The following is a 115,343-nucleotide window of genomic DNA, read 5'->3' on the forward strand; positions in this document are numbered from 1 at the left end:
TAGTGACCAGCAGCGTTAATTATAACTTTAGACTTAAATTCTTCTATTTTTGAAGTTTTTATAATAAATTCTTCATCATTTTTAGTAATTTCAATAACTTTAGAGTTTAGTTTTAAGTTAACTCCATTTTTTATTGAATTTCTAATAAGTGTTTTAGTTAATTCAACACTATCAACTGCAATAGAAGAATTGCAAACTAAAGCCGCAATTACTTCTTGAGATAAATTTGGTTCTCGATCAAGTATTTCTTTATGATTTAATAATTCTAATTCATCTATACTTAAACCGTTTTCTAAACCTCTTTTATATAACATTTTTAAATCTTCAAACTCAGTTTCATTAAAAGCTACTACTGTTGAATTAATTCTTAAATAAGGAAACTCCATTTCATTAATTCAATCCTCATATCTTTTTTTTCCTAGTATATTTAATTTAGCATTTAGCTTTCCTGGAGTTGGATCAAAACCACCATGTACTAAACCTGAATTACCTGCTGTAGTTTCCATAGCGACCCTTGCATTTGCTTCTAATAATAAAATTTTTTTATTATATTTAGATAATTCTCTTGCTATAGAAGCACCAATAATGCCAGCACCAATAATGCAAATATCATAGTTATTCATTTAACCACCATTTTCTAATACTTAATAATAGTAATTTTTATTAAATTCTATTAAATTTTATGAAGAAACTTTCTTCTGTACATTTGTACAAATTGATTATAGTTTAAAAAAAATAAATGGAATATTTTTTATCTTTTTTGTTATATTTAGAAATAAATTTTATATTATGTTTTTAGTTTCACACTAAAAGGTTGATTAGTTATATTTATTAAAGTAGTATCACTATGTATGAATAATTATATTCATATAAAGTTTTCGAATTTAATAAGGAGGTATTAATGGAAAACTGATTTACACACTTTGGTACAGAATTGCTAGGTACTTTCATTTTAATTATTTTAGGTAATGGTATTGTAGCAAATGTAGTTTTAAAAAATACTAAGGGTAATAATGCAGGGTGATTATCAATAACAATTGGATGATCATTTGCTGTTATTATTGGAGCAACTATAGCTAGTGCTTTAAAAGGAGCTGCTCATCTTAATCCTGCTGTTACAATTGCTTTTGTTGTGAATGGTTGAGAAAAAAATATTGGAAGCTTAGGCTTAATCCCTATTTTTATTATTGGACAATTAATTGGTGCAATATTAGCTCAAATAGTAATTGATATTTTTTACATTAAACATATTACTAACTCTATTTCAGACAATAAAAATAATAATGTTCTTGCTATGCATTCTACAGGTCCACAATATAGAAATATTTTTAGTAATTTTTTCTGTGAATTTTTTGCTACATTAATATTAGTTGTAGGTATATTTTCTTTAAGCAATTGATTTTCAAGTGCAACTTGAATGGGTCCAATATTTGTTGGTTTTATTGTCCTAGCAATTGGTCTATCATTAGGTGGAACAACTGGTTATGCGATAAATCCCTTTAGAGATTTATGTCCTAGAATTGTACATCAATTATTACCTTTAAAAGGAAAAAGTAATTCTGACTGATCTTATTCTTGAATTCCTGTTGTAGCTCCAATGCTTGCAGGGATAATGGGTGGTGCTTTATTTTTAATTTAAATTAAGATTTGCCAATAGTGACTATATGAATATAATTAAAAATATTTTAAGTTTATTAATTTTCTCAAAAGTTAATGTTAAGTAACTTAATTAAATATTTAACATAGAATATGTTCACCATTAAAGTTAAAAACAATTATTTTTTTAACTTTAATGGTGAATTTTTAATGAAAATAAAACCAGTACTTTTATACTGGTCTTCTTATCTTCCTATTTACTCATTTATTAACTATAGTTTTTTTAATGAAAGTAGTTTTATTTTAAAGTTATAATTTGAATTTTTTTGCTAAAAATTCTTATAAGTAATAACTTTTTAAAAGTTTTGTGTAGAAAAAAAATCCTATAAGAATAAATATTAATAAATGTTTATTTAATACTAAATTTAATATGTTTAATACAATTATTTTATATCTATATTATTTTTGAATTGTAGCTTGAATAGTTATTTCAGAATTACTTAATATTAATTTTGATGCAACTAATGGAACCATTCGATCATGAGAATACATGATATCAGAACCTGGCAATAACACAACACTATAATTGTCTTTTGACTTAGTTATTCTTGTATATTTAACAAATTCACTTTCAGAAACTTTTGTTCTGAAGTCTGCAGAAACTTTTGAGTATACTGCTTTTTTTAGTGATAAGTAATAATTATCACTACTCTCTGATGTTCCTTTATCTAAAGTAACATTATTTTCACCTTTTTTTATAAATGCTCTTTTATCTTCAACAAATGTTATATTAAATTTAACATTACGTTCAGCTTTAAATATACCATCTAATTGTGGAACTTCAGTAACAATAAATTCATTTTTACTTAATTCACATTTAGCTATTATATTCATTCCTGCAATGGCTAACTTACTTGAGAATGTTTCCAAAGCAGGGTTTTTAACACCAATTGCTTCCATAATTAATGAACCAAATCCAAATTTGTAATCATTATTAGTAATATAAGATTCTATGTTATTAACTGTATCATTATTTACATAAACTTTATCAATATTTCTATTTTTTAATAAACCAGAAAATAATATATCTTTATTAAAGGTTAAAGTTGTTGACCCTTTAATGTATTTTGAGTCATTAGTTGCAGTTATTATAACTGATCCCCCAATTCCTTTTTCACCTTTATTTAATTCAGAAATAGTAAAATCTTCACCTGATTTTAAGTTTAAACTATTCATTTGGTTTAAAGAAAATAAAATTGATTCTTCATTAATGTCATATTTATCATCTTCACCAAGATAAGATGCATTCACACTATCAAATACACCATCAGTTCTTACACCTGCTGGAATATTTTTATATTCTAAATTTTGTAAATCAATTTTTTCAGTTGGTTCTGGTGAAGCTTCTTCTTTATAAATTAAGTTAAAAGTAGATTCACCTGTAATTTTTGTACTTGTTTCAACTGCACTTACTTTTATAGATCCACCATTATCTAAAGTTGCAGAAATAAAATCCTTAAATATTATATCTGTGGTTTCTTTAACTTCTATTGATAAATATGATTTGATTTTATTTATTACAGCTTTTTTTGCAGCTGATTCATCATTAGATGTTGGTGATAACTTTAAGTCATTTCCTTTAATACTTGTTAATGATTTTTTTGTTACAGTACCTTTACTATCATCAGATTTATCACATGAAATAACTGCTGAAGATGACGTTGAAATTACTGATATTGAAGTTAAAATAATTAATAATTTTTTCATTTTTTGTTTACTCCTTATAAATGCATAAAAAAAATATATTAAAAAATATATATAAAACTATATATTTTTTATTTGAATTGGACTTTTAATAACATTCAGAAGGAGGACAAGTTCCCTTTTTGATATCCTTTTTAACATCGCTTTGTTCTTGATGCACTAACATTGATATTTCTTTTTGAAAAATGTAATATCTTAAAACAACCTCTTTATATACAATTTCACTATAAAAATAAATATTATGTATTTCTACATATTCATTAATAAAAGTAAACATTGAGTTAATATCTAAATATTCTTCTTCGATAATTTTGATATTTTTTTCTTTACAAATTATTTTTAATGAAATATATAAAGATAATAATGACAAGTTTAATAATAAAAATAAAGTTAGTAAAAATGAAATTACAATGAATTTATTAATATTAGAGTTGTAATTTAAATTTGAAAAAATTAAATATAATTTTAGAATTATTACTGGTGATGACAACAATAAATAATGTCTAAATAACTTTATATTTTTTGAAATTATATACTTAAAATCAAAATCTTTAAAATATATTACTTTGTATTCATTAATTAATTTAACCATTTTTGCAAAATAAGCTAAAATAATAGCACTAAATATTGTAATTGTAATTATAAATACTATGTTATTAAAAAAATTTATGTAACTGTCAAAATTAATAATATTTATTTTAATTGAAAAAAATACATTCAAATAATAAATTATTGAAAATGATAATAAAATTATTATAAATAATTTACCTTTAAAAGTATTTTTTTTCATATTCTTTCTTTCCTATTTAAAGAAATACTACATTATAAATATATTAATGTCAAATTTAGTATAAAAAAAACCAAGCTTTTATTATGCTTGGTTTAAATTTAAATATTAAACTAAAGAAATATTCTTTTTATAAATTATATCTTTTAATACATCTCCAACAACATTATGATCTTTATCAATAGTAAATGATAATTTATAAATATTTATTGTAAAAGATTGTTCGTTTTTCTTACCTTTCAAAGTTCCAACATGAATAGTAATGTTACTGTTTTCACCATCAGCTGTATTTGTTGTTTTTAAATCAGTTAATTCTTTGAATATTGAATCAAAATCACCAAATGTGCTTTTCCCTTCTTCATCACTACCTTTTGTGAAGTTAATTAAAGATCCTTCTAAAGTACCAAAATCTAAATCTTGATCACCCATTGCTGAACTATGTGTATCTGTGTACTCATAACCCAATTTGTTTTCAACAACACTTAATGGTAAAAAATCTTCTTTTTCATTTGTGAAAATAGTAGCATTTTCGAAGTTGGATAAGTAAGATACTACATCACTATCTTTTTTGTTGTCTTGATATGTAAGTTCTTTTGCATTATCTTTAGAACCACAAGATATAACATTTGAAGATACTGAAATTGATGTTCCTAGTAAACCAAATGAACATAATAAACTTAAAAATTTTTTCATGTATTTTCCTCCATAAATTTTAATAATATTATAACATATAAATATTAATAATTAGATTTGATATTATGTAAATTTTTAGTTTGTTTATAATAACTTCTTAATAATGTAAATGATGAATAAGCAATTACAAATACACTAAGTCATTTAAAGACGTCCGTAATAATATTTTTATCAACATGCAATAAAGTTATTAATATATAAAATACAAATATATAAGATATAATAACACCTGTTATTCCACCAATTGTCATGAATAATGAAGTTTTAGGCATATAATTATTTTTTTTATAAAAACGATATGAATTAATATGCATTGTTAAACCAGAACAACATGTCATTATTGGAAATACAACTAAGAAATTAATACCTAACAATGATATAACTGCCATTGCAGGTGCATATAATCCAATTCCAAAACTTATAAACATACCCAATATTATAAATGCTATACATCCAAGCATTAATTTTCATCAAACATCTGAAACCCCATCAGCAGTACCTGAAGGAAATACTTCAATACCTTTAACTGTTAAGAGCATTAATAGTGTTGTAATTGCCAAAACAATACCCATTATTAAAGAAATTAATTTTTTATTAATTTTATTAACAATTGTACTACCAATAATTGAACCAATAACTGCTGATAATACAAATGATAATAAAGTTATTATATCAACTTGGACACTAGTCATAAATAATATACCTGAAAAAAGATTCGGTATTGCCATTCCTATATTTAATGTTCCAGGTAATTTTTTATCATCTTTAATATATTTTGCTGCTTTTAATAATCCTGTATTTGTTGCAAATGAACCAACACCTAATGTATCAAAAAAACTTGCTGTAAATCCAATTGACGTACAAATTAATGAATTATTATAATAATCTAGTATTGTTTTTTTATATGAAAAAATAATCAAAAACAAGTATAAAGCTAACTCAAATAATATTAATGTTATTGATATACCCAAAGCTATTAGATCATGAGAATTTGATAAATCAATTTGATTTACAACAAAATAACTAACAAATAACCCAATAGACATCATAACAGGTATTATTATTATTGCCAATAATCTAATATTATTAATTTTTAATATTTTGATTTTTGTATTATTTTTTTTATTTTCATCATTAACATATTCATTGAAGCTAATTAATGATTTGTTTAATTCATCTTTTATTTTATTTTGAATATCTTGTTTATTAGTTTTATAATTATTTCTAATATCTACTAATTCTTCTTTATAAACTTTCTTATCTGCTTTATAATTTTTAGAGTTTTTAATTTTATTTTTCAATTTATTATTGTATTCATTTTTCATAGTTATTAATTCTTCATAACTATTAATATAAGAGTCTTTATAAGTTTTAAATCTTTTTAAAATCTCGCTTTCTTCCATATATTAAATTCCTTTATCTTTTTTTTATTATAACTCTACATAAAGAAAAAATTTTTTTAATTATTAAAATTAATTAATCACTATATAATAATCAATGATTTTTAAAGTTAGCAGTATTATTTATTAATAATTGTCTAAAGAAAAATTTTAAGTTGAAATTATTTTCCTAGTTTTAAAAAAATATAAATTTATTTTTAGTTATTAAAATTCAGTATGTAAATTATTAATATAAAAAAACAATAAATAGCTATTTATATTTTAAAAATTCTATAAAGCTAAGTTTATTGTTTTAAATATTTTAATTATAATTTTAAGCCTTAATTCTCTTTATATTTTAATTATAACTTTATATGTTTTAAAATATGATAATTAACTATTATTAACTGTTAATACATAAATTTAAATAAATTCTTTTTAGTATTTATTTGTATTAGAATTAGTGATGTTACTATTAATTCTATACAATGATAAATTTAACTAAAATCTTTATTCTAATTCTTCGTAATAAATAATAAAGACTTTTAATAATATTTTATATTGCAATGTCAAAATTTTAATTTCTTTTTTGATAAACCTTAATTATTTTTATTTTAATTAAACTAACTCTTTATTGCTCAGTTTATCTTTTTCTAACTAAAAAATAATTGATTATAAATAGGTTTAATTATCTTAAGTTTTAATTATTTAATTTTGTATAATAACAATCTAATTAATATCTTAGATATAAAATAATTTAGAATTACATTAAAAATATTTTTATAAAAAATCATTTTATAAAAATATTTTTCTAATTAGATATGTTTTTATTATTTTTTACTTAAAAATTTAATTCTATAATTTTTTAAAAGATGATAATAATTTTTGTACTTAGGTTTATAAGTATTAAATTAGCTAATATATTAAAGTAACCTTTATAAATTAATAATGGTTGTTTGTAATATTTTATTTTTAATATAATTATGCATAAAATTAATTACTTAAATTTCATAATTTAGGATCTCTATGAGAACTTATATCATTTCTTATATCATCTAAATTATTATAGAATGAATCTATATAAGCTTGTAATTCATCATATGATAATAAATAATCAACTAATTCTATATTGAAATAATTATAAGCACTAGTACCAAAAGCATAAGAAGAAGTTCTATAAGGTATGCTGTAACTAACTTGAAATTGTTTAGCAGGTGCAGAACCCATTAAAGGTAATAAGAAATAATCTTGATATAAAGTTTTAGCCTCTAATTCAGCAAATTTAGTATATCTTTCATAATTATTTTTATATAAATTAACATCAGCTTCTTGTAATTCATAACTATATTTATACCTTGACTCAAATAATTCTGATATTCCATTTTCATTTTCAACAACTAATTCATTATATTGATTTTTATTTTGCTCATTGTTTTTTAATTTTTCATATTCTTGTTTAGCATTATTTGACTTTAATATATCACTAGCAGAATTGAATTTAAATAATTTTTGTTGATTAATAACAAAATCAAAATCCCCATCTAGTTTTACAGTTGCTGAATATGTCATTGGGTCTTCATAATCAGGTCCTCAATTAAAGAAGCTTATATCTGAATAACCTCTATATAATCTTGCTGAAAATTCATTTTGAGTTGTTGGATATATAATTTCAATTTTTAATGGATTGTTTTCTATTTTATTAAAGTTTTCAATCATCTCAGTTGTATAAGCTCCACTAGTTGTTTTTAACTCAGGGTTATCAACAAAATTTAGAATTATTTTCCCACTATTGTTATTTTCTGATAACTTTGATTTTAATGTAACATCTTTTTCGATCAAATAAGTTTTTAAATTTAAAGCTTCTTTACTTTGTGATTTTATTAGTTGTTCACTATTATTTAAATTATCTTTACCATACTTTTTATTTCTAGTAAAATCAACACCATCTTTAAAGTCATCTATTGTTACTTTTTGTATTGATTCTTTTGATTCATCTGCATCTATATTTAATTTATTTAAGGCTTCTACTTCCATATCTAAGAATTTTTTTGAGTTAGATTCAGAATCTTTAGCTGATACAAAAGTTTGAGGAATATAAGTATTTCTTAACCTATTTGATAAACTTTCATCTGTATCATATATTCAAGAATCATATTTTGCTCTTTTATTTCTATCTAAATTTTCTGAAATAAATTTTCTTACTTCTTTATATTGTAATGCCCTTGATGCTTCTACTGCTCTTTTTTTTGTGTTTTCATCATTACTAAAATAATCTGTATTTAAAAAGTTAAAGAAATAAGATCAAGTTCTTATACCACCAGTATTATTTTGATATTCTACCATACCTGGTGTATGTTTAGGGTTTTGCATATCATTACCGATATATTTATCCCAACCTTCTTTATCATTAGGGCTAACAACAAAATCTGACAATGTATTAGACTCAAATAGTTCTCTTGTTGTTGATGTTGTAAAGCCTTTTATACCAATTGCTTTAATTCTATTTATTTTAACTTTATCTGCAAAGTGATAATTATTATTTTTATCAAGTAACATTAAAGACTCTTTTTCATATTCTGTTGGTAAAAATGGACCAGAATAATATCCTTTAGTATAATTATCATTTATTGAAGGATCTAATAAAACATCGTCATGTATTGGTGAAAATGCAGAATATGAAAGCAATGACTCAAAATAATTCATTGGTTTAACTAATTGATATGTTACAGTATTTAATGATTCATTAACTTTTAAACCGAAGTTTGAAGAGTTTCTATTTCACACTTCTTCAAAATCCGCCCCTTCAACTGATGCTTCAGAATAAATATCCTCTGCACCCTTTATGCTTGTTAATCACAAATTAACCACCTGAGAAGTATTGGCAGGATTTAAAACATATTTAGCAGTATTTAAAAAATCATTTACTGTAATATTCCTTATTAAATTACCTTGATAATCACTTCATGTTGCGTCATTTCTTAATGTATAAACTCATTCTGTAAAATTTTCATTATGTAATCCAACATATGGATATTCATTTGAATAATTACTTTGTGTTAAAAATAAATCACCATATAATCGTCCGTATTCATCTCCTGATAAAGCATTAGCATTAGTATTGGCTAATGTATAGCTATCAGATGCAGAACTATTTTTTGCAGTTACTCAATTTGTTACATCTGATAATAACATTTTATAAGTATTTTCCGGGTCGGCTTTTCCACAAGATACAGCAACAGAAAATGTTGCTACAAAGGGAATGCCTAGTAATAATGTTAATAATTTTTTCATATCTTCCTTTCTTAAAGTTTATTTATTCTTTATTTATATTTTTATATTTATTAATTTCACGTTCATTAAAATATACATAATGATTATTTCTGATTTCTATAAATTTAGGTAAATCAAATATATAATCATAATGTTCTTTTATTGGGTCATATACAAAAACGTCTTCAATAACCTTTTTAGGATTAGGTTGTGGTATAGACGATATTAATGACTTTGTGTAAGGATGTATTGGATTTTTAAATAATTCATCTGCTGGTGCTAGTTCTACTATAATACCATGGTAAATTACAGCTACTCTATCAGTAATATATCTAACAACACTTAAATCATGTGCAACAAATAAAAACGTAATATTTTGTTCTTTTTGAAATTTTTTAAATAAATTTAGTAATTGCGACCTAATAGAAACGTCTAATGCTGATATTGGTTCATCCGCTACAATAATTTTTGGGTTCATAATTAATGATCTTGCTATTCCAATTCTTTGTCTTTGACCACCTGAAAATTCATGAGGGTATCTTGATAAATGTTCTGGTAATAAACCAACTGACTTTATAACTTTGTTGATTAAGTAATTTTTTACATCTATATTTTTTATTTGTCTAATGTTTATTAACTTATTAATATTATTATCGTTATAATAATTTAAATATTCATATTTAACTTCATCAGATTTATATAATGATTTATAATTTTCAAGACCCTCACTAATTATTTGATAAACAGATTTTCTATCGTTTAAGGACGAACTTGGATCTTGAAAAATCATTTGTATATTTTTTCTATTTATTTTTCTTTCTTTTTTACTAGTTTTTGACAATAGATTTGACCTTTTTAATATTTCATTAGTAGAGGGCAATTCTAAAAACTCTATAAACTCAATTAAGTCATTATCAACTAATTGAATATGCATATTTTTTCATCTGTAATAATCGTGAATTAATTTTGAATCTTTTACAACATTTCTTTTTATAATGTTTTTAATATATCAAGCCTCCTTTCATAAATTATTTATAATTTGAAAATTATATTCTTTATTATCTTTTAAATACGTTTTAATTTTTCTTTCAAAATCAGTATCTTTTAATTTATTTAATAATTTTTTATAATATTCAATTTTATTATTTTCCTTTATAAAATTTAGTATTTTTATACATATATTGATTTTTATATTTGACCTTGATCAAAAATCTCTTAAATATTCTTTTAAAATATTTAACTCATTAACATTTTTATTTTTATCATTATTTAAATTTTTGAATCTTTTATTACATTCTTTATAAAAAAGCTTTCTAGATATGTAAACTTTTTTATAATACTCTTTTAATTTTTTATTTTTAATTGTTTTTGGAGATGTTAATAAAGTATTTTCATTTTGAATAACTTTTAAATTTTTAACTTGCTTAATTAAAATATCATTATTTGATATGATGAATTTTGTATTTTCAATAATTTTCTTTAAAAGATTATTTAGTTTATACTTATTATTGTTTTCTAAGCTTATATTTTTTATAATATTACTTATTCATAAAAATACTTTTTGAACAGTATTTTTTAAAACTAAATACGAGTTATTAACTTGTTCTTGTTTCAAAATAAGTGATTCTTCTAATTTTTTTGGAAAATCATTTACTTGTAAACTTATTCCTTTTACAAAAATCATTATTCTTTCAGAGTTTTCAATTATTTGATTAATAATATTAAGAGTATCAGTATATAAATTTTCTATAAACCTTAATTGATTAACATTTATAATTTCTTTAAGATTAAAAATTTCAAATGATTCATTAAATGAACTTTTTTTTATTTTAAATTGAATTTCAACTAATAGTTTTTTTACTTGTTTAATAATTGTGTACAATTTATTTTCAAAATAAGTTAATCTCTTTAATATATTTTTATTTAGTTTATATAAATTCTCATAATGACCGTTAATTAATTTATCATTTAGATAAACAGCACCATCATAAATTTCTTGAACACCAACAATTGACCTTGCAAGTGTTGTTTTACCACTTCCAGATTCACCAACTAATCCAAATATTTCACCTTCATTAATATCAATGTTAACATTTTTTACAGCATTAAATTTTTTACCTTTATTTCTAAAAACTATTGAAATATTACGTAATTTTAAAATTGTTTTATTATTCATAATATTAACCTACATATCTTCTATTTGAGTTTCCATATCATTTAATATTTCTGGTTTATTTGATTCAGGTGCTCTATCATCTAATAGTCAAGATTTAGCATAATGTGTATCTGTAACTTTAAACATTGGTGGTTCTAAAATCTTATCAATTTTTAATGCATAATCACTTCTTAAAGAAAAAGCATCCCCTTTTATAGTATTAAATAATGATGGTGGTGTTCCCTTTATAGAATATAGTTCTTCACCTTTTACACCTAATTGAGGTAAAGATGATAATAATGCTCAAGTATATGGATGTTTTGCTTCAAAAAAGATTTCATTAGTTATTCCATATTCTATAATTTGGCCAGCATACATTACAGCAACCCTATCAGCTAATTTTGCAACAACTCCTAAATCATGAGTTATAAATATAACTGTAAATCTATATTCTTTTTGCAAATCTTTTATTAGTTTAATTATTTGTGCTTGAATTGTAACATCTAATGCTGTTGTTGGTTCATCACATATAAGTATTTTTGGTTTTGCTGCTAACGCAATTGCAATAACAACACGTTGTCTCATACCACCAGAATATTGACCTGGTATATCTTTATATCTTTTTTCCGCATTAGGTATTCCTACTTTTTTAAGAAGCTCTATAGTTTTAATCTTAGCCTCTTTCTTTGAAAGACCTCTTTTTTTACGTAAGACTTCTGATATTTGATAACCAACAGATAATAAAGGATTTAAAGAAGTCATAGGATCTTGAAAAATTGTTGCTATTGTTTTTCCACGCATATCTTTAAATAATTTAATAGCTCTTAATTTTCTTAAAATAGATAATCTTTTATAATAGTTATATTTACTTAAAATTTCATTAAATAAATTTTTATCAAAATTATCATTATTTAGTAATTTTAATATTAGACTTTCAGCATTTCTTTCAGCACTAAAATTAAATTCTTTTGATGCTATAAATTTAAGATATGAATAAATAATATTTTTTGTTTTATCTTTTTCTATATTTTTAATTTTTTCTTTGTAATCAAAATAATTTTTTTCAAGATTGTCTAGATTAAAACTTTTAAAAATATTATTTAATTTATTTTCTATATATAATTTTTGGTTCTCTAAAAATTTTTTGTTTTTGTTTTTAAAGTATAGGTCTTTATAATATTTATATTGTAAATAAATCTTTATATCATTTAAAAAATCTTTATTATTAAAATTATTTTTTATTGTTTTGATATAATAAATAATTTTTCTTAACATATATAGATTTAATAATTTAAAACCTTTTATCTTAATAATATTCTTTTTTAAACTAAATAAGTTGTGATTTAAATCTTCATAGTAATTATTTTTAAATTTTTTATCTGTCATTAATTTATAATTTAAAAGATATGATTCTAACTTTTGTTCATACTTTGAAATTTTATGATTTTTTTTATTATTTTTTAAAAATAAGTTTTCATTTTTATTTAAAATTTCTACTTTGTTTTTATATTTTTTAATTTTACTATTAATCGTTTTGATATTTAAATTATTATTTTTAACAATTTTTTTTGTAATTATTTTCTTTTGTAATATTAAACTTTTAATTATACTTTTTTTTGTGTATTTATCCATTAACTCATTTTGCAAATCAGTTAAATTAATTCCTTCATCTAGATAATTTGAACACACATATTTAAAGTCATCAGATTTTTGTGGATAATAAATAATTTTGCCATCACTTATAAAACCATTATTATCTAACATTCCCATAAATGTATTTGTAATTACAGACTTTCCACTACCAGACTCACCAACAATTGCGATAATTTCATTATCATAAATATTGAAAGATACATTTCTTATTGCAGTTAAGAAACTTTGTCTTACATGAAATTTAACTTCCAAATTTTTAATTTCTAAAATCTTTTTATTCATATTTATTCCTATCTATGTAATTTAGGATCTAATGAATCTGATATAACTTTACCTACAACAAATATTAAAAAAGATAATCCACTAGTAAATAAAACTGGGAATATTAATAAATTAGGATAAGTTTTTCATAAACTAGATCACATTAGTGAATCATTTAAAATTGAGCCTAATGAACATTCATAAATAACATTATTTATAAATCCAAAATTATAATATGATAATGTTGAATCAAGAGCAATTGCACTTGGTATAGAGAATGATATAGTTTGAACAACAATTGGTAAAATTTTTGGTAATATATTTTCTTTCATAATTTTAAAGCCACTTGACCCTAATACCTTAGAAGCAATATTATATTCTGAATTTCTAATCAATATTGTTTGTACTCTAATAACTGATGAAATACCGATTCAACTTGTTATAGATATAGCTCCAATCAATATTGGCATAGTAGCTTTTCCACCAAATATAAATATTACTAGTAGTCATAAAATCAAAGAAGGAATCAATGATAAAAATCTTATAACTTCAATAAATAAAATATCTAATCTAGAGTAGAATCCTCAAATTAAGCCAATAATAATACCCAAGCATATTTCAATTGAAGAGATAGTTAAAGAAAATTGAAGTGTTTTACGTGTACCTATTCAAATTTTATTTCATAAATCTTCTCCCATTACACCTAGTCCAAATCAATGTTCATTAGATCAAGTTGCAGGAGTTTTATTAGGTCTATCTAATGGAACTGGCACTTCATTCCTTGCGATTGATAAACTTAATATTATGAAAATAATTAAAATTATAACTATTAACATAAATAACTTTTTTTTAACTAAGGTTTTAAAGACTGATTTTCAATAACTATATGGTTTTGAAGCAATGCTTTCAGTTTGATTATCTGATAATTTTTCATCATATTGAAAATATGATAAGTCAATATTGTTGTAATCTATATTATCTTTATAATATTTATATTTCATAATTTTCCTTTCTATTTATGTAATTTGACTCTTGGGTCCAATATAACAAGTAATAAATCACTAAGTAAAGATGCAAATACCCCTACTGAAGCAGATAAAGTTACATATCCTAAAACAATAAAAATATCATTAGTTGAAACTCCAGATAGTATATATTTACTCATACCCGGTGCTGATCAAAATCTTTCTATTAAGAGACTAGAACCAAAAAGAGATAAAATTATAGATGAGGGAATGACCCTAATGATTCGGATTCCAGCATTTCTAAAAATATGTATATAAAATATATAAGAAGAGCTCAAACCTTTTGATTTGGCAAACTTAGTATAATCAGCAGTCATTTCATCAATTACATATCTTCTAGTTGAAATTACAATTGATGGAATTGTTAAAATTGATAATGCTAATATTGCAAAAAGATTAGTTTGATAATCTTGGTTCCATACTCCTTTAGAACCAAGATATCTAACAGTAAATAATCAAAATAAGGTTACAAGTATCATTGCTGGTGAAGCTATTAATATTAAAAAAAATCAGCTAATAAATTGATCCTTAGGATTTTCTTTATTTTTTGCAGCAATTATACCAATTGGTATACCAACAAAATAAGACAGAACCACAGAACTCATTCCTATCATAAATGATATCGGCATAGCTTTTTTAAATGTATCAAGTACAGGAAAATTATTTGCAGTACCATTTAATCTGTTTAAGTTTAACCCAAGTCAAAATCATCTTGTTTCTTCTTTTCCTCACCTAATTCCAGTAAAGCTTATTTGTATAGGCAATGAAATTTTCTTAGGTATAAATGGAGTAATGTTTTTTCAATATCTTAAAATTTGCTCAATCATGCTTCCATCCAGTCCAAATGCAATTTTCTTGTTTTCGACTCAACGACTTCATTCTGGACCATATGGTTTTACAATAGGTTTAGTATAATCAAAATCATTCATTATCGTTTCTTCAGTCAAAGAAATTGATAATAAAAAATAAATAACAGCTATTGCAATATACAAGGTAATAAATGAGTAAACAATTCTTTTAAAAGAATAACTTAATAAAGGGGTTTTCTTAAAAAAGTCAAGTTTTGCTTCCTTATATTTTGAATAATAATACTTAATTTTTTCTCAAAAATAATTGCTTCTTTTTTTATTTGATGATTTAACTAAACTATTAATTTCATCTATAAAATTAAATTGAGAATCATCTTTATTTTCTTTAGATATCATGCTTTCCTTTCTATATATGAATAAAAAATTTTAATAAAAAAACCAATCCATGAAACATTTATTGGATTGGTTATAATTATGCAAATAGCTTTTATAAACTTAATGTTTCAACAAATTATATGAAAAAATAAATGAAAAAATAATAATAGTCATTCCATTATTTTTTATATATGATTTTGTTGATTTATTAGTCAATATCACTTTACAAATTTCCTTTCATATTAAAAATATAATACAAATTATTTTTATAAATTACAATAAATTTTTATAAAAAAATTAATTTTAATAATTTATTAATATTTAAAGTATCACTAATATGGTCTCTTTAAGGTTGTTTATTCTATTTTAAAAGTTATAAAATTAATTAAATATTGTTATCAAAAAGAAATATTTTACTTTTGCAATATTTATTTAATAAATAATATTAAATAATTTTATTACATTTAAATTTTATTAAAGGATAATAATATATTTCAACATTTTTAAATATTTAAAATATAGCTATCAAAAAAACCAATATTTATATATTGGTTTAATTAGACACTTTCTTATGAATATTTTTTAAGATATATCTATTTTTAAAAATCTTCTATGGGCAAAAACATATAAAAATATAGTACTAACAAAAATTACAAATACAGTTATTTTTGGATCATAATAATTATTAATTGATTCATAATCAATAAAACCATCAACTATTTTAAAATCATATGTTAAATAAGGTAAGAAGACATTTTGTTGGTCTTCTAAATTAATATATGACTTATTATCCTTAGAAAATCAAGTTTCAGAGTATGAATTTCCTGAATAATATGTATATGTTGTTCAAAAACCATAAAATGGGTTTAAGTATGCAAAAAGATTTGCTTGATTTCTAACATTAACATATTCATTATAACTATTATTTATTATTATACTTCTTTGTGTAGAGTTAAAAAAATCGGTTGTATACTTTATGAAATAATTTTCTAAAATATTTGCTACATAAGAAGTGGGAAAATATAATTCATTATAAAAAAAATTATAAATATCATTATTTTCATTATCTATTGGTCCAACTGCTAAGTTATCTCCACTCATTGGTGATGAAACATTAAATTTAAATATAGATTCTAAATCTGAACTACTAAAATTAAGTTTTAATGGCTTACCTTCTGAATCAGTTACTTCATCATTAGAAATGTAATTTACATCTAAGTTATTTTCTGAGTTAGGTAAAAAATTAATAAAAGTTGAGAAATACTCAGGATAAGCTTTTTGAATATCTTCATTAATAGTTAAAATATAGTTATAAAAATCCAAAAAATCTTTCAATGCATTTTTATATTCGTAATTATCATCCATAGTATTATATACATTAACCATTTCATCATAACTCATAAATGTTGTTTTTAACTTAAAATTAATTGATACTTTTTTTCTTAATCATTTTGAGCTATTTTTGTTCATTTCAGTATTATTTTTTTCTACAATACCTTGTAATGAGTAATTTATATAATTATCTTCGTTATCTTTATTTTCTTTAATGATTTTTAATTTATTATTTCAAAAATCTTCTAATCTTTTATTAATAGATTCAGAAAAATTATCACTAATAATATATCCATTTGTATAATCTGTAAAAAAATCATTTATTGCATTTGATAAATAATTATACTTTATTTTATTATTTTTTATTAAATTTTGTAAAGTAATTGCTTTATATATATCTTCTACTCTAACAGCTATTGGGGTTCTTGGATTAGAATCATTGTTAAATGATAATGATAACTTATCGTTTTTAGTTGTTATTATTTTTAATGGAATATTTGCTACGAAAGATAATGATAAAAAAACTGTTGTAATTATAATAGTCCCTTGTGAACCAATCAAAATCAATAAAAAAATGTTGAATAAAATTAATGATATACCAATTAATAAATTATAAATTAAAAAAACTATAGTTTTTCTAAAAATAAAGTTATTTATTGTAAAGTGATTAAAAAATAAAGATAATAAATTAAAATACAAATAAGATAAGAAAATAGTAATTATCAATAAAATTAAAAAAGTTAAAAGTTGTGTTAAAAAAAATTTACTCCTAGATACCTGTCCTGATATTATTAAAAATGTAGTTTTATCATCAACTTTTTTAACTAAAAAGAATATAATTGACCTAACAATAATTAAAAATAACAAAATACTAGAATATATTATGGAATAAAAATCAAAAATTTGATTTTGCAACTTTTCATCATGACTAACCATATTAAATATAAAAGCAACTAAAAAACTAAAAAGATTAATAACTATAAAAAATATAATATATGATTTTTCTGAAAAAATTATTTTAAAAAAGAAACCTAATAAATCAAAAAATGAAACTGATAAATTTGGCTTTATTAAATTATTGTCAACTTGATCTTTATACATTAAAAAAATAACACCTACATTCTAAATAATAAAAAAGCGCTAAATTTTTATTATGCGCTTAGTAATGACTAACTATACTTTTGGAATGAAAACTATAGGATATCTATTTTTTCCAGTTGTATCATTATATACAGCATCAGTTCTAATATTTACATTTAAAAAGTCAAACTGTAAATTTAAATCGACAAAAGTAAGATAATAACCTACATAAATTTTTAAACCTTCACTTGAAGAAGATAATGATGAACCGCTATAGTTTGAAGATGATTTAAAATTAAATGTAGATTGATTAGAATTTGCTAAAAAATCATTTCTTTTTGATATAATTTCAGGAGTATTTGATTTTAATGAAAATAAATCTGCTAATTCATCTAATCTACTTATTTTTGTTGCTTGATTTCAAAACAAATCATTGTCTGATTTAATACCAAATATTCTTTCATTATATTTTTGAAAATTAAATGTTTCATAAAATGTACTCAAACCTTTTATAACATTTGCTTTAATTGATTTAAAAGTTACTGATTCTTCAGTTAATTGGTTAAAATTATCTTTTGGATCAACCGAAGACCCATAACCAATTTTAAATTCATTCATATCTTTTTTGAATGAGCCAATTTTTAATTTAATGTTACTTAATGGAACAAACTTAATATTTACTAATTTTAATAGATTTGCTTCAATTTTTTCTTTGTCTTGTGTTAGAGCATCAAATCCTTCATCATTTTTTACTTTTTCTATAAAACTTGATGATCAATTACTTATATTTTCTTTCAAATAATTATTTATATTTGTTTGATCATTTTTTGCATTTCCAAAGAAAATATCATTATATAATAAATGTCCATCATTGAAATTATTATCATTTCAACCTGACTTATTAGTTCTTCAAGAATAATTTGATTGACTTGCTTGTAATTTATAATCTCATTGATTAGAATCATTTAATTGATCAATATTAATTAAAGAATTATTATCAGTTGGACCTTCAAAAGATATGAAATCTTTAAATTGTTGAAGATTTCCTTCACTAAAAGTATTGTTTAAATTCATTATTAAATTATTATTAAATTCATTATTATTAAACTTATCATTAACATTACTTTTAATTTTATCAAAACTAGTAATAAATTTATCTTCTTCTGTGTTTTCAAAAGAACTAAGATTTATAATTGATGAATTATCATCTTTTTTTAATAAATTTCATTTAACTTCCTTAGATTGATTTTCTATATATTCTGCAAGACCAACATAACTTGTAATAGTATAATTTAATGCTGAGTTTTCATTATAATTAGTTTTTGATTGACCATCCTTAGAATTTATAATGACTTTAAAACTAAAATTAATATTTGAAGATAATATGTATCCTTTTTGTTTATTATTTGAGGTTTCAGTAACATCATAAAAAGCTAAATTTGATTTGCTATCTTGTGTATCTGATAATTTTTTTTCAATTTCAATTAAATTATCTATGTCTTTAGTTAATATATTGTATTCTGATTTACTTTTTAGATTATTAACTTTTTCTTTAATTGAGTTGAAGCCAACTTTAATTGCAATATCATTAAATAAATTGTCTAAATTATCTCCATTTTGTATAATTTCTGATAAATTTCTGTTTAAAGTTTCGTCAGTTTTATAACTTTCAAAATATGTCTTCATTTTATTATAAACAAAGAATTTATAGTTATTATTTTGTTTATCTTCTTCAAATCACTTTTCAGACTCTTTTTTCACAGTTTCATTTATAATTGTGTTTACTTCTTTTTTAAATGATTCTAATGCTGTTTCATATGAATTATCTACATCACTATTTTCATTTCCTTCTTGTTCCTCTGCTTGATTTTCAGATTTTCCACATGAAATCACTGTTGTAGCTATAGGTGTTAAAATACCTAGTGAAGCTAAAATACTTAATAATTTTTTCATTTTATCACTCTCCTTATAAAAAAAATTTTACTATATAAAATAAATTTTATGTAATTTAAATTTTCTTTTTTTTCCATAAAATTAGTACTTTAAAAAGAAAAAAGTTCCAAATATAGTTTATTATAAACTATGGATAATAAAATTTTATATATTTTAAAGTTCTAACTAACTTATTATTGAATTAAAGGTTAATTTTAATAAATATAACTTATTTAAGATTTTTGATTAAGATAACTTATGTAATAAGTTATTAATCAATTAAACTTGCTTCATAATTTTTTTTAAAGGAACTTTTTTGTTTTTTTAATTTTAAATAATTTCCTTTTTGTAATATTCCTTTACCAACCTTTCCTAAAAAGATTATTCTATTAACGTTCTTTATAGTAGTTAATCTGTGTGCAACAACTATTTTGTTCTGTCTTTCATTAAATATTCTAATTTTGTTTGTATTTTTTTTCTACAATTGAATCTAAAGCACTTGTGGGTTCAAATAATAATAAAATTTATGGGTTTTTTAAAAACATTCTAGCAATTATAAGTCTTTGTTTTTCCCTCCACTTAGCATAAAACCACGTTACCCAAGTATTGTATTATATTGATCAGGTTATGACATTATGAAATTATGTAATTCTGCTTTTTTACAAGCTTTTTTAATTGAATATTTTGCAGCTTTAAAATTACCATATTTTATATTTTCATAAACATCACCATATAGAATTTGAGGTTCTTGTTCAACATATCCAATATAGCTAAGATATTTTATAAATTAATTGATTTAAGATCTATTATTTATTTATTTTAATTTCTCCATTTGTCGGGTCATAATATCGTAAAATTAATTTAATAATTGTTGACTTTCCAAATCCAGTTACACCAACTATTGCATAACTCTTACCTTTTTTAAAGGTAAAATTAAAATCTTTTAAAATATATTTATTTAATTTATCAGGATATGCAAAATTAACATTAATAAATTTAATATCACCATCAATTTCTTTTAATTTAAAAGTTTTTTATTTAATTTTAATAATGATTTTGAATTAATAGTATTTAAAATTCTTTCTGAAGCGGCTGATACATTAATAAGCCCAAAAAGTGCATTCATTACTTGCAATAATGGCCAAGTATACATTTATTCTATAAGTTGAAACGAAGCAAACTTATATTTAAAAAAATCTAAACCATAATATGGATTTTCACTAAAAAACCATAAAAATATATTGAAAATAATATAATAGAAAAGTTTAAAATAATTATACTACCTCAGATTATCGTTAGCATTATAGCTTGATTTGAATTAACTTTTTTATACTCCTTATAATATTTTTTATGTATTTTATTAAATCTATTAGTTTCATATGATTAAGTTCCAGATGACTTTATCAATCTAATTGAATTTAATCTATCAGTTACATCACCATTAATTTGTGTTAATGTATTTCTTACTTTATAAACTTTTTTTCTAGTTACAAAAAATGAAATAAACATTGCTGATATGGAAATTATAAATATTGTTAATGCTAATAAACCAATTGCTCAAGAAAAAATAATCATCATAAATTTTTGGCATTATTCACTTTCTATCAAAAAAACCAGTAATTTTATACTGGTATACTTAGCTTCCTTTTTGCTTCATATTTTTAAATATTTAAAATATATCTAGCAAAAAAAACCAATATTTATATATTGGTTAATTAGACACTTTCTTATGAATATTTTTTAAGATATATCTATTTTTAAAAATCTTCTATGGGCAAAAACATATAAAAATATAGTACTAACAAAAATTACAAATACAGTTATTTTTGGATCATAATAATTATTAATTGATTCATAATCAATAAAACCATCAACTATTTTAAAATCATATGTTAAATAAGGTAAGAAGACATTTTGTTGGTCTTCTAAATTAATATATGACTTATTATCCTTAGAAAATCAAGTTTCAGAGTATGAATTTCCTGAATAATATGTATATGTTGTTCAAAAACCATAAAATGGGTTTAAGTATGCAAAAAGATTTGCTTGATTTCTAACATTAACATATTCATTATAACTATTATTTATTATTATACTTCTTTGTGTAGAGTTAAAAAAATCGGTTGTATACTTTATGAAATAATTTTCTAAAATATTTGCTACATAAGAAGTGGGAAAATATAATTCATTATAAAAAAAATTATAAATATCATTATTTTCATTATCTATTGGTCCAACTGCTAAGTTATCTCCACTCATTGGTGATGAAACATTAAATTTAAATATAGATTCTAAATCTGAACTACTAAAATTAAGTTTTAATGGCTTACCTTCTGAATCAGATACTTCATCATTAGAAATGTAATTTACATCTAAGTTATTTTCTGAGTTAGGTAAAAAATTAATAAAAGTTGAGAAATACTCAGGATAAGCTTTTTGAATATCTTCATTAATAGTTAAAATATAGTTATAAAAATCCAAAAAATCTTTCAATGCATTTTTATATTCGTAATTATCATCCATAGTATTATATACATTAACCATTTCATCATAACTCATAAATGTTGTTTTTAACTTAAAATTAATTGATACTTTTTTTCTTAATCATTTTGAGCTATTTTTGTTCATTTCAGTATTATTTTTTTCTACAATACCTTGTAATGAGTAATTTATATAATTATCTTCATTATCTTTATTTTCTTTGATGATTTTTAATTTATTATTTCAAAAATCTTCTAATCTTTTATTAATAGATTCAGAAAAATTATCACTAATAATATATCCATTTGTATAATCTGTAAAAAAATCATTTATTGCATTTGATAAATAATTATACTTTATTTTATTATTTTTTATTAAATTTTGTAAAGTAATTGCTTTATATATATCTTCTACTCTAACAGCTATTGGGGTTCTTGGATTAGAATCATTGTTAAATGATAATGATAACTTATCGTTTTTAGTTGTTATTATTTTTAATGGAATATTTGCTACGAAAGATAATGATAAAAAAACGGTTGTAATTATAATGGTCCCTTGTGAACCAATCAAAATCAATAAAAAAATGTTGAATAAAATTAATGATATACCAATTAATAAATTATAAATTAAAAAAACTATAGTTTTTCTAAAAATAAAGTTATTTATTGTAAAGTGATTAAAAAATAAAGATAATAAATTAAAATACAAATAAGATAAGAAAATAGTAATTATCAATAAAATTAAAAAAGTTAAAAGTTGTGTTAAAAAAAATTTACTCCTAGATACCTGTCCTGATATTATTAAAAATGTAGTTTTATCATCAACTTTTTTAACTAAAAAGAATATAATTGACCTAACAATAATTAAAAATAACAAAATACTAGAATATATTATGGAATAAAAATCAAAAATTTGATTTTGCAACTTTTCATCATGACTAACCATATTAAATATAAAAGCAACTAAAAAACTAAAAAGATTAATAACTATAAAAAATATAATATATGATTTTTCTGAAAAAATTATTTTAAAAAAGAAACCTAATAAATCAAAAAATGAAACTGATAAATTTGGCTTTATTAAATTATTGTCAACTTGATCTTTATACATTAAAAAAATAACACCTACATTCTAAATAATAAAAAAGCGCTAAATTTTTATTATGCGCTTAGTAATGACTAACTATACTTTTGGAATGAAAACTATAGGATATCTATATTTTCCACCTGAACCATTATATACAGCATCAGTTCTAAAGTTTACATTTAAGAAATCAAACTGTAAATTTAAATCAACATATTTAAGATCTCAACCTGTTGCAATTTTTAAACCTTCATCTGAAGAAGATAATGATGAACCACTATAATTTGATGAAGCTTTAAAATTAAATGTTGATTGATTAGAACTTGCTATGAAATCATTTCTTTTTGATATAATTTCAGGAGTATTTGATTTTAATGAAAATAAATCTGCTAATTCATCTAATCTACTTATTTTTGAAGCTTGATTTCAAAACAAACTATTGTCTGATTTAATGCCAAATATTCTTTCATTGTTTTTTTGGAAATTAAATGTGTCATAAAATGTATTTACACCTTTTATAACATTTGCTTTAATTGATTTAAAAGTAACTGAGTTTTCAGTTAGCTGTTTTAAATTATCATTTGGATCAACAGAAGATCCATAACCTATTTTAAATTCAGTCATATCTTTTTTAAATGCACCAATTTTCAATTTAATATTACTTAATGGTACGAACTTGATATTTACTAATTTTGATAGATTATTTTCAATTTTATCTTTATCTTGTGATAAAGCTTCAAATCCTTCATCATTTTTTACTTTTTCAATAAAACTTGATGATCAATTACTTATATTTTCTTTCAAATAATTAGTTATATTTGATTGATCACTTTTTATATTACCTAAGAAAATATCATTATATAATGATTCTCCATCTTTAAAATTATTATCATTTCAACCTGTCTTATTTGATCTTCAAGAATAATTTGCTTGATTTGCTTGTAATTTATAATCTCATTGATTAGAATCATTTAAATCATTAATATTAATTAAAGAATTATTATCAGTAGGACCTTCAAAAGATATGAAATCTTTAAATTGATTAAGACCTCCTTCTTCTTGAAAAATTTTATTTAAATCTGTTAATAAATTATTATTAAATTCAGATTTATTAAACATTCCCTCAACTTTAGTTTTAATTTTATCAAAATTAGTGATGAATTTATCATCTTCACTGTTTTCAATAGAACTAAGACTTATAATTGATGAATTATCATCTTGTTTTAATAAATTTCATTTAATTAATTTAGATTGATTTTCTATATAATCTGCAAGACCAACATAACTAGTAATAGTATAATTTAATGCTGAGTTTTCATTATAATTAGTTTTTGATTGCCCATCTTTAGAATTTATATTAACTTTAAAACTAAAATTAATATTTGAAGATAATATATATCCTTTTTGTTTATTACCTGAGGCTTCAGTAACATCATAAAATGCTAAAGTTGATTTACTATCTTGTGTATCTGATAATTTTTTTTCAATTTCAATTAAATTATCTATATCATTAGTTAATATATTGTATTCTGATTTACTTTTTAAATTATTAACTTTTTCTTTAATTGAATTAAAGCCAACTTTAATTGCAATATCGTTAAATAAATTTTCTAAATTATCTCCAGTTTGTATAATTTCTGACAAATCTCTGTTTACAGTTTCGTCAGGTTTATAACTATTAAAATATGTCTTCATTTTATCATAAACAAAGAATTTATAGTTATTATCTTGTTTATCTTCTTCAAATCACTTTGCAGACTCTTTTTTTACAGTATCGTTTATAATTGTGTTTACTTCTTTTTTAAAAGACTCTAATGCTGTTTCATATGAATTATCTACATCATTAGTTTCGTTTCCTTCTTGGTCCTCTACTTGATCTTCAGATTTTCCACATGAAATAACTGTTGTAGCTATAGGTGTCAACATACCTAACGAAGCTAAAATACTTAATAATTTTTTCATTTTATCACTCTCCTTATAAAAAAAATTTTACTACATAAAATAAATTTTATGTATAATAAATTTTCTTTTTTTTCCACAATATTAGTACTATAAAAAGAAAAAAATTCCATATAATATTAATTATAACTTTTTATAAAGAAATATATTTTTTTAAAAGCTTTTTAATAAATTATTAATGAATTAAAGTTAATTTTAATAAATATAACTTATTTAAGATTTTTGATTAAGATAACATATATAATTAGTTATTAATCAATTAAACTTGCTTCATAAATTTTTTTAAAGGGTCCTTTTTGTTTTTTTAATTTTGAATAATTTCCTTTTTGTAATATACCTTTACCATCTTTTCCTAGAACGATTATTTCATCAACGTTCTTTATAGTAGTTAATCTATGTGCAACAACTATTGTTGTTCTATCTTTCATTAAATGTTCTAATTTTGTTTGTATTTCTTTTTCTACAATTGAATCTAAAGCGCTTGTAGCTTCATCTAATAATAAAATTTTTGGGTTTTTTAAAAACATTCTAGCAATTATAAGTCTTTGTTTTTGACCTCCACTTAGCATAAAACCACGTTCTCCAAGTATTGTATTATATTGATCAGGTCATGACATTATGAGATGATGTAATTCTGCTTTTTTACATGCTTTTTTAATTGCATATTTTGCAGCCTTAAAATTACCATATTTTATATTTTCATAAACATCACCATATAGAATTTGAGGTTCTTGTTCAACATATCCAATATAGCCAAGATATTTTGATAAATTAATTGATTTAAGATCTATATATTTATTTATTTTAATTTCTCCATTTGTTGGGTCATAATATCGTAAAATTAATTTAATAATTGTTGACTTTCCACATCCAGTTTCACCAACTATTGCATAACTTTTACCTTTTTTAAAGGTAAAAGTAAAATCTTTTAAAATACATTTATTTGGTTTATCAGGATATGCAAAATTAACATTAATAAATTTAATATCACCATCAATTTCTTTTAATTTAATAGTTTTTTTATTTAGTTTTAATAATGATTTTGAATTAATAGTATTTAAAATTCTTTCTGAAGCGACTGATGCATTAATAAGACCGAAAAGTGCATTCATTATTTGCAATAATGGCCAAGTAAGCATTGATTCTGCAAGTTGAAACGAAGCAAACTTATATTTAAAAAAATCTAAACCATCATATGGATTTTCACTAAAACCATAAAAATATATTGAAAATAATATAGTAGAAAAGTTTAAAATAAATATACTACCTCAGATTATCGTTAGCATTAAAGCTTGATTTGAATTTACTTTTTTAGACTCATTATAATATTTTTTATGTATTTTATTAAATCTATTAGTTTCATAAGATTCAGTTCCAGATGACTTTATCAATCTAATTGAATTTAATCTATCAGTTACATCACCATTAATTTGTGTTATTGTATTTCTTACTTTATAAACTTTTTTTCTAGTTACAAAAAATGAAATAAACATTGCTAATATGGCAATTATAAATATTGTTAATGCTAATAAACCAATTGCTCAAGAAAAAATAATCATCATAATTGAAGCTGCAATTATTTCTAAAATAGATACTCCTAATTGCAGTGGAACTTGAATTGCTTGATCTCCAACAATTTGGGTATCATTTATAACCTTTGTTAAAATTTCTCCTGTCTTTTTGTTTGAAAAATAAGAAATATCTTGGTTTACAAGTTTTTCTAAAGATTTATTTCTTAAATAAATTTCAATTTTTCTTCCCAAATTATATGAAACTAATTCATAAAAATAAGAGACTAAACAATATATTAAAATATCTGCAATTGATAAATAAATTAAAATATAGATATCTAAGTTTCAATAATATAATAAATTATCTAAATCTTCTTGTTCACCTATTTTATAAGATAATTTTTGTGTAATTGATACGGTTAATTGATAAGTTAATATTGGTAAAAGTATTGAACACAATACAATTATTAAACATAGTACTAATAAAGTTAAAGACAATACTCATTCTTTATTATAATAATAAAATAATATCTTAATAAAAGGTCCTTTATTAGAACCTGATTTATTTTTCATAATAAATCTCCATTTCTGTACAATAATATAAACTTTTTTTTATTTAGTTAGTTTATTTTAATGCAGACAATTTTTGATTTTAAAAATTGTATAATAAAAAAACAATAAATTTTTAAAATTCATTGCTGTTTTATTAAAACATATGGTCTTATAAAAAAGACAAAATACTTTTTAAAGTTTTTTGTGTATATCATTAAATAATATACTATTATTTTTTTATAAGTGGCTTATATTAAAAAATAAGACCACACTCTCAATAATACAAGCTTATAATTGTATTAAATACTGCATTGAACGCTCCAATTAAAGAACTATTCACTTATATTATAACTTATATTATTTAAATACTTATAATTATTGCACTTTATTTATATTAGTTTTTTTATTGTAAATAAATAATTTAATAGTATTAATTTTAAAATAGTAATAATATTTTTAGTATTAAATTTTCATTAAAGTTTTTAAATCAGATTTATATATTGTTTTTTTAATATCTTCAATTTCATCTTTTATAGAATTGTAATCAAGTCTAACTTTATCAATAACAATGTTTTTTAATTGAACTCTTTTTCTTGGTCCATCATTTATTACTGAATTTCTAATTTTAAATGATGATCTACTATCTTTTATTTCTTTATTTAAAATTTTTATTAGATTGATATAGTTTATTTCAGAGTTAAATACATAATTATTAACATTTAGTTCATCTAATGCTCTTGATATATATATTTGTCTATACTTTTCAAGTTTTAAATGGAATAGCTTATTAATATAATATGAGGCATAAATAAATAAAGCTACTAATAATAAACCTGCCAAAATTGATATTAAAATAATTAATCAAGTACTCATATTACATCTCCTCTATTTCATTATTTTTTAAATGTTTTTTAATGTTATTTAAAAATCTAGTCTTGACAATAGAATTATTTTTATTTCATCAATCATTTGAAAGAATTCTTAAAAATACCCACCCTCGGTTTTCTAAATACCTTTGTCTTTCATAATCATTTACTTTACTAAAAGTACTGCTATGAAATGTGTAACCATCACATTCGATTGCTAAAATAAATTGTTTCTTCAACTTATCATAAATACATATATCAATTTTAAATCCTGAAGCTGGAACTTGTGTTTTTAATTCATATCGTTCTTTATTTATTATTTGATTAATTGCATCATATACTTCAACTTCAAATTCACTGTCAAATTCATTTATTTTATTTAAATTATCAAACTTAATTTGATTTGTTTCCTTATTTAATAATAAATTAATTTGGTCTTTATTGGTTGTTGGTGAAGTTAATAACTCACAATATTTTAAAAATTCCTTAAAGTCTAATACCCCTCTTTTGTCTGAATTAATTATTGATGAAGGTATTGACTTAATAACATACATTTTTTCTTTTGCTCTTGAAATTGCAACATTAAGTCTTTTTTCTCCATTTTCTTGTGCAATTGGACCAAAATAGTTTTTAAATACTCCTGTTTCGTCTTTTGCAAAACAAATTGAAAAAATTATTATATCTCTTTCATCACCTTGTACATTTTCTATACTCTTTACAAATAATTCTTCACCAGGTTCTTTATTTAAAAGTTTTAAACTTAATTCTGGATTATTAATACTCTCTTTTTCTAAAAGATCTTGAATTAAATCTTGTTGTTGAGTATTAAATGTAATTATTCCAATACTTTTTTCTTTTAATTTCTTATTAGATAAAATAAAATTTATTAGTTCAATTATGACTTCAGCTTCTTTTATATTTTTTTTGTCTTTTCTTATTCCATCTACTTCAATTAACTCAATTGGATAAGAGATTGATTTCATTTGATTACTTATAATAAGTTTATTTTCATAATATTTTGCATTAGAAAAATCAATCAGTTGTTTACTTTTACTTCGGTAATGATATTGAAGCATTGATGTTTGAAATCTTCCATTTGCAAAACTTAATAGACTATCATATTTCAAAGCTTCTTGTAATTCATAATTAATACTGCTTACATCTACTTCATCAACTTCTTCTTCATCAATTACATCATTTTTTATTTTAAAGAAATTTGTTGGTGCTAATTGTTTATCATCACCGCATATAATATATTTTTTTGCTCTATATAATATTGGAATACATTTTTCAGTAAAAATTTGACTAGCCTCATCAAAAATTGCATATTCATACTCTTTTTTTATTAATGGAATAGTTTTGTGATCTGATATAGTTTCAGGTGACCCAATTAATATTGGGAAGAATAATTTCATTAACTGAGAATAATTTTTAAACAAAGTTGTTAATCTCATACTAGTTTTTGTTTTTCTAATATTTTTACCTAACTCATTAAATAATGTAGATAAGTTTTTACCAGTGTTTGTTTTACTATCAATGTATCTACCTAATTGAATATTTTCAATTATATATTTAAAATAATTAAAAATAATAATATCTTTATCATTTTTACATTTTTCATCGATAGTTCTACCTATTAAATGAAATCAATCATTAGACATAAAATCAAATAATTCTATATGTTGCTTCTTAAATGTTTCACAATATGAATAATATAAAACTTTATTTGTAACTATGTTGTTATTAATATTTAATAAATTTAATTTATTTAATGAGTCACAAAGTTTATCAATATCAATTTTGTTATAATTTGATAAAAAGTTTTTAGTATCTTTAAATAATTTATTATATTCAGATGAAGTTAAAAAATTATTAAACTTTTTCTTATTAAATATTCCTATTTTATTTTTTAGTTTATCTTTAATGTAAAAGTTATAAAGTTTTTCATTAAAATTTTGTTCACTATATAAACTTAATAAAAAGTTTATATTTATTCTGTTTTTATTAAATAATATAAATAAATTATAAATATCTTCTAATATATTTTTATTAAATAATAAAATAGTTGATACTTCAGTTATATAAGTTAAATCATTATAACTTAATTTTATTGACTCTATATCAGTGTCTTTTGATTCTTTTAAAAATAATAAATAATTTTTTCCTAATTGATCTTGAAATAACTTTTTAAAAGAACATAAATTATTATAATACTCATCTAATTTTGAATAACTATTAGTTTCATATGAATCTGTATTTTTATCTTTGAATTCAATAATGTAATTATACATTTCTCTTACTTTTTTATAAATCTGTAAAGAAGTGTTATTATTATGAAACATTAATGTAAATTTATTTAAAAAATTTAATTTATCATAAACAACTTTTGAAGCTACTTTCTTTTCAGTTATAAATAAAGCATCACTCTTATTATTTATAATGTTTGCAATTAAATTGACTATAACTTGTGATTTACCAGTTCCAGGTGGACCAAAAATGTAAGTAGAATCTTTAAGTGATTTAACTAATGCTTTTCTTTGAGTAAAGTCTAAAGAAGATACTGTAACAATATCATTTTCTTTAAAATCTATATCATCATTGTTAAGAACATCTGTTGATTCAAGAAGCATTTCATCTAAGAATGACATATCATCATTTTCTATTATATTATAAGCAGATAGAATTGTACTTGAAGCAATATCATATAAACCAAAAGAACATAAATCTAAACAAAAAGCTTGATTAAAATATGAATTATAGTTTGCTTGAAATATACTACCTGCTTCATCTCTTTTTAAACCTTTCACAGAAGAAAACTTATAATCAAGGGTATCATAAAACTTTTCTTGATTATTTAACCTATAACCAATAATATTAAAATAATCTTGTAATTTTTCAATTAATAAATTTTTATCACTTATAATTGATTCATCAAGTTCTTGATAATCTCAATAAACTTTATTTTTTGAAGCAAGTATATTTAAAAGTGCATTATTTAAGACATATTCATTTTCAATAGAGACTTCATATATAAAGCCCCCTCTATCAGTTATATTAATTTTTCTTAATATTAAAGGAGATCTAAAATAATCATTAGTATTTGTTGATGCACAACCTTCTACAAAAAATGTACCCATGTATAAGACATTTATATTTTTTTCATTTGCTTGATGTTTACTTTTTAATATTATATTTTTAAGTTTTTTTGCATAACTAAAAATCCCTTTTGAATCAAGGGTTTCTTCATTAACTATAATGTCATAAAAACTTATAAAAAAGTTTGAAGCTTTTAAAGCTTCTTTTAATGAAATTGGTTTAGAATCATTTCTATTTTTTCTTAATAAACCTAAAGTTTCAATTTTTTTAAAATCAAATTGAAGTGCGTTAGGTAGAAAACTATTATAAAAAATACCACTATTTTTATTACTGTTAAGTAGTCTGCTTTTAAATTTATTTATTAAATCATAACTGTTCATATTTTTATTTCCTAAAATTATATTAACAAAATTATAATAATAATTAATAGTTTTTATTAAAGAATAATAATTAATTCTTATTAATAAGAAGAGATGTTGTTAATTGTTAATTTTTTTTATATTTATTTGTATACTTTTTTTATCTTCATTACTATACAGGGCTTAAATTTGTATGTGTATTTAAGTTTACAAATATTGGTAAAAAGTTTATATTATAACCTTTATTTTATATATGTTTTATTGCTAAAAATATATAAAATATAAACAAATAAATTTTTGTAACATAGTTTTCTACATAGAAAAAAATACTAACTACTAATCAACACTCTATTGTGTTCTTGGGTAATATGAATTTTTACTTGAACTTGTTAAAAAAAATATTATATTAAATTATAAAATAAATAAGTACGTAAATTAATTTAAGAAAATAATAAAAATTATTACTTTGATGCAAATTACTATATTAATATAAATAACTTAAGCATAGAATACATTGCAATTAAATTAATTTTTATAAATTTAGATAGTAATTGTAGAGAAATTAATAATTTACCAGTTGCAGGACCTCTGGAAATGGTTTAAAACTCTTTTTTTTGTTCTCAAATAAAATGAGTTTGTAATTGATAACTTCTTTAATATAGTTTTATTTGATTTACTGAGTCTTACAATCTTGCAATAAAAAATTATTGTTTACTACAAATAAATGTAAGTTATAACTAAACATTTTTAACAATATCAATAATAGGGAGCTGAAAGAGTTGGTATTTCAATAACTTTATAAAATTTGTTTTTTAATCATTAAGTATAAATGCAAAAAAATATACTTTACAGTAAAAGCATTTTATAAAATTTGTATCACAACTATATTGATTTAAATAAATTTTATAAATTACTTATGAATTTTTATTTGTTCACTTTGAAAATCAAAATAATTTTTACTTATTTTGTAATTTTCTACTATATTATCTTCTATAGTTAACATATATTCTTTTATGGAATCAGTCATTAAATTATTAAAATTTATTTTTACTTTACCATCTATGTTTACATATATCATTTTTTGACCATATAAAAAATCACATCCAAATACACACATAGGAGCTACGATTCTATATAAGTCATTTCTTTCTTCAAGTATACAATCTTTTCTGTCTTTTATATGTGATGCTATTAAAAAGTCAACAGGAAATGTTTTATTACATATACAACATTTTTGATGATTTAGATCTTTAAAAAGATTTTTTCTTAATTGGTATTGTTCTAACCTTATTTTAGTCAAGACTTTTTTATCTGTAACTTCATAATATAATCTAGACTCTAAATAATTATTTCCAAATCTACTTTCGATAATTTTTTGAAAATCTTCATCTATAAGTAAAAATTTATCAATAAATTCTTTTGCTGCTTCATTATTTAATTTAGAAAACTTTCTTACCCTGTAACCACTTCCATATTTAACTATTTTATTAAAATTGAATATACTGAAATTTGAATTTATAAGATTATCAATTAGTATTATTTTACTGAAATCTTTATTTTCATCTACATCATTTCACAACTCATTAGATAACTCATTGCTATTAAAACTTTCATAAATTGTTCCATATGAAATGATAAAGTTTTTGTTAACAAATATTAATATATCGTTTTTGTAAAAGTTATAATTATTTAATGATGGAATACCTCAAATATGAAAATCTTTTAAACTTTTATCTTTGATTTCATAATATTTATTGATATTATTTAAATTCACTTTATTTTTTATAGTTTTATTATAGTTATCTATTGAAGAACCTATTGAAGTTATATAAATATTCACAAATATCACACCTTTATTTAAAATTTATTAATTTAAACTCTTATTAATTAATTATATAAAGTTAACTAAAATAAATGCAGTAATTTCATTTAAAGTTTTATCAAAATTTATTTTTAGTTTTCTTTTTTTAACAAACATTATTTTATTATTCTTATTACTAATTATGTGCTTACGATTTAAGTCTCCATGTGCTACATCATTTCTAATTTCTGGATCATAAAAGCTTTTATGACTTGTAATATTCATTAAATCAAGAATATTATTAATTTTTTTAAAAAAGTCTTTTAATCCGTTCATATTTAGATTCTCAATATTAAAACTAGATTTAGACTCAAAAAAAATAAACTTATCTTTATTAGATTTTATAAATTGTATGTCTTTATCATTTTTTAAATTTAAATTAGTATTAAATTTTATTCAATAAATTTCTTTCAAAAATGATAAATTTTTTGAGTTCTTTATTTCATTTTTTTTATTTTTATAAAAAATATAAATATGATTAAGAACAAATTTCAAAAAACCTTCTAATAAAGAATTTAACAAGAATATAAACAGATGATAATCATTTTCGTCCAACTTATTATTAACTATTTTTTTGTAATAATTTAGTTTTGATATTATTTGATATTTTTTCATAATCACCTATATTTTTAATTAAAAACTCATCTATACAAAAAATTAACAAAGATATTTTTTCTGGTTCTCTTGTAAACTTTGATTTTAATTTTTTTGTTTCTACACCCTCTTCACTTATTACAAATGGTTCATTGCCATCGTAAATATTATTTATTAATTTAATTATATCTTTAAACTTACTTAAGTTTGGTAAGGTTTTTTGTTCGGATTTTAATTTCATTAAAACAGGATATATATTTAGTCAAAAGTTTAAAGGTTGTGAATTGTTAAGTTTTCTGTTAAATAGAGACTTAACTTTTTCATCTTCTTTGTTTCAATTTTTCTTTAAATCTAAAATATGTTTTGATACATCATCGATTAACATAATTGCATTTTTAATATTTTCAATATTTTTTTCTTGTAACATATTATCAATATCTTCTTCTATATTTTTTATATTATAATTAAAATTTAAAAAATCATTATAATTTAAAAAAACTCATATAACTTTAAAAAACAAAAATCACTCTTTATCATTTAATAGAATTTCTTTTTTAGTTCCTATTATTGAATTTTTAAATTTTTTGACAGTTTTTTTTAAATTAGTTTTTTCTTCAATTTTTTCAAGATCTGAAAAAATTTTTGATTTATAAATATCTCCACTTTCAATAGGTACTCCTGTTGAATTAAGTCTTGCAAATACATCGTAAACTCCTTTTTCATCTCCATCTTTAAAATTAGTATTATCACAACTATAAGTAGGGAAAATAATAGTTGCATAAAGATTATTAAAATCTTCATATTTATTGCATAAAAATTTATAGTCTAATTTATCATTAGGTTGAATATCTAATAAATTAATAATTTTAGGACTTAGAAAATCGATATCTAATTCAAACTTATTTACAATATTTGTTTTATCACCCAAACTTACTTCTGAATTTTCGTTTTCTACAAATGAACCTAGAAATTTAATCATAGTTATTAATCTTTGTTTCCCATCTATTACTGAATAAAATTTTTCATTTTCAGAAATATAAATTGGTTGAAATGGAAATCCTAGCAATACAGATTCTATAAATTTTGTAGCTTTGCCAATATCCCAAATTTTTTTTCGTTGAGTATCATGATCAAAATTTAATAGACCACTATTATAAAGCGTTAGAAGCTCTCCAAAAGTGTTTAAGGATAACTCATACTTATATTGTTCATTTATATTTTTTAATTTATCTATAATATTTTCTTTCATAAAAAAACACCTCTTAAAAAATAAATATTTTTTTAAACATTTCTACTTTTTTATTTGCATCACTTGAATGTTTGCTCATTAAACATCTATCTAAAAATTCATAAAATAATTGTAGTCTAAATGAGAATGCGGATGGAGATAAAGGTTTATCTTGTTTTTCTTTTGAATTATTATATAAATATGCTAATATTTCATAAGCTTGATAAATAAATTCTGTTAATTCACTTATATTAAATTTGATATTTTTGTCAAAAAATTTTAATGAGCTACTGTTTTTTACAACATCAATGTTTGTAAAATATTTTTTATAAGGACCTGAATTTACTAAAGCATTCAAATCATTAATGTTACACCAAATAAATCATACTAATGCAATTAATCAATTTTGAATATTATTTTGAAAAGATTGCACAGCACCTAAATTATCATAAATTATATCTTTATCAATAAAAACTAAATCATTTGAAAGTTTTTTATAAAAATGATAGGCTTCTAAAATATCTTCACTTGAAAACTTATTACTTTTAAAAACTACCTTATAATGTTCATCATTAAAAATTTTTGACTTATTTTGGTTAGATACTGTTGGTTTCATAAGCAATAAACTATAGATATATTGACCAAGTTCATCATTATTAATTTTAGGAACAGCACTATCTAGTTTTATATTAAAATTATTTTTTATATAATTTTTTTCCTTTATGTCTTTATCTCCTCTTTTAATATTTAAAACTACACCATGAGTTTTAAAATATTCTTTTAAGGTTATCATTTCAATAGCGTTAGATTTAAAATCTCTTGGTTTAACTGGTTTTTGGTTATTTGAAGCTTTAGTTATTGAATCTATAAGATTTTCATAAGTTTCATTATTTGAAATCTTTGGATTAATTATTTTAGCCATAATATAAATACTTTTTATGTTAGATTTTAAATTTTCATCTTTATTAAAATTAGAAAGATTGGTTACCGTTTGTGCACCATTAACTATTGAAAAATCTTTCAATTTAATAGTATTGTTTTGTAGATCTAATTCTTCCATTTCTTTTGCAACTATTGTTATACCATTATTAAATATAAAAAACTTCTCAGGTGTATTCAAAACCGATTTTTTCATTTCTGAGTTTACATCTTTAGATGTCTTATCTGTATCTATTGAATATCTAATATTTTTATCAAATATAATATTTTCAAATTTTTCATAACATTGAACAAGTGAATAAGCTAAAATTGAAACTACTATAACTTTTTCTAAAGGAGTTTCATATTCAATTATATTTGAAAGCCCAGACTCATAACTATGTTTGTTTTCAAATTTAAAAGCAAAAGATGTTTGATTTTTGACATCTTCCTCAGAATTGCTTTCAGCACTCAATTTTAAATTTAATCTTTTAAGATCATAAATTTTTATCATTCCATAGTTTTCTAAAAAATCATTACTTGAAATTTGATCTTCTAAACTTTTAATATCGTTATCTCTGATTTGTTCATTAATGATAAAATTGATTCTAAAATCAAATGCTTCATTTTCATAAATATCTTCTAATAATTTAATAAAATAATTATCGTTAAAATTATTATTTTTATAATTATTCTCTTTTAAACTATCACAAAAAATTTTGCATCGTTTAATTGCTTGTTGTAATTCTTCTTTATTATTTAAAACAAAAAAAATATTAGTTGTTCTGTAATCTTCTAATTCATCATATAAAACTAAGTTTGGCATAAAATCATTATTACTAAAACAAATTAATCTATCATAATCTTCTTTAGCTCTATTTATGTCATTATATTTTGAAAATACATAGTGACTTAATAACATTAATTTTTTAATGTCATCCTTATACTCGACTAATTCTTCATTCATATATTTTTTTAATAATTCCATTTTTTTAAAGCCTCCACAAACTTATTAATTGAATTTTCATAATTGTTAAAAAATAAATTATTTTTATTGTAATTAAAATTTTTATCAATTTCAATTATAAGATTTTCTTTATTATATAAATCTTTATATTCTATAAGAATATCTCTTTTAGATTTTTTGTTTTTATAATTACAATTATCTTTGTAAATAATAAAACTTAATACATTAGGTAGAAAAACTTCATCATTTCCAATATCATATGCTCTTATGTATTTTTGAAAATGTTTCATTTGAATATCAAATAAATTTAATATATTAAAATTCTTATCATAAATTGGAGTTTCACTTCTAATCAAAAATATCCACATTGTTTTAATATTATTTTTTTTAATATTTACTACTTCACCTAACATATTACTAAATGCATTATTTATATTTTTTTGAATACTAGATTTTAGTCATTTAAATTCTATGGTTCCTAAAATTTTATCGTCACTTTTATTCTTAATAGCTACATCAGTTTTTTTTCGATAAAATGCGCCTTCAACACTTAACTCTTTTTTATCTAAATATTTTGAATAAACTTCATATTCCGAGCTACTTAAAACTTTAGAAACATCCTTGGCAATCATATAATGAAAGTCATCAACTTTGTCTCCACTTCTTTCTTTATCAATATGACTTTCAAGTGAAGTATTATATTTAGCTTCTTTGATCTTGTTTAATAAATTCTTTTCTAGTAAACTTTGACTCATCTGATACCTCTTTTATTTTATTATATTCTAAATAACTAAATTTATAATTCAGATAGTTTTTCAAATCTTTTGATGAAATGAAATAATAATTTCCATTTTTATTTTTACCCAAAAGCGATATATATCTAATAAACTCTTCATTTTTAATCGCAAAAATTATATCATCTAATGAAATTTCATTATTACTTGAATAGATATATAAACCACTATAAATAGCATCACCAGAATTTATTTTGTTCAATTTGATAGTATCAATTGATTTTATAATAGTATTTATTGAGACTTTATCAATAAATACATCTTTTATAGCTTGTGACCTTGCAAATGCATGCCAATTATTTGTATCTTCTAATGATCTTTCTTCTAAAGCTTCTTTGTTATTTATCAATTTTTTATAAATATGTTCATTATTCTCTTTAATTTCTTTTAAAGAAATGAGTTTTCCATTTTCATTATAAGGATAAAAAAGTTTTGTCTTTTTGTTTTTAGATGCTTTATAAGCATCGATTATATATTTACCTTTAAAATCATCATTGTAATAGAATCAATCTGCATTTGTGGCTAAACCGTTTCTCACATTTATTCCACAATCTTTTTTCTTTGCATCAAATACTTCGTTTAAAAAATTTAAATCATTTTCTCTATAAAAATAAAAGCATTTATTAATAAAAAAGTCGTTATTTTTAATACTAAATTTTAAATCATTTAAATAATCTTCTACTATTACTGTTTTGTTTCTTTTATTTTTATTTAAAATAGTTATCATTGGATAAGTTGTGATTTGTTTAAACGGATTATAAAATCCATAGTTTAAGATAGTGTCAATTAAATTATTTTTAATTAAATATTCTCTTAGATTATTTCCAGAAGAACTTGATAAAAATGAATTTGGAGTTATATAGCCAAGAATTCCATTTTCATTGAGCATTTTTATACCAACTTCAAAAAAAACTAAATATAAATCAGCCATACCTTTTTTAGCAAAATCAAATTCTTTATGTCTGAATTTAGGATCAAAATCATGAATTCTTATGTAAGGAGGATTGCCTAAAACAAAATCCATTTTGTTATTAAATTTTTTAAAATAAAGAGCATTATTATTTATTATATTTCAATTAACTGATATATTTAAACTTTTTTCTATTAAGATTTTATTAAGATTTTCATTCGCTATTTGACAACTTGTCTCATCAATTTCTATACCATGAATATAAGTTTCTAGATGTTTTTTAATTTCGTTTATATTTAATTTTGTATTATTTTTAAGAAAAGCATCTATGTATCTTGATACGATTCTTGATAAAAAAGCTCCTGTACCACAAGAATTGTCAATAACATGTTTTTTTAAAATTGATTTTCCTTTATATTTTGATAAATCTAGTATTTTATCCACTATTTCTATAGGAGTATAAACCACTCCATTTTTTATCCCCATCAAAATACCTCCTCATCTCATAGTATTTAATCATTTATTAATATAAGTTTTTAACTATATAATTATAATATAAGAAAGTAATCAATATAAAAAAGTTTATTATAATTTATTTTTTTCGACAACCTCTTTAACTGTTTGGATATATATTTGATACGATTTCAATTTATCCTTTTTTTCTGTGCTTTTGTTTACTTCTTTTTTTGATTTTGTATAGTTTTTTAACTTCTTTTTGTTTTTTGTTTATCTTAATTTTTTGCAAATTTTCATTATGTATTTTATATTCTTTAACCTCTTCTCATAAATAGTTTTTATCATTTCTAACAATAATATTAAATTTTTGAGTTTTTTGATTAATCATACATAGCAAAAAGGAAGCTAAGTAGACCAGTATAAAATTACTGGTTTTTTTGATAGAAAGGAAATAATGCCAAAAATTTATGATAATAATATAAAAACTGAAGCCGTAAAAAGGTACAAAAACGGTGAAAATATAGACAAAATAGCTAATGATTTAAATATTAAAGCAGGATCACAATTAATAAGAATCTGATATAAGTCCTCAAAATCTTGTTATTCTTATAGTATATATAAGGATTGCAAAGAGGTTAAATTGATGAGTCAAAAGTTAAAAAAAGATTTTATTTCTAAGGAACTTAAAGAAAAAAATAAAGAAAATAAATTACTTAAGGACCGAATAAAAAAATTAGAAAAAAACTTAAAGTTTGAGATAGAAGAAAAAATGTTGGCAATAGCGAGTAAAGAAATATTGGAAAAGTCCATTCCTTCTTGCACGGCAACAATATTGATGAATTTATTGAAAATGAGCAAGAAGGAAAAGATAATGATAATGGCAACAAAAGCTTATAAATATTATGCATGCTCTCAAATATATTATTTAGTTGCTAATTATGGCATGGGAACCAATAGGTTAATAAATTATTTTAAAGTTCATAAAAATACTTATTCGAAATTCAAAATGAAATTAAAATTAGAAAACCCTATTTTGTTATACAAATACAAGCTAAAGATTCCAACTATTAATAGCTTTGAAAATGAAAGATTTGAAAATGCAGTAGACTTAGTAAAAGATTTTAAAGAAGCAAATAATGATTTACAAACAGGTTCTCTTTTAATAAGGAAATGAATTTTTGTTAATAAGAATAAAAGAGTCTCTGAAAAAATGATTAACCTAATCAAAAGAGAAAAACCTGAGGTATTTAAAAACTCATTTAGTAGGGACAATTCCAAAAAATCAAGTTATTTCAATGAATCTAAAAAACATAACTCTTATGTTAGAGATGATTTGATTGAAATGAATTACAATACTCCTAATGTAGTTGGAGTTGATGGAACTAATCTAAAAATAGAATTAAATAATTCTTCTTATAAAACAAAATTAAATTACATGATATCTTATGACTGGGATTTAAAAACTATTGTTGCATATAACTTTGATAAAAACGAAAATTCAAATAGCTCGTTAAAGGTTTTTAAAAGAATAAATGAGTATTCAATAAACACTAAATCAAACAAAGTAATACAATCAGACAGAGGTTTAGCTTTCTCATGTGAAAAAATATTTGAATATGTAAATAAGAATAATAATATAGTGCATTCTATGTCTAGAAGAGGTTTTAAACATAACGCCTCAACCGAAAGTTTAAATAGATGAGTAAAAGAAAAGTTTTTTAAAACTTATGGGTGTAAATTTAAAAATATACAAAATTTTTATGATACTTTTAAAAAATTTGTTTATAACTTTAATAAACTACAATTTTTGAAATATAATATATTTGATCAAAAAAACCAACATTTATAAAATAATTGGTCTACTTAGGTTACACAATGCTCATATAACCACATCATAGTTAAATATAAAATCTTTTTTTGTATCATTTTTAATTTTTTTTATTGTTATTGCAGATGTTGAATCATCGCAATTTCAATTGTCTTCTTTTTTGAAATATCTTTGAAAAAGATCAAAAAGTTCTTTCTTTAAATGCTCACAATTTATATTATCATCATAATTAAAGTGAAGTTGATAATCCATATCAAATTTCCCATCTTTTTCAGCAAGAATCAAATTTCTACTGGAACTTTCCACTAAATAATAGTTAAATTTATATGGCAAAGTTTTTTTTAATTCCTTAACTGCATTATAGAATTTTGTTTTTCAAGCTTTTAATTTATTTTTATTTACGTATTCTAGACTCATTTTATATCCTCCAATAAAAGTTTTTCCACTTCTTTTAATCCTTCTTTGCATTTATTAATATCCTTGATGAATCCATTTTTATATTCCTTTATTAATGAGTTTTTAAATTTATTTAATTGTTCATTAAATCATTTTAAATTTGTATAAATTAAAGTAAAATGCATTATTTTATTTCTCAAATCAATAATATTTCTAAAAAGTTGAAGATTATTGCAGTTAATATTTAGTTTTTCAATTTGATCTAATATAGTTTTCATTTGATAGTAATTATTATCAATTTTATTTAACTCAATCAAAGATGTATCATCCTCAATAGTAAGATTATCTGTTTTAAATTTTTGTTCTATTTTATCGTATTGACTATTATCAATTAAAATGCTTTTTAACTTATCTTCCATTGTATTTATGTATTTATATATAGTCATTTTAATTCTTTTGTCGTATTTTAGTAAGTAGGAAACATGAGAATATTTTACTTTATCATTTTTTGTAATGTTTTTAATATACTTAATTAAATAATAGATTATTTTTTCACCAACTATATTTTTATATTTATTAAAATTTTCACAATCTTTGTTTTCAAAAATAACTTGTGTATTATTAATTTCTTTAATCATAATTTATCCTTCCTTTTTAATTATTAAATTAATGAATTAAACATTTATGTATTTTTTTTAAAAAATGATACTTTTTTTCAAATTTAAAATAGTTTATATTTTATATACTATTTATTAAAAAAATATACACATAAATTAACATCTTTTATTCATTTTTACTACTTAATCCTAGAAATCTAAATAAAATTACAACAGTTGGTACAAATAATGCTAATAAAAAAATTTACAGATTTCATATTCATAAAAAGCTTTACATTATTATAAAAATAATTTAATTTAAAATATAAATTTTATACCATGGTCTAAGTAGTTTTTTTGTTGTATTTCTACAGGTAATATGTTTTCTTGAACAAGACTTAAATTATTAATTTTAATGTTTTTCCTTTCTAATAAGTCATCCTTATAATTAAACTACTTTTTTTAAAATAGTTGAATATTATAACCATTAATTGATCAATAAAATTATTTATTTTAATTTTTTAGTTCTTAATTCTAAATAATTATGATTAAAATCAATATTATAATAATCATTTTCCTTTTTATGAAATTATCTTTTTTAAATAATACAAGTAAATCTCTTTTTCTTAATATTAATTTTTTTAAATTTCTTCTCCTTGCTCTTTGTATTATTCTATAAGCTGTGGTTGTTTGATTTATTAGTTCCTTCATTGAATAATCTTGACCTAGATTTTAAAATCTATTTGTTATTTATATCAAATATTGACCAACCAAGTTATGCAATTTCTATATCTACTTTCTTCATTTTTTTATATTTCTTATTAATTTATTATTATATGATTATTTTTTAATAAAATATACACTTTATGTATTATATGAGTAAAAAGTAAAATAATTATACCTGTACAAAAATATTGGCTTTTTTGTTAGAAAGGAAATAATGATAAAAATTTATAATTAAATTTAAAAAGAAAAAAAGATAATAGTACAATAATAGTTCATAATAGCATAAGATTTATATTAAACAACCAAAATGGTTTTATTAATAATTATGTAGTAGTATAATCTGCAATAAATAGAACAAATCAGCAAGAAGGAAATAATTTAGGTATTATTAATAATCTTTGACTAATAAATGCAAATGCACATAATTTAAATGAAATTTAAGATTGATAGTAAATTAATTACAATTAATAATCTATATAATTCATTATAAAAATATTAAAATATATTGATTAATCTTATTTTAAAGATTATTAGTTTCCTTTTTGCTTAGTTATAAGTATATAAAAATCAAATTACATTAAATTAATTAATAAGATGTTATTATTAAAACTACTAAGAAATTAAATTTATTATCATTTGTAAATTTACGCATAAAAATAATAGAATAACTAAACTTCATAAAATATAAACAATAGTTAAATCTTAAGAAATTGTACTACTGATATATAATTAATTATGAAATAAAGTTTAAAATTCTACTTACATATTGTAAATTATAAATTTTTTAAAAGGATTATTTAAAATTTATTTTATTTATTAATAAATAACTTAAATTTAATATGATAGCTATATATCTATTTTTTTGAATTTTTATTAATATAAAGTAAATTTAGTTTTAATAGAAATGTTCTTAGTAACAATGATGATAGAGAAAACGAATGAACTATTTATATAAAATGCGTAGTCAAAAATATTTTAACTTTTCAAAATAAATAAAAAAAGATTAATCTCTAAAGAAAAAGTTAATTTTCTAAAGAACTAATTCTATTATCCAAAAAATAGATATTTTATTAATTTAAAAAGATTGTATTAAAGGTATTTAAAATATGAATTTTAATTTAATATAGTTTACTATTAGAAACAATATCATTTTTTCAATTTTTATTTAGAACTGTGAGGTCTTATAAATAATTTACTATAAAATAGGATTAGATAAAAATAATATTAAAAATATACAAAATTTTAAAGGGTAGAATAAACAACCTTAAAGAGACCATATTAGTGATACTTTAAATACTAATATATTCAAAAGAAAGGTTGTTTTTTATGCCAAAAATAATAGATAAAAAGATAAAATTAATAGCTATAAAAAAATTTTTAAGTGGTGAAAAACCGAAGTCAATAAAAGAAGATTTAAATTTAAAAAGTGGCGTTGCTCAGATATATCAATGAGTAAAAAGATATAATATTAATGAATTAGAAAGCGAATTAGATTATTCGCCTTGTGAGGTTAATATTTATATGCAGAAAGATATAGAAAATAAATTACTTAAAAAAGAAAATCAAAAACTCGAAAAAGAGATTAAAAACTTAAAAAAAGAAAAATTGAAAGATAGGGCTAAAATAGAATTTTTGGAAAAGCGCATGCCTTCTTGCATGAATTTATCGAAAGAACAGATGAAGATACAGACAAGTAAGAAGGCTTGAAAAAATGATGCCTATAATATTATTTTTTATGATAATTCAGTTGAGCTGAATTTAAAGGATAAATGTAAAGCACTTTTTGTAAATTACTCAAATTATGCTAAGTGAAAAATAAAATATCATGATATTTTATCAAGAGGTAAGACAACTAAGTTAAAACGAAAGTATAATAAACGTGCGATTGAATTAATTAATAAGTTCACTAAATTAAATGGTGCTTCAGGCGCTCGCAATGTAAGTTCTTGAATTACGGACAATCATGCAGTTAACATTAGTTATAAAATAGTAAACGAACTAAGAAATAATAAACTTGTAAAATTACCAAAAATTAAGAGAGTTGCAAAAAAATATACTAGTCAAAGGGGCAATGTTGTCCCAGACCTTATTAAAAAAGATTTTAAATCACAATATAATTTTCATAAAATTGGTTTAGATGGTTCTTATTTAGATCTTATAATAAATGGGAAAAAAACAAAAATATTAGGAGAATTTGCATACAATTGATACAATCGAGATATGATTGCTTACAATTTTGATTTCAGTGAGAATTCGCAAGTAGTAAGTAAAACAATTATGGATATTATTAATGTAGTAAGTAATTATAAAGTTGATTATTCAATTATCCAAATGGATAGAGGTACAGCAAACACTTCTAATATAGTTAAAAACATAATTGAATGTTACCCAAATTTTGTTTTATCAATGTCAGAAGCTGGTTTTAAACATAATGCTCCGACAGAATCATTAAATGGTTGATTTAAGGAAAGTTTTTTTGCAGAATATGGAAATATATTTCTTAGTATCCAAGAATTTTTAAATAAATTTGATGAATTTATTATTAAAAGAAACTCTTTACAAACTTACATATACAATAAAAAAAGAAGCCAAATAATATAAAATTTTCAGGTCTCTTTAAGGTTGTTTATTCTGGTCATCCCAAACTACAATTATTTTAACAAATTACTCTTGTACATTTCTATAGGAGTAATTTTTAATTTATTTATTATTCTATTGTTTGAATAATTTCAGATAAAATTTTTCATTCAAGATAGAAGTTCTGTTTTGTTTAAAAATTTTTATCCTTTAAAATATTTTTGTTTAATAATATTAAAAAAAGTTTCTACTATTGCGTTTTGTCATGAAGCATAACCATCCATCATACTTTGTTGTATTTTATTTGCTTTACAAAAGTCCATCATACTAATACTTCTAAATTGGGCTCCTCTATCTGTATGGATAATTGAATTACATATATTGTAGTTATTTTTTAATATATATAGCGATTTTACTACTTCTTTTATAGTTTGATTACTCGAAAAATAAGTTTTTAGTGGTAATCTAGAATAAACATCAATATATGCAAACATATATAATTTAGAATTATTAAACTTAAATTCTGATATATCTAAACATATTTTTTCCAATGGTCTTGAAGCAAAACATTCTACTTTACCAGTAATTGGATTTTTCAATAAATTTGGAGCAGTATTTACAGGTTCTTTTTTGCCACTAACATAAGATTTTCACTTTCTACTTTTTTCACAATTATCAGGAAAAAGTCCTTGACTTTTCATTGAACTTAAAACTGTTTTTCTACCAATGCCAAATTTTAAAATTATTTTTTATGACCTCATTTACGATGTGTACCATATTTTAAGTCACAATCATTAAATACTAGCTTTATAAATAGATCATAAGAAGTATTTCTTTTTGTTTTATAATCTTTTGAACCATTATTAACTCAACTTTTATAAGATTTAAAGTTAATGTTTAATAAATTTAATAGTCATGAAAGTTTTATATTTTTTTGCAAGTATTTACTTATTATTTTATAAAATTCAATGTTTATTTTTTGTTTTTAAAATCCTTTACCAGAGATGCTGTAAACTTTTCCATAATTTCGACCTTATTAATTAACTCTCTATTTTCCTTATTTTTATTTTGCATCTCTTTTCTTAAAAAATTTAACTCTTGTTTGATGTTTTCAAAGTTATTTTGTTTATCAATATTGGATTTTCTACCTCTTTTTTGATCAAATAAACCAGAAATTCCACTAGTTATATACCTATTCTGTCATTGATAAATAGTACATGGTTGTTTAATATTATATTTTTCTGCTATTTTTTTTGCACTTATGTCAGATGATAAAAATTCATTTACTATTTTCATTTTTTCATCTGCAGTAAATAGTTTTGTTTTAGCCATAAAAAAGACACCCTCCTATAAAAATTATATACATAATTTTTGTGTAGTTTGGGGTGACCCTTTATTTATTTATTGATTTGTATTTAATATTTAGTTGATTATTATTCATATTTATTAACTTTCATCAATTATCTTACACATGTTTTTTATATAAAAGTCTCTTAATTTAATATTAAGTTTTTCTATAAACATTTCGTTTGGAAAAGAGGAGTTTCCACCAACTATAACATCTGATAATACACCACTACTTTCAAAGAATAAATCATCTTCTAAAACCCAATGTTTATTATAATCTTTATTTATGCCTAGACTTTCTCATATCTTAATAACTTTTGGCAAAGTATTTTCAATATTTCTTGAATATGGCAGAATATGAGAACCTTTGATTAAAGTATATCCGTTGTCATCTTTTCTAACAAATGCTTTTTTACCATCTTTAAACCTTTTAAATAAAATTGTTTGTGGTTTTATTATTTTTGCACTTGGAAATTTCTTAAGTCCAAAATTATATGGTAAATTTAGTTTACTTTTTTTAGAAACATTTATTATATTTTTTATATTATTTTTTATAAAATCTGAAATTGTTGGGTTGTTTATTTTTGTAATTTTTAAAAACTTAATGATGTCAAAACCTTTAAAATTTAATCCGGGATATTTGTATTCTATATCTAATTCTAATTTATGGATATCTACAATTTCAATGTCACTTTCATTATTTCTATAAAGTTCATATCAATTATTTTTGTTTTTATCCATAATCAAAGTAAATATAATTTTTTTATTATTTTTTTTATTAAAGCAAACTAAATCTCACGCTATAAAATTTTTAATCTCTTTAGAAACAATATAATTGTGCTGTTCTTTTAATTTAGATAGAAGTTCTTCTTCACATAAATTTTCAAATTCAATCGAAATACCTTTGAACTTTCTTACATCATTTTCAATTAACTCAGTTAATTGAAAACTATCAAAAACATTATTTAATCTATCTAATCAATAATTTTTAATATTTATGTTTGTAGCTATGTCAATTACTTTAAGAACTTTATTGTCCTTCTTTCTTAACCCCCTACCTAATTGTTGCAAATAAATTGTCTTTGATTTAGTTGGTCTAAGAAATATTACATTAGAAATCTCAGGAATATCAATTCCTTCATTAAAAATATCTACAACACATAAAAAATTTAAATCTTTATTTCTAAATCTATTTATTTTTTCATGTCTATTATTATCACCAGAAACTAAAAAATCTGAAATATATCCATTTTCAGTAAGTAATGAGTTAATTTTTTTTGCATGATCAATATTTATGCAAAATATTAAACTAGTTGAATTTTCATCAATATAGTTCTTTATAGATTCAACAACTAAATTATTCCTTATATCATTATCAGCTTTTAGAATAAGTCTAATTTCATCCTTAAGATCAGATTCGTTTATAGTTATATTACTTTTATCTTTAATTAATATATACTTTATATCTGAAACTAATCTTTTTTCAATAGCTTCATATAATTCCATTTTATATAACACATTATTAAAAACTTTTGTAATATCTGAAATACCATCTCTTCTTTCTGGTGTTGCTGTTAACGCAATATTATTTTTTGGTTTGAAATATTTATAAATAAAATCAAATGTATTAGTTTCAGATTCGTTATCATAATGATGTGCTTCGTCATAAAATATAATGTCGAAATTATCTGCTTTAAATATATTTTTTAAGATCATATTTTTTAATAGTCTATTAGTAATGAATATATTTTTATCTCTAAAATCATCAAAGGTGTAATTATTTACATTTTCAGAGGTTATGTATAAACAATCATAGTTTTCTATAATTTCTTTAAATTTATCATGTGCATTTTTTAATATTTCAATTCTATGAGTTGTAAATAACATCTTTGAGTTCTTAAAACTTTTAATAAAATTCATGTACATAAAAACTGCTACAACTGTTTTACCGGTTCCAGTTGGTAAAATTACGCTGTGATTTTTGTGATCTAATTTATCCACATTGTATCTATCTATAATTTCTTGTTGGAAATCGAATAATACATAATCTTTTAAATCTGATTGTATTATTTTATCTTTAATGAAGTAATCCCTCTCTCAAATTATTAGATCTTTTATATCAAGTTCATCAAAATCAATTAAGTCATAGTCACCGTTATTATTGAGCATATATTTAATATCTTTATAAGCATCTTCTTTTTGGCCTTCCAAAAGTAAAATAGAACTCTCTTTACCACTTAATCCTCTCAATGTAAAATTAGAGCTTCCATTAAATACTTCATAACTATTTTCGTTCTCAAAACAATAAAGTTTTTTATGGATTGGAAGTTCATTTTTCTTAACTACTTGTACTTTTATTTTTATAGAACCCTTATATTTATTATTTATTTCAAATAAATCTTTATAATTAAAGGATTCCATTGTCTCACTAAAAGTTGAAGTTATAACATAAATAAACCCCCCTTTATTAATAAAATCATTTAACTCTAGTTCAAATTCTTTAAATGCTTCTTTAGTTATAAAAGGTGAAACTATGTATATAGTTTTAGATGATTTAATAAACTTTTTAAAATCTTTTATTAAACTTTTACCTACATCAGAATAATACATTTTATACCTCTATGTTCCATAATTTATATTTTATAAACTTAGATAAATTTTTATCAGTGCAATATATGTAACGACCCTTCATAGCTCTTGTTAATAAGACATTATAAGTATTTCTAGTAATTAAATCACCTATTTCATCAGCTTTATTTTTTTCAATTGATTTTAAACCAATAATAGATTTATCAGTTTTTACTCTATTACTTCCATCAGTCAAAATTTTTTCTCCATCACTATACATATCAGGTCCAATAATTACTCCTGCGTAGTCAATTTCTAGACCTTGTGATTGATGTATACAGCCAATTTGATTGATAGACTCTTTTTCTAACATATAATATTTATAATTTTCTAAATTTCATTGTTTTTTAAAATCGCCAATTACAATATCATTTAATGATTTATCTTTTTTTGATATTCAATCTCAACAATATCCAGCCAATACTCTTGCTGAATTATTAAGCGATTTTGCTTTAACTTCATCATACATTTCTTGAACATTATCAAAGACTTTTAAATCAAACTTATTTAAAAATGTTAAATCATATTCTTTGTTTTGATATAATATATCATCAATGAATTTTATATATTCATCGGCTCCACTTGATCTAAATTGAGATAATAATGGATCGAATAAAATTATATTTTCTGCTGATATACCCTCTAGAATTGCTTGATCTTTTATCTCATTGATTGAACCGATATCTTTAGTGGTAACAATTTGTTTTTCATCAATAAAAAAAACTGAGACTTTAGATTCACAAATTATTTCTCTTATTTGATTATTATACCCTTTATCTATTTTTGTATATTGATGTCTATTAATTAATCTATGAGCTTCATCAACAATGGTAACGTCTAGACGATTTTTTATAAGGTTGCTAAAAACAGCAGATCCATAGAATAAATTATCTATTGTTACTCTAGTATACTTTTTATCAAGATTATCATCAATAATTAATTTTTTAAAAACATTTCTAACAGCTTCATTTTTTGTACAATAAATTGCATTAAAGTTGTTTTGAATACATTGAGATAATAATTTTAATGCAATTAATGTTTTACCTGTGCCTGGTCCACCAGGTATGATTAAAACAGCTTTATTAGTGTTGTTTTTATTTTTATTTATGAAAGATAATATGTTTTCAAATATGACTTTTTGATCATCAAGTAATAGAAAATTGCTTTTATTATCAATTATTTTTCTCATTTGTTTTTGAATTGATTTGCCTGGTCTAATTTTACTACTATCAATATCATCAATTAAATTACCATTATCACCTTTATTTAAAAAATCTTTAATATAGTTTCTAAATTTTTTTAGATCTCTTTTAAAAAATAATGGTGATTCATTTATATATTCTTGATATTGTAAGTCAATAATATCAGGGTGTAGTTCAGGGTTATAATTATGTAGATATGCACAAGTTTGTATTTCTATATTTGTGTTAGTGTATACAACTTCTGAAAAATCACTTAAAAATTTACCATAGGCAAATGATTGATAAGATGGATGACTAACATTTCTTTTTCCACCACCTACATATGTATTTACTATCATGTCTTGGCCAACAACTTTAGTACATTCTTCTCATTGTTTTAATTCAATTATTAATAATCTACGTTTTTCATCATTTAAACCTGATAATATAACATCAATTCTTTTGTTGCTTCTTGGTAAATTATACTCAATTGCGATACCAATGTTTTTATCTATATTTTCATCTGCGAATAGTATTCTCATTTCTCTTAAAGAATTGTTTCAACTATTAACTTCATTTTTTGAAACTTTTTTGTTAACCATATTTATCATGTTATTATTTAATTTTTCCGTTAAAATACCATCATCTATGTCTTCAATAAAACCATGTAAACTACTTTTATAAATTAGCATATCTACCCTCACTTATTTAATATTATAAAATAAATTTTATAATAAATAAGGGTAATTATATATATTTAAACTATTATATTAATAACAACTGCTTATAATAATTATATAAAACAATGAATTTAATTACCTTAGTCATAATTTAATAAATTCTTTAAGTTAGTTTTTGGTTTTTTATGTGTTATATTATTTATTTTATAAAAGTTTATTTATTGCCATCTATTACTAAGTTTTTTTTCTTCTTGTTGCTGTATACAATGTTCTTATTGAATTAAAATTAACTTATTTGATTCTCAAAATCCAATATAAATCATTTTATTATATTCTCCACCTTGTAATTTGTAGACACTTATTGCATATGCAGAATCTATATTTATTAAAGTCGTATTTTTACTATTTGATCTATATATGCTTTGTTGATATTTAAATGATATTTGAATAAATAACAGATAATATTAAATTTTTTAAAATGTATGTCTAATTTATTTATGCAATTAATATTAGAAAAATAATTATAATCAGTCAATTTCTTGATAAAACCTATTTCCACATTAAATAACTTAATACCAAGAGTAATATTAGATATATTTTTAGTTATAATGATTTTTATCATTATTTTTATAATAACTATTATTATCAATATCAAATAAAAACAACTTTGCTGTTTGATTGATTTTAGTTGTAGAATATAAGTTATTACTATTTATTTCATTTATATTTGCAATTACTTGTAAGTTATTATTTTCAAATAACATATAATCATTTTTTTGTACTCATTAGTAATATAGTTATAAAGCTCATTTTGTTCTAAATTAAAAACTCTAAATCATTTAAAATATTGTTTATTAATACGTATAAATCGTCTCTAATTTATCATTCTATAATATGTAGTTTGTTTAACTTATAACTTCACTTTCATCCGTATGGTCAAATGATAAAGTTTGTTTTTTATTTATTGTCAATTTATTTGTTGCTACTATACCACTTTTTACTGAATTAAAAAAAACAGAACCAATTGATAACGACTTTAGTAATTTACATTACTAATCAAAACTAAATTATTGATGTCACTTGGTAAAGCTGTTAATAAATGATAAAACATTTAAAACCCATCATTGAACATTGACCAATAATTAGAAAATTGCAATTTAAATTATAAAATTTATTATATTCAAAACTATTAAGTTAATTTAATTCAATATTTTATGTATAGTTAATTAATTAATATTTATATTTAGCTCCGATATTTTTATATTAGTTGAAATTAATCTGAATATGTATATAACTTAATTTCTTAACTCAGATTTTTCATTTAGTTAAATCTACAATTCTTTTGATAAAAGTTATTTTACTTGTTCTTACTCTACCAATAATTATATTTATTTTATTTTTTCTTTAAGCTATTAGAAATAATTGTTTTTTGCATACTTTACTAATTAATTTAAACTCTTAGCAAATTCTTATATATACTATAAAAATAAAAAGTTTTAGGGGTTTATATATTATTCTAATTAATTTTGATTCAACTTCAATATTTAAATCCTTAACAACTTTAATAACATTTTCTCAACCTTTATAATTTTTATTGCTTAATTTTCTATTTATTAATACATAAATCTCTGCATTATTTCCTTTCTAACAAAAAAAAACTAGAATTTTATACTAGTATACTTAGATTACTTTTACTAAAATAATGTTTTTATAATTATAATCAATAGCAATGCAATTATTATATTGTTAATTTTACTAAACCTAATATTGTAAAATTATTTTAATTTTATATACTTAATTTTGTAAATATTCATGCTCAATTATTTCTTCTTTAATTATATTTTTTTCATTTAAAATCTCAAAATTATTTAATGAACCTATATTTTTTTCCTTTAATAAAATGGCACAAGCATAATTTATAGTTTCATTATTTCTTTCAAATAAATCAGAACAATCTAATTTGATATAGAAATTATTAGTATCTTTAGTATAACCATAAGGTTTATCAAAATCCTTATTTATTAAAACTCTATTTGGATCATATTTTTTAAAATGCTCTAATAAAACTTTTTCTGTAGCATTTATTCCATTTATTTTTTCTGTTTTTTTGGATTTAAAAATATCTCTTTTATTACCCATTTTATTTTCTGCAACAATTTTAAATTCTAAATTAATTGTTGAATACTCATCTCCAAGTTTATTCGATGGAACAACAAAATATGAAATACCTATGGCATAAGTAAAATCTTGTTTTACTTTTTCAAAATTATTTTTTATTTCTGTATACGTTGGTAATTTTATATTAATAATTTTAGAATCTTTTGGACTTGCTTTTCCTTCAATTATTAACATTAACATATCTAAACTATTATTAAAATTAATATTTGGTAAGTTATTATCTGAGACTTCTGTTAATATATTAATTAATGCTTTTATTGATTCTAATGATAAATTGTATTTGTTCATTAAATAACAACATTTTCTTGCTGTTAAAGGTGCTGAAAATGAAGTTCCATCATTCCATACCATATAACCAGATTCATCAATACTATATTTTCAATCATAAGAACTATCTTTAGCAGAAATATCATTTGAAACTTCATAGGTATTTGGTTTTTTGAATCTTCCGAAAATATTTTTTGATCCTGAATAACTTGCAATCTTTAATTCATTATTAGTATTTTCATATAAAGATCCCACAGTTATAGCAGATAACGAATCAGCTCCTGAGGCAATTTGATTATGAGTATTTCCAGCAGAAATTACAAATAAAACATTATATTTTTTTTGTAAAATATCAAAATAATGTCCTAATAAAGAAATTCCTAGATCATTATTTTCTGAATCAATAGATAAATTTCATATTTTAATTTGTTTATGATTATTTTTTATTATTACTTCAATTTTTTTCATAAAATAAAACATACTGATTTTACCTTGAGGTAAAATCCCAAATAACTTAACTTTAAAAATTCCTAAATCATCTTTAAATTTATCATTTATAATGTCATTCCCTATTATTAAGGAACTAACAGAAGTTCCATGACTATAATCTTTATTAAAAACAATACCTTCAATTTTCGGAAATGGTTCTTCAATATATTCAACATAATTTTCTCATCCATTACTAAATGATCCATATGTATCAATAACTCCTATTAAACCATTTACTTTTAAATTAGGTTCAATTAATATAGGTTTTTTAATTTTTTCATTAGATTCTGAAGTTTTAATATCTATATCTTTAGTAGCTTTAGAAATTAAAAAGGGATATAGCTCAACTATTTTATTAATACTAATTTTATCTAAATTTATAAACTTGTTCAATACTATAACTTCCTGAGGTATTTCAATTCCACCATCTGATAATTTATTAATTATAGTTGAAAAATTATCAATATCAAAAAATGTAATTATTTTTCCTTCATTAAATGAATCATGTTTAACTACTTTTACAAATCCTATTTCATATATTTCTTCATAATATTTTTTAAATAACTTTAAATTATTTTTCATAATATAATTATCAATCTCAAAGTTTAACTTTTTTCTTAAACCTTTATAATCTTCTTCTCTTTTGTTACTGATTTGTTCTTTATGAAAATAATATATATTTTGACGTTCTTTAATAAACTTAATTAATTCATTTGATCATAAATTAATTAATACTTCAATATTTCTTTTTGTAATTTCAATATCTTTTCTTGAACACAAGTAAATTAGATCAATTTTATCTTGTATTTTATTATTAATAAATATATAGTTAGATCCTATTTGTTGAGGCTTCTTATTATTATATTGAAAAATATTTTTAGGCCTATCACTTTTAGGTAACAATCGATTAAATCTAATTTGTATAGGAAGATAAGAAAAGGCATGTTTATAAATTTTAAATTCTTCTATAACTTTATTTAATTGACTTAAAATTTGATTTAGTAAATCGTAATTGAATTTTCATCTTAAATAATTAAAACTTCCTCCTCTTTTTTTTTAATTATTTTATTTGGACATTTATATTTAATTAATTTCATTTTTTTGTCTCCTTATAGTTGAATAACTTTTATTTAATATTATTGCCTTATCTTTATCTGAAAATTCTATTGAAGTTAAAATTTCATTTCTATCAAAACTTAATATTTTATAAATAGAATGTTCTAAATTAGTATTATTAAATATACTATCAGTAATAAAATCATCAATATTAGAGTAATTTAAATAACTTTTTTTAATACTTAACATTTTTTTTACAATGTCCTTTTTAAAAGGAATCTCTTTTTCAAGAGCTAATTTAAATAATCTTTCAATAAACATTTTCATATCAATCGACTTACAAAAAATTTTAACATTAAATCTTCTTAATGTAGCACTGTCAATCATATCAAGTCTATTTGTTATAGCAAAAATAATTGTTTCAGGTAATAATTTATCAAGCATTAAATTAAATGAGCCTATCATTCTATGATATTCCTTATTCATAATCTCATCTCTTGAACCAATTACAGAATCAAACTCATCAATGATAAATATACTTTTTTTATAATTATTAGCAATATCTTTAAATAATAAATCCATATTTTTTTGAGTCTGACCAATTAATGACGAAACTAGTTTACCAGCACTGATACTATATAACTTTCTATTAGTTAGTTTTGCTAAATCTTTTACAAAAGTTGTTTTTCCTGTACCAGGCATCCCATATATAATTACTTTTAAATAACCTAATTGTCTTAATTTTACTTTATCTAAAATAATATTTACAAATTTTGTAATATCTTTATTATTCTTATTATAAATTTCATTTTCTAAAAATAAATCTTCTAAAATTAATAATTGTTCACAATCACTATTAAATGTTGAACTTTTTACAGTTTCTTTTGAGCCTAAAATATTAAAAATATACTCTGAATCATTATATTTTCCTTCGCTTCTAAGATGCTTTGCATATTCTTTTAATTTTAATATCGCATCTTCAGAATTTGTTAATAATACTAAATCAATTATGTCCTTTATTGAACTATTCATATTTTTTGCCTCCACTACAAATATTTCTTATTTATTGTATCATTAGACTAAAAGAAATTATTTTTTAAAAATATAATTGAATAATTTTTTATGTATTATGAGTAACTTTTTATGTTTTATGAGTAATTTTTTATCTTTAAAGAGTAATTTTTAATATTTTTTTAAATTTTAAATATAAGTTTTTTTTCTTATATATATATATATATATATATATATATATATATATATTGAATTAAATACAGCGAAAAAATAAGTAGACTATTACAAAAATACTGGTTTTTTCTGTTAGAAAGGAAATAGTACAAAATATTAATTATAAAGATATAAAAATAGAAAATATAGACAAATTGCTAAAGATTTTAATATTTAAGCGAGATTGTAATTATTAAAAATTTGATTAGATGCTCAAAATCTTGTTATTCTTATATTATGTATAAAAATTGCATATAGATTTAGTTAATGATTCAAAGAATTAAAAAAAGAAAATAAACTACTTAAAGATAATTAAAAAATTTGAATAATTTTAAGGTATAAATAAAAAAAATGATAGTATTAATTAGTAAAGAAATATTGGAAAATTAAATTAATTCTTGCATTGAAATAATAATGATGAATTTATTGAAAATGAGCAAGAATAAAAAGATTATGATAATGGCGACAAAAGATTATAGATATTATGCATGCTCAAAATATATTATTTTGTTGCAAATTTTTGTTATGAGAACTAATAGATTAATAAACTATTTTAGAGTTAATAAAAACACTTATTCTAAATTTAAAATTAAATTAGAATTAGAAAACACTATTTTATTATACAAATACAAGCTTAACATTCAAGTTATTAATAACTTTAAAAATGAAAATTTTAAACTACAGTTAATCTAGTTAAATATTTTTAAAAAAGCAATTAAAATTAACAAAAGATTTTTTTTAATAAAAAATTTAATTTTTGTCAATGAAAATGAAAGAGTCTCTGAAAAGATAATCACTTAATCACAAGAGAAAAAAGCTTAAGTCTTTAAAAATTAATTTATGGAGTTAATTATAAAAAAATTATATCAGTGAATAAATATTATATAACTCTTATGCTAGAGATGATCTAATTAAATGAATTATAATACACCTAATGTAGTTGGAGTTGTTGGTACAAATCTAAAATTAGAATTAAATGGTTTATCTTATAAAAAAATTAAATTGCATAGTATCTTATTATTGGAGTTTAAAAAATATTATTGGATATAACTTTTATAGAAACTAAAATTCAACAGCACAGTAAATGTTTTTAAAAGAATAAATGAGTTTAAATAAACACAAATTAAAAAGTAAATCAATAAGACAGAGGTTTAGATTCATTATTTAAAAAAAATATGATTATGAAAATGATAATAGCAACATATTGCATTCTATTTCTAAAAAAAATTAAACATAATGCCTCAACCAAGAGTTAATTAGTTAAGTTAAGAAAAGTTTTTTTAAAACTTATGGTTAAAAATTTAATAATATACAAAATTTTTATGATACTTTTAAAAAGATGTTTATCACTTTGACAATCTATAATTTTTTAAATATAATATATTTAATCAAAAAAAACAACTATTTATTAAATAATTTGTCTAATTAGATTCTACGATTCTAATTTTTATTTTACTTATATTATTAGAACATAATTATATAATTAATTTTTTTTATAAAATAAAATTAAAAAAATACTTAGTTTAAAAATCTAAATAAAATGTTGACTTAGTTACTAAAAAATATAAACTATAAATGAAGGGAGATGAAATTTGTGAATAGAAAAGATTGAAGTGAAGAAGAACTTATAAAAATTTGGACAAGCAAAAATGGAAATGCCAACGAAGCAAAATGTCCTTTTTCAGAATGTCCAAATAAAAATGTTTTAATGAGATTTTCAAATTATGGAAATCATAGTGAAGTTTCATGAGTTGTTGATCACATAATTGCTATTGATAATGGAGGAAAAAATGAATTATCTAATTTAAGACCTTTACATAATTTATGTAATTCTATAAAAAGTAATAGAATGATTAAATAATTTTTAAGAAACAAATATTTTGTTAAAAAAAAATAAATTATCAATGATCTCTATACAAATCATGTATAGAGATTATTGATTTTTTTAGTTAGCATTAAATCCAAAACTAAATAAAATTTTATATTTTACAGTTGAATTTAAATGACTTTAGATCTTTTATTTATAAATTTAATTTTCATAACTTTTGTTTATCACACATTTTTCACAAGCTTTCTTTGTGATCTTCCTTCATTTCTTGATTTAATTATATTTTTTAATAATGTTATATCAATTTATAAGCAACATTTTTAAAGCAGCTTTTTTTAAAAAAAAATTGTTGTTAACTTCAATTATTCTTGTTTCATGATATTTAAATAGTCCTTTCATAATTTTATCCATTTATTTATTATAAATGAGTACAATATATCTTGTTAATTATAGTGAAATTATTACTTTTTTTGTTCATAAGTTTAATTAGTAGAAAAAAAATACAAACTATAAAATACTAAATAATTGTGTTAATATTTAATAAATATTTAAGTAAAATATTAAAGAAGATGGGTGTTATTTTGAAAAGTTTAAATATTCTATTGGCGTATTCTGCTTCAAGTTTTTGAATTGTTATAGTATTAGTTTTAACAATAAGTCCAAATTATTTATCTAAAGAAGTTTTTTGAATAGCTTTATTTGTATTGGCAGCTCCAACAGGTATGTTACTTGAACCAATTTACTCATTATATTATTCTTTTTTAGTTTTATTATTGAAAAAAACTAAAATTTTAAATATAATGATCAATTTACTTTTTAAAAAAAATAAATGTTACTTTGAAAACTTTAAAATTAATACAAAAGATTATATGGAAGACAAAAAGTTTCAAATGTTTTTATCAGAAAACAATTTTTTAAGAAACACATGAATATCGACAATAGTTTGTATTTTTATAATTGCATTTTCTTATAATACTTTTTTTTTAAACATAGATAGGTTTTATTTAGTTTATTTTGTTCCAACAATAACTATTTTAGCTATTGTAGGAAATATAAGGAAAGAATACCAATTAAAAAAACTTAAATATTTAATAATGGAGGATAAAAAAAATGAGTATTAAAACACTAAAAAATGAAATAGAAAAAATATCATTAACTTCATTTCAAAGAGATAATGTTAATGAGCATTTTAATAAAATAAGCAACGAAATTAAAAAACAGGGTATTGCTAATAATATACAAAAACAAGGTTCTTTTGGGAGGGGCACTGTAATAAAGGGGCAAGAAAGTGATGGATTTGACTTAGATATAGCGATATTAGTAAATAACAATAATGCATCTAGAGCCAATCAGTTAAATGACAGTATAATGAGTTTACTAAAAAAATTATATCCAGAAAAAATTATGTTAATTGAAAAAAAGCAAAAGCTATAGGTATTAAAGTTAAAAGTAATTTTTCAATTGATATTACACAAATTTTTAAAACAAATTACGAAGAGTTAGTATTTAATAGTTATACAAATAATTTTGAAAATTCATATGCTATTGAATTTAAGAATATGTTTAGAAAGAAAAGTACTGAATCTAATAATGAGTTAAGAGATATTTGTAGAATATTTAAACATATAAGGGATTCTGTTAAAGATATAGAAGTTAAATCTTTAGCGCTGGAAATAATGCTTTATAATGCATTTCATTTTCAAAAAGATTATAATTATGGTCAAAGTATGATAAATGCATTAAAGAATTTAGAAGTAAGATTGAATAAAATGATTAATGATAATCAATTTCAAAAAATCTCAAATCCTGCATTTAAAAATGATTTAATAAAAACTGGTTTGGAAAATGTTTACGAAGTAAAAGACTTAATTACTCTAAGTACTTTGGTATTAAAAGTGATAGAAGCTTGTGTTTTGAATGAAAAAGAATTTCATGGTTTAAAAAGAAAGTACAAAGCTTTATCTGACTTAAATAAAGATTTTACTAGCTCACTTATACCTGAAAACAAAACTATAATATCAGGAGGTGTTTTTGGTGGAGATCAAGTGAACGAAGATTAAAGAAAATACTGATTCAATAGTTTATTCTTCGGAATATTTTAAATTAAGAATTTTAGCTATTTTTTTAAAAGAATCGAATAGTTTTGAAGGCTGTTACATTGTAAATTTGAAAAATATTAATGATAATATAAGTAAGTATCACTTTTATACTACTAATTACATTTTGTTTGATAATTTGTGAAAAATGTGTATTAAACCACTAAATTCAATTATAGATATTAAAAATGAAACTAATTTAGAAGAAATTAATATAAATATTGAAAAATGATTTAAAAATAATTTAATTATTTTTAAATATAATTTAGATTTTCTTGGTCAATGTCATAATAGTAATATTGTTGAATTTTACAGGTCTGTTCAAAATGGTGATGACGCGATGGAAGCTTGAACAACATCTATTAAGTATAAAGATAATGATTTTGAAAACTTCCAAAAAAAATATAAATTAATACTAAATATTATAAATACCATTAAATATTTAATGGATATAGAGATTTATAATTTTATTAAAAATTCAAAAGTTTATGAAGTTGATACGTTTTTTAAAATAGACTAGTATCTTTTATTATTTTATACATAAACCATTTTTCACAATTTTTTGATTAGTTGTATCAAAAAAATAAATATCATTTTTGCTTTTATGTAATATTTTTTTCATTAATCGATTATAAGATTCAAATAAACAAATAATTAAACAATTAATAAGGAAAAAATAAACTTTTAAATAATCATAAAGTAATAAGGAAGTTAAGTAGACCAGTATAAAATTACTGGTTTTTTTGATAGAAAGGAAATAATACCAAAAATTTATGATAAGAATATAAAAACTGAAGCCGTAAAAAGGTACAAAAACGGTGAAAATATAGACAAAATAGCTAATGATTTAAATATTAAAGCATAATCGCAATTAATAAGAATTTGGTATAAGTCCTCAAAATCTTGTTATTCTTATAGTGTATATAATGATTGCAAAGAGGTTAAATTGATGAGTCAAAAGTTAAAAAAAGATTTTATTTCTAAGGAACTTAAAGAAAAAATAAGGAAAAATAATACTTAAGGACCGAATAAAAAAAACTTAAAACTTGAGATAGAAGAAAAAAATGTTAGCATTAGCGAGTAAAGAAATATTGGAAAAGTTCATTCCTTCTTGCACGGTAACAATATTGATGAATTTATTGAAAATGAGCAAGAAGGAAAAGATAATGATAATGGCAACAAAAGCTTATAAATATTATTCATGCTCTCAAATATATTATTTAGTTGCTAATTATAGCATGGGAACCAATAGGTTAATAAATTATTTTAAAGTTCATAAAAATACTTATTGGAAATTAAAAATTAAATTAAATTAGAAAACCTTATTTTGTTATAAAAATACAAGCTAAAGATTCCAACTATTAATAGCTTTGAAAATGAAAGATTTAAAAATGAAATAGACTTAGTAAAGATTTTAAAAAAAGTAAATAATGATTCACAAATAGGTTCTCTTTTAATAAGTAAATGAATTTTTTTTAATAAGAATAAAAGAGTTTCTGAAAAAATGATTAACCTAATCAAAAGAGAAAAACCTGAGGTATTTAAAAACTCATTTGATAGGGACGATTTCAAAAAAATAAGTAATTTCAATGAATCAAAACTAAACATAACTCTTATGTTAGAAATGATGAAATTGAATTGAATTATAATACAATTAATGTAGTTAAAGTTAGGGGGACAAATCTAAAAATAGAATTAAATAATTAATCTTATAAAACAAAATTAAATTGAATGATATCTTATGATTGGAGTTTAAAAACTATTATTGCATATAATTTAAGTTAAAAATGAGAACCCAAGCAGTTCTTAAAATGTTTTTAAAAGAATAAATGACTATTCATTAAACTCTAAAACAAAACAAAATAATACAATCTGACAGAGGTTTAGCTTTTTCATGTGAAAAATATATGAATTTGTAAATGAGAATTATAATATAGTGAATTCTATGTCTAAAGAGGTTTTAAACATAAAGACGCAACCGAAAGTTTAAATAGATAAGTAAAAGGAAAGTTTTAAAACTTATGGGTGCAAATTTAAATATATACAAAATTTTATGATACTTTTAGAAAATTTGTTTATAAATTTAATAAATTACAATTTTTGAAATATAATATATTTGATTAAAAAAAACCAACATTTATAAAATAATTGGTCTATTTAGGTTACACTATGCTGTTTTTTATATTTTTAATATTTATATTTATAATAAAAGGATATTTTATAATATATAACTTTTAACTACATTATAATTCAAAACCATTAGTCTCTATTATTTTTTTATATCAATAAAAACTATCTTTTTTATATCTTTTAAGATCTTTTAAATCAAATTCATCCCTATTTACATATATAAATCCGTATCTTTTTTTTACACCCTCATGTGTAGATACTAAATCAAACGCACTTCAAGGATTATAACTAAATACATTTATATTATCTTCAAGTATGGCTAGCTTTAATTGTTCAAGATGTTTCTTGTAGTAGTCGATTCTATATTCATCATTTATTTTAAAATCATCATTTAATTTATCATATCCACCAATACCATTTTCAGTTATCATTAATGGTAGGTTATAACGATCTCAAAGTTCTCTCAGAGTATTTCTAAAACCTAATGGATCAATTTCTCATCCAAATTCAGTTTTCTGCAAATTATCATTTTTTATTTGTTGATACATATTTCTTACACTCTTTAATTTTTGCTGATCAGGTAACTCATCAAAATCTTTATCACTTCGAGGCATCTTAGCAGTGGCTGATGCGTAATAATTAAAAGCAATAAAATCAGGTTTAGCATTCTTTATAATATTCATATCTTCATCATTGTACTCAAACATTGAATTTTTATTTTTAAGATAATTTATAACTAAACTATTATATTTACCAAAAACACAAGTATCAAGATAAAATCAATTTCTCATTACTCTCATATTAAAGGATGCAAAATTATCAATAGGACTTGAAGTTTCTGCATAAACAGATGATATATTTGGTGCAGGACCAATTTTTCCATCAGGTATAATTTTGTGACACATATTAATTGCTTTTGCTTGTGCTACCATCATATGATGATTTACCTGATAAAGACTTTTTACTTTATTACCATTATCAGGTAAGTTTACTCCGACAATTTCACCAAATAATATCATTATGTTTTGTTCATTAATTGTTAATCAGTATTTTACTCTATCTCCAAAATTTTCAAACAGAATTTTTGAGTAACATTCAAATGCATTAACTGTGTCATAGTTTAATCAACCTCCATTAATATTTAACTTATGAGGTAAATCAAAATGATACATTGTAACTATAGGAGTTATATTAAAACTTATTAATTCATTTATCAAATCATTATAGAAATTTATTCCCGCTTCATTAATCTTACCAACACCATCAGGTATAATTCTACTTCATGAAATTGAAAACCTATATGATTTTAAACCTAACTCAGCTAATAGTTTTACATCCTCTTTTCATTTATTATAATGATCAGATGCTACCTTAAAATCAGATGTTCCCTCTGGTATGTTGGTCCTAACGTCTTGGATTGACATGCCCTTCCCATCAGCATTATATCCACCCTCGAATTGGTATGCACTTGTGGATGCTCCTCAAAGAAAGTTATCTGGAAATTTTTTTTTCATTTTTTAATTCCTCCTTTGTTTTTAAATTAATAAATTCTTTATTTGAGTAATTTATTTCTTTATAATCTAGGATTTGGTAAGAAATATTAATAGAATTTAAACTATTTCATATATTATTTGAAAAGTTTGACAATATTTTATTTTGTTTTTTGTTATAACTATCAATTAATCGATTGTATAAGTTTATTAATTTATCATTGAAATTATTGACTTCATTTTGATTATTATTTACAATTATATTCTGTTCTTCAATTTTTTTAACTAACAAATCATATTTATCATCTAATTTTAAATCATTATATATTTTTGCAAAACTATTATATTTTGCAAGATTTTTATCTTCATATTTTAAAGCCTTTATATAAATTTTATCTTTGGTAATTTCTAACTTATTTATTATAGATTGTTTTCTCAGTTCTAATTTTTGTAAAGTAATAATATTTTTTTCGTAGTTTTTATAAATTGAATTAACTTTTTTTACTTCTAAATAATAATTAATTAATTTATTTTTTAATTCCTTTGTTTCTGATTCTTTTAGATTGAAATTTTTAGATATTATTTTATAAAGTTTTTTATTGTTGTCTCTTATTCCTATATACTCAAGTTTTCTGTCTTTATAAAACACCAATGTTATTAAAAGTGCAGAAAATAAAGCTACAAAGTTTGCAATTATACCAAAAGCAGTTCCTCAACCGATGTCAAACCCTAATCAAGACATTATTCCTAATCCAGTTCTTCTATACTGCGCAACATTTAGAATTCCTGCAAGAGTTCCTCCTACTAGACCACCTAAACAACCATAAAGAAAAGGTTTAATTTTAGGAAGGTTTATCCCATAAACTATTGGTTCTGTTACACCAAAAATAGCACCAGGCAACGCTGCAAAAATAGCTTGTTTAGTAATTTTGTTTTTTGTAATTATTGAAACTGCAATTACTGCTCCTATTTGACCCATTATACCAATTTGACACGAAGCATACATAGCTGATGGATCACCAACTTGCATAGGTAGTGTAATTACAGCAATTACAGCAACGTGGGTCCCTGTCAATATTAAAGGTTGTCATAGCATAGCAAATATACCCATACCTATTCCAAATGGTATTTTACCCAATAGTATTACAAATTTTGCAATTAATTGTTCAACTATTTTGAAAAAAGGTCCTACAGTAAATAACATAATTATGAAAACACTTAAAAATACTAATGCGGGTCTGAAAACAATATCAACAGATGTAGGCATTCATTTTTTTACTCATCTATCCATAAACACAAGCATTAAGCCAGTACAAATCATTGGTAGTACAGTACCTTCATAAGTTTTTATTACAATAGGATTTTCAAATACTGTAAACAACGTCCAACCACCACCAAATAAATATCTACTAGTTAATGCAACACCTAATCATATTGCAAACCACGGATCTCCCTTAAAGTACTTAACGGTACTACACAAGAATACTATACCAACAAGTTCTATCCCAACTTTAGACATTATATACATTAACGCACTGAACAAATCTATATCCATAGGAGTTTGCCCTACAGCAGGATTAACAATAACTTTAGATAACACTAGAATGGATTGAATACCGCTGATTACACCAGTTCCAATAAGAACCGGTATAGTAGGAAATACTATAGCAGTTATTGCTCCCATTATTTTTTGCTTAAATGGAACTTTTTTCTTTATTTCCTTAACTTCAACTAATTCATCATTAGGTCTGTCAATTATCTTCTGACACTCATCTTTTACCTTATAGACTTCACCACCAATAATGATTTGTAGTTCTTCACCATTTCAATTAATTCCTTTTGTTAATTCAATTTTTTTAATTACTTTTTCATCTACTAATTCCTTATTAATTATCTTAAATCTAAGTCTTGTCATACAATTGTGACAATTAGATTGATTTTTTGTCCCACCTATTGCTAGTAAATATTTTAAGGCTAATGATTTGTACTTGCTTTCACGTTTATCTAATATTATTTTATTAATTTTTTCTGAAGATTCTACAACTTCAAATTCAACTTCATATAAAAGATCACCCTTATTAACATTTTTTCCTATTTTGTTACAAATTATTTTATAAGTTTTAAAATCTTTTACATCGATTAAAACTGGAGTTGATCTATCTAAACTTTTTTTATCAATTAAGTCTCAATCAACTCTTAGTACTTCTTCATCTTTTTTTAAGATATCACCCTGTTTTTTGTAAACTTTAAATGGAAGTCCATTTAAAGAAACAGTTTCAAGTCCAATATGCACTAAAACAACAGCATCATCATTTTTAAAATATAAAGCATGCTTAGTGTCAGTAATTAATTCTATCTTAGAATTATTAAGTGGTGAACACAATATACTATCTGTTGGTTGTATAAATACTCCATCGCCTAGATTTTTTTCAGCAAAAACTGGATCTTTAATATTTTCAATTTTATCAATATATCCAGATATTGGTGCATAAACTTTTATCTTCATATATTCTCCTTTCCAATAGAACATTTTCTATTATATAAACATAATATGGAAAAAAATATAGAAAGTTATAGTTTATGAACTTGTTTAGAAATTATGAACTTGTTTAGTAAGTTTGAAAATTAAATTTGTTAAAATTAGATTTATTTGACCAATTCTAATAAAACATCTAGTTTCTTTGGTATAACCAATTAATGTTTTGACAGATATTATATTTTTACTATCTATATTAAATTTATCTAGCTTACTAATGTGAGAGTCTGATGTTAAATAAATTGATTTTATGTTTCTTAAATTTACTTTTTTCATTAATAATAAAATCTCACTAATGTCCAGTCCAGTTAAAATAAAAAAAACAAGACTATCTTTGTCGAAATTATTAACAAAAAAACTTTCATATTTTCTATTTTCAAAGAAATAACAAGTATTTATAGTATTTAAAAAATTAGAAAATAGGTTTAATTGTTTAAAATCATTTTCTTCTGTTGAAACTATCATAACTTTATTAGAGTTTTTTATACTTTCTACAAAATAATCTAATTTTTTATTTAGTTCATAAAGATTAAAAAGTTTATTTATAACTATTATTTCATTAATTTTTTTATTTTCTTCTTCATTAATTGAATTATTATTCAAACCAAAAAAATTATATTCATTTGTTAAATTATGTAATAAATCAGAATAACCTTCATATCCTAGTTTTTTAGAAAAAAGTGTTAGAGTTGATTTAGAAATACTTAGTTTTGATGCTATCTCCTTTGACTTATAAAAGTTGCCTTTTTCAGCTTCAATTAATAAGTAATTAGAAATATAAAAATTTAATGTTTTATCATTTAATTTAACAATATCTTTTAGTTTTTCTAATAATCTCATTAATTCACCTTTAATTTATTATATACTTTTATGTATTAAAAAAATATTAATTAATAATTATAATTAAATATGCTATTAATTATTTATTAAAAAAATGAAAAAATTTACCGGTTAAATAAAGTAAGCATTGTGTAACCTAAGTAGACCAATTATTTTATAAATGTTGGTTTTTTTGATCAAATATATTATATTTCAAAAATTGTAGTTTATTAAAGTTATAAACAAATTTTCTAAAAGTATCATAAAAATTTTGTATATTTTTAAATTTGCACCCATAAGTTTTAAAAAACTTTTCTTTTACTCATCTATTTAAAATTTCGGTTGAGGCGTTATGTTTAAAACCTCTTTTAGACATAGAATGCACTATATTATTATTCTTATTTACATATTCAAATATTTTTTCACATGAGAAAGCTAAACCTCTGTCAGATTGTATTACTTTGTTTGATTTAGTGTTTACTGAATACTCATTTATCCTTTTAAAAACCTTTAACGAGCTGTTTGAATTTTCGTTTTTATCAAAGTTATATGCAACAATAGTTTTTAAATCCCAGTCATAAAATATCATGCAATTTAATTTTGTTTTATAAGAAGAATTATTTAATTCTATTTTTAGATTAGTACCATCAACTCCAACTACATTAGGAGTATTGTAATTCATTTCAATCAAATCATCTCTAACATAAGAGTTATGTTTTTTAGATTCATTGAAATAACTTGATTTTTTGGAATTGTCCCTACTAAATGAGTTTTTAAATACCTCAGGTTTTTCTCTTTTGATTAGGTTAATCATTTTTTCAGAGACTCTTTTATTCTTATTAACAAAAATTCATTTCCTTATTAAAAGAGAACCTGTTTGTAAATCATTATTTGATTCTTTAAAATCTTTTACTAAGTCTACTGCATTTTCAAATCTTTCATTTTCAAAGCTATTAATAGTTGGAATCTTTAGCTTGTATTTGTATAACAAAATAGGGTTTTCTAATTTTAATTTCATTTTGAATTTCGAATAAGTATTTTTATGAACTTTAAAATAATTTATTAACCTATTGGTTCCCATGCCATAATTAGCAACTAAATAATATATTTGAGAGCATGCATAATATTTATAAGCTTTTGTTGCCATTATCATTATCTTTTCCTTCTTGCTCATTTTCAATAAATTCATCAATATTGTTGCCGTGCAAGAAGGAATGGACTTTTCCAATATTTCTTTACTCGCTATTGCCAACATTTTTTTTGATGAAAGTTTAAACTTTTTTCTAATTTTTTTATTTTGTCCATAACCAATTTACTTTCTTTATTTTTTTCTTTAAATTTCTTAGAAATAAAATCTTTTTTTAACTTTTGACTCCTTATCTTAACCGCTCTGCAATTTTTATATATTATAAGAATAACAAGTGTTTGTGGACTTATATTAAATTCTTATTAATTGCGATCCTACTTTAATATTCAAATCTTTAGCTATTTTGTCTATATTTTCTCCATTTTTATATATCTCTAAAGCTTTTTTTAAATTTTCATCTTAATTCTTAGCATTATTTCCTTTTTAACAAAAAACCAGTACTTTATACTGGTCTACTTAGCTTCCTTTTCGCTATTAATTACTAATTTAGCTTTTTAATTTTTTCATAATTTTAACTCATTTTAATATATATCTAACATTTTCAATCATTGTTCAACTGTTAAATTTTTTACATAAAAAACTACACCTGTCTCTCTAGTGTAGAATTTTTTTTAATTTAAGAATAATTTATTGAATATTTTATATTTTTAAAGTATTCAATGTTTTTTCAACGGTCTAGTTGACGTAATTTTAATTGAATTATTATATAAAATAAATATTTTTATTTTCTTTCGTGATTGCCTTGACAGTCACATTCCATGCATTTATGACCACTATTTGTTCCTTTGCATGAACATTTACATCCATTACATGGCAAAATACAACTATTATTCACTTTCTCACCCCTTACTTATTATATTATTGTTATAAAGATTAGTATAATATTAACATTTCTTTTTTATATAAAAGTATGTATAATAAGCGAAAATGTCCCCAATAATTAATAAGCGATTATGTCTTCATTTATAATAAATAAATTGAGGAATTAATAGAAGGAACATTTTAAACACTATGAAACAAGAATAACTAAGATTAATTAGAGAATTATTTATAAAAAAAGACACAATAAAAAATAAACTGGGAAAAATAAATTTTACAGTTTTTAAATAATAGCGCTATCTCTGGCTGGCGTTTTTCAATTTAAAACTTTTTGTATTCTTTTGTTATTGTACCAATTAATATACAAATTTATGTGTTTGTATATTTCATCAAATTTCATATTGTGAGTATTAATGTGATTTAAATATTATCCTTTTAAACAACTAAAAAAATACTCAATTTCTCTGTTGTCTAGTGAATTACCTATTCTACTCATTGATATTTTACAATCCATTTTTTTTACTAAACCTCTTACTTCATAGCTTGAGTATTGTGTTCCATGATCAGAATGCAATATGAATTTAGTTTTATTAAATTTTTTTAATGTGTCTACAACTAATTGTGTATTATTTCTTTTAGATAAACATCATGACTCAATTTTTTTAGTCTTATGGCTAATGGCTGCAAATAAATAATAATTGTTTCCTTCAACCAACCCAGGAATATAAGAAACATCTGTCGCTATTATGTTGTCTTTTTCCGGATTATAATTACGTTTAACTAAATCAAGAAACTTAACTTTAGTATTTTTTAATTCTTGTTTACGTTTTTTAACTCTTGTTTTAATTATAAAACCTCATCTTTTCAAATAATGTCTCAAAGTTCTATCATTGATAATGAATCCTTTTTGTTTTAAAATAATGATTATTTTTCTACTACCATAAATAAATTTTGACTCTATTATTATACTTTCAACAGCATCTTTTAGATGATTATATTTAAACTTTCTACTAACACATTTTTTTATAAAATGATGTTCTATGCATCAGTATAATTCTTGCTTTTAATGTTGTGTTTAATGTCTTTATTTTGTTAATAGATTGCCTTTCTTGTTCATCTCTCTTTTTTTTAATTCAATCTTCTATAATTTCTCTTTTTTGTTCTTCGTTCAAATCATCGATTATTCCAGGAATATCAGAATCATATCTTTTTTTGTATCTTCCAGAACCTTTTTTTCTAGTTAAACTTGTCATACCATAAATATTTACTAATTTAGCTTTTCTTTTAGTTCTTTTACGAATTTCACATGAGTGTTTCAAAACTTTAGATTTTATTATTCTATATTCCAACTCAGCTATTCTTATTCCTTCATTTTTATATATATTTATTATTTTTAATCATTGTTCAACTGTTAAATTTTTTGACATAAAAAAACTACACCTCTTTCTAGTGTAGAATTTATTTTTCCCAGTTTACCTCATTATAGTGTGAATTTATTTTTCTAAGTTAATTAGTTTTATTCAAACTGCTTAAGTTATAAATTAGATGATTTTAACCACCTTTGAGGGTAATTTTTTGTTAATATTAAAACATAAATCAAAAGGGGTAAACATGAAAATAAAAATAGTAAAGTATCAAAATTTTGAGGAAAATTCAGAATTTCAAGTTGATGAATTAAATTTAATAATGGGTGAAAATGAAGTGGGTAAATCAAGATTTCTTGAATTAATAAAGGAAACATTAAATATAAATAATATTAAAAATTTAGAATTTAATAAATTAGAAGACTTTTCTATTGAATATTCGTTTGATAATATTCTAATTTTAATTGAAAAAAAAGATAATGAAGTTAAAATTAAATTTGTTTCAAAAGAAAATACTATTTTAACAAATAGCATTGTAGAACATTATGAAAGATTTTTAGAAAATAAGTTCTTAAATATTTTTGATAATATTGAATTTGAAGAAGATGATCATTTTTTTGAAGAAGCAAAAAAAATTTTTTTAAATTGGAATGATTTATATAAAAAAAATTTGAATTCATTAGAAATTGTTAAAACAATATTATCAGAAAAAAGTCAAAGTCAAAAATATTTCACATTACATAATTTTATTAATAATGTTAATTTTAATGACGTACTTTATAAAAAAAATTTGATAGATTTTAAAAACTTTTTAAAACAAACTAATTCATGATATTGAACTGATATTTATGATGATTCAATAGACTATATATTTGAAAATATTATTTATAAGTTAATACCAAATATTTCATGTATTTCTAATGATATATACAATGATTTTAGTTTTAATTTACTTGATTATGAATCCATTACTAATGAAAATTTAAATTATATTCAAAATAAATTTATGGAAATAAGTAACATAAGTAAAGAAGATTTTATTAATTTAACCTCTAAAAGGGGTGAAGAACATGATGAAATTAAAAGCATTATAGAAAAAAAATTATCAGATTTAACAATGGAAATAAATGAATTTTATAAAAAAAATGTTTCTGAAAGTTTATTAAATAATAGTGTATTTTATTTAGGTTATGATAGTGGTAAATATTTTATAAATATTAAAGACAACTCTTTAAAGAATTCTTCTTTAAAACACATGAATGAATATAAATCATCAGGTTACATTGAGTTTTTTTATATCTTTATTATATTAAAATGAATTTCTTTAAAAGATAAATATAATAAATACATAATTTTATTAGATGAACCCGGTAACTTTTTACATCCTACTATAAGGTTCAAGTTAATTGAATTGTTTGAAAAAATTAGTTCTAGAGATAGAAAAATAATTTTTACATCACATAATTTAGAAATGTTTGGTTTTAATGTTGGTACAATTTTCAAGTTCAAAATAAGCGAAGATAATAAAATTCAAATCTTAAATCATTATAACACTATTGATTGAAGATATACAATGTTGGAGGATGTTATGAAAAATTTATATAATCATGAATATGATCAAAAATTTAGTAAAAACGATGAAATATTGATAGTTGAAGGATATACTGATAAAATAATTTATTCAAAAATTATTAAAAATGGAAAAATTAAAATTTTTGCAGGTTCTGGTAAAGGGAATGACAAAAATAAAAAATTATTAAAATATATTTCATACATGCTTGTTTATGATTTAAAGATTAATGTTTTAATTGATAATGATGATGATTCTTTTAATGATACTATAAATAAATATCAAAATTATTTTAATCCTGATATAGTTAATATTATATTATTGGATAAAAATTTTAAAGATGCAGAATATTTAGTAAAATTTATTACGGATGACTTTAAATATATTGATAACTCTTCTATATTATTAGAATTATCTAATTGTTTTGATAAAATAAAAAAATCAGAAAATAGAGAAGAAAAAGTTAAGAATAAACTTGATTTTGCAAATTTATTTGATAAAAACTTTGATGAAATTGAAAAATGTATTAATCAAAAAAAATTGGACTTATTTTTAAATACTCTTAAAAACGAAAAACATAACATTTCATAAAAATGTTATTACATTTATAAGTTTAAAAGATTTAAAACAACACTGAAAATAATTTGGGAAAATAAATTTCAAGTTTTTAAATAATCACGCTATCTATGGATGTAGTTTTTCAATTTAAACTTTTTTTTATTCTTTTGTTAATGTAACAATTAATATACCAATTTATGTGTTTGATATTTAATCATATTTCATTTTGTGAATATTTATGTGATTCAAATATTTTCCTTTTAACAATAAAAAAAATCAATTTCTCTGTTGTCTAGTGAATTACCTACTCTACTAACTGATATTCTACTATCATTTTTTTTACTAAATCTCTTACTTCATAGCTTGAGTATTGTGATACTTGATCAGAATGCAATATGAATTTAGTTTTATTAATTTTGTTTAATGTGTCTCCAACTAATTGAGTATTATTTCTTTGTGATAAACATCATGACTCAATTTTTTTAGTCTTATGGCTAATGGCTGCAGATAAATAATAATTGTTTCCTTCAACCAGCCCAGGAATATAAGAAACATCTGTCGCTATTATGTTGTCTTTTTCCGGATTATAATTACGTTTAACTAAATCAAGAAACTTAACTTTAGTATTTTTAAATTCTTGTTTACGTTTTTTAACTCTTGTTTTAATTATAAAACCTCATCTTTTTAAATAATGTCTCAAAGTTCTATCGTAGAATAAACAACCTTAAAGAGACCATATTAGTGATACTTTAAATACTAATATATTCAAAAGAAAGGTTGTTTTTTATGCCAAAAATAATAGATAAAAAGATAAAATTAATAGCTATAAAAAAATTTTTAAGTGGTGAAAAACCGAAGTCAATAAAAGAAGATTTAAATTTAAAAAGTGGCGTTGCTCAGATATATCAATAAGTAAAAAGATATAATATTAATGAATTAGAAAGCGAATTAGATTATTCGCCTTGTGAGGTTAATATTTATATGCAGAAAGATATAGAAAATAAATTACTTAAAAAAGAAAATCAAAAACTCGAAAAAGAGATTAAAAACTTAAAAAAAGAAAAATTGAAAGATAGGGCTAAAATAGAATTTTTGGAAAAGCGCATGCCTTCTTGCATGAATTTATCGAAAGAACAGATGAAGATACAGACAAGTAAGAAGGCTTGAAAAAATGATGCCTATAATATTATTTTTTATGATAATTCAGTTGAGCTGAATTTAAAGGATAAATGTAAAGCACTTTTTGTAAATTACTCAAATTATGCTAAGTGAAAAATAAAATATCATGATATTTTATCAAGAGGTAAGACAACTAAGTTAAAACGAAAGTATAATAAACGTGCGATTGAATTAATTAATAAGTTCACTAAATTAAATGGTGCTTCAGGCGCTCGCAATGTAAGTTCTTGAATTACGGACAATCATGCAGTTAACATTAGTTATAAAATAGTAAACGAACTAAGAAATAATAAACTTGTAAAATTACCAAAAATTAAGAGAGTTGCAAAAAAATATACTAGTCAAAGGGGCAATGTTGTCCCAGACCTTATTAAAAAAGATTTTAAATCACAATATAATTTTCATAAAATTGGTTTAGATGGTTCTTATTTAGATCTTATAATAAATGGGAAAAAAACAAAAATATTAGGAGAATTTGCATACAATTGATACAATCGAGATATGATTGCTTACAATTTTGATTTCAGTGAGAATTCGCAAGTAGTAAGTAAAACAATTATGGATATTATTAATGTAGTAAGTAATTATAAAGTTGATTATTCAATTATCCAAATGGATAGAGGTACAGCAAACACTTCTAATATAGTTAAAAACATAATTGAATGTTACCCAAATTTTGTTTTATCAATGTCAGAAGCTGGTTTTAAACATAATGCTCCGACAGAATCATTAAATGGTTGATTTAAGGAATGTTTTTTTGCAGAATATGGAAATATATTTCTTAGTATCCAAGAATTTTTAAATAAATTTGATGAATTTATTATTAAAAGAAACTCTTTACAAACTTACATATACAATAAAAAAAGAAGCCAAATAATATAAAATTTTCAGGTCTCTTTAAGGTTGTTTATTCTCGTTGATAATGAAACCTTTTTGTTTTAAAATAATAATTATTTTTCTACTTCCATAAATAAATTTTGAATCTATTATTATACTTTCAACAGCATCTTTTAGATGATTGTATTTAAACTTTCTACTAACACTTTTTTTTATAAAATGATGTTCTATGCATCAGTATAATTCTTGCTTTTAATGTTGTGTTTAATGACTTTATTTTGTTAATAGATTTCCTTTCTTGTTCATCTTTCTTATTTTTAATTCAATCTTCTATAATTTCTCTTTTTTTGTTCTTCGTTCAAATCATCGATTATTCCAGGAATATCAGAATCATCTCTTTTTTTTGTATCTTCCAGAACCTTTTTTTATAATTAAACTTTTCATACCATAATTATCTACTAATTTAGCTTTTCTTTTAATTCTTTCACGAATTTCACATGAGTGTTTCAAAACTTTAGATTTTATTATTCTATATTCAACTCAGCTATTCTTATTCCTTCATTTTTATATATATTTATTATTTTTAATCATTGTTCAACTGTTAAATTTTTTGACATAAAAAACTACACCTCTTTCTAGTGTAGAATTTATTTTTCCCAGTTTAAACAAGAGTTAAATTTTTTAAGAAAATAGATACAAAACAAAAATAAGGAAAATAGAGATTTAATTAATAAGTTCAAAATCATGGGAAAGTTTACAGAATCTATAGTAAATGATTTAAAAAGAAAAAAAATAAACATTGAGATTTATAAAATAAAAAGTAAATACTTGCAAAAAAGATATAAAACTTCAATGACTATTAAATTTATTAAGCATTAATTTTAAAACTTATAAAAATTGAGTTAATAATGGTTCTTAAGATTATAAAACATAAAGAAATACTTCTTATGATCTATTCATTTAACTACTATTTAATGATTGTTACTTAAAATATGGCACCGACCGTAAATGAGGGCATAAAAAAATAGCTTTAAAAATCGGTCTCGGTAGAAAAACAGTTTTAAACTCAATGAAAAGTCAAGGACTTTTTCCAGATAATTGTGAAAAAAGTTGAAAATGAAAATCTTATGTTAATGGCAAAAAAGAACCTGTAAATACAGCTCCAAATTTATTAAAAAATCCATTTACTGTTAAGGTAGAATTTTTTGCTTCAAGACCTTTGGAAAAAATATGCATTGAAATATTAGAATTTAAGTTTAATAACTCTAAATTATATATGTTTGCATATATTTATGTTTATTCTAGATTACCTTTAAAAACTTATTTTTCAAGTAATCAAACTACAAAAGAATTAATAAAATCAATAAATATATTAAAAATAACTACAATATATGTAATTCAATTATCTATACAGATAGAGGAGCACAATTTAGAAGTATTAGTATGATAGACTTTTGTAAAGAAAATAAAATACAATAAAGTATTACGGAAGGTTATGCTTCATGACAAAACGCAATAGTAGAAACTTTTTTTTAATAATATTATATAAAATAATTTTAAAATATATAAATTTTTAAACAAAACAGAATTTCTATCTTGAATGGAAAACTGTATCTGAAATATTCATACAATAGAATAATAAATAAATTAAAAATTACTCCTATAGAAATGTACAAGAGTAATTTGTTAAAGTAATTGTAGTTTGAGGTGATCCTTTAGCTATTAACTTTATCTTTTTATCTATTATTTTTGGCATAAAAAAACCCTTTTTTTGAATATATTAGTATTTAAAGTATCACTAATCTGGTCTCTTTATAGTTGTTTATCTGTCAATTTTATTTAGTTATTATATTTTTTTAAATATTTCATTTATTAAAACTTTTGTTTTGTTCAAACTAAATATTAGTTTTTTTCTTTTAAAATTAATTATTAAATTATTTTTAATAATATATCTTATAAAATATTTAAGAAAGAAGGTTTTATTATGTCTAATTCTAAAGTTAATCAACATTTTTTACCAAAATTTTATATTAAAAAATGAGCAAATAATAATATAATTAATTACTATAATATAAAAAATAACAGTTATGAAAATTATAATATAAAAGAAAGAAATAAGGACCCATTTTTAGAAAAAGAGTTTTATGAGGGAACAATTTACGAATTCAACAAAATAGAAAATATTCTTTCAAATATGGAAAATTCCTGTTCATTAGTTTTAAGTGATATTATAGAAAAATTTGGAAAATTTCAAACTATCAGAATAACCAGAAAAGAAATTATGTTAATAAAGCTCTTTCTTGCATTACAATGATATAGAAATAAAAGTAGTCTTATCAAAAAAAATAATTTAGATGGTGATTACTTATTTAATGAAACATTTAAAAATTTAAATCCAGAAGAAAATAAAATTTCTATGCTTAATGATATAGTCTTGTTATATGAAAATTATTATTTAAAGATAATTAGAGGTGATTTTGAAATATACAAGCTATTTAATGAAGATGAATCTTACAACTCGTTTTCAATTAGATATCACATCAAATTTCTTTTTAAAGAAACTTATTTGAATTTTATTAAATTAGATAACATAAATGATAACTTTATTTTAAATGATCATATTTCAGTTCATATTGCCGATAATATAACAAGTACTCCAATAATCGAATTTATGCCTATAACCCCAAAACTTTGTATTACTCTAAACAAAACTACAGCATTAGATTGTATACCTGACACTTGTATTGCGGATTATATTACAAGAAAAAATAATCCGTGAGGTTTTTATCTTCTAGATACTTATTTCCCAGAAATATTTAGTAAGAGAAACCACAGAGTTAATTATATTCAGAAACATAAATTTAATATTAAAGACTTGTTTATTTATGATATAAAATTTTTTAATTCTGAGCAAGTTAAATTAATCAACAGTCTTATTTACTCTCAAAGTATTTTAGATGTAATATTTATTAATAAAGACGATATAAAAAATGCAAAAGTTATGATAGAAAAACTTAATATCCAAAGAATCGAGGAAATAAATAGATAAATAAAAAACCATAAATAATATAAAATGTACATTATTAAAACATGCTAAAATAAAATTTTCTTGTATCAAATATTAACAAACACAATAGATTAAAAAAATATTATATCAAGTATAACATATGAATAAAATCCTCTATGTATAGAGTTTGAATAAAAAATTTCTAATATAATCTATATATAGAGAATTTTTATATGGCAAATTTATAAAGAAATAAATCAAACATTGTTTCATTAGAAACAAAAATAAATATAACGTTAATGAATTAATATTATATTCATCACCTATTTTTGTCTTTATGTTACTTGCAGCCATACCTGATAATGCACATAATTTTATTTCACAACTGGGATTTACTTTTTTAGTTAAATCTACAATGCTTTTAATAACAGTTGTTTTGCCTGTTCCTGCTCTTCCATTAATAATAATTATTTTATTTTTAATATAACTTTTTAATACTTCTACTTGCTCTTCAGTTAATATATTTAAATTAGCGATATTAAAATTTTTTGCATAATATTCTCAATCATTTTTAAATAAATTTATATGTTCTTGTTTTAATATTTGTTTTATTTTTTTAGATATCTCATATTCATATAGATAGTATATATAAGGATAGTATTTGATCTTATTAGAATTAGTAGATACTTTTTTAATATAATTGTTTTCAATACAATCAGTAATTAAATTTCTAACATCTTTTAAATATGTATCATCTAATAATTTCATTAACTCAGTACTTTTTAGGTAAAGATCCCCATTTTCACTGCAGCTTTTATAAATATTTAGAATAAAATATAAATGTTTTATTTTTTCAACATTAAGATTTAATTTTAAAGATATTAAACAATCAAATATATCACTATAATATTCAGTTACATCAATATATTTATCAATATTTCTTAATCTTTCTAAAATAGAACTTACAAATTTACTTTTAAAATAATCTATATCATCTATTTCAATATTATTAAAAAAAGTAGTCAGAATATTAAAATTTAGACATTCAAGATGAAAAAAAGATAGGATCTTAATGCCTAAATTTTTGAATTTTTTTTGAGAGTTTTTTAAAAAGTGCAGTAAAACATCATTATTCTCTTTATTAATTAAGTTTTTATCATTATTATTAAATGACTCAATTCGATATAAAAATCACTTGATCAAATATATTTATTCATAGCTTGGCAAAATAATGAAAATGCATTGTTATTTCAACTTGCAATAGTATAAAAATTTAAAACTTCAACTGCACCTTTTGATAAAAATCATTTAGGTTTTACTTCTATTACAATTGTTTTATTAATATTATTATTGATAAACTTTTTACTTTCAATTAATATACTTGAAACGTCAAATATTAGTACTTTCTGATCATCTAATAGTAAATGAATTTCATTATTAACATATTTTGTTAATAATCCTTTGTTATATTTTTTATACATTCTTTCTATTACCCTTTATTTCTTAATCACTACATATATTTTAAAACATTATATTTATATTAACAAATTAGTTATTAATTGATTTTAAAAACTCGTCATCACTTGTGGATGTACTTACACATACTTTAAAACTTAATATTTTATATAATACTTCTTTATAGTTAATGTATAGAATATAAGCATACATAATTGTTTCAAAATAGGATTTTTTAGTTAAGTTATTCTTTATATAAAATTGTCATAATGTTTTCTTTTCTTCGTGATAACAATCAAAAGTACCACTATTAATAATGTCAGTAGTTAAATAATTTTCTTTTATAATTCTTATAGATAGACACTTATCATGATTTATATAAATTAATTCTTTATAATTTAGTTTGTTTGATGGGTCACCTTCATTAAATAATTTTTTAGCATATACATAAAAATCTTTAGTTAACCATTCAATTTTAGTTTTTTTTAATTGATTATATTGAAATAATCTACGAGAAGTTATAGCTTATAGTAAACAAACAATTTTTGTTAAATCTCTTATATAAAAATTGTTTTTATTTAATAATTTATTAATATAATTTTTTATTATAAAAAAAATGTAATCATTATATATTTTTAAGTTGATTTTTATGTTTAATTTTTGTGAAATATAACTTATTTAAATTAAATAATTTTCAATTTAATTTACTACACATCTATGAAATCAATGTTATCTATGATAAATTTTAAAAAATTATCTTCAGGTTTATCTAAATTATCTAGTATAGTGCTAGGAAATAAATTATTATATTTTATTTTAAATTTATAAATTTCAATAAATAGGTAGGATTTATCACTAAAATAGATATTATCGTATATTTTTTTAGTTAATTCTATCTCCTTATTTATTATTTCGACTAACTTATAAATAAAATCTTCGTAAATATATTCACATTTATTTAGATTTTTTCTTAGGTAATTGATAACAATCATTAAAGAAAATGTATTAATAGCATCTAATTCGTATATAAATTCAACTAATTCTTTAATATCAATTTCTAATTTTATTAATATATAGAATAAATATATTACTGAAAGAGCATTATTATTAATACTTTCTTTTATTAAAACTTTTAACTTATTTATATAAAATCCTTTATCTTCTTTACAATATTTAAAAGCTTCAAAAAGTATATCAAAAATAATGTTGCTTGGTCTATCGTTAATCATCAAATAATTAACTAAATATACAAAAATATATTTATACAAATTATCGTTAATTTGTTTAATTATTATGTCTTTTAAAATTTTAAATACATATTTGCTATTTCTATATTCAACTTTGCTGATATAATTACTTAATGCATTTCACTCATTAATAGATGGTTTTTTTAAATTACTATATCTTTCTTTAATATAATTTAACTTAATATAATCTACATCTTCGTTATACAATATACTTTTAACACTTGTCTTATTTGGGTTAATTTCAAAATTTATTTCTCTAATAATGTTTTGGAATATATTGTGTATTTTTAAATATTCAGATTCATTGTTACAATAAAACTCATAATCATCCTTAAAATTGATAAAGTTAGTAATCTTTTCTTGATGTAATTTATAATTAATAAAGGATAATATTATTTCAGAAATTATATTTGAAGTAAATGGACCTGTAATAAGTAAATTGGTTTGATTCTCATTTACAATATTACAAAAATTGTCTAATAAATCTCCAAAACTATTTATATAATTATTTTCTTTAAAAATTTTTTCGTTTTCATTTATACTTGTAAGAAATTCAATTATAGGTGGTTGTGTAAAGATATGACTATAAACTCTGTTATAAAAATCTTTTATATCTATTTTATAAATATATCTCTTACCAAATTTTTTTCATTTTTTATTTGAATGTTTTTAGAAAAATTATTATTAGAATTAAAATCACAATAATTAATATCTGAAATATTATTTAAATGGAAAACTTGTTCATCGTAGTTTTGTTGAAGATAACTTATTTCTTCATAGTTTTTATTATCATTAAACAATTTAAACAAATTATTTTTATTAATATTATTATTTATGATTTTATAAATCATTAATTTATTTATTAAAAAATAAAAAACTTGAAAAATATATGATAAGAAATGTGGTACGCTTATTTTTCGTAAAAAATTATCACTTTTTTGTATTAGAAATGAAGCGCTTGGAAGCCCTTTTTTTTGTTTTCATCCATTTGCATTTTTAAGTGTGTAATTAACTTTACTTTTAATTATTTTTATGAAATTTTTTAATTTTTCAAAATCAGTTTCAAAATCTATATTTATTAGACTTGAATAAGTATCATCATTAGTAGTTTCAAAATATTCTATTATTTTGAGAAAAGAATTTTTTTTATTTTTAGAGCTAGTAAAACATTTCGGTAGATTATGAAACAATCCACTATTTAAAAATATGTTTAACTCTTCATCAAAAAGTTCATTATTAATTAATTTTTCTTTTAAACTGCTGATTTTCATAATTTAACTCCTTTCATTTTTAAATTTAATTAATGTAAAAATCATTAATTATTATGCTTTTAGTAAACCACTTTATAAACGTAGCTTTTTAGATAAATTTTAATTAAATGATATTACATAAGTTTTCATACTTTTAATTTATAAAAATTTTTATTGTTATAAATTAAAAAAAATAATTTTATTATAAATAATTATAACTAATATAAAAAGTATTTTCATTAATTATCTTAAAAATATGTAAAAAAAATATTAAAATTAATTTTACAGTTTTTAAATATTAATGCTTGTTATGGTCGGGATTTTTCAGTTTAAAATTTTAAGTATAATTTTGTTAATTACTTTGTTTATTATTAATGTGATTTAAACATTCTCATTTTAATCAGCTTAAAAATATTTCATTTTCACTGTTGTATATTGAATTAACTATTCTACTCATTGATATTTTACTATCTTTTTTTTACTAAACATTACTTCAAAACTTAAATATTGTAAATATGATATGATTAAAAATTTATTTTATTAATTTCGTTTATTTTTTCTACAACTAATCGGATATTGTTCTTTATAATAAGCATAAAGAAACTCTTTTTTATTCATATTATTGATAGTTGCAAATTAATAATTATTAATTTCTTAAACCAATGCATCAGTATGATAAAATTAGTTACTGTTAATTAATTTGTTTTATATTATAATTATGCTTAACTATATTAGGAAACTTGATCTTATTATTCTTTGACTATTGTCATAATTGTAAAATCTCATCTTTTTAAATATTATATTAAAGAACTAAATTTAAAATAAATCTTTTTTTAACAAAATTATCTTTTTTCTACTTAGAATAAACAACCTTAAAGAGACCTGAAAATTTTATATTATTTGGCTTCTTTTTTTATTGTATATGTAAGTTTGTAAAGAGTTTCTTTTAATAATAAATTCATCAAATTTATTTAAAAATTCTTGGATACTAAGAAATATATTTCCATATTCTGCAAAAAAACATTCCTTAAATCAACCATTTAATGATTCTGTCGGAGCATTATGTTTAAAACCAGCTTATGACATTGATAAAACAAAATTTGGGTAACATTCAATTATGTTTTTAACTATATTAGAAGTGTTTGCTGTATCTCTATCCATTTGGATAATTGAATAATCAACTTTATAATTACTTACTACATTAATAATATCCATAATTGTTTTACTTACTACTTGCGAATTCTCACTGAAATCAAAATTGTAAGCAATCATATCTCGATTGTATCAATTGTATGCAAATTCTCCTAATATTTTTGTTTTTTTCCCATTTATTATAAGATCTAAATAAGAACCATCTAAACCAATTTTATGAAAATTATATTGTGATTTAAAATCTTTTTTAATAAGGTCTGGGACAACATTGCCCCTTTGACTAGTATATTTTTTTGCAACTCTCTTAATTTTTGGTAATTTTACAAGTTTATTATTTCTTAGTTCGTTTACTATTTTATAACTAATGTTAACTGCATGATTGTCCGTAATTCAAGAACTTACATTGCGAGCGCCTGAAGCACCATTTAATTTAGTGAACTTATTAATTAATTCAATCGCACGTTTATTATACTTTCGTTTTAACTTAGTTGTCTTACCTCTTGATAAAATATCATGATATTTTATTTTTCACTTAGCATAATTTGAGTAATTTACAAAAAGTGCTTTACATTTATCCTTTAAATTCAGCTCAACTGAATTATCATAAAAAATAATATTATAGGCATCATTTTTTCAAGCCTTCTTACTTGTCTGTATCTTCATCTGTTCTTTCGATAAATTCATGCAAGAAGGCATGCGCTTTTCCAAAAATTCTATTTTAGCCCTATCTTTCAATTTTTCTTTTTTTAAGTTTTTAATCTCTTTTTCGAGTTTTTGATTTTCTTTTTTAAGTAATTTATTTTCTATATCTTTCTGCATATAAATATTAACCTCACAAGGCGAATAATCTAATTCGCTTTCTAATTCATTAATATTATATCTTTTTTACTCATTGATATATCTGAGCAACGCCACTTTTTAAATTTAAATCTTCTTTTATTGACTTCGGTTTTTCACCACTTAAAAATTTTTTTATAGCTATTAATTTTATCTTTTTATCTATTATTTTTGGCATAAAAAACAACCTTTCTTTTGAATATATTAGTATTTAAAGTATCACTAATATGGTCTCTTTAAGGTTGTTTATTCTCTTTCATAAAGAAAATTGCTTTTTTAAAAAATGATTAAACATATACATTAAATGATTGTTTAAAAAGATATACGATGAATTAATATAATTCTCACTTTAATTGTTAATTATAACAACATTTTAACTTTTATAGGTAACTTTAGAAGTATAATTTGTTACTTGGATAATGATAAGGAAATTTATTGAAAGAAAAAACTAGATTCGTTGCGTAATTTATTAAATAAAAAATCTATATATGAATACGGCTTTGCAGGTACTATGTAGTGATAATTTTATTTTACTTATAAACTATATATTAGTAATCTATAAAAACATATATCATTAAACACAAATATTTTGTTCATATATAAAGAACAATATAATATTGTTATATAAAACTTTCATATATGAATGCAAATTCAATTAACCGTTTTATAATATAGACTCAATACTATAATTAATCCGGCAAATTTAAAAAATGCTTCTAATAAAAGATTAATAAAATGTTATGTGAATCTGTTTTTCGTTTTTTTAATTTTTATTTTTGTTTTTATTATCAATACTTTATTCAATACTCTAATAGTTATTGTTGAAATAAAATCAATAATATTAAAAAAATAGTTATTTATTATTGTCAAATTTAGTTAAATATAAATTTTGTATAATGTTATTTAATTTACTATAATAAAAGCTTGTCTAAAATAAAAAAACTAGTAATATTACAAGTTTCATAATTATTAAATATAGTTTATTCAATGTTCATGTTTTTTATATCTGATGCTATTAATTCAATCTCTTTTGAAAATTCGATTCTATTAAATTCTTTAACAAAAAATCTTGATGTAAATACAGTTTTATAATCATCTGCAAATAACTCTATTGAAGAAGAATCAATAAACATTTCAACTTCTTGTTCTTTTCCTACAACTTTTCTTTTTGCATATCTTGGTGTTTCAAAATCTCAATCAACTTTAGCTGACTGTTTATTTCTATCCATTAATATTTCTTTATCACTAAATTCAACTAATAAATATTCATTTTTATCATTTAATATTTTAAATGATATATTATCAGATAATTTAAATTTAATATGTTTAGCTTTATTGATTTCTATAATATTTGTTTTTATTTTTTTTGAATTAAATAAAACATTGTCTTTAAAGTCTTTTAAAGGTTTTTGTATTAACATATCGTTTTCAACATTTAATTCTCTTGGGATAGTTAGCATTGAATGTCATGAATATTCATCAGTTGGGTATTGTACATCACAAACTCCAAACCAACCATATCAAACAAGTTTTTTATTCATTCAGTATGTTTGAGGTGCATAAAAGTCATAACCTGAATCTACAGTTTTCATTTCAAACTTTTCATTTAACTCAGAACTATTTAAATCCAATTTATTTAAAAGTGTATATACAACATTTCTTGAACTATTAAGTTCATACTTATCCTCACTATTGTAATAGCCTTCTGCAGAAATAAAGAATAAGTAATTATTATCAACAAAATCTAAATTAGGACATTCTCACATATTTCCATAATTATTACCTTTAATTGATGGTTTAAAGATTGTAACAAATTCAAATTTATCATAATCTTTCATTTCATAAAATGCTAATCCACCTAGATCATCATGTTTTGTTCTAACTCCAAATATAAGATATTTTTTATTATTATATTCAAATATTTTTGGATCTCTTGCATGTGGTGTATATTTTTCACCATCTCAAGGCACCGCTACTCTTTTATTAATTATTTTACCATCTTTAAAATCAGCTACTAATTGAATTTCTTCGCTCATTTCGCCTTTGCCGTCTTCCATATTACCGGTTCAATATATTTTGACAGTATCTCCGAAGTCGTATGCACTTCCTGAAAATGACCCGTATTTTTCTTTTTCATGATCTGGAACCATTGAAACTCCATGATCTTTATAATTTATGAAGTCTTTTGTTGTAACATATCTTCAATGTTTAAAACCATGAAATGGCTCAACTGGTGATCATTGATAATGTATGTGGTGAACACCATCTTTAAATAATAGTCCATTTGGGTCATTAACCAAACCATTTGGTGATGCTATGTGATATTTTGGTCTATAATAAACATCACTTTTTACAAGTTGATTTGCTTTATCAAAATATTCTTTATCAATATCATAATATTTTTTTCATTGAATATCTTTATTTATTTTCATAATTTACTCCTTAATTTTTTTTATTTTTTTATCAATATTATTTTCACCTTCAAGTGGTGCAAAATCTCTATCAATTATGTCTTTTGTCATTCTTTTAAAATAACCAATTCTTGAGAATAGAACTGTCAATAAAAATGTTGATGCAATTGTTGATGCTAATGCTACAGCCATTCATAAAAATCCAGTACCAGCTCATGTATTTATACCAAGGCCTGGTATAGAACCTGCATCTTGAATCACACATAAGAATACTAATAATGATACTGGTCCCATTGTTGTTAAAGTTCCAGAGGCTGTAATAATTGTACATCCAACCGCTGTTCCAATACTTGTTGCAAGTACTGGGAATAAGAATCTTAATGATACTCCAAACAGAGCTGCTTCTGTAGAACCTCCAATATATGCAATTAAGTAAGAAGGTGTTGCTACTTTTTGTAATTCTTTATTTTTTTTATGTAATAAAGCAATTACCATAGTACTAGTTGCAACCGCAATATTTAATTGTGTACACATTGGTGCTACAGACATTGCTCCATAAGTTATGAACTGTTGTAAACCAACTACATTAAATATATGAATAAATCCTGTAACAACCATTCATGGTAATAACAACCCTATTATTGGGTTAAATATATATTTAGCAATTGGATTTGTAATAGTAGCTCAAGTTATTGCAAGATTCATACCATATGTAATTAACATTCCTATTGGTGCTATTAATAATAAGCCTACAAAGAAAGGTATTATTAGTACCATAGGTATACCTAAAAGTTCTCTAACAACTCCTGATTTTATTTTTTTAGCTAATCTTTCAATATATACTGCCATAAATCCAATAAGCACTAGAGTTAATATTTGTCCTTCAAAGGAAATTTTTCATGGATATCCACTAGCATAGTCAGAAAAAGATCATTTAAAACCTTCACTACTACTTAATCCTCAATCAAATAGTTTTCCATCACCCTGCATAAACATATTAGTAGATGCTAAATCCTTAGCACACAAAACTACTCCAAGAGAAATACCAAGTGATTGACTCCCTTTCATCATTTTAAATATTGTTCAAGGAATTAAAATACTAAAAGTTAATACTAATGCATTTTGAAAAGATTCAAACATTGAACCTAATGTATATGCAAACTTACCAAGATCTTTAATTTTTAAACCATTAACTTCAATGTTGTTTATAATATTTCCAATAGTAGCTACAAGCGCAAGACTTATTGCATATGGAAATAATGGTGTAAATAAAACTCCAATACCATCAGTTAATCATTTAAAAAAACTTTTTTTAATGTTTAATTTTACATCAAAAAGATTAGTTAATCTTTTAATATTTACTCCTAATTCTACTAAAAACTCCTTGTTAAATTCTTCAGTGCTTTTTTTTACTGCAAATTGTAATAATTTATCTTTTAAAATAACACCATTTATTAAGTCTAGATTTTCAATATCAGTTATATTTATACTTTCAGTGTTTTTCAATGTTATTCTCATTCTTGTGGAACAATGATTAACATTTTCAATATTATCCACATTCCCTAGCAATTGAATTAACTTTTTTAATTCTGGGTCCACTTCTTTCTTCTTAATAAAAAGTTTCATCTTTATCCTTTCTTTATATAAAATTAAATAAATAAATAAATCCACTATCATATATATGAAAATATTTTATTTTCAAATAACTACAGATTATCTAAGTAAAACTTAGTATAAATATTTATAGTAAATGATTATTTATGTATTTTATAAACCAAAATTTTTATATTTTATTATACTTAATATACTTCATCGATATATTAATTAATATTTTAAATAATTCTAAAGAACACTTATACTTATAGTTATAAGTTTTAAAATTAAAAAAACTATTTAAAAAATACACAAAATTAAAAGAATCAATAATTATAATCTATAAAATTAATTGAGAAAAATTTATTTATGACTAACTTAAATTTTATATAAAGTTATATATATTTAAAAATATAAAACTAAAAAATAACTTTATATAATATTAAACTAACAATTTAATTACTTAATATATTAAATACCATATAATTAATAAAAATATGTCGATTTAAAAATCCAGTGTTGGACACTGGAGTAATAATATGCTAATAAAACTATATAAGTTAAAAATTACAATTATAGATATTAAACTGATAACACTATTCCTTGAAATGGTTTCATAATAATTAATTCATCTTCTATATCTAAACTATCAATAGTGTTTAAGATTATGTTATTAATATTTTCAATTTTTACTTTTTGTATTTCTTCACTAAAATTAATTACAAATTGTGCACTCTTATTTTCATAAGATCTTATAAAGTTAAATAAGTATGGATTATCCCTATTAAATTTAATACTTCCAAAAGTAAATACATTATTAAATTCACTTTTTATTCTTAAATTAATACATTTTTTATAGAATTCTAATAATTTATTATTATTTGTGTTGATATCTTTGTAACCATCTGTCATTTTTATTCATGGTTTTACAGTTGAGAAACCTGCATACAAAGTATTATCTCATCAGAAAGGAGTTCTTGCATTATCCCTACTTCTTAAGTTTATATATCTAAGTGCTTCTTTTAGATTTAAATTGTTTTTTTTTGGCATCTTCATATTTAGATATACTTTCTACATCATCAAACTCTTCTATTGATTGTCTTGTAAAATTTTTCATACCAATTTCTTGTCCTTTATAAATAATAGGAACTCCTTTTAGAAAAATATTCAATAAAGCCAAGGATTTTGCATTATCAAGAGTCTGAAACTTTTGGTTTTGAATAAATTTGGAAATAGATCTTGATTGATCATGATTTTCTAAAAATACAATACTATGACCTAATTCTTGCAACTTTAATTGAGAGTTAATTATTTTATCAATTCAATCACTATAATCAAACTTTTTAAATTTAAATCAATCACCATTAATTAATTGTGGGTCACTATACTTAAAATCAAATATTGTTGAAAATACACCATTATTGCCTATAAAATCATCAAAATTTTCATAAAGTACGCCTGGTGCTTCACCAATTGTGAATGCATCATAAACTTTAAAAGTATTATCATTTAGCTCTTTTAAAAAATTTAGTATTCCATGTCTATTAAGAGTTTTATATTTACAAGAAACCAAATTGTCATTTATTTTATTATCAGGTTCTAATGAACTATAATCTTGGTCTTTTTTAATAAAAGTTATAGCATCCACTCTATAACCTGCTATACCTTTTTCTAGTCAAAAGTTTACAACTTTATAAATATCTTTTCTAAAGTTTTTATTTTCTCAATTAAAGTCAGGTTGGTATTTATGAAAAGTATGATAATAATATATATCTTGTTCATTTTTTACCTTTTCTCAAACACTACCACCAAAAACCGATCTTCAATTATTTGGAGGTTTATTATTTAAAGATTTTTTAAAAATATAATAATTTCTGTATTTGCTACTTGGATTTGCTAATGCCTCTTTAAACCAAGGGTGAAATGAAGAAGAATGATTTATCACTAAATCTAATATTATTTTTATATTAATTTTTTTAGCTTCATTTATCAAATTTAACATATCTTCCATAGTTCCAAATATTGGGTTTATATCTAAATAGTCTGATACATCATATCCATTATCATACATTGGTGATTTAAATATTGGACATAATCATATTGATGTTATTCCCAAATTTTTTAAATAAGGTAATTTATTTATGATACCTTTTATATCTCCAATCCCATCTGCATTTGAATCTTTGAAGCTTTTGGGATAAATTTGATAAATGACTTCTTTTTCTCATCACTTTTGAATATTCATTTACATTTTCCAATCTTTTTTAAAGTTAAATTTATCATTAAGTTTAGTTTTTAAATCATAGCATAAGTTTATAGAATTTAATGAATTACTGAACCCATTAAGTATTTTCTCTTTATTAAAGCTTATACTTTCGTTTATACTAGTTAATATACTTTTTTGTTTATCAAATATTTTATTTATAAAATTATCAAATTTGTTTTTCAGATCAACAGAAGTTAGTATGATATTTTGTTTTTTAAGTTCTAAAACATTTTTTTCATTATTTAAATTATAATTTTTAAATTTTAATATAATTTTATTTTTATCTTCAACTGTTAAATTTTTATTTTTTTTAGCTCTAATTGCACTTTTATATAATTTATTTTTATTTTTTTCTTCCTTAAATTTAATTTTCTCTAGTTTTGCATCAATACAATTTAAACTAATAAGATATTTTTCATAATTTTTAAATAAAAGTTTATTATTTTTAATTTCATTTGATGCTTCTTTTAAATTATTAAAAACATTAGATACTTCATTTTCTTTTAAATTTGATTTAATAAGTATTTTTTTTAATAGTCTATTATATTTCATAGAATATTTAAACTCATCTAATTTTTCTTTATAAATTAGGATTGTAAATAATATTGCAAAACCTATAGATAAAGTTCACATTAATAGAATTAATAATTGTTTTTTGATTCCTATGAAACCAAATATAGCAAATAAACCACCACCTGCAGGTATATCAATTTTTAAATCAAGATAATATATTAAAAATGAAGTTATTCCAGCAGCTAATGAAGATGCAATAAATGGTTTTATTTTTGGAATAGTAACCCCATATAACAATGGTTCTGAAATACCTCCTAAAAATAGTGGAGCTAATGTTAAACCTGCATTTCTTTTAAACACTTTATTCTTTGTTAAAAGTATTACACCTATACAACCACCAGCTTGTGCATACATTGCAACTCCTGCTACTGCAAATATTAGTGAAGGTGTTCCTTTTAGAAAACTAATATTTACTGCCATATTAATAATATTATGGGTGCCTGTCAATACAATTGCTTGATAAAGTAGACCATATATTGTTATACCAATACCAAAAGGTCATTTTTCCATTCATATAATAGCGGTTGAAATACCATATTCGACAAGTGAAAGTAATGGACCTAAGATAAAAAACATTGGTATTAAAGTTAATATCATTGTTAGAAATGTACCAAATATAAAATCTAAAGATTTAGGGACTATCTTTTTAGTTAATATATCTACTTTAGTCAATATAAAACCAGCTGCCACAAATGGTATTATAGAACCTTCATAAGCTCTAATAGTAACGGGATAATCACCAATTCTAAATAAATATCAGCCATTTATTCCTCTATCAATATCATTAATAAAAGTTCCAAATGCTATATCCTTTATTGATTTTGCTCCATCAACCATTTCACTTGAAACTTGTGTACCAACAAATGAATAAAGTCTTGAAGTTAATATTAGCCCAATGAGAATTGCTATATAAACATTACCACCAAAATATTTTGTAGTGTTGTAGCATAAGAATATTCCTACTAATGATAACCCAGTGATTGAAGAAATATACATTAAAAATCCAAACATATTTTCCTGTGGATCTGATGGTATTGCTTTAGATTGAGTTAAAATCGAGTAGAGAGCAAATAAAAGTCCTGATGCAGTCAATAAAGGTAAACATGGAACAAGTATTCCTGAAAGAGCTGATGATATACTAAACTTTTTGTCTTTGTTATTTTTTTTAAAATCTATATTTGAATAATCACCATTGTTTAATTTTTTTATCTCTTTTTTTACTAGACCACTCTCTCCTCCTACAATAACTTGAAGTTCATTACCCGCTCAATTAACACCTTTAATATTTAAAAGTTTTTTAAGTTCTTCATATTTAACTTTTTTCTTATCTAATATCTTAAACCTAACTCTAGTAACACAATTATAAACTTTGTCGTAATTTTCCTTTGTTCCTACTAATTCATTAATCTCTTTTGCAAGTTTTAGAAATTTTGATTCATAACCTTCTAAATCCTCTTCAATTTTTTCATCTTTTATTAATCGATTTGTAAAAGGTACGTTTACAATTGTTATTAACTCCCCTCTTTTGTAATCTTTTTCTTCAAATCCCTCCATTTCATAACTTCCTTCATAAACAAATGGAGTTTCAACTGAAAAGTTTTCTTTTTTCAATTGTTTTATATCCACTTTAAATATTCGATCATTTAAAGACTGATTGTTATTGTTATCAATATAACTTGTAAAAACATTTGAACTTAAATTTACTGTATTTAACCCACAATGAAGTAAAAATTCGATTCCATTTACATTAAATAAATAAGCATGGTTTGTTTCAAATACAGATTTAACTGTCGCATTTTCAAACATGCTATAAAATTCATCTTCTTTAGGTATTATTAAAAATCCATTACCCAATGATAAACTAGAAAACGCTCCATCTTTGCACTTTCTAATATTTTTTATCGTGCAATCTAATGGTGCATAAATTTTTATTTTCATACACAACCCCCTAGTAACTATATTGTTAATCAAATTAAACAATAATATAACTTATAGTTATAAGTTTTTATATGTATGAAAAATAATAAATATAAATTGGAGAAACAAATTATACAGTTTTTAAAAAATCACGCTATCTTTGGTTGGAGTTTTTCAATTTAAAACTTTTTATATTATTTTGTTATTGTACAAGTTAATATACCAATTAATGTGTTTGTATATTTCATCAAATTTAAATATGTGAGTATTAATGTAATTAAATATTCTCCTTTTAAACAACAAACAAAATATTCAATTACTCTATTGTTTAGTGAATTTCCTATTATACTCATTCATATTTTTACTATCCATTTTTTTTACTAAATCTTTTATTTCATAGCTTGAGTATTTTAATCCATGTTTAGTTTTATTAATTTTGTTTAATATGTTTACAACTAATTATGTTTAATTTCTTTGCGTTAAAAATCAAGACTCTATTTTTTAAGTCCTATGGCTAATAGCTGCAGATAAATAGTAATTATTCCTTAAACCAACTCAGGAATTCATAAACATCAGTCGCTATTCTATTGTCTTTTTCTGGATTATAATTATGTTTAACTAAATCAAGAAATTTAACTTTAGTATTTTTTAAATCTTGTTTTAATTATAAAACCTCATCATTTTAAATAATGTCTCAAAGTTCTCTCATTAATAATGAATCCTTTTCGTTTTAACAAAACGATTATTTTTCTACTTCCTAAACAAATTTTAACTCTATTAAAATACTTTCAACAACACCTTTTAGATGGCTCTATTTATACTTTCTAGTAGCATTTTTTTTATAAAAAGGTGATCGATGCATCTGTATAATTCTTGCTTTTAATTTTGTGTTTAATGACTTTATTTTGTTAATAGATTGCCTTTCGTTTTCATCTCTTTTATTTTTAATTCAATCTTCTATAATTTCACTTTTTTGAAATTATAGATTATTCCATGATTATCAGAATCATCTCTTTTTTTTGTATCTTCCAGAACCTTTTTTTAATTAAACTTTTCATACCATAATTATCTACTAATCTAGCTTTTGTTTTAATTCTTTTACAAATTTCACATGAGTGTTTCAAAATTTTAGATTTTATTATTCTATATTCCAACTCCGCTACTCTTATTCCTTCATTTTTACATACATCTATTATTTTCAATCATTGTTCAACCGTTAAATTTTTTGATATAAAAAAATACACTTCTTTCTAGTGTAGAATTCATTTTTCCCAGTCTAGTTTAATATTATTTTTTATTTTTTTGCACTTACCTTAGATGATAAAATTCATTTACTATTTTCATTTTTTCAACTGAAAAAAATAGTTTTGTTTTTTGCTATAAAAAGACAACATTCTATAAAAATTTAATAAATAATTTTTGTATAGTTTGGGGTGACCCTTTAAAGTATAGAATATGTTTTTTTTGTTAATTAATATTTCTTATTTGGATAAAATAAATATAGAATATTTTAAATAAATCATTAGTATAATTTAGACTATTTTTAAAATTATAATATTTAAATTTTTTAAGATTATTAATTAAAAATCATTAAAGTAGATGAAAAGTTTTATTTATTTTAAAAATATATTAAACCATTTAAATCACATATATTATTAGTTCTATATTAATATAATACAAAGATCTATGTACTTTAATTGTAAATAACATTTCAAATAAAGATGTTTAATTTAAAACACTCTTATTTTTTTCAATAGATATATAATACAATAATTGTATTTATAATAAAATTTATGTTAATCGATAAAATAATTAAATAGTTGTTGAAAATACAAATAACAAGTTCTATTATTAATTTTAATTAATTAAATCAGTAATTTAATATTAAAAATAAAGAAAGCAACTAACTATTAAACAAACAAAAATCATAAAAATTAATATTTTCGTTAAATTTATCTAAAATGAATAAAGTATTTGTTTTTTTATCAAATGATTCAAAACTCATAGCTTTAGCTTTAAATTCAATATTTTCGATTGTAAAAAATTTATTGAGTTTTTCTTCTAAGATATTACAAATATGATTAGCTTTAAAAGAATCATTTGCAGGTCTTGATATTCTAGATTTATAAACAAAATAAAATATTATTTCATTTGTAAGTAATAAATTAATAAGAACTGCTAAATAACAAACGGAGTCTCTAATTTTTATCACTAAATTTTCTATTTTTAGGTTTTTTAAATTTATATGCTTAAATTCTATTAAAAAAAGTAATGACTTACTTGAGATTTTATTATTAAATAAAATTGAGTCAACTGATTTAGGTGTTAACTTATGTTTACTACATATCCTTCTATTAGAAAAATAAGTTTTTACAATATAATCAAAATCTATGCCTTGATCTAAAGAATTACTAGCGGAATGCAGAGTTGTAGACTCTTGTTGTACATAACAACAATTATTAGAAAGACAATTCTGAGTGCATTTTGATATTTCTTTATATGTTTTAAAAATCATTTATATTTTCCTCTTCAATAAAATTCATAACGTCATTTATATTAGAACCTATAACAATATTATTATTAGATTCTATTACTTTACTAAACTCAGAATCATTCTCTTTATCTATATAAATATAATTAATATTTACATTTTTATATTTATTTTTTTTAATATCTATTGATGTAAGTAAAGAAGGGCTATGTGAAGATAATATTATTTTACAATTCAACTTTTCACATATTTCAAAAAAGATTTCAACTATTTTGTGTTGTCACAATGGGTTTAAAAAATTTTCAACCTCGTCTAAAATAACAACTGAGTTTTTTTTAAAAACCCCTGATTTTAACATTAGTATCAAAGCTTGAAAAGTAATTACCCCCTTAGATAAGCTTAATGCATTTATTTCATAATTTCTTCTACTTAAAAATAAACCATTATTTTTTCTCCTCATAAAAGAGTGGTCAAAATTAGTTATATTAACTATTTTTTCAATTATTAAATCAACTTCATTTTTATCTGAAAAATAACTTATTAATTCATCATTCAAGTCAAAAGATTCATTTTTAATATTCTTGATTATTGAATTAGGATCTAATTTTTGCAACAGATCTATTTCTGGAGAATTAATATTATATATTTTATTCGAATCTATCATATTTGAATTTTTAAATCTAAGTTCGTTAATACTTCTTGAAGATTTATAATTCTCAAATGAAAATTTATTTGTTAAAAAATAGTTAAAAGTTTCAATTAAGTTCTCACAATATGTAACATCACTTATTTCATAATTATTTTTTTTTATAATAACATCTAAATTATCATTATAATTGTTATTAACATAATGATATTCAAAACTAATATCATTATCATCATAAAAAACATTAGTGACTAAATCTGTTGATGTAATTTTTGATTTTACATCATTATTAAACATACTTTTTGTAAAACTAGGAACAGTCAAAGATAACAATGTTTTTTTTATGTCTAAATCATTTTTATTCTCTATAATTCAATTATAACAAGTATTTAAAATTATGAAAACTTCTTTTAAATTCTTTTGTTGTTTTAGTCTCAAACTTAATATACGAAAGTACCTTTCAGTATTAACATCACTAATTAAAATATTGTATAAATTTTGCAAAGGTTCAAAATATTTTTTTAAAAGTAATTTATTATTTTTGTAGTTAATTTCTGATATTTTTTCTTCAATATACTGTATCATACTAAGTATATAATTTAAGCTAAACAGCATTTCATTTTCATTTTTAATATTTTCATCAAAAAATATGTACTCATCAGTAAAAAACTCATCAGTAATGTTATTTGTATTATCTTTACTTTTCATGAATATATCAAACTCTTTAATTAGATTAAAATCATTATTAAAAACTTTCTTTGCTTTAATTTTCTTTTCTTTGTATAAATTAGGATCTATTTTATAAATATACTTTATTAAAAATTTGAGAGAATTAAAAAATTCAACTAGATTATTATCAAATTCATTATATAAATTAAATTCTTTTGAAATACTACTACATTTAATTAATGAATATATTAATTTATTTAAGGTACTTTTACCTATATCGTTTTTACCATAAATTACATTCAAATCACTTAAATGAACTGTGTTCTGATTACCAAATAGACATAAATTTTTGAAAGATATTTTCATATTTTAACTCCAATCATATTATTAATTTATTAAACATATTTTTAATTAATAATAATTAGATTATACCCTTATATTTTTGATTTATTAATTTTATATATACTTTATGTAAAATATTATGTTATAAGTTTAATTACTTATTTTTAGAATTAGAATCACGTAATCTAAGTAGACTAAATTATTTTATAAATAGTTGGTTTTTTGATAAAATATATTATATTTCAAAAATTATAGTTTGTTAAAATCATCAACTATTTTTTTTAAACGTATCATAAAAATTTTTTATATTATTAAATTTTTAACCATAACTTTTAAAAAACTTTTTTTATACTCATCTATTTAAGCTTTATGTTGAAACATTACGTTTAAAACCTTTTCTAGACATAAAATGCATTATATTTTTATTTAAATTTACAAATTAATATATTTTTTCACTTGAAAAAGTTAAATCTCTGTAAGATTGTATTATTTTGTTTGTTTTAGATTTTAATGAATAGTTATTAATTAATTTAAAAACATTTTACACGTTTTTTAAGTTCTCATTTTTATCAAAATTATATGCAATAATAGTTTTTAAACTCCAATCAGAAGATATCATGCAATTTAATTTTGTTTTATAATAATAATTGCTTAATTCTATTTTTAGATTTGTACCATCAATTCCAACTACATTAAGTGTATTATAATTCATTTCAATTAGATCATCTCTAACATAATAATTATGTTTTTTTGATTCATTGAAATGACTTGTTATTTTTAAACTACTTCTAATAAATAAATTTTTAAAGACTTAAGGTTTTTTATTAAGTTAATCAACTTTTTAAAGACTCTTTCATTTTTATTAACATAAATTCATTCCTTTATTAACAAAGACCCTATTTGTAAATTATTAATTGCTATTTTAAAATCTTTAGCTAGGTAACTGAATTTTAAATTTATCAATTTTAAATTTATTAATAATTGGGATCTTTAGCTTGTATTTGTATATTAAAGTAGGGTTTTATAATTTTATTTTCATTATAAATTTAGAATAAGTGTTTTTATGAACTCTAAAATAATTTATTAGTTTATTAGTTCCCATATCAAAATTAGCAACAAAATAATATATTTGTTAACATGCATAATGTTTTTAAGCTTTTGTCGCCATTATCATAATCTTTTACTTCTTGCTCATTTTCAATAAGTTCATCATTATTGTTGCCGTGCAAGAAGGATTGGACTTTTCCAATATTTCTTTACTCGGTGTTTCCTGCATTTTTTTCTTCTGTTTCAAACTTTAAACTTTTTTCTGATTTTTATATTGTGTCTTTAAGTATTTATTTTCTTGATTTTTGTCTTTAAGTTCCTTAGAAATTAAATCTTTTTTTAAATTTTGACTCATTAATTTACCTCTTTGCAATTTTTATTTATGTTGTAAAAATAGCAAGTTTTTAAGGACTTATATCAAATTCTTATTAATTGCGATCCTGCTTTAATATTCAAACTTTAGTTATTTTTCTATACTTTCTCCATTTTTATATCTTTCTATAGCTTATTATTTAAATTTTCATCATAAAATTTTGGCATTATTATATTTCTACAAAGAATCAATACTTTTATACTGGACTACTTAGCTTCCTTTTGCTAAGTATGAAAATTATTATAATAAAATCTAACATATTTGTAAAAATAAATTATTTAATTGTTTTAAATTTAATAATAAAAATTAAATTTATTGTGTATCCAGTATAATATTTATTTATTTCCACAGTTCCTCACCATTGCTATCTGCAACTTTTTTGAATCATTTACCTGACTCTTTTATTTTTCTTTCTCCACTGCCAATTCCATAATCATTTAAATCAACATAAATTAATCCATAACGTTTTGACATTTCTTTTGAAGACATGCTTATTAAATCAATTGCAGTTCATATTGTATAACCTATACAATTAACACCATCTTCATTTATTGCTAAAAGCATATTAGTTAAATGATCTTTTAAATATTCTATTCTATAAATATCATTTAGAATGTTTTTATTATAATCTCACTTTTCATCAACACCAATGCCATTTTCTACAATCATTAAAGGTTTTTTATATCTATAATATAACTCGTTCATAAAAATTCTTAAACCGATTGGATCAATATTTCACCCTCATTCTGTTGAATTAAGATGTGGATTAGATAAACCTGATTCAATTAAGATGTCATTATTTGTATAACTTTTACATTTATTTAAAGTTGATGAGTAATATGAAAATGTTATATAATCAACTGTATTATTTTTAAGTATGTTTATTTCATCATTTGTATTTTGTAATTTAATATTATTTTTAATAAAATAATTTAACATATACTGTGGATATTGACCATTTGCTATAACTTCATAGAAGAATCAATTATTTATTTGTGAAGATTTTAAGTTAGCTAATGAGTCTAATGGGTTTGAACTATAAGGATAAGTTTGTGCAGCTGCATTCATTGAACCCATCATATTATTTTTATTAATTTCTTTTGCTAACTTAACACAAAGAGCTTGTGCAACAAATTGATTATGTACTGCATTATAAAGTTTTTCTAATCGATTATCATCATTTTTTTTAATTAAAAAACCAGCTCCAGTATAACTAGAATGTAAAGTAAGATTTATTTCATTAAATCCTATTCAATAATTTGTATATTCATCAAATTCTGTTAAAACAACTTTAGCATATTCTAAAAATTTGTTTATTGCTTCTTTATTTAAAAAACCATTGTATTCTTCAAGTAATCAAATTGGATAATCATAATGACAAAGTGTTAAAACAAGTTTGATGTTATTTTTTTTTGCACAATCAAATATTTTTTTATAATGCGTTATTGCTTTTGTATTTACAACTCCATCACTTTTTGGAATTATTCTACTCCATGATATAGAAGTTCTAAATGTATTTATACCAACTTGCTTAAATAATTTAAAATCTTCTTCATAATTATTATAAAAATCAATTCCTCATCTAAACGGAAATACTGCTTTATTATTATTTTTAATATCATTATATTCTTCATAACTAACTTCTAATCAATTATGATTAGTATCACTACGATTTAAGTTAGGGTTATATATTTTATAATCGGCAACTGATAAAGATTTTTTATCTTGATCATATGCTCCTTCATATTGTGATGATGCCGCAGCTCCACCAAACATAAAATTTTTTGGGAAAGTATATTTTTTCATAATTAACTCCTTTTACTTATAAATTCTTTAATAGATTTTTTATCGTCTTTAGTAAGACCTCATTCTTTTAAATCTTCATAACCATATGATATATCTACTGAATGTATTGCATTTCAATATCCATTTTTAAAATTTAATAATGATTTATAATAACTTATATCTTTTAATTTATTAAAAAATATATCAACATCATTGTTTAAACTATTTATTCTATTATTATAATTATCAATTATTTCTTTATTATTAATATTTATCTTTTGTTTTTCTAAAGTAAGTTTTTGTTTTATATCATTTAATGTGTAATTATTATATTTTATTACTAATTCATTTCTTTTTGTTTCTAGGTTATTTGATTTTTTATTATTTAAATTATTTAATTGTTTAAATAATTTCTTTTTTTGATTCTCTTCTTTTTGTTCAACTTTTAATATTTTATTTTCGACTTTTGTAATACTTTGACTGTACTTTTCATATTTTGATAAATCAACTTTACAATCTACAAATTTTTTATTTAATGATTCTAACTCTTTTTTAAAAGAATCTTTATTGTCAATAATTAATAATGATATATATTTAAATAATTTATTTGAAACTTTTTTAGCATATTTACTTTCTATAATTCTTTCTTTATAAAAAATAATGGATAAGATTATTCCTGTTAATAAACTAACTAAAGAACCTATAATAAAATACAATTGATCAATGCCGTCTAACCCCATTGGATATAATACTCCATCACCAACAAGTCTTTTAAGTTTAGCACCAAGCATTCCCATAACTATTCCACCAGCAGCTCCTGAAATACAACCAACTAAAAATGGTCTACCTTTAGGAATGTTTACACTATATAATATAGTTTCAGTTATTCCAAAAGTTGCACTTGGCAACGTTCCAATAATTATAGATTTAAAGTTTCAATTCTTAGTCATTATTAAAACACCAATTGCAGCACCTATTTGTCCTCAAACAGCTGCTTGTCCTCCTGGTAAAATTAAACTTTCAGCACCAGTAACACCAGCTAATAATTGTGATTGTAAGGTTACATAAACAGCTACATGCACACCCATTAAAACCAGTGGTTGAATAATAAATGCAAATATTCCAACACCTAAACCAATAGGTCAATCTTCTACAAATCCTATTGCTTTTGCAACTCCTATTTCTACAAGAGATAATAATGGTCCTAAGATAAATAGAGTTGGTAAAATTGTAATTATAATTACTAATGGATATCTAAAAACTACATCAATAGTAGAAGGCATTCAAGTTTTAATTCATTTATCTACATAAGTTGATAAAAATCCTACTAATATAAAGGGTAATATTGAACCTTCATAAGATCTTATTGTAACTGGGAAGTTACCTATATTAAATAAAAATCAACCTGATACTCCATAATTTTTATTTTGAATGTATGTTCCAAATTTATATAAAGATTCATCAGTTACACCTTCTTGAAAATAAAATCTAGAAACTAATAATAAACCTAATAATGCACCTAATAAAATATTTCCTCCTAAATATTTGACTGTATTCATACAAAAGAATACTCCAACCAATACAAGACCTGTTTTACTTAATATTTTCATTATTGATGAAAACATATCTTTATCATTATTAGCATCAATTAAATTGGTGGCTGCAAATAAAGCATATATAGCTGATAAAATACCTGATGCAAGTATTATAGGAACATTTGGTGCCATTATAGCTGTTATAACACCTAAAACTCTTTTACTAAAAGGTGGTTTTATTTTTTGTTCATTATTACTAGTAGTTTGGTTTTGTTTTTTTAAAATCTCATCTTTAACTTTATAACATTCTCCACCAATGACTATTTGTAACTCTAACCCATTTCAAACAACACCTTTTACTAGTTTATTTTTTTCAATATTTTTACTATTTACTTTATTTTTATCAATGATTGAAAATCTCAATCTTGTCATGCAGTTATAGACATCTTTATAATTAATATGTCCACCAACATCATTTATAAATTGTTCAGCTGCGAGTTCATATTTACTTTTATACTCTAATAAATCAGAGTTATTAGCTTGGATTTTAACTTCTTTGAATGTTATATTGAAGATTACATCACCTTTGTTAACAACACCATAATTAATATTTGTTATTTCATATTCTTGATCACCCACAACTGTAATTGGAGTTGCTAAACTAATGTTATTGTCAACTATAAATTTAGTGTCAACATTTACTATTAATGAGTTTAAATTTATTTTATGATTTTCTTTTACTTTTACTTTAAAAGGCTTACCATTTAATTTGACTGTATCTATACCAATATGCAATAATATTTGATTTTCAAATGATTCATTTTTTATAAAATATGCATGTTTAGTTTCAAATATTTGAGATAATGTACCTTCTTTAATAACTGAATAAAAATCTTTTTCTTCAGGATAAAATAATATTCCATTTCCTAAAAATCCTTCTGAGAATACTCCATCTTTTAAATCAGATAGTTTTTCTACTCTACCTTTACAAGGTGCATAAATTTCTATATTCATATTTACCTCCTTAGTATTTTTATATAACTTAAAAACAATATAAACAATATAAAAAAAGTACTATCATTATGATAGTACTTTTAATATTTTGAACATCAAATTAAAGCCTGTTTAAAAATTTCTGGACCATAATTTAATTTACATCTATTTTTAATTTGTTTAACATATCTTGGATCAGTCGTTCACCATTTAAATAAACATAAAAAATGTAATTTATTGTAATTTATAATATTTGATTCTAAAAAATAATTTAATTTTGTAAATAATGAATTTAATTCAGTTATATTGTTATTTTTATTATAAATGTGAAATTCCTTAAAAATTGATGATCTTAAGTCTTTAAGTTCCTCTTTCTTAAACTTATCTTGATATCACATCTTTCTAAAATTATATAATTCAAACATAACACCTCTTCCTAATGATTCAGATTTAAAGTAACCAAAAGTATCTATGTTTATAATTAAAGAATTACTATTTAAAAATGTTTTAAAGTTATTTTCAAAGCAACTTAATAAATTATTTTCAGTAATTAGAAAATAATTAAACATTTTATAAATATCGATATCTTTCATATTATCAAAAATTATTTTGATATCATCTAAACTAAATCCTATATATTGTAAAAACTTTATTTTATAAAGTTTTATTAATTCATAGTCATTCATTTCTAGTTTATTGTCAATTATAGAACTATTTAACAATTTCTTATCTACATAATTTTTAATTTGTTTTAAAGAGCTATTAGTCTTGTGTCTAATGATTTTACTATTGTATTTCATAATTTTATTTTATATAAATTTATATGAATATTTATAATTTATATTCTTAATTCAGAATATTTTTAAATTTAAATTTGGTTAATGGTTCTACTACTAAATAATTTTACAGGGTACCATAACAAATGTTAAGTATGTTATTAATTGTTAAGAGTTCTACTACTACATAATTTTACAGGGTACCATAACTTTTGTCTTCTTTACTATAAGCAACATTATGTTCTACTACTACATAATTTTACAGGGTACCATAACCATCACTTCCATCATTTTGCATTTTGTAAAGTTCTACTACTACATAATTTTACAGGGTACCATAACGCAAACTTAATTCATAATTAGAATTAACTGGTTCTACTACTACATAATTTTACAGGGTACCATAACAGTAGAATCTTAATAAAATTTGATTAACATGTTCTACTACTACATAATTTTACAGGGTACCATAACTACAAGTCAATATTAAACTGTGAGTTTCTGGTTCTACTACTACATAATTTTACAGGGTACCATAACTAAAAACTTAAATAGTCTAAATGACTTAATGTTCTACTACTACATAATTTTACAGGGTACCATAACAAACCAACTTTTTTATTGTTTTTGGTTAATGTTCTACTACTACATAATTTTACAGGGTACCATAACAAGTATTAAGTAAAGCAAGGTCATTAAAAGGTTCTACTACTACATAATTTTACAGGGTACCATAACGTTCTGCAAAATTATCATATAATTTAATAGGTTCTACTACTACATAATTTTACAGGGTACCATAACCAGATAAACAATATTGGAGTAGAAATATTAGTTCTACTACTACATAATTTTACAGGGTACCATAACCGTCTAACACATAAAACAAATATTTCAAAAGTTCTACTACTACATAATTTTACAGGGTACCATAACTCATTTGCTTAATTATAGGCATTGGTTTTGGTTCTACTACTACATAATTTTACAGGGTACCATAACTTTGGTGAATTTATTAGTTAATCATTGGACGTTCTACTACTACATAATTTTACAGGGTACCATAACTACTTTCACGTATTTTTTTGGCTTCACTGTGTTCTACTACTACATAATTTTACAGGGTACCATAACATTGTTCCGGTGATAAAGTGATTTCGTAAAGTTCTACTACTACATAATTTTACAGGGTACCATAACCAGTTATTAATCTTTCTTTTTTGCCCTCCAGTTCTACTACTACATAATTTTACAGGGTACCATAACACAATGGGTTGGAAGCTAGAAACAATGGTGGTTCTACTACTACATAATTTTACAGGGTACCATAACCAAATCCTGTTGATGCTTTTGATTTAATTAGTTCTACTACTACATAATTTTACAGGGTACCATAACAACGCTATTGTAGTTGTTATTGCTTGTAATGTTCTACTACTACATAATTTTACAGGGTACCATAACGTGGTGCTTAAACCTTTTTAATTGGTTGTGGTTCTACTACTACATAATTTTACAGGGTACCATAACTTTACTTCTAAATCAAATTCTAATTCTAAAGTTCTACTACTACATAATTTTACAGGGTACCATAACGGTTAGACTGTTTTGTGAGTTTGTCTGCTAGTTCTACTACTACATAATTTTACAGGGTACCATAACTTTCTAACCATTTTTAACATGTTTTCATTGGTTCTACTACTACATAATTTTACAGGGTACCATAACGTGGAAAACTATATAAAAATACAGTGTACGGTTCTACTACTACATAATTTTACAGGGTACCATAACAAATTAACTTTTTTGGTTATTTTGGTTAATGTTCTACTACTACATAATTTTACAGGGTACCATAACATTAAAAGCAGAAACTCACAGTTTAATATTGTTCTACTACTACATAATTTTACAGGGTACCATAACTTGTTTATAGAAAGATTTTCAAAGTTAAAAGTTCTACTACTACATAATTTTACAGGGTACCATAACTATTTGCATAAAATGTTTCAAAAGTACGTTGTTCTACTACTACATAATTTTACAGGGTACCATAACAATTATTATTGTTAACAACTTTATATAAAAGTTCTACTACTACATAATTTTACAGGGTACCATAACGTGCTTTGTCATTGTGTATAGTCTCCTAAAGTTCTACTACTACATAATTTTACAGGGTACCATAACAGGTTGGTATTAATAGTAAAATAAAAAAACTGTTCTACTACTACATAATTTTACAGGGTACCATAACAAATGATAAGACACTTTTTTAGTTTTTAACGTTCTACTACTACATAATTTTACAGGGTACCATAACTTTTCAGTTTCATTTGGAAATAGCACTTTTGTTCTACTACTACATAATTTTACAAGGTACCATAACACACATTTGGCAATTCTACTTCTTTGCTAGGTTCTACTACTACATAATTTTACAGGGTACCATAACCAGATGTTAAAAATAATGTTGATAGTGTTTGTTCTACTACTACATAATTTTACAGGGTACCATAACACGCAGAGGATGAGTTAAATTCTTTAATAGGTTCTACTACTACATAATTTTACAGGGTACCATAACCAATACGACTGTTATTGAAAATATGTCTACGTTCTACTACTACATAATTTTACAGGGTACCATAACTCATTGTAGAGTTTTAATAAATGTTGAGTTGTTCTACTACTACATAATTTTACAGGGTACCATAACGTTTTAAGGTTGTTAAATTTAATGCAAATAGTTCTACTACTACATAATTTTACAGGGTACCATAACAATATAGTTATGGTTATGAGCAACCAGTTTGTTCTACTACTACATAATTTTACAGGGTACCATAACGTATCTTGGTTCATTGTTTGGCTAAAATATGTTCTACTACTACATAATTTTACAGGGTACCATAACGTATAGGTTCAGGTCTATTTTCTGCTGCAAGTTCTACTACTACATAATTTTACAGGGTACCATAACTCCTTTAAGTAATTTTTTTCTATAATTTCTGTTCTACTACTACATAATTTTACAGGGTACCATAACCTCAAATCAAGTCTTTTTAGTTAATTTTTATAAGTTTATAATATATTGGAAAACGGGATAGTTTAAATCTATTAACTTGTTGTTAAAATTAATTATAATTTTATATATATTTTCTAGTAATTCAGCTTTAAATTTATCTAAATTATCTGTATTAGAGAAATTCATATAAAACTTTAAATCATCATAAATATTTGAGAAATCAATGAAATTATTATTAATATATAATTTTAAATTTCAATAATCAATATAATCTTCAGTTAAAAATTTATCTGTTATTATTATATAGTTTTTTAGGTTTAATATTTCATCAAAATAATCTTTCATGCTATTGTAGTCTAAACCAAAAAAAGGATTTATAAAAATAAAGAATAAATTTTTATCTTCGATAACTAAAAGCAATTTTAATATTTCAATATATATACTTCTTAATTTTTTTTGATTTAATAAAACAACGTTATCATTATCGTTTTTATGGCTAATCTCTAATATTGTTTGTTCTGCGATATAATTAATTATCTGATCTTGTATTAAATAATTAAAATTGAGTTCAAATTTATTATTCAAATTATTTAATAAGTTTTCAAGAACTTTAATTTCACATAAATCAATCGTATTAATAAAACTAAATAAATTAGTTATACTCTCAGAAGAAAATGCATTATATTTTAAACATAATATAATTAAATCTTTTAGAATACTTTTATTACCACCGCAAATATCTTTTGAAAATTCGAGAAAAGAAGGTATTCTAACCAATTTACAGTTACTTTTATCTATTTGAATGTCGTTTTTACTCATACTTATATCATAATCACTTGTAGAAAATTTATTTGAAAATATTAAACTTAAACAGTTATTAATATCTTCTATCATCTCAATATCATTTAATAAAAAGATATTTTTATCAAGAAATGTAAATGTATAATTTTTATTCGTTATTTTGTTTGTAATTTTCATTATATTTCGATCAATCTCCTATCATCAATTATTAATTCTTCATTACTTTTTTTACCAACAACTACTTTTATATTTTGATATTGTTTTTCTGTTATTGTTAAAAATCTTACATTTCCTAATTTTGGAAGAAATTTATTAATTCTTTTAATTACAAAGTCTACAGACTCTTTATTGTAACAAACCTTTGAATATATTGAATATTGCATCATATGAAAGCCTTCTTTGAATAAATTATTTCTAAATGTATTATACGATCTTACATTTTGTTTAGTATCAAAAGGTAAATCATAAAAGACCATTAATCTCATGTATCTATAACTCATAATATTCAACTGATGATATAATTGGATAAAATAAATTTGAGATATCTTTTGTATCAAAATAATTTATTATCAAATCAACATATTTTTCAATGGCATTAGTTAAATAGATTTTAGTATCTCTAAATGTTATTTTTGAATTTAAAAGATTAACTAGTTCTAATTTTGTTGCTCTAGAAAAATAATCAATATTCATAACATTTTTATATACATAGTTATCAACAATTGGTCTAAATGGTTCCATTAAATCATCTGCTAAAGCAAAAGCATTATACATATTATGATGAAATAATGCTATTGATGGATGTAAACCTTTAGAAACTATTGTTCTTGCAAATGCATGTCTTAATATTGTATATCCAAAATTTAAAGCTGCATTAATATGATTTTCTTTATCTCTTGTAAAATCATGACCATATAATTCTTTAAAATAAACTTTTGCTGCATGACCTTCTCTATTAGTCACATCACTAAATTGAAGTTCTTCAATATAGTTATATAATAATTGGATTTTATTAATATCCTTTAAATTTAGTTTTAATATATCAATTTGAGCTTCAATCTTTTGTCTTACAATTTGTGTTCATAAATATAGTTTATCTTCTTTATTTCATTCAAGTTGATTATTAATAATTCTTAATTGCATATGATTTGCTTCTATTGGTTGAATAATAGAAATAGGTTTAAAATCAACATCACATATTATAGTTAAAATCTTCTTTTCTGCTAATTTATTTATTATTCTTGTAGTTATAGTTGTTTTATAATTTTCAAATAAAATTGCATTTATATCATCTAATGGAATATGATATTTCATATTATTGTTTTCAACAACAAAATTATTTAAAAATAAACTAACCCTTTCTCCATCTTTTATAATTATAGTTTTCCAAGACATAATTATAAAAAAAAGAGGAATAAATTCCTCAGTTACGGCATTAAAGCCTTATATATGATAGTCCTGTAAAATTATGTAGTAGTAGAACTCATATACAAATTAATAATACTACATTAATTTTAATTAGTCAATAACTTTTATCTTTGTTCTTGTAGAATTTGTGGTTATTAATTTGATATTTTTCATTTTCTTTACGGCATATGTTATACGTTTCTCAGAAGAAGTTTTTTTATCTAAATATTTAAATTCTAATCTTTCTGTATTTCTCGCATAACCTATAACAATAAGATGAAATAAGTTGTTATCATAATTAAATATTAATTCATTATTTTTATTTAATGTATATTTTTTTATATAAGTATTGTCGATATTTAATTTCTCTTTCATAATTTCATAATCTTTTATTTTATATTCAACATCTGATGAATAATCATTTGTTTTAAATCTAGCTACTTCATGTGTAATAGGCAAAATTTTATATAGATTGTATTTTTCAGAATAAAATAAATCTCAACCTAATGTATTTGAACCTGTCATTACTATTTCCTTATTTCTTTTGACATTTTTGAATTTATGAGTAATAGATGTATATTTTTCTACTTTTTTTCCAATATATTTTAAATATCTAATATTTGGTGGATTAGTCTCATTTGATTGTTTTACAAGTTTTTCTTTTAATTCATATACAAAATGATAAAAAGGGTTTTTAACTGGCTTATTGTCTATATCAACATCATTTACATATGCATCAAAAACTTTTTTCAAATACTCATAAGTTTTTTTATCAGATTCATAAATTGATAATTTATGCATATCAGTTGTAAATAATGATTTTAAAGTCTTAAGTTTAGCATTATCTAATGTTAATAAATCAATTTTCTCTACTTTATATAATTGATTGTTAATGTTTTTACAAGTATAAATAGTATCATTAAATAACATTGTATTTGATTTTTTTTCTACTTTTTTAGTTATTTTATAATCAAATGTTAAAATGTCTTTGATTAAATTGTTTAATTCTTCTTTTTTTATAATCTGATCTTGAGATAACTCTTCATTAGACAAACTATTAATTGTTTTACCTTCAATGATATCAATTAGTGGTGCAATAGCACATACTGTTGCATCAATAGCGTGATGTTTAAAGTCATCACGATCTTTTTTAGGTAAATGTAAATAGTTGTTTCTAATATAATGGGTAAAACTTCCATTTATTGTTTTTATTGAATAACTTTTATTTAACTCTTTTTTAAAGTATGTTAGGTAATTTTTTACTTCTAATGTTGCATATCTTGTATCGTTTAAATTACGGTTAATAAATGATTGTTTTACCTCATCATTATCAATATCATCTTCAAATACAAGATTTTCATATTTTTTATGACCATACTTACCAAAATTTTTGTTTTTAATATAATGGTTATATGCAAGAGTCTTAAATGTTAATCAATCTCTATTAATTTCTCTAAAATATTTATATGGTGTTTTTTTACCTTTTTGTTGATTTTCACTTCATAATACTAACACTTTATTAGCTCTTGAATCATCAAGTGATACTGAAAATGGAATTATATGATCAATTTCACAATAATTTGGATCATTAAGTAATCTGTCTAAAAGAATTTCTTTATTTGAATAAGCACACTTACCATCTTGTTCATTAAATAATGCTAACTTTAGTTTTGTTTTAAAGTCTTTTCTAACAGTTGAAATATTATGTTTATTTATAATTTCATTGTTTTCTTTTTCATTTTTTTTCTGAATTTCAGTTATATGTTTTCTTAAGTCTTCTGAATTTGATTCTCTAGCTAGTTCAATTACAATATCTTTTATTTCATATTCATCCATTTTTTCTATTTCTTTAATTATTTTTATACTTTCAATTAAAGATCTTTTAACAACTGGTGATATATACATATCTGATATTTTTCTTTTTAATAATGGCATTGAATTAAATCTACGATTTATTTTAATGTTATAATCGGGTTTAATGTTTTTTTCAGAGAATATTTGCATATGGTTTTTATTTTCATATCACATTTCTTCAATAGCAATATTCATTGTTTTATAACTTAAACTATGTGTTCCTGAAAGACTAATTAGTGAGATTGCTTCGGCTTGATCTTCATTTAAATCAAAACTATTAATTGATAATAATTTAGCTTTTCTTGAATCTGCTGTTTGAAATGTTGTTAATATATTTGCAATTTCATCTAATAATTTAACATTATTTAAGTTTATAAATGAATAATCTAGTTTTGAATTAATTAACACTGTTCTTAAATTATTTATAAACTCAAATTTAGTAAAATTAGGTTTGCTATCTTTATCAATTCGATAACCTTTTATACTAGATTCTTCAACATCAATTAATTTAGCAATATGTTTTAAAGTAATATTTTTATTTTTATTTCCATCATGATTAATAACTGAATCAATAATTTTGTACTTTTGTTCATAACTAAGTCCGTCATTAAACTTCTCAATTTTTAAGTTATTTAAGTCATTTAAAATGTTAAACAAATATGAAGTCATTGAATGTTTTGGAGCTCTTTTTTCACTACTATCATATGTATCATATCCAGATAATCTACTATAAAATTCTTCTTCATCTTTTCAACCATATTTACTTTTTTCAATTCTTGAACTTGTTGTAAAACCAGGTCCTTCAAAATATAGTCTTTTTCTATCAAATAAGTTTAAATAATCTTCTTTAAAAGATTCACTTATTAAATTATTAGATATTTGAATATCTAAAATTTTAATTAATTCATTTTTATATCATTCATGAGCTATTAAAGAGTCCTCTGTTTTTAAACCTCTATATTTACCATGATCTAAATAATTTTTTTGTTGTATTTCTAAAGGTAATATGTTTTCTTGAACATTTATTTGATCAAGACTTAAATTATCCATTTTAATGTTTTTTCTTTCTAATAAGTCGTCCTTAAAATTAAAACTACCCCTTTTTTTAATATAGTTGAATAATATAACCATTAATTGATCAATAGTAATTTTTTCTTTTAAAGCCTTAGTTCTTAATTCTAAAAAATTATGATTAAAATCAAGATTATAAAAATCAATTTCATTTTTTATAAAATTATATTTTTTGAATAATACTAGTAAATCTCTTTTTCTTAATATTTTTCTTCTTAAATTCCTTCTTCTTCCTCTTTGCATTCTTCTATCAGCTGTAGTTGATGATTTATTTGTTCCTGCATTGGCTTCATTGAATAATCTTGACCCAGATTTTAATATCTTTTTGTTATTTATATCAAATATTGACCAACCAACTGATGCAATTCCTATATCTAATCCTATATTTACTTTCTTCATTTTTTTATATCTCCTTATTAATTCTTTATTATTATAAGATTATTTTTTAAAAAAATATACACTTTATGTATTATAAAGGGTCACCCCAAACTACAATTATTTTAACAAATTACTCTTGTACATTTCTATAGGAGTAATTTTTAATTTATTTATTATTCTATTGTTTGAATAATTTCAGATACAATTTTCCATTCAAGATAGAAATTCTGTTTTGTTTAAAAATTTGTATCCTTTAAAATAATTTTGTTTAATAATATTAAAAAAAGTTTCTACTATTGCGTTTTGTCATGAAGCATAACCATCCGTCATACTTTGTTGTATTTTATTTGCTTTACAAAAGTCCATCATACTAATACTTCTAAATTGTGCACCTCTATCTTTATGGATAATTGAATTACATATATTGTAGTTATTTTTTAATATATATAGCGATTTTATTATTTCTTTTGTAGTTTGATTACTTGAAAAGTAAGTTTTAAAAGTAATCTAGAATAAACATCAATATATGCAAACATATATAATTTAGAATTATTAAACTTAAATTCTGATATATCTAAACATATTTTTTCCAATGGTCTTGAAGCAAAAAATTCTACTTTACCAGTAATTAATTTTTCAATAAATTTGGAGCAGTATTTACAGGTTCTTTTTTGCCACTAACATAAGATTTTCACTTTCTACTTTTTTCACAATTATCAGGAAAAAGTCCTTGACTTTTCATTGAACTTAAAACTGTTTTTCTACCAATGCCGAATTTTAAAGCTATTTTTTTATGACCTCATTTACGGTGTGTACCATATTTTAAGTCACAATCATTAAATACTAACTTTATGAATAGATCATAAGAAGCATTTCTTTTTGTTTTATAATCTTTTGAACCATTATTAACTCAACTTTTATAAGATTTAAAGTTAATGTTTAATAAATTTAATAGTCATGAAAGTTTTATATTTTTTTGCAAGTATTTACTTATTATTTTATAAAATTCAATGTTTATTTTTTGTTTTTTAAATCCTTTACCAGAGATGCTGTAAACTTTTCCATAATTTCGACCTTATTAATTAACTCTCTATTTTCCTTATTTTTATTTTGCATCTCTTTTCTTAAAAAATTTAACTCTTGTTTGATGTTTTCAAAGTTTTTTTGTTTATCAATATTGGACTTTCTACCTCTTTTTTGATCAAATAAACCAGAGATCCCACTAGTTATATACCTATTCTGTCATTGATAAATAGTACATGGTTGTTTAATATTATATTTTTCTGCTTTTTTTTTGCACTTATGTCAGATGATAAAAATTCATTTACTATTTTCATTTTTTCATCTGCAGTAAATAGTTTTGTTTTAGGCATAAAAAAGACACCCTCCTATAAAATTATATACATAATTTTTGTGTAGTTTGGGTGACCCTTTAAATTATAAAAGTATATTTAAATTATTTAATTGCATAATTAATATCATCCAATTCAGTAATAGTTTCATATATTAATTTAAAATACTCTTTTACCACTTCTTTTGATAAAGTACTATTTTTTAAAAATCCAAAAAATAATATCTATCTTATTTATTACCTAAATTGATTGTTTTTCACCTATTTTTAAATAATTCTTTATTTTAAAACCATCTTTAATACTTATTTATTTTCCATATAATTCATATTTTCACTTTTCTTACTTAGAAAATCACAAATAAAAAATAACAAAATCTTGTATTTAAATTTAAAGAAAAAAATAGAGTACTAGTATCGCCATTACTCTATTTGCCTAATTAAACAATAACATAAAAAAATAGGGTTAACCCCTATTTTTATCTTTTACATCAAGTTTACCCCATAATTCATTATAGTATATTTTTTTACTTAAATGAATTACTTAGACCAGATATCAAACCTTTAAGTAATTTATTTTTTTATTTAGATTTATACCTTTACATTATTTTAATTTTTATCATAAAATTTGGCTTATTTCCTTTCTAACAAAAAACCAGTATCTTTATACTGGTCTACTTATCTTCCTTTTTCTTTTACAAATAGTGATATATAATTCTTATTATTATTTTCAAAGCAGTATATTAATTAACTATCTAAATTAAAATTATATTTATATATAATTTGTTTAGATCATTTAATAGAATCATTAGATTCTTTAGTACAATATTTTAATTTATCATTAATGTACATATTGGTATTTAAATACGTACCAATTATTACTCAATCCTTTTTTCTTAACAAGATTTTGTTTTTCTTGTTAATAATACTTTTAGATATTGCTTTTTCTTTTTCTAAAAAACTCATCATATGTGAAAAAATAATTTCAATATCATTTATAGAAAAGACGCTTTCTTCTTTAAATTTTTTTTCTATTAATTCTAAAATAAATTTATTCTCTTTATCTTTTTTTCTATGAAAAATTTCATATGAAATTAATATATACTCCATAAATTCATCCGATAACAAATATGATTCTTTGTTGTTTAATATTTTAATAAAATTATTAATAAAATTATTAATAAATATTAGAAAATCATTAAAATTTATAATCGAATCTTCAAAAGAATTATACATTGTTTTTAAAAAAGATTCATAGTAACCTTTTTTAATTTTAAGAACTTTATACTTACTTAACGTTTCTTCTTTGTTGTTTTTTATAAAGAAATTTTTTTTAATTTTTATAGAGAATAAAATTCTGTTATTTGGTATTAAATCAAACTCTTTTTTATTTATTAAATCGTATTCTTTTTTAAGATCTAATTTAATAATATAGTTTTCCATAACTAAAAAATCATCATTATTAATAACTATATAAATATTTTCCATATATATTTTCCTTTTATATATTATATACCTTTATTTTAAATAATAAAAAATATTATATTTAATGGTCGTGAGAAATTTTAAGGGGAATTCTTAGTATTATTTTAATTAGGAATAGACCTAATTAAAAATAATATACCCATAAATTATTTAAACTGCTTAAACAATTTTTATCTAAATTCATAATATAACAGATATCCTTTAAATAAATTATAAATAAATAAATTTATTTTTTTATGAATAATAAGCGAAAATGTCCCCATTTATAATAAATGAATGGAGGAATTATGAGAAGGAACATTTTAAACACTATG

At 21.5% G+C, this 115,343-nt stretch carries 91 protein-coding genes, 1 pseudogene and 1 CRISPR repeat array (1 of these 93 cut by a window edge); of the genes and pseudogenes, 18 read left to right on the top strand and 74 right to left on the bottom strand.

Annotated features, from left to right (window positions below):
- A protein-coding gene (gene glpO, locus STURON_RS02880) for a type 2 glycerol-3-phosphate oxidase (protein ID WP_075048382.1) crosses the window boundary here: on the bottom strand, positions 1-623 show its 5' portion. Its footprint begins 535 nt before the window's first position; only the first 623 of its 1,158 coding nucleotides appear in the window; the start codon lies at positions 621-623; its stop codon lies beyond the left edge, outside the window.
- 278 nt (positions 624-901) lie between these two features.
- Here glpO and STURON_RS02885 point away from each other — a divergent pair, with 278 nt between their 5' ends.
- Complete coding sequence (locus tag STURON_RS02885) at positions 902-1,639, top strand: MIP/aquaporin family protein (protein ID WP_075048383.1); 738 nt, start codon at positions 902-904, stop codon at positions 1,637-1,639.
- Between the two features lie 416 nt (positions 1,640-2,055).
- On the opposite strand, the gene STURON_RS02890 is transcribed toward STURON_RS02885, so the two are convergent.
- The 25 genes from STURON_RS02890 to STURON_RS03020 form a co-directional block, all read right to left on the bottom strand.
- Positions 2,056-3,363 carry a lipoprotein gene (locus STURON_RS02890; protein WP_075048384.1) on the bottom strand — a complete coding sequence of 436 codons (1,308 nt, stop codon included), beginning with the start codon at positions 3,361-3,363 and terminating at the stop codon, positions 2,056-2,058.
- 85 nt (positions 3,364-3,448) lie between these two features.
- Complete coding sequence (locus tag STURON_RS02895) at positions 3,449-4,150, bottom strand: hypothetical protein (protein WP_075048385.1); 702 nt, start codon at positions 4,148-4,150, stop codon at positions 3,449-3,451.
- Positions 4,151-4,255: 105 nt separating this feature from the next.
- Positions 4,256-4,840, bottom strand: coding sequence for a hypothetical protein (locus STURON_RS02900; protein WP_075048386.1), 585 nt, complete (start codon positions 4,838-4,840; stop codon positions 4,256-4,258).
- 44 nt (positions 4,841-4,884) lie between these two features.
- Positions 4,885-6,243 carry a sulfite exporter TauE/SafE family protein gene (locus tag STURON_RS02905; RefSeq protein WP_075048387.1) on the bottom strand — a complete coding sequence of 453 codons (1,359 nt, stop codon included), beginning with the start codon at positions 6,241-6,243 and terminating at the stop codon, positions 4,885-4,887.
- Positions 6,244-7,212: 969 nt separating this feature from the next.
- On the bottom strand, positions 7,213-9,510 hold the full coding sequence (locus tag STURON_RS02910; protein WP_075048388.1) for an ABC transporter substrate-binding protein: 2,298 nt from the start codon (positions 9,508-9,510) through the stop codon (positions 7,213-7,215).
- Between the two features lie 22 nt (positions 9,511-9,532).
- Positions 9,533-11,665, bottom strand: a complete 2,133-nt coding sequence (locus STURON_RS02915) for an ATP-binding cassette domain-containing protein (protein ID WP_075048389.1) — start codon at positions 11,663-11,665, stop codon at positions 9,533-9,535.
- A 9-nt stretch (positions 11,666-11,674) separates the two neighbouring features.
- Positions 11,675-13,579 (bottom strand): oligopeptide/dipeptide ABC transporter ATP-binding protein, encoded by a 1,905-nt coding sequence (locus STURON_RS05995; protein WP_075048390.1) that lies wholly within the window; start codon positions 13,577-13,579, stop codon positions 11,675-11,677.
- 8 nt (positions 13,580-13,587) lie between these two features.
- On the bottom strand, positions 13,588-14,559 hold the full coding sequence (oppC, locus tag STURON_RS02925; protein ID WP_075048391.1) for an oligopeptide ABC transporter permease OppC: 972 nt from the start codon (positions 14,557-14,559) through the stop codon (positions 13,588-13,590).
- A gap of 11 nt (positions 14,560-14,570) precedes the next feature.
- Positions 14,571-15,788 carry an oligopeptide ABC transporter permease OppB gene (gene oppB, locus STURON_RS02930; RefSeq protein WP_075048392.1) on the bottom strand — a complete coding sequence of 406 codons (1,218 nt, stop codon included), beginning with the start codon at positions 15,786-15,788 and terminating at the stop codon, positions 14,571-14,573.
- Between the two features lie 561 nt (positions 15,789-16,349).
- A complete protein-coding gene (locus tag STURON_RS02935) occupies positions 16,350-18,200 on the bottom strand; it encodes a hypothetical protein (RefSeq protein ID WP_075048393.1) in 1,851 nt (616 codons plus the stop codon).
- Between the two features lie 72 nt (positions 18,201-18,272).
- On the bottom strand, positions 18,273-20,132 hold the full coding sequence (locus tag STURON_RS02940; RefSeq protein ID WP_075048394.1) for a lipoprotein: 1,860 nt from the start codon (positions 20,130-20,132) through the stop codon (positions 18,273-18,275).
- A 785-nt stretch (positions 20,133-20,917) separates the two neighbouring features.
- A complete protein-coding gene (locus STURON_RS06000; protein WP_082236226.1) occupies positions 20,918-21,133 on the bottom strand; it encodes an ATP-binding cassette domain-containing protein in 216 nt (71 codons plus the stop codon).
- Positions 21,134-21,494: 361 nt separating this feature from the next.
- Positions 21,495-21,689, bottom strand: a complete 195-nt coding sequence (locus STURON_RS02950) for an ABC transporter ATP-binding protein (RefSeq protein ID WP_144416181.1) — start codon at positions 21,687-21,689, stop codon at positions 21,495-21,497.
- A 162-nt stretch (positions 21,690-21,851) separates the two neighbouring features.
- Positions 21,852-23,702: a hypothetical protein gene (locus tag STURON_RS02955; protein ID WP_075048396.1), complete on the bottom strand. Its 1,851-nt coding sequence runs from the start codon at positions 23,700-23,702 to the stop codon at positions 21,852-21,854.
- Positions 23,703-23,774: 72 nt separating this feature from the next.
- The gene (locus STURON_RS02960; protein WP_075048397.1) at positions 23,775-25,637 is read right to left on the bottom strand and encodes a lipoprotein; all 1,863 of its coding nucleotides are present in this window, start codon (positions 25,635-25,637) and stop codon (positions 23,775-23,777) included.
- Positions 25,638-25,885: 248 nt separating this feature from the next.
- Positions 25,886-27,718 (bottom strand): ABC transporter ATP-binding protein, encoded by a 1,833-nt coding sequence (locus STURON_RS02965; RefSeq protein WP_075048398.1) that lies wholly within the window; start codon positions 27,716-27,718, stop codon positions 25,886-25,888.
- Between the two features lie 441 nt (positions 27,719-28,159).
- Entirely contained in the window at positions 28,160-28,570 is a 411-nt protein-coding gene (locus tag STURON_RS02970) for a hypothetical protein (RefSeq protein WP_075048399.1), read from the bottom strand.
- 1 nt (position 28,571) lies between these two features.
- Positions 28,572-32,039 carry an AAA domain-containing protein gene (locus tag STURON_RS02975; protein ID WP_075048400.1) on the bottom strand — a complete coding sequence of 1,156 codons (3,468 nt, stop codon included), beginning with the start codon at positions 32,037-32,039 and terminating at the stop codon, positions 28,572-28,574.
- An 889-nt stretch (positions 32,040-32,928) separates the two neighbouring features.
- A complete protein-coding gene (locus STURON_RS02980; protein ID WP_075048401.1) occupies positions 32,929-33,858 on the bottom strand; it encodes a hypothetical protein in 930 nt (309 codons plus the stop codon).
- 51 nt (positions 33,859-33,909) lie between these two features.
- The gene (locus STURON_RS02985) at positions 33,910-34,494 is read right to left on the bottom strand and encodes a hypothetical protein (RefSeq protein WP_075048402.1); all 585 of its coding nucleotides are present in this window, start codon (positions 34,492-34,494) and stop codon (positions 33,910-33,912) included.
- The gene (locus STURON_RS02990) at positions 34,442-35,722 is read right to left on the bottom strand and encodes a DUF262 domain-containing protein (RefSeq protein ID WP_075048403.1); all 1,281 of its coding nucleotides are present in this window, start codon (positions 35,720-35,722) and stop codon (positions 34,442-34,444) included. Before STURON_RS02990 ends, STURON_RS02985 begins: the two co-directional genes overlap by 53 nt.
- A gap of 13 nt (positions 35,723-35,735) precedes the next feature.
- Entirely contained in the window at positions 35,736-37,607 is a 1,872-nt protein-coding gene (locus STURON_RS02995; protein ID WP_075048404.1) for an AIPR family protein, read from the bottom strand.
- On the bottom strand, positions 37,595-38,341 hold the full coding sequence (locus tag STURON_RS03000; RefSeq protein WP_075048405.1) for a hypothetical protein: 747 nt from the start codon (positions 38,339-38,341) through the stop codon (positions 37,595-37,597). The genes STURON_RS02995 and STURON_RS03000 overlap by 13 nt, the downstream gene beginning before the upstream one ends.
- A complete protein-coding gene (locus STURON_RS05650; RefSeq protein ID WP_236681171.1) occupies positions 38,289-39,776 on the bottom strand; it encodes an HsdM family class I SAM-dependent methyltransferase in 1,488 nt (495 codons plus the stop codon). The genes STURON_RS03000 and STURON_RS05650 overlap by 53 nt, the downstream gene beginning before the upstream one ends.
- 163 nt (positions 39,777-39,939) lie before the next feature.
- Positions 39,940-40,134: a hypothetical protein gene (locus STURON_RS03020; RefSeq protein ID WP_075048407.1), complete on the bottom strand. Its 195-nt coding sequence runs from the start codon at positions 40,132-40,134 to the stop codon at positions 39,940-39,942.
- 66 nt (positions 40,135-40,200) lie between these two features.
- Between STURON_RS03020 and STURON_RS03025 the strand changes: the two genes are divergently transcribed.
- A complete protein-coding gene (locus STURON_RS03025; protein ID WP_075048408.1) occupies positions 40,201-41,595 on the top strand; it encodes a hypothetical protein in 1,395 nt (464 codons plus the stop codon).
- Here the strand turns inward: STURON_RS03025 and STURON_RS03030 are convergent.
- Entirely contained in the window at positions 41,590-41,991 is a 402-nt protein-coding gene (locus STURON_RS03030; protein WP_075048409.1) for a hypothetical protein, read from the bottom strand. The genes STURON_RS03025 and STURON_RS03030 overlap by 6 nt on opposite strands.
- The gene (locus STURON_RS03035) at positions 41,982-42,608 is read right to left on the bottom strand and encodes a hypothetical protein (protein WP_075048410.1); all 627 of its coding nucleotides are present in this window, start codon (positions 42,606-42,608) and stop codon (positions 41,982-41,984) included. The genes STURON_RS03030 and STURON_RS03035 overlap by 10 nt, the downstream gene beginning before the upstream one ends.
- Positions 42,609-44,618: 2,010 nt before the next feature.
- Between STURON_RS03035 and STURON_RS03040 the strand changes: the two genes are divergently transcribed.
- Complete coding sequence (locus STURON_RS03040; RefSeq protein ID WP_075048411.1) at positions 44,619-45,893, top strand: hypothetical protein; 1,275 nt, start codon at positions 44,619-44,621, stop codon at positions 45,891-45,893.
- 179 nt (positions 45,894-46,072) lie between these two features.
- Here the strand turns inward: STURON_RS03040 and STURON_RS03045 are convergent, their stop codons facing one another.
- From STURON_RS03045 to STURON_RS03075, 8 genes are all read right to left on the bottom strand, one after another.
- The gene (locus tag STURON_RS03045) at positions 46,073-46,570 is read right to left on the bottom strand and encodes a DDE-type integrase/transposase/recombinase (protein WP_075048412.1); all 498 of its coding nucleotides are present in this window, start codon (positions 46,568-46,570) and stop codon (positions 46,073-46,075) included.
- 41 nt (positions 46,571-46,611) lie between these two features.
- Complete coding sequence (locus tag STURON_RS03050) at positions 46,612-46,809, bottom strand: hypothetical protein (protein WP_075048413.1); 198 nt, start codon at positions 46,807-46,809, stop codon at positions 46,612-46,614.
- Between the two features lie 32 nt (positions 46,810-46,841).
- Positions 46,842-47,201, bottom strand: a complete 360-nt coding sequence (locus STURON_RS03055) for a helix-turn-helix domain-containing protein (RefSeq protein WP_075048414.1) — start codon at positions 47,199-47,201, stop codon at positions 46,842-46,844.
- Between the two features lie 114 nt (positions 47,202-47,315).
- Complete coding sequence (locus STURON_RS03060; protein ID WP_075048415.1) at positions 47,316-49,826, bottom strand: DEAD/DEAH box helicase family protein; 2,511 nt, start codon at positions 49,824-49,826, stop codon at positions 47,316-47,318.
- A gap of 1 nt (position 49,827) precedes the next feature.
- A complete protein-coding gene (locus tag STURON_RS03065; RefSeq protein WP_075048416.1) occupies positions 49,828-51,717 on the bottom strand; it encodes a DUF2075 domain-containing protein in 1,890 nt (629 codons plus the stop codon).
- Between the two features lie 587 nt (positions 51,718-52,304).
- On the bottom strand, positions 52,305-52,469 hold the full coding sequence (locus STURON_RS05750) for a hypothetical protein (RefSeq protein ID WP_156412822.1): 165 nt from the start codon (positions 52,467-52,469) through the stop codon (positions 52,305-52,307).
- 1,030 nt (positions 52,470-53,499) lie between these two features.
- Positions 53,500-55,542, bottom strand: a complete 2,043-nt coding sequence (locus STURON_RS03070) for a S8 family serine peptidase (RefSeq protein WP_075048417.1) — start codon at positions 55,540-55,542, stop codon at positions 53,500-53,502.
- 180 nt (positions 55,543-55,722) lie between these two features.
- Positions 55,723-56,727, bottom strand: a complete 1,005-nt coding sequence (locus STURON_RS03075) for an ATP-binding protein (RefSeq protein ID WP_075048418.1) — start codon at positions 56,725-56,727, stop codon at positions 55,723-55,725.
- Between the two features lie 606 nt (positions 56,728-57,333).
- Between STURON_RS03075 and STURON_RS03080 the strand changes: the two genes are divergently transcribed.
- The 3 genes from STURON_RS03080 (at position 57,334) to STURON_RS03085 (ending at position 58,780) form a co-directional block, all read left to right on the top strand.
- Positions 57,334-57,612: a hypothetical protein gene (locus STURON_RS03080; RefSeq protein ID WP_158500512.1), complete on the top strand. Its 279-nt coding sequence runs from the start codon at positions 57,334-57,336 to the stop codon at positions 57,610-57,612.
- A gap of 222 nt (positions 57,613-57,834) precedes the next feature.
- On the top strand, positions 57,835-57,969 hold the full coding sequence (locus STURON_RS05935) for a hypothetical protein (protein ID WP_257719726.1): 135 nt from the start codon (positions 57,835-57,837) through the stop codon (positions 57,967-57,969).
- Between the two features lie 544 nt (positions 57,970-58,513).
- Positions 58,514-58,780 carry an HNH endonuclease gene (locus STURON_RS03085; protein WP_075060742.1) on the top strand — a complete coding sequence of 89 codons (267 nt, stop codon included), beginning with the start codon at positions 58,514-58,516 and terminating at the stop codon, positions 58,778-58,780.
- Positions 58,781-59,020: 240 nt separating this feature from the next.
- On the opposite strand, the gene STURON_RS05755 is transcribed toward STURON_RS03085, so the two are convergent.
- Positions 59,021-59,158, bottom strand: a complete 138-nt coding sequence (locus STURON_RS05755; protein ID WP_158500513.1) for a hypothetical protein — start codon at positions 59,156-59,158, stop codon at positions 59,021-59,023.
- Positions 59,159-59,328: 170 nt separating this feature from the next.
- Here STURON_RS05755 and STURON_RS03090 point away from each other — a divergent pair, with 170 nt between their 5' ends.
- The 6 genes from STURON_RS03090 (at position 59,329) to STURON_RS05760 (ending at position 62,506) form a co-directional block, all read left to right on the top strand.
- Entirely contained in the window at positions 59,329-59,868 is a 540-nt protein-coding gene (locus tag STURON_RS03090) for a hypothetical protein (protein ID WP_144416183.1), read from the top strand.
- Complete coding sequence (locus STURON_RS03095) at positions 59,858-60,181, top strand: SMODS domain-containing nucleotidyltransferase (RefSeq protein ID WP_075048422.1); 324 nt, start codon at positions 59,858-59,860, stop codon at positions 60,179-60,181. Before STURON_RS03090 ends, STURON_RS03095 begins: the two co-directional genes overlap by 11 nt.
- A 125-nt stretch (positions 60,182-60,306) precedes the next feature.
- Positions 60,307-60,807, top strand: coding sequence for a hypothetical protein (locus STURON_RS03100; RefSeq protein WP_075048423.1), 501 nt, complete (start codon positions 60,307-60,309; stop codon positions 60,805-60,807).
- Complete coding sequence (locus STURON_RS03105) at positions 60,779-61,363, top strand: hypothetical protein (protein WP_144416184.1); 585 nt, start codon at positions 60,779-60,781, stop codon at positions 61,361-61,363. Before STURON_RS03100 ends, STURON_RS03105 begins: the two co-directional genes overlap by 29 nt.
- 544 nt (positions 61,364-61,907) lie before the next feature.
- Positions 61,908-62,159: a hypothetical protein gene (locus tag STURON_RS05690; RefSeq protein ID WP_144416185.1), complete on the top strand. Its 252-nt coding sequence runs from the start codon at positions 61,908-61,910 to the stop codon at positions 62,157-62,159.
- Between the two features lie 188 nt (positions 62,160-62,347).
- Entirely contained in the window at positions 62,348-62,506 is a 159-nt protein-coding gene (locus tag STURON_RS05760) for a hypothetical protein (protein ID WP_156412823.1), read from the top strand.
- A gap of 580 nt (positions 62,507-63,086) precedes the next feature.
- Here STURON_RS05760 and STURON_RS03115 read toward each other — a convergent pair.
- From STURON_RS03115 to STURON_RS03140, 7 genes are all read right to left on the bottom strand, one after another.
- The gene (locus STURON_RS03115; RefSeq protein ID WP_075048426.1) at positions 63,087-64,487 is read right to left on the bottom strand and encodes a glycoside hydrolase family 1 protein; all 1,401 of its coding nucleotides are present in this window, start codon (positions 64,485-64,487) and stop codon (positions 63,087-63,089) included.
- Entirely contained in the window at positions 64,465-66,969 is a 2,505-nt protein-coding gene (locus tag STURON_RS03120; protein ID WP_075048427.1) for a glucose PTS transporter subunit IIA, read from the bottom strand. Before STURON_RS03120 ends, STURON_RS03115 begins: the two co-directional genes overlap by 23 nt.
- Positions 66,970-67,053: 84 nt before the next feature.
- The gene (locus STURON_RS03125; RefSeq protein ID WP_075048428.1) at positions 67,054-67,839 is read right to left on the bottom strand and encodes a MurR/RpiR family transcriptional regulator; all 786 of its coding nucleotides are present in this window, start codon (positions 67,837-67,839) and stop codon (positions 67,054-67,056) included.
- Positions 67,840-67,993: 154 nt separating this feature from the next.
- On the bottom strand, positions 67,994-69,073 hold the full coding sequence (locus STURON_RS03130; RefSeq protein ID WP_144416186.1) for a hypothetical protein: 1,080 nt from the start codon (positions 69,071-69,073) through the stop codon (positions 67,994-67,996).
- 994 nt (positions 69,074-70,067) lie between these two features.
- A complete protein-coding gene (locus tag STURON_RS06010) occupies positions 70,068-70,184 on the bottom strand; it encodes an IS3 family transposase (RefSeq protein ID WP_144416187.1) in 117 nt (38 codons plus the stop codon).
- A gap of 27 nt (positions 70,185-70,211) precedes the next feature.
- Positions 70,212-70,652: an IS3 family transposase gene (locus tag STURON_RS03135; RefSeq protein WP_082236181.1), complete on the bottom strand. Its 441-nt coding sequence runs from the start codon at positions 70,650-70,652 to the stop codon at positions 70,212-70,214.
- Between the two features lie 142 nt (positions 70,653-70,794).
- On the bottom strand, positions 70,795-71,211 hold the full coding sequence (locus tag STURON_RS03140; protein WP_075048430.1) for a hypothetical protein: 417 nt from the start codon (positions 71,209-71,211) through the stop codon (positions 70,795-70,797).
- A gap of 184 nt (positions 71,212-71,395) precedes the next feature.
- Here STURON_RS03140 and STURON_RS03145 point away from each other — a divergent pair, with 184 nt between their 5' ends.
- Entirely contained in the window at positions 71,396-73,309 is a 1,914-nt protein-coding gene (locus STURON_RS03145; protein WP_075048431.1) for an AAA family ATPase, read from the top strand.
- Between the two features lie 271 nt (positions 73,310-73,580).
- Here STURON_RS03145 and STURON_RS03150 read toward each other — a convergent pair whose 3' ends face one another.
- The gene (locus STURON_RS03150) at positions 73,581-73,976 is read right to left on the bottom strand and encodes a DDE-type integrase/transposase/recombinase (RefSeq protein ID WP_075048432.1); all 396 of its coding nucleotides are present in this window, start codon (positions 73,974-73,976) and stop codon (positions 73,581-73,583) included.
- 86 nt (positions 73,977-74,062) lie between these two features.
- Here STURON_RS03150 and STURON_RS05940 point away from each other — a divergent pair, with 86 nt between their 5' ends.
- Positions 74,063-74,188 carry a hypothetical protein gene (locus tag STURON_RS05940; protein WP_257719728.1) on the top strand — a complete coding sequence of 42 codons (126 nt, stop codon included), beginning with the start codon at positions 74,063-74,065 and terminating at the stop codon, positions 74,186-74,188.
- A 69-nt stretch (positions 74,189-74,257) separates the two neighbouring features.
- On the top strand, positions 74,258-75,337 hold the full coding sequence (locus tag STURON_RS03155; protein WP_075048433.1) for a hypothetical protein: 1,080 nt from the start codon (positions 74,258-74,260) through the stop codon (positions 75,335-75,337).
- A 285-nt stretch (positions 75,338-75,622) separates the two neighbouring features.
- Here STURON_RS03155 and STURON_RS05765 read toward each other — a convergent pair whose 3' ends face one another.
- A complete protein-coding gene (locus tag STURON_RS05765; protein WP_158500514.1) occupies positions 75,623-75,802 on the bottom strand; it encodes a hypothetical protein in 180 nt (59 codons plus the stop codon).
- Positions 75,803-76,036: 234 nt separating this feature from the next.
- Here STURON_RS05765 and STURON_RS05945 point away from each other — a divergent pair, with 234 nt between their 5' ends.
- The 3 genes from STURON_RS05945 to STURON_RS03165 all read left to right on the top strand — a co-directional run bounded on the left by STURON_RS05945 (position 76,037) and on the right by STURON_RS03165 (position 78,341).
- Entirely contained in the window at positions 76,037-76,171 is a 135-nt protein-coding gene (locus STURON_RS05945; RefSeq protein ID WP_269078821.1) for a hypothetical protein, read from the top strand.
- 190 nt (positions 76,172-76,361) lie between these two features.
- The gene (locus STURON_RS03160) at positions 76,362-76,742 is read left to right on the top strand and encodes a hypothetical protein (protein ID WP_075048434.1); all 381 of its coding nucleotides are present in this window, start codon (positions 76,362-76,364) and stop codon (positions 76,740-76,742) included.
- A 534-nt stretch (positions 76,743-77,276) separates the two neighbouring features.
- Positions 77,277-78,341 (top strand): DUF4238 domain-containing protein, encoded by a 1,065-nt coding sequence (locus tag STURON_RS03165; protein ID WP_075048435.1) that lies wholly within the window; start codon positions 77,277-77,279, stop codon positions 78,339-78,341.
- Positions 78,342-78,473: 132 nt separating this feature from the next.
- On the opposite strand, the gene STURON_RS03170 is transcribed toward STURON_RS03165, so the two are convergent.
- The 28 genes and pseudogenes from STURON_RS03170 to STURON_RS03285 all read right to left on the bottom strand — a co-directional run bounded on the left by STURON_RS03170 (position 78,474) and on the right by STURON_RS03285 (position 115,032).
- Positions 78,474-79,502, bottom strand: coding sequence for an AAA family ATPase (locus STURON_RS03170; RefSeq protein WP_075048436.1), 1,029 nt, complete (start codon positions 79,500-79,502; stop codon positions 78,474-78,476).
- Positions 79,445-79,780, bottom strand: a complete 336-nt coding sequence (locus STURON_RS03175) for a hypothetical protein (RefSeq protein WP_075048437.1) — start codon at positions 79,778-79,780, stop codon at positions 79,445-79,447. Before STURON_RS03175 ends, STURON_RS03170 begins: the two co-directional genes overlap by 58 nt.
- 681 nt (positions 79,781-80,461) lie before the next feature.
- A complete protein-coding gene (locus STURON_RS05905) occupies positions 80,462-81,208 on the bottom strand; it encodes a hypothetical protein (protein WP_075048438.1) in 747 nt (248 codons plus the stop codon).
- A 66-nt stretch (positions 81,209-81,274) separates the two neighbouring features.
- Positions 81,275-81,628: pseudogene (locus STURON_RS06015) on the bottom strand (RNA-dependent RNA polymerase family protein); the annotation flags it as partial.
- Positions 81,616-82,272 (bottom strand): hypothetical protein, encoded by a 657-nt coding sequence (locus STURON_RS03190; RefSeq protein WP_075048439.1) that lies wholly within the window; start codon positions 82,270-82,272, stop codon positions 81,616-81,618. The pseudogene STURON_RS06015 and the gene STURON_RS03190, both read right to left, overlap by 13 nt.
- A 1,056-nt stretch (positions 82,273-83,328) precedes the next feature.
- Positions 83,329-84,222: a hypothetical protein gene (locus STURON_RS03195; RefSeq protein ID WP_075048440.1), complete on the bottom strand. Its 894-nt coding sequence runs from the start codon at positions 84,220-84,222 to the stop codon at positions 83,329-83,331.
- A 55-nt stretch (positions 84,223-84,277) separates the two neighbouring features.
- Positions 84,278-84,418 (bottom strand): hypothetical protein, encoded by a 141-nt coding sequence (locus STURON_RS05770; protein ID WP_156412825.1) that lies wholly within the window; start codon positions 84,416-84,418, stop codon positions 84,278-84,280.
- Between the two features lie 802 nt (positions 84,419-85,220).
- On the bottom strand, positions 85,221-86,672 hold the full coding sequence (locus tag STURON_RS03200; RefSeq protein ID WP_075048441.1) for a glycoside hydrolase family 32 protein: 1,452 nt from the start codon (positions 86,670-86,672) through the stop codon (positions 85,221-85,223).
- A gap of 3 nt (positions 86,673-86,675) precedes the next feature.
- A complete protein-coding gene (locus tag STURON_RS03205; RefSeq protein WP_075048442.1) occupies positions 86,676-88,277 on the bottom strand; it encodes a PTS transporter subunit EIIB in 1,602 nt (533 codons plus the stop codon).
- Positions 88,278-88,826: 549 nt separating this feature from the next.
- Complete coding sequence (locus STURON_RS05840; protein ID WP_201775728.1) at positions 88,827-89,300, bottom strand: alpha-amylase family glycosyl hydrolase; 474 nt, start codon at positions 89,298-89,300, stop codon at positions 88,827-88,829.
- Positions 89,254-90,489: an alpha-amylase family glycosyl hydrolase gene (locus STURON_RS03210; protein ID WP_201775729.1), complete on the bottom strand. Its 1,236-nt coding sequence runs from the start codon at positions 90,487-90,489 to the stop codon at positions 89,254-89,256. The genes STURON_RS05840 and STURON_RS03210 overlap by 47 nt, the downstream gene beginning before the upstream one ends.
- The gene (locus tag STURON_RS03215; RefSeq protein ID WP_075048443.1) at positions 90,490-93,021 is read right to left on the bottom strand and encodes a PTS glucose transporter subunit IIABC; all 2,532 of its coding nucleotides are present in this window, start codon (positions 93,019-93,021) and stop codon (positions 90,490-90,492) included. It abuts the gene before it with no gap.
- 1,882 nt (positions 93,022-94,903) lie between these two features.
- Positions 94,904-95,515, bottom strand: coding sequence for a hypothetical protein (locus STURON_RS03225; RefSeq protein ID WP_075048445.1), 612 nt, complete (start codon positions 95,513-95,515; stop codon positions 94,904-94,906).
- Positions 95,505-97,172 carry an AAA family ATPase gene (locus STURON_RS03230; protein ID WP_075048446.1) on the bottom strand — a complete coding sequence of 556 codons (1,668 nt, stop codon included), beginning with the start codon at positions 97,170-97,172 and terminating at the stop codon, positions 95,505-95,507. Before STURON_RS03230 ends, STURON_RS03225 begins: the two co-directional genes overlap by 11 nt.
- Before the next feature lie 517 nt (positions 97,173-97,689).
- Positions 97,690-97,860 (bottom strand): hypothetical protein, encoded by a 171-nt coding sequence (locus tag STURON_RS05775; RefSeq protein ID WP_156412826.1) that lies wholly within the window; start codon positions 97,858-97,860, stop codon positions 97,690-97,692.
- 65 nt (positions 97,861-97,925) lie between these two features.
- Positions 97,926-98,111 carry a hypothetical protein gene (locus STURON_RS05780; protein WP_075048447.1) on the bottom strand — a complete coding sequence of 62 codons (186 nt, stop codon included), beginning with the start codon at positions 98,109-98,111 and terminating at the stop codon, positions 97,926-97,928.
- Positions 98,112-98,907: 796 nt separating this feature from the next.
- Positions 98,908-100,374 (bottom strand): glycoside hydrolase family 1 protein, encoded by a 1,467-nt coding sequence (locus tag STURON_RS03240; RefSeq protein ID WP_075048448.1) that lies wholly within the window; start codon positions 100,372-100,374, stop codon positions 98,908-98,910.
- Positions 100,375-100,376: 2 nt separating this feature from the next.
- A complete protein-coding gene (locus STURON_RS03245) occupies positions 100,377-102,902 on the bottom strand; it encodes a PTS sugar transporter subunit IIABC (RefSeq protein ID WP_075048449.1) in 2,526 nt (841 codons plus the stop codon).
- Positions 102,903-102,982: 80 nt separating this feature from the next.
- Complete coding sequence (locus STURON_RS03250; RefSeq protein WP_075048450.1) at positions 102,983-103,681, bottom strand: MerR family transcriptional regulator; 699 nt, start codon at positions 103,679-103,681, stop codon at positions 102,983-102,985.
- A gap of 84 nt (positions 103,682-103,765) precedes the next feature.
- Positions 103,766-106,706: direct repeats of the CRISPR family, unit length 36 nt; unit sequence GTTCTACTACTACATAATTTTACAGGGTACCATAAC.
- 27 nt (positions 106,707-106,733) lie between these two features.
- Positions 106,734-107,663 carry a hypothetical protein gene (locus STURON_RS03255; protein ID WP_075048451.1) on the bottom strand — a complete coding sequence of 310 codons (930 nt, stop codon included), beginning with the start codon at positions 107,661-107,663 and terminating at the stop codon, positions 106,734-106,736.
- Positions 107,663-107,962 carry a CRISPR-associated endonuclease Cas2 gene (gene cas2 / locus STURON_RS03260; RefSeq protein WP_201775730.1) on the bottom strand — a complete coding sequence of 100 codons (300 nt, stop codon included), beginning with the start codon at positions 107,960-107,962 and terminating at the stop codon, positions 107,663-107,665. Before cas2 ends, STURON_RS03255 begins: the two co-directional genes overlap by 1 nt.
- 13 nt (positions 107,963-107,975) lie before the next feature.
- Complete coding sequence (gene cas1, locus STURON_RS03265) at positions 107,976-108,881, bottom strand: type II CRISPR-associated endonuclease Cas1 (protein ID WP_075048453.1); 906 nt, start codon at positions 108,879-108,881, stop codon at positions 107,976-107,978.
- 123 nt (positions 108,882-109,004) lie between these two features.
- On the bottom strand, positions 109,005-112,217 hold the full coding sequence (gene cas9, locus STURON_RS03270) for a type II CRISPR RNA-guided endonuclease Cas9 (protein ID WP_075048454.1): 3,213 nt from the start codon (positions 112,215-112,217) through the stop codon (positions 109,005-109,007).
- Positions 112,218-112,313: 96 nt separating this feature from the next.
- Positions 112,314-112,565, bottom strand: a complete 252-nt coding sequence (locus tag STURON_RS03275; RefSeq protein WP_075048455.1) for a hypothetical protein — start codon at positions 112,563-112,565, stop codon at positions 112,314-112,316.
- Between the two features lie 89 nt (positions 112,566-112,654).
- Positions 112,655-112,789 (bottom strand): hypothetical protein, encoded by a 135-nt coding sequence (locus STURON_RS05950; protein ID WP_269078822.1) that lies wholly within the window; start codon positions 112,787-112,789, stop codon positions 112,655-112,657.
- A 35-nt stretch (positions 112,790-112,824) separates the two neighbouring features.
- Positions 112,825-113,178, bottom strand: a complete 354-nt coding sequence (locus STURON_RS03280; RefSeq protein WP_075048456.1) for a hypothetical protein — start codon at positions 113,176-113,178, stop codon at positions 112,825-112,827.
- Positions 113,179-113,422: 244 nt separating this feature from the next.
- Positions 113,423-113,569: a hypothetical protein gene (locus STURON_RS05785; protein ID WP_156412827.1), complete on the bottom strand. Its 147-nt coding sequence runs from the start codon at positions 113,567-113,569 to the stop codon at positions 113,423-113,425.
- Between the two features lie 722 nt (positions 113,570-114,291).
- The gene (locus STURON_RS03285; RefSeq protein ID WP_075048457.1) at positions 114,292-115,032 is read right to left on the bottom strand and encodes a hypothetical protein; all 741 of its coding nucleotides are present in this window, start codon (positions 115,030-115,032) and stop codon (positions 114,292-114,294) included.
- Between the last annotated feature and the right edge of the window lie 311 nt (positions 115,033-115,343).

The sequence above is a fragment of the Spiroplasma turonicum genome (genome assembly GCF_001262715.1).
In the GTDB taxonomy this organism is placed as follows: Bacteria; Bacillota_I; Bacilli_A; order Mycoplasmatales; family Mycoplasmataceae; genus Spiroplasma_A; species Spiroplasma_A turonicum.